The 110,220-nt window shown below is 72.5% G+C and carries 114 protein-coding genes, 3 tRNA genes and 3 pseudogenes (1 of these 120 only partly in view); 64 read left to right on the plus strand and 56 right to left on the minus strand.

The genetic code is table 11. The features are described from left to right. From KME80_RS07730 to rbsK, 4 genes are all read left to right on the plus strand, one after another. On the plus strand, positions 1-486 hold a 486-nt coding region (locus KME80_RS07730; protein WP_219501972.1), incomplete at its 5' end, for an ADP-ribosylglycohydrolase family protein. After that, complete coding sequence (locus KME80_RS07735) at positions 483-1,622, plus strand: ADP-ribosylglycohydrolase family protein (RefSeq protein WP_219501974.1); 1,140 nt, start codon at positions 483-485, stop codon at positions 1,620-1,622. The genes KME80_RS07730 and KME80_RS07735, both read left to right, overlap by 4 nt. Position 1,623: 1 nt before the next feature. After that, positions 1,624-2,952 (plus strand): ADP-ribosylglycohydrolase family protein, encoded by a 1,329-nt coding sequence (locus tag KME80_RS07740; protein ID WP_219501976.1) that lies wholly within the window; start codon positions 1,624-1,626, stop codon positions 2,950-2,952. After that, entirely contained in the window at positions 2,949-3,833 is an 885-nt protein-coding gene (gene rbsK, locus KME80_RS07745; protein ID WP_219501978.1) for a ribokinase, read from the plus strand. Before KME80_RS07740 ends, rbsK begins: the two co-directional genes overlap by 4 nt. A 55-nt stretch (positions 3,834-3,888) precedes the next feature. On the opposite strand, the gene KME80_RS50095 is transcribed toward rbsK, so the two are convergent. Together KME80_RS50095 and KME80_RS52645 are read right to left on the minus strand one after the other, a co-directional pair. After that, complete coding sequence (locus KME80_RS50095) at positions 3,889-3,978, minus strand: mycothiol transferase (RefSeq protein ID WP_246644323.1); 90 nt, start codon at positions 3,976-3,978, stop codon at positions 3,889-3,891. Positions 3,979-4,055: 77 nt separating this feature from the next. After that, positions 4,056-4,511: pseudogene (locus KME80_RS52645) on the minus strand (mycothiol transferase); the annotation flags it as partial. 83 nt (positions 4,512-4,594) lie between these two features. On the opposite strand from KME80_RS52645, the gene KME80_RS07755 reads away from it, so the two are divergent. Beyond that, the gene (locus KME80_RS07755) at positions 4,595-4,834 is read left to right on the plus strand and encodes a hypothetical protein (protein ID WP_219501980.1); all 240 of its coding nucleotides are present in this window, start codon (positions 4,595-4,597) and stop codon (positions 4,832-4,834) included. A gap of 14 nt (positions 4,835-4,848) precedes the next feature. Here the strand turns inward: KME80_RS07755 and KME80_RS07760 are convergent, their stop codons facing one another. Further along, positions 4,849-5,538: a FadR/GntR family transcriptional regulator gene (locus KME80_RS07760; RefSeq protein ID WP_219501982.1), complete on the minus strand. Its 690-nt coding sequence runs from the start codon at positions 5,536-5,538 to the stop codon at positions 4,849-4,851. Between the two features lie 174 nt (positions 5,539-5,712). On the opposite strand from KME80_RS07760, the gene leuA reads away from it, so the two are divergent. Then, positions 5,713-7,440, plus strand: coding sequence for a 2-isopropylmalate synthase (gene leuA / locus KME80_RS07765; RefSeq protein ID WP_246644309.1), 1,728 nt, complete (start codon positions 5,713-5,715; stop codon positions 7,438-7,440). Here leuA and pyrF read toward each other — a convergent pair. Continuing rightward, on the minus strand, positions 7,404-8,210 hold the full coding sequence (pyrF, locus tag KME80_RS07770) for an orotidine-5'-phosphate decarboxylase (RefSeq protein ID WP_219501984.1): 807 nt from the start codon (positions 8,208-8,210) through the stop codon (positions 7,404-7,406). The two genes, leuA and pyrF, sit on opposite strands and share 37 nt — an antisense overlap. A gap of 159 nt (positions 8,211-8,369) precedes the next feature. Here pyrF and KME80_RS07775 point away from each other — a divergent pair, with 159 nt between their 5' ends. Continuing rightward, positions 8,370-8,864, plus strand: a complete 495-nt coding sequence (locus tag KME80_RS07775; protein WP_219501986.1) for a DUF6968 family protein — start codon at positions 8,370-8,372, stop codon at positions 8,862-8,864. Here the strand turns inward: KME80_RS07775 and KME80_RS07780 are convergent. Beyond that, positions 8,861-9,316 carry a hypothetical protein gene (locus KME80_RS07780; protein ID WP_219501988.1) on the minus strand — a complete coding sequence of 152 codons (456 nt, stop codon included), beginning with the start codon at positions 9,314-9,316 and terminating at the stop codon, positions 8,861-8,863. The genes KME80_RS07775 and KME80_RS07780 overlap by 4 nt on opposite strands. Positions 9,317-9,378: 62 nt before the next feature. On the opposite strand from KME80_RS07780, the gene KME80_RS07785 reads away from it, so the two are divergent. After that, a complete protein-coding gene (locus KME80_RS07785; protein ID WP_219501990.1) occupies positions 9,379-10,176 on the plus strand; it encodes an HAD family hydrolase in 798 nt (265 codons plus the stop codon). Here KME80_RS07785 and KME80_RS07790 read toward each other — a convergent pair. Continuing rightward, positions 10,166-10,519: a winged helix-turn-helix transcriptional regulator gene (locus tag KME80_RS07790; RefSeq protein ID WP_308125651.1), complete on the minus strand. Its 354-nt coding sequence runs from the start codon at positions 10,517-10,519 to the stop codon at positions 10,166-10,168. The genes KME80_RS07785 and KME80_RS07790 overlap by 11 nt on opposite strands. A gap of 82 nt (positions 10,520-10,601) precedes the next feature. On the opposite strand from KME80_RS07790, the gene KME80_RS07795 reads away from it, so the two are divergent. After that, positions 10,602-11,261: an NADPH-dependent F420 reductase gene (locus KME80_RS07795; protein WP_219501995.1), complete on the plus strand. Its 660-nt coding sequence runs from the start codon at positions 10,602-10,604 to the stop codon at positions 11,259-11,261. A 579-nt stretch (positions 11,262-11,840) separates the two neighbouring features. Continuing rightward, a complete protein-coding gene (locus KME80_RS07800; protein WP_219501997.1) occupies positions 11,841-12,215 on the plus strand; it encodes a hypothetical protein in 375 nt (124 codons plus the stop codon). A gap of 46 nt (positions 12,216-12,261) precedes the next feature. Here the strand turns inward: KME80_RS07800 and KME80_RS07805 are convergent, their stop codons facing one another. Continuing rightward, complete coding sequence (locus KME80_RS07805) at positions 12,262-12,933, minus strand: endonuclease V (RefSeq protein WP_219501999.1); 672 nt, start codon at positions 12,931-12,933, stop codon at positions 12,262-12,264. A 126-nt stretch (positions 12,934-13,059) separates the two neighbouring features. Between KME80_RS07805 and KME80_RS50105 the strand changes: the two genes are divergently transcribed. From KME80_RS50105 to KME80_RS07820, 3 genes are read left to right on the plus strand one after another with little or no spacing between them, the layout of a single operon-like run. Continuing rightward, entirely contained in the window at positions 13,060-14,184 is a 1,125-nt protein-coding gene (locus KME80_RS50105) for an alpha/beta hydrolase (RefSeq protein ID WP_219502001.1), read from the plus strand. 36 nt (positions 14,185-14,220) lie between these two features. Next, entirely contained in the window at positions 14,221-15,561 is a 1,341-nt protein-coding gene (locus KME80_RS07815) for an FAD-dependent oxidoreductase (protein ID WP_219502003.1), read from the plus strand. A 9-nt stretch (positions 15,562-15,570) separates the two neighbouring features. Next, entirely contained in the window at positions 15,571-16,311 is a 741-nt protein-coding gene (locus KME80_RS07820) for a sulfite exporter TauE/SafE family protein (protein ID WP_308125652.1), read from the plus strand. A 19-nt stretch (positions 16,312-16,330) separates the two neighbouring features. On the opposite strand, the gene KME80_RS07825 is transcribed toward KME80_RS07820, so the two are convergent. The 6 genes from KME80_RS07825 to KME80_RS07850 all read right to left on the minus strand — a co-directional run bounded on the left by KME80_RS07825 (position 16,331) and on the right by KME80_RS07850 (position 21,427). Then, the gene (locus KME80_RS07825) at positions 16,331-17,008 is read right to left on the minus strand and encodes a type 1 glutamine amidotransferase (RefSeq protein ID WP_219502005.1); all 678 of its coding nucleotides are present in this window, start codon (positions 17,006-17,008) and stop codon (positions 16,331-16,333) included. Positions 17,009-17,041: 33 nt separating this feature from the next. Then, positions 17,042-17,875, minus strand: a complete 834-nt coding sequence (locus KME80_RS07830; RefSeq protein WP_219502007.1) for a bifunctional 5,10-methylenetetrahydrofolate dehydrogenase/5,10-methenyltetrahydrofolate cyclohydrolase — start codon at positions 17,873-17,875, stop codon at positions 17,042-17,044. Next, positions 17,872-18,477 (minus strand): cyclodeaminase/cyclohydrolase family protein, encoded by a 606-nt coding sequence (locus KME80_RS07835; RefSeq protein WP_219502008.1) that lies wholly within the window; start codon positions 18,475-18,477, stop codon positions 17,872-17,874. The genes KME80_RS07830 and KME80_RS07835 overlap by 4 nt, the downstream gene beginning before the upstream one ends. Positions 18,478-18,505: 28 nt before the next feature. After that, a complete protein-coding gene (locus KME80_RS07840) occupies positions 18,506-19,003 on the minus strand; it encodes a hypothetical protein (RefSeq protein WP_219502010.1) in 498 nt (165 codons plus the stop codon). Positions 19,004-19,119: 116 nt separating this feature from the next. Beyond that, positions 19,120-20,124 carry a LacI family DNA-binding transcriptional regulator gene (locus tag KME80_RS07845; RefSeq protein WP_219502012.1) on the minus strand — a complete coding sequence of 335 codons (1,005 nt, stop codon included), beginning with the start codon at positions 20,122-20,124 and terminating at the stop codon, positions 19,120-19,122. Next, the gene (locus tag KME80_RS07850; protein WP_219502267.1) at positions 20,105-21,427 is read right to left on the minus strand and encodes a rhamnulokinase; all 1,323 of its coding nucleotides are present in this window, start codon (positions 21,425-21,427) and stop codon (positions 20,105-20,107) included. Before KME80_RS07850 ends, KME80_RS07845 begins: the two co-directional genes overlap by 20 nt. Before the next feature lie 170 nt (positions 21,428-21,597). On the opposite strand from KME80_RS07850, the gene KME80_RS07855 reads away from it, so the two are divergent. The 4 genes from KME80_RS07855 to KME80_RS51725 all read left to right on the plus strand — a co-directional run bounded on the left by KME80_RS07855 (position 21,598) and on the right by KME80_RS51725 (position 27,730). Continuing rightward, a complete protein-coding gene (locus KME80_RS07855) occupies positions 21,598-21,909 on the plus strand; it encodes an L-rhamnose mutarotase (protein ID WP_219502014.1) in 312 nt (103 codons plus the stop codon). 13 nt (positions 21,910-21,922) lie between these two features. After that, positions 21,923-23,068: an L-rhamnose isomerase gene (gene rhaI, locus KME80_RS07860; protein WP_219502016.1), complete on the plus strand. Its 1,146-nt coding sequence runs from the start codon at positions 21,923-21,925 to the stop codon at positions 23,066-23,068. After that, complete coding sequence (locus tag KME80_RS07865; protein ID WP_246644311.1) at positions 23,068-25,107, plus strand: bifunctional aldolase/short-chain dehydrogenase; 2,040 nt, start codon at positions 23,068-23,070, stop codon at positions 25,105-25,107. The genes rhaI and KME80_RS07865 overlap by 1 nt, the downstream gene beginning before the upstream one ends. 310 nt (positions 25,108-25,417) lie before the next feature. Continuing rightward, complete coding sequence (locus tag KME80_RS51725; RefSeq protein ID WP_219502020.1) at positions 25,418-27,730, plus strand: DUF4132 domain-containing protein; 2,313 nt, start codon at positions 25,418-25,420, stop codon at positions 27,728-27,730. A 69-nt stretch (positions 27,731-27,799) separates the two neighbouring features. On the opposite strand, the gene KME80_RS07875 is transcribed toward KME80_RS51725, so the two are convergent. From KME80_RS07875 to KME80_RS07910, 8 genes are all read right to left on the minus strand, one after another. Further along, positions 27,800-28,441 carry an FMN reductase gene (locus KME80_RS07875; RefSeq protein WP_219502022.1) on the minus strand — a complete coding sequence of 214 codons (642 nt, stop codon included), beginning with the start codon at positions 28,439-28,441 and terminating at the stop codon, positions 27,800-27,802. 12 nt (positions 28,442-28,453) lie between these two features. Further along, positions 28,454-29,557, minus strand: coding sequence for an LLM class flavin-dependent oxidoreductase (locus KME80_RS07880; RefSeq protein WP_219502268.1), 1,104 nt, complete (start codon positions 29,555-29,557; stop codon positions 28,454-28,456). A 75-nt stretch (positions 29,558-29,632) separates the two neighbouring features. Continuing rightward, positions 29,633-30,253 (minus strand): Rossmann-fold NAD(P)-binding domain-containing protein, encoded by a 621-nt coding sequence (locus KME80_RS07885; protein WP_219502024.1) that lies wholly within the window; start codon positions 30,251-30,253, stop codon positions 29,633-29,635. Continuing rightward, positions 30,250-31,014, minus strand: coding sequence for an IclR family transcriptional regulator (locus tag KME80_RS07890; RefSeq protein ID WP_219502026.1), 765 nt, complete (start codon positions 31,012-31,014; stop codon positions 30,250-30,252). Before KME80_RS07890 ends, KME80_RS07885 begins: the two co-directional genes overlap by 4 nt. Before the next feature lie 53 nt (positions 31,015-31,067). Further along, positions 31,068-31,139, minus strand: a tRNA-Val gene (locus tag KME80_RS07895). 1 nt (position 31,140) lies between these two features. After that, positions 31,141-31,215, minus strand: a tRNA-Gly gene (locus KME80_RS07900). A 34-nt stretch (positions 31,216-31,249) separates the two neighbouring features. After that, a complete protein-coding gene (locus KME80_RS07905) occupies positions 31,250-31,723 on the minus strand; it encodes a hypothetical protein (protein WP_219502028.1) in 474 nt (157 codons plus the stop codon). A gap of 70 nt (positions 31,724-31,793) precedes the next feature. After that, positions 31,794-32,528, minus strand: coding sequence for an SDR family NAD(P)-dependent oxidoreductase (locus tag KME80_RS07910; RefSeq protein WP_219502030.1), 735 nt, complete (start codon positions 32,526-32,528; stop codon positions 31,794-31,796). An 85-nt stretch (positions 32,529-32,613) separates the two neighbouring features. On the opposite strand from KME80_RS07910, the gene KME80_RS07915 reads away from it, so the two are divergent. Both KME80_RS07915 and hutH read left to right on the plus strand, forming a co-directional pair. Next, positions 32,614-33,348 carry an ArsR/SmtB family transcription factor gene (locus tag KME80_RS07915; protein ID WP_219502032.1) on the plus strand — a complete coding sequence of 245 codons (735 nt, stop codon included), beginning with the start codon at positions 32,614-32,616 and terminating at the stop codon, positions 33,346-33,348. 17 nt (positions 33,349-33,365) lie between these two features. After that, the gene (hutH, locus tag KME80_RS07920) at positions 33,366-34,916 is read left to right on the plus strand and encodes a histidine ammonia-lyase (protein WP_219502034.1); all 1,551 of its coding nucleotides are present in this window, start codon (positions 33,366-33,368) and stop codon (positions 34,914-34,916) included. On the opposite strand, the gene KME80_RS52650 is transcribed toward hutH, so the two are convergent. Continuing rightward, a complete protein-coding gene (locus tag KME80_RS52650) occupies positions 34,913-36,076 on the minus strand; it encodes an NAD(P)-binding domain-containing protein (protein ID WP_219502036.1) in 1,164 nt (387 codons plus the stop codon). The genes hutH and KME80_RS52650 overlap by 4 nt on opposite strands. Before the next feature lie 57 nt (positions 36,077-36,133). Here KME80_RS52650 and KME80_RS07930 point away from each other — a divergent pair, with 57 nt between their 5' ends. The 4 genes from KME80_RS07930 to KME80_RS07945 all read left to right on the plus strand — a co-directional run bounded on the left by KME80_RS07930 (position 36,134) and on the right by KME80_RS07945 (position 39,647). Further along, entirely contained in the window at positions 36,134-37,048 is a 915-nt protein-coding gene (locus KME80_RS07930; RefSeq protein WP_246644312.1) for a LysR family transcriptional regulator, read from the plus strand. Then, positions 37,018-38,028, plus strand: a complete 1,011-nt coding sequence (locus tag KME80_RS07935) for a chorismate-binding protein (protein WP_219502048.1) — start codon at positions 37,018-37,020, stop codon at positions 38,026-38,028. Before KME80_RS07930 ends, KME80_RS07935 begins: the two co-directional genes overlap by 31 nt. Beyond that, positions 38,025-38,855: an aminotransferase class IV gene (locus KME80_RS07940; protein ID WP_219502050.1), complete on the plus strand. Its 831-nt coding sequence runs from the start codon at positions 38,025-38,027 to the stop codon at positions 38,853-38,855. The genes KME80_RS07935 and KME80_RS07940 overlap by 4 nt, the downstream gene beginning before the upstream one ends. 102 nt (positions 38,856-38,957) lie before the next feature. Next, a complete protein-coding gene (locus KME80_RS07945) occupies positions 38,958-39,647 on the plus strand; it encodes a hypothetical protein (RefSeq protein WP_219502052.1) in 690 nt (229 codons plus the stop codon). Here KME80_RS07945 and KME80_RS07950 read toward each other — a convergent pair. Then, entirely contained in the window at positions 39,641-41,017 is a 1,377-nt protein-coding gene (locus KME80_RS07950) for an LVIVD repeat-containing protein (RefSeq protein WP_308125653.1), read from the minus strand. The genes KME80_RS07945 and KME80_RS07950 overlap by 7 nt on opposite strands. A gap of 82 nt (positions 41,018-41,099) precedes the next feature. Between KME80_RS07950 and KME80_RS07955 the strand changes: the two genes are divergently transcribed. Further along, the gene (locus KME80_RS07955) at positions 41,100-41,708 is read left to right on the plus strand and encodes a DUF305 domain-containing protein (RefSeq protein WP_246644313.1); all 609 of its coding nucleotides are present in this window, start codon (positions 41,100-41,102) and stop codon (positions 41,706-41,708) included. 1 nt (position 41,709) lies between these two features. Here KME80_RS07955 and KME80_RS07960 read toward each other — a convergent pair whose 3' ends face one another. Further along, positions 41,710-42,126, minus strand: a complete 417-nt coding sequence (locus KME80_RS07960; protein ID WP_049570603.1) for an SsgA family sporulation/cell division regulator — start codon at positions 42,124-42,126, stop codon at positions 41,710-41,712. A gap of 444 nt (positions 42,127-42,570) precedes the next feature. Between KME80_RS07960 and KME80_RS07965 the strand changes: the two genes are divergently transcribed. Then, a tRNA-Val gene (locus KME80_RS07965) sits at positions 42,571-42,645 on the plus strand. 65 nt (positions 42,646-42,710) lie between these two features. Here KME80_RS07965 and KME80_RS07970 read toward each other — a convergent pair. The 14 genes from KME80_RS07970 to KME80_RS08035 form a co-directional block, all read right to left on the minus strand. After that, complete coding sequence (locus KME80_RS07970) at positions 42,711-43,925, minus strand: site-specific integrase (protein ID WP_219502058.1); 1,215 nt, start codon at positions 43,923-43,925, stop codon at positions 42,711-42,713. Further along, the gene (locus tag KME80_RS07975; protein ID WP_219502060.1) at positions 43,925-44,140 is read right to left on the minus strand and encodes a helix-turn-helix domain-containing protein; all 216 of its coding nucleotides are present in this window, start codon (positions 44,138-44,140) and stop codon (positions 43,925-43,927) included. The genes KME80_RS07970 and KME80_RS07975 overlap by 1 nt, the downstream gene beginning before the upstream one ends. A 31-nt stretch (positions 44,141-44,171) precedes the next feature. After that, entirely contained in the window at positions 44,172-45,797 is a 1,626-nt protein-coding gene (locus tag KME80_RS07980; RefSeq protein ID WP_219502061.1) for a replication initiator, read from the minus strand. Positions 45,798-45,800: 3 nt separating this feature from the next. Further along, positions 45,801-46,358, minus strand: a complete 558-nt coding sequence (locus tag KME80_RS07985) for a hypothetical protein (protein ID WP_219502063.1) — start codon at positions 46,356-46,358, stop codon at positions 45,801-45,803. A gap of 22 nt (positions 46,359-46,380) precedes the next feature. Beyond that, positions 46,381-46,866 (minus strand): GIY-YIG nuclease family protein, encoded by a 486-nt coding sequence (locus KME80_RS07990; protein ID WP_219502065.1) that lies wholly within the window; start codon positions 46,864-46,866, stop codon positions 46,381-46,383. Beyond that, entirely contained in the window at positions 46,863-47,120 is a 258-nt protein-coding gene (locus KME80_RS07995) for a hypothetical protein (RefSeq protein ID WP_219502068.1), read from the minus strand. Before KME80_RS07995 ends, KME80_RS07990 begins: the two co-directional genes overlap by 4 nt. Further along, complete coding sequence (locus KME80_RS08000) at positions 47,117-47,458, minus strand: RRQRL motif-containing zinc-binding protein (RefSeq protein WP_219502075.1); 342 nt, start codon at positions 47,456-47,458, stop codon at positions 47,117-47,119. Before KME80_RS08000 ends, KME80_RS07995 begins: the two co-directional genes overlap by 4 nt. 99 nt (positions 47,459-47,557) lie before the next feature. Continuing rightward, positions 47,558-47,926 carry a hypothetical protein gene (locus KME80_RS08005; RefSeq protein ID WP_219502076.1) on the minus strand — a complete coding sequence of 123 codons (369 nt, stop codon included), beginning with the start codon at positions 47,924-47,926 and terminating at the stop codon, positions 47,558-47,560. Next, complete coding sequence (locus KME80_RS08010) at positions 47,923-48,129, minus strand: hypothetical protein (protein WP_219502077.1); 207 nt, start codon at positions 48,127-48,129, stop codon at positions 47,923-47,925. Before KME80_RS08010 ends, KME80_RS08005 begins: the two co-directional genes overlap by 4 nt. Further along, positions 48,119-48,322 (minus strand): hypothetical protein, encoded by a 204-nt coding sequence (locus KME80_RS08015; protein ID WP_219502078.1) that lies wholly within the window; start codon positions 48,320-48,322, stop codon positions 48,119-48,121. Before KME80_RS08015 ends, KME80_RS08010 begins: the two co-directional genes overlap by 11 nt. Before the next feature lie 12 nt (positions 48,323-48,334). Then, entirely contained in the window at positions 48,335-49,195 is an 861-nt protein-coding gene (locus tag KME80_RS08020) for an FtsK/SpoIIIE domain-containing protein (RefSeq protein WP_219502079.1), read from the minus strand. Positions 49,196-49,285: 90 nt separating this feature from the next. Beyond that, complete coding sequence (locus KME80_RS08025; RefSeq protein WP_219502080.1) at positions 49,286-50,341, minus strand: ABC transporter permease; 1,056 nt, start codon at positions 50,339-50,341, stop codon at positions 49,286-49,288. After that, on the minus strand, positions 50,317-50,505 hold the full coding sequence (locus tag KME80_RS08030; protein ID WP_219502081.1) for a hypothetical protein: 189 nt from the start codon (positions 50,503-50,505) through the stop codon (positions 50,317-50,319). The genes KME80_RS08025 and KME80_RS08030 overlap by 25 nt, the downstream gene beginning before the upstream one ends. A gap of 131 nt (positions 50,506-50,636) precedes the next feature. Further along, positions 50,637-50,954, minus strand: coding sequence for a hypothetical protein (locus KME80_RS08035; RefSeq protein WP_219502082.1), 318 nt, complete (start codon positions 50,952-50,954; stop codon positions 50,637-50,639). Positions 50,955-51,115: 161 nt separating this feature from the next. Here KME80_RS08035 and KME80_RS08040 point away from each other — a divergent pair, with 161 nt between their 5' ends. The 3 genes from KME80_RS08040 (at position 51,116) to KME80_RS08050 (ending at position 54,350) form a co-directional block, all read left to right on the plus strand. Further along, on the plus strand, positions 51,116-52,231 hold the full coding sequence (locus tag KME80_RS08040) for a helix-turn-helix transcriptional regulator (protein WP_219502083.1): 1,116 nt from the start codon (positions 51,116-51,118) through the stop codon (positions 52,229-52,231). Between the two features lie 130 nt (positions 52,232-52,361). After that, entirely contained in the window at positions 52,362-53,024 is a 663-nt protein-coding gene (locus KME80_RS08045) for a 2'-5' RNA ligase family protein (protein WP_219502084.1), read from the plus strand. Between the two features lie 591 nt (positions 53,025-53,615). Then, positions 53,616-54,350: a hypothetical protein gene (locus tag KME80_RS08050; RefSeq protein ID WP_219502085.1), complete on the plus strand. Its 735-nt coding sequence runs from the start codon at positions 53,616-53,618 to the stop codon at positions 54,348-54,350. Between the two features lie 2,072 nt (positions 54,351-56,422). Here the strand turns inward: KME80_RS08050 and KME80_RS08055 are convergent. The 4 genes from KME80_RS08055 to KME80_RS08070 form a co-directional block, all read right to left on the minus strand. Next, positions 56,423-56,887: a hypothetical protein gene (locus KME80_RS08055; RefSeq protein ID WP_219502086.1), complete on the minus strand. Its 465-nt coding sequence runs from the start codon at positions 56,885-56,887 to the stop codon at positions 56,423-56,425. 184 nt (positions 56,888-57,071) lie between these two features. Beyond that, entirely contained in the window at positions 57,072-58,361 is a 1,290-nt protein-coding gene (locus tag KME80_RS08060; protein ID WP_219502087.1) for an FAD-binding oxidoreductase, read from the minus strand. A 12-nt stretch (positions 58,362-58,373) separates the two neighbouring features. Beyond that, on the minus strand, positions 58,374-59,066 hold the full coding sequence (locus KME80_RS08065; RefSeq protein WP_219502088.1) for an SDR family oxidoreductase: 693 nt from the start codon (positions 59,064-59,066) through the stop codon (positions 58,374-58,376). Next, positions 59,060-59,512, minus strand: coding sequence for a carboxymuconolactone decarboxylase family protein (locus tag KME80_RS08070; RefSeq protein WP_219502089.1), 453 nt, complete (start codon positions 59,510-59,512; stop codon positions 59,060-59,062). Before KME80_RS08070 ends, KME80_RS08065 begins: the two co-directional genes overlap by 7 nt. Before the next feature lie 121 nt (positions 59,513-59,633). On the opposite strand from KME80_RS08070, the gene KME80_RS08075 reads away from it, so the two are divergent. Further along, positions 59,634-62,366 carry an AfsR/SARP family transcriptional regulator gene (locus KME80_RS08075; RefSeq protein WP_219502090.1) on the plus strand — a complete coding sequence of 911 codons (2,733 nt, stop codon included), beginning with the start codon at positions 59,634-59,636 and terminating at the stop codon, positions 62,364-62,366. A gap of 124 nt (positions 62,367-62,490) precedes the next feature. Continuing rightward, positions 62,491-63,846 carry an FAD-binding oxidoreductase gene (locus tag KME80_RS08080; RefSeq protein ID WP_219502091.1) on the plus strand — a complete coding sequence of 452 codons (1,356 nt, stop codon included), beginning with the start codon at positions 62,491-62,493 and terminating at the stop codon, positions 63,844-63,846. A 5-nt stretch (positions 63,847-63,851) separates the two neighbouring features. Here KME80_RS08080 and pdxR read toward each other — a convergent pair whose 3' ends face one another. Beyond that, positions 63,852-65,279 carry a MocR-like pyridoxine biosynthesis transcription factor PdxR gene (gene pdxR, locus KME80_RS08085; protein ID WP_219502093.1) on the minus strand — a complete coding sequence of 476 codons (1,428 nt, stop codon included), beginning with the start codon at positions 65,277-65,279 and terminating at the stop codon, positions 63,852-63,854. 170 nt (positions 65,280-65,449) lie between these two features. Between pdxR and KME80_RS08090 the strand changes: the two genes are divergently transcribed. Then, complete coding sequence (locus KME80_RS08090; RefSeq protein WP_219502095.1) at positions 65,450-66,262, plus strand: MBL fold metallo-hydrolase; 813 nt, start codon at positions 65,450-65,452, stop codon at positions 66,260-66,262. Here KME80_RS08090 and KME80_RS08095 read toward each other — a convergent pair. Together KME80_RS08095 and KME80_RS08100 are read right to left on the minus strand one after the other, a co-directional pair. Then, complete coding sequence (locus tag KME80_RS08095) at positions 66,259-67,569, minus strand: FAD-binding oxidoreductase (protein ID WP_219502097.1); 1,311 nt, start codon at positions 67,567-67,569, stop codon at positions 66,259-66,261. The genes KME80_RS08090 and KME80_RS08095 overlap by 4 nt on opposite strands. Beyond that, positions 67,569-68,027: a cupin domain-containing protein gene (locus KME80_RS08100; RefSeq protein WP_219502100.1), complete on the minus strand. Its 459-nt coding sequence runs from the start codon at positions 68,025-68,027 to the stop codon at positions 67,569-67,571. Before KME80_RS08100 ends, KME80_RS08095 begins: the two co-directional genes overlap by 1 nt. A 78-nt stretch (positions 68,028-68,105) precedes the next feature. Here KME80_RS08100 and KME80_RS08105 point away from each other — a divergent pair, with 78 nt between their 5' ends. After that, positions 68,106-69,080, plus strand: a complete 975-nt coding sequence (locus tag KME80_RS08105; RefSeq protein WP_219502101.1) for an ArsR/SmtB family transcription factor — start codon at positions 68,106-68,108, stop codon at positions 69,078-69,080. A 169-nt stretch (positions 69,081-69,249) separates the two neighbouring features. On the opposite strand, the gene KME80_RS08110 is transcribed toward KME80_RS08105, so the two are convergent. Beyond that, positions 69,250-70,218 carry an MBL fold metallo-hydrolase gene (locus KME80_RS08110; RefSeq protein ID WP_219502103.1) on the minus strand — a complete coding sequence of 323 codons (969 nt, stop codon included), beginning with the start codon at positions 70,216-70,218 and terminating at the stop codon, positions 69,250-69,252. 127 nt (positions 70,219-70,345) lie between these two features. Here KME80_RS08110 and KME80_RS08115 point away from each other — a divergent pair. Continuing rightward, positions 70,346-71,578 (plus strand): annotated as a pseudogene (locus KME80_RS08115) (Dyp-type peroxidase); the annotation flags it as partial. On the opposite strand, the gene KME80_RS53140 reads toward KME80_RS08115, so the two are convergent. After that, positions 71,518-72,348 (minus strand): MBL fold metallo-hydrolase, encoded by an 831-nt coding sequence (locus tag KME80_RS53140; protein WP_372455347.1) that lies wholly within the window; start codon positions 72,346-72,348, stop codon positions 71,518-71,520. The pseudogene KME80_RS08115 and the gene KME80_RS53140 sit on opposite strands and share 61 nt — an antisense overlap. Positions 72,349-72,381: 33 nt before the next feature. On the opposite strand from KME80_RS53140, the gene KME80_RS08125 reads away from it, so the two are divergent. From KME80_RS08125 to KME80_RS08140, 4 genes are all read left to right on the plus strand, one after another. After that, on the plus strand, positions 72,382-72,888 hold the full coding sequence (locus KME80_RS08125; protein WP_219502269.1) for an ABATE domain-containing protein: 507 nt from the start codon (positions 72,382-72,384) through the stop codon (positions 72,886-72,888). 180 nt (positions 72,889-73,068) lie between these two features. Continuing rightward, positions 73,069-74,466, plus strand: a complete 1,398-nt coding sequence (locus KME80_RS08130) for a hypothetical protein (RefSeq protein ID WP_219502107.1) — start codon at positions 73,069-73,071, stop codon at positions 74,464-74,466. Positions 74,467-74,472: 6 nt separating this feature from the next. After that, positions 74,473-74,931 (plus strand): RipA family octameric membrane protein, encoded by a 459-nt coding sequence (locus tag KME80_RS08135; protein ID WP_219502115.1) that lies wholly within the window; start codon positions 74,473-74,475, stop codon positions 74,929-74,931. Then, complete coding sequence (locus KME80_RS08140) at positions 74,928-75,218, plus strand: DUF7701 domain-containing protein (protein ID WP_219502116.1); 291 nt, start codon at positions 74,928-74,930, stop codon at positions 75,216-75,218. Before KME80_RS08135 ends, KME80_RS08140 begins: the two co-directional genes overlap by 4 nt. A 27-nt stretch (positions 75,219-75,245) precedes the next feature. On the opposite strand, the gene KME80_RS50120 is transcribed toward KME80_RS08140, so the two are convergent. Next, entirely contained in the window at positions 75,246-75,668 is a 423-nt protein-coding gene (locus KME80_RS50120) for a MarR family winged helix-turn-helix transcriptional regulator (RefSeq protein ID WP_219502117.1), read from the minus strand. Positions 75,669-75,804: 136 nt separating this feature from the next. Between KME80_RS50120 and KME80_RS08150 the strand changes: the two genes are divergently transcribed. The 4 genes from KME80_RS08150 (at position 75,805) to KME80_RS08165 (ending at position 77,802) form a co-directional block, all read left to right on the plus strand. Continuing rightward, positions 75,805-76,095 (plus strand): DUF3040 domain-containing protein, encoded by a 291-nt coding sequence (locus tag KME80_RS08150; RefSeq protein WP_219502118.1) that lies wholly within the window; start codon positions 75,805-75,807, stop codon positions 76,093-76,095. A 76-nt stretch (positions 76,096-76,171) separates the two neighbouring features. Further along, a complete protein-coding gene (locus tag KME80_RS08155; RefSeq protein ID WP_219502119.1) occupies positions 76,172-76,399 on the plus strand; it encodes a hypothetical protein in 228 nt (75 codons plus the stop codon). Beyond that, on the plus strand, positions 76,396-77,112 hold the full coding sequence (locus KME80_RS08160) for a hemerythrin domain-containing protein (protein WP_219502120.1): 717 nt from the start codon (positions 76,396-76,398) through the stop codon (positions 77,110-77,112). The genes KME80_RS08155 and KME80_RS08160 overlap by 4 nt, the downstream gene beginning before the upstream one ends. Before the next feature lie 57 nt (positions 77,113-77,169). Then, positions 77,170-77,802 (plus strand): HD domain-containing protein, encoded by a 633-nt coding sequence (locus KME80_RS08165; protein ID WP_219502122.1) that lies wholly within the window; start codon positions 77,170-77,172, stop codon positions 77,800-77,802. Here KME80_RS08165 and KME80_RS08170 read toward each other — a convergent pair. From KME80_RS08170 to KME80_RS08180, 3 genes are read right to left on the minus strand one after another with little or no spacing between them, the layout of a single operon-like run. Beyond that, the gene (locus KME80_RS08170; RefSeq protein ID WP_219502124.1) at positions 77,765-78,028 is read right to left on the minus strand and encodes a DUF4031 domain-containing protein; all 264 of its coding nucleotides are present in this window, start codon (positions 78,026-78,028) and stop codon (positions 77,765-77,767) included. The genes KME80_RS08165 and KME80_RS08170 overlap by 38 nt on opposite strands. Continuing rightward, positions 78,025-78,768 (minus strand): HAD family hydrolase, encoded by a 744-nt coding sequence (locus tag KME80_RS08175; RefSeq protein ID WP_219502125.1) that lies wholly within the window; start codon positions 78,766-78,768, stop codon positions 78,025-78,027. Before KME80_RS08175 ends, KME80_RS08170 begins: the two co-directional genes overlap by 4 nt. 18 nt (positions 78,769-78,786) lie before the next feature. After that, entirely contained in the window at positions 78,787-79,956 is a 1,170-nt protein-coding gene (locus KME80_RS08180) for a cytochrome P450 (RefSeq protein ID WP_219502128.1), read from the minus strand. A 359-nt stretch (positions 79,957-80,315) separates the two neighbouring features. Between KME80_RS08180 and KME80_RS08185 the strand changes: the two genes are divergently transcribed. Then, positions 80,316-81,554 carry a hypothetical protein gene (locus tag KME80_RS08185; RefSeq protein WP_219502130.1) on the plus strand — a complete coding sequence of 413 codons (1,239 nt, stop codon included), beginning with the start codon at positions 80,316-80,318 and terminating at the stop codon, positions 81,552-81,554. 19 nt (positions 81,555-81,573) lie between these two features. Next, positions 81,574-82,263, plus strand: coding sequence for a DUF2786 domain-containing protein (locus KME80_RS08190; RefSeq protein ID WP_219502131.1), 690 nt, complete (start codon positions 81,574-81,576; stop codon positions 82,261-82,263). Between the two features lie 103 nt (positions 82,264-82,366). On the opposite strand, the gene pgm is transcribed toward KME80_RS08190, so the two are convergent. Continuing rightward, positions 82,367-83,995, minus strand: coding sequence for a phosphoglucomutase (alpha-D-glucose-1,6-bisphosphate-dependent) (pgm, locus tag KME80_RS08195; protein WP_219502133.1), 1,629 nt, complete (start codon positions 83,993-83,995; stop codon positions 82,367-82,369). A gap of 99 nt (positions 83,996-84,094) precedes the next feature. Between pgm and KME80_RS08200 the strand changes: the two genes are divergently transcribed. From KME80_RS08200 to thrS, 3 genes are read left to right on the plus strand one after another with little or no spacing between them, the layout of a single operon-like run. Then, positions 84,095-84,997 carry a TIGR03564 family F420-dependent LLM class oxidoreductase gene (locus tag KME80_RS08200; RefSeq protein ID WP_219502135.1) on the plus strand — a complete coding sequence of 301 codons (903 nt, stop codon included), beginning with the start codon at positions 84,095-84,097 and terminating at the stop codon, positions 84,995-84,997. A gap of 30 nt (positions 84,998-85,027) precedes the next feature. Next, positions 85,028-85,633 (plus strand): glycoside hydrolase family 25 protein, encoded by a 606-nt coding sequence (locus KME80_RS08205; RefSeq protein ID WP_219502137.1) that lies wholly within the window; start codon positions 85,028-85,030, stop codon positions 85,631-85,633. Positions 85,634-85,675: 42 nt separating this feature from the next. Further along, positions 85,676-87,640: a threonine--tRNA ligase gene (gene thrS, locus KME80_RS08210; RefSeq protein ID WP_372455348.1), complete on the plus strand. Its 1,965-nt coding sequence runs from the start codon at positions 85,676-85,678 to the stop codon at positions 87,638-87,640. A 48-nt stretch (positions 87,641-87,688) separates the two neighbouring features. On the opposite strand, the gene KME80_RS08215 is transcribed toward thrS, so the two are convergent. Beyond that, positions 87,689-88,408, minus strand: coding sequence for a PIG-L deacetylase family protein (locus KME80_RS08215; protein ID WP_219502141.1), 720 nt, complete (start codon positions 88,406-88,408; stop codon positions 87,689-87,691). A gap of 50 nt (positions 88,409-88,458) precedes the next feature. Between KME80_RS08215 and KME80_RS08220 the strand changes: the two genes are divergently transcribed. The 3 genes from KME80_RS08220 to KME80_RS08230 all read left to right on the plus strand — a co-directional run bounded on the left by KME80_RS08220 (position 88,459) and on the right by KME80_RS08230 (position 90,747). Beyond that, positions 88,459-89,445 (plus strand): RNA polymerase subunit sigma-70, encoded by a 987-nt coding sequence (locus KME80_RS08220; protein ID WP_219502143.1) that lies wholly within the window; start codon positions 88,459-88,461, stop codon positions 89,443-89,445. A 54-nt stretch (positions 89,446-89,499) separates the two neighbouring features. Beyond that, positions 89,500-89,919, plus strand: a complete 420-nt coding sequence (locus KME80_RS08225) for a DUF1579 domain-containing protein (protein WP_219502145.1) — start codon at positions 89,500-89,502, stop codon at positions 89,917-89,919. A 63-nt stretch (positions 89,920-89,982) separates the two neighbouring features. Further along, positions 89,983-90,747 carry an alpha/beta hydrolase gene (locus KME80_RS08230; RefSeq protein ID WP_308125655.1) on the plus strand — a complete coding sequence of 255 codons (765 nt, stop codon included), beginning with the start codon at positions 89,983-89,985 and terminating at the stop codon, positions 90,745-90,747. 25 nt (positions 90,748-90,772) lie between these two features. Here the strand turns inward: KME80_RS08230 and KME80_RS08235 are convergent, their stop codons facing one another. Continuing rightward, the gene (locus KME80_RS08235; RefSeq protein ID WP_219502147.1) at positions 90,773-91,246 is read right to left on the minus strand and encodes an Asp23/Gls24 family envelope stress response protein; all 474 of its coding nucleotides are present in this window, start codon (positions 91,244-91,246) and stop codon (positions 90,773-90,775) included. Between the two features lie 83 nt (positions 91,247-91,329). Here KME80_RS08235 and KME80_RS08240 point away from each other — a divergent pair, with 83 nt between their 5' ends. Then, positions 91,330-91,860 (plus strand): HIT family protein, encoded by a 531-nt coding sequence (locus KME80_RS08240; RefSeq protein WP_246644316.1) that lies wholly within the window; start codon positions 91,330-91,332, stop codon positions 91,858-91,860. Positions 91,861-91,869: 9 nt separating this feature from the next. Here KME80_RS08240 and KME80_RS08245 read toward each other — a convergent pair whose 3' ends face one another. Continuing rightward, complete coding sequence (locus tag KME80_RS08245) at positions 91,870-93,438, minus strand: glycoside hydrolase family 10-like protein (RefSeq protein ID WP_219502152.1); 1,569 nt, start codon at positions 93,436-93,438, stop codon at positions 91,870-91,872. A 127-nt stretch (positions 93,439-93,565) separates the two neighbouring features. Next, positions 93,566-95,704 (minus strand): elongation factor G-like protein EF-G2, encoded by a 2,139-nt coding sequence (locus KME80_RS08250; protein WP_219502154.1) that lies wholly within the window; start codon positions 95,702-95,704, stop codon positions 93,566-93,568. Positions 95,705-95,870: 166 nt separating this feature from the next. Here KME80_RS08250 and pgsA point away from each other — a divergent pair, with 166 nt between their 5' ends. The 14 genes and pseudogenes from pgsA to ruvC form a co-directional block, all read left to right on the plus strand. Continuing rightward, entirely contained in the window at positions 95,871-96,473 is a 603-nt protein-coding gene (pgsA, locus tag KME80_RS08255) for a phosphatidylinositol phosphate synthase (RefSeq protein WP_219502156.1), read from the plus strand. Then, on the plus strand, positions 96,470-97,378 hold the full coding sequence (locus KME80_RS08260; protein ID WP_219502159.1) for a phosphatidylinositol mannoside acyltransferase: 909 nt from the start codon (positions 96,470-96,472) through the stop codon (positions 97,376-97,378). The genes pgsA and KME80_RS08260 overlap by 4 nt, the downstream gene beginning before the upstream one ends. Beyond that, a complete protein-coding gene (locus tag KME80_RS08265; protein WP_219502161.1) occupies positions 97,375-98,505 on the plus strand; it encodes a glycosyltransferase family 4 protein in 1,131 nt (376 codons plus the stop codon). Before KME80_RS08260 ends, KME80_RS08265 begins: the two co-directional genes overlap by 4 nt. Beyond that, on the plus strand, positions 98,502-99,044 hold the full coding sequence (locus KME80_RS08270) for a hypothetical protein (RefSeq protein WP_308125656.1): 543 nt from the start codon (positions 98,502-98,504) through the stop codon (positions 99,042-99,044). Before KME80_RS08265 ends, KME80_RS08270 begins: the two co-directional genes overlap by 4 nt. A 62-nt stretch (positions 99,045-99,106) precedes the next feature. Continuing rightward, positions 99,107-100,126 carry a DUF3048 domain-containing protein gene (locus tag KME80_RS08275; protein ID WP_308125657.1) on the plus strand — a complete coding sequence of 340 codons (1,020 nt, stop codon included), beginning with the start codon at positions 99,107-99,109 and terminating at the stop codon, positions 100,124-100,126. Positions 100,127-100,234: 108 nt separating this feature from the next. Further along, a complete protein-coding gene (gene pdxS / locus KME80_RS08280; RefSeq protein ID WP_219502163.1) occupies positions 100,235-101,161 on the plus strand; it encodes a pyridoxal 5'-phosphate synthase lyase subunit PdxS in 927 nt (308 codons plus the stop codon). 133 nt (positions 101,162-101,294) lie between these two features. Further along, positions 101,295-102,998: an alkaline phosphatase D family protein gene (locus KME80_RS08285; protein WP_219502164.1), complete on the plus strand. Its 1,704-nt coding sequence runs from the start codon at positions 101,295-101,297 to the stop codon at positions 102,996-102,998. A gap of 74 nt (positions 102,999-103,072) precedes the next feature. Next, positions 103,073-103,501, plus strand: coding sequence for a MarR family winged helix-turn-helix transcriptional regulator (locus tag KME80_RS08290; protein WP_219502165.1), 429 nt, complete (start codon positions 103,073-103,075; stop codon positions 103,499-103,501). A 10-nt stretch (positions 103,502-103,511) separates the two neighbouring features. Continuing rightward, positions 103,512-104,687, plus strand: coding sequence for an MFS transporter (locus KME80_RS08295; RefSeq protein WP_246644317.1), 1,176 nt, complete (start codon positions 103,512-103,514; stop codon positions 104,685-104,687). A 4-nt stretch (positions 104,688-104,691) separates the two neighbouring features. Next, positions 104,692-105,336 carry a pyridoxal 5'-phosphate synthase glutaminase subunit PdxT gene (pdxT, locus tag KME80_RS08300; RefSeq protein WP_246644318.1) on the plus strand — a complete coding sequence of 215 codons (645 nt, stop codon included), beginning with the start codon at positions 104,692-104,694 and terminating at the stop codon, positions 105,334-105,336. A 6-nt stretch (positions 105,337-105,342) separates the two neighbouring features. Beyond that, entirely contained in the window at positions 105,343-106,095 is a 753-nt protein-coding gene (locus tag KME80_RS08305; RefSeq protein WP_219502167.1) for a YebC/PmpR family DNA-binding transcriptional regulator, read from the plus strand. Positions 106,096-106,189: 94 nt separating this feature from the next. Next, complete coding sequence (locus tag KME80_RS08310) at positions 106,190-108,175, plus strand: carbohydrate ABC transporter permease (protein ID WP_219502168.1); 1,986 nt, start codon at positions 106,190-106,192, stop codon at positions 108,173-108,175. Between the two features lie 11 nt (positions 108,176-108,186). Then, complete coding sequence (locus tag KME80_RS08315) at positions 108,187-109,347, plus strand: GNAT family N-acetyltransferase (protein WP_308125658.1); 1,161 nt, start codon at positions 108,187-108,189, stop codon at positions 109,345-109,347. Positions 109,348-109,773: 426 nt separating this feature from the next. Then, positions 109,774-110,220 (plus strand): annotated as a pseudogene (ruvC, locus tag KME80_RS08320) (crossover junction endodeoxyribonuclease RuvC) (its annotated part continues 48 nt past the right edge of the window); the annotation flags it as partial.

Below are 110,220 nucleotides of genomic sequence, written 5' to 3' on the forward strand. Positions count from 1 at the left end.
GGCGCCCTCGGCGCGCTCGCGATGGCGGCGGCCGTGGCCGAGGCGGTCGCCACCGGCTCGGCCACCCGCGCGGTGGCCGCCGCGCTGGACGTCCTGCCCGAGGACACCGCCATCGGGCACAACGCCCGCGTGGCGCTGGCGGCGGCCCGCGCGGCGGGCGACCCGTTCGCGGCGGTGCCCGCGCTCGACGCCGCGCTGCTCGACCACGTCTACAGCTACGGGGTGGGCGCCGCGCAGACGGTGCCCGTGGCGCTGGCCCTGACCGAGGCCGCCCAGGGGGCGCTCGTCCGGGCCGTGCCGGCCGCGGCCTGCCTGGCCGCGCTCGCCGACTCCGCGCCGGCGCTGACCGGCGCGATCACCGGCGCCTGCGGGGGGTACGGTGCGATCCCGGAGGGGTGGACCGCATCGGCCCGCAGGCTGGCCGGCTGCTGCCTGCCCGAAACGGCAGGCCAGGATCTCATCGACATTGTGGAGGGACTTTCATGACGCCGCTTGACGACAGGGCGATCGGCTGCGTGGCGGGGGCGGCGGTCGGTGACGCGCTGGGCGGCGCCACCGAGGGGTGGACCCCCGAGCAGATCGTCGAACGCTACGGCGGCCAGGTCGAGGGCATCGTGCCGCCGTTCAACGAGGACTGGCGCAACGCCCGGCCCATCGCCCCGTACCACAAGGGCGACGGCCACATCACCGACGACACCCTGATGACGCACGCGCTGATCCGCGTCTACGAGAAGGTCGGCGGCCACCTCGGCGCGTACGCGATGGCCGAGCACCTGGTGCCCGAGCTCATGGGGCAGCGCCAGTGGATCCCCGAGCTGGAGGCCGAGGCGCTGCCGCTGCAGCGGATCTTCCTGGCCGAGAAGTGGATCGTGGCCCGGCTGCACTACGGGCACGTCGACCCGCGCGAGGCGGGCGTCGGCAACATCGTCAACTGCGGCGCCGCCATGTACGTCGCCCCGGTCGGCATCGTCAACGCCGCCGACCCCGACGCCGCCTACGCCGAGGCCATCGACCTGACCGGCGCCCACCAGTCCAGCTACGGCCGCGAGGCCGCCGGCGTCATGGCCGCCGCCGTCGCCGAGGCCATGCGGCCCGGCGCCACCCCCGACTCCGTCGTCGCCGCCTGCCTGCGCCTGGCCAAGGACGGCACCCGCGCCGCCATCGAGGCCGTGTGCGAGGCGGCCCGCGGCCTCGGCCACTGGGACGGCTCGTTCGCCACGCTGCGCGCCGCCATGCGCCCGTACGACACCGTCGCCGACACCTACCGCGACCAGGGCCTCGGCGCCCGCCGCCCGAGCCGCACGCACAGCATCGAGGAGCTGCCGCTGGCGCTGGCCTTCCTCGTCATCGCCAAGGGCGACTACCGCGACACCGTGCTCGGCGGCGTCAACTACGGCCGCGACGCCGACTCCATCGCCTCGATGGGCGGCGCGATCGCGGGCGCGCTCGGCGGCCTGGCCGCCGTCCCCGCCGAGTGGGTCGAGCAGGTGGGCACGGCCAGCCGCACCGACATCGTCGGGCCCGGCCGCGTCATCGCCGAGGTGGCGCGCCGCGTCCACGCCGGCGACCTGGCCCGCCGCCGCGCCCACGAGGCGGCCTTCGCCGGTCTCCTGGAGGACTGACATGATCCGGCTGACCTGGGTGCAGCCCGAGGACCTGGTGGGGCACGAGCTCCGCCAGGCCGCAGAGGACGGCCGTGACGCGAGCGCCGTCGCGGCGCGCTGGCACGCCGCCGGGGGGCACGACGCGCCGCCGCGCGCCGGCGCCTCCGAGCCCGGGGCGCAGCGGCTGCGCGGCCTGGCCGAGGAGCTGCTGGACGAGCTTGCCGCCGTCCCGTCCCCGCTCGACGAGCCCGGCGACCTGGCCGCCGTCATCGACGCCTGCCCCGGCTGGCCGGCGCCCAGGCCCGGCGCCGCCGTCTCCCCGGAGCGGGTGCTGGGCGCCTGGCAGGGCCGGGCGGCGGGCTGCGTGCTCGGCAAGCCGGTGGAGAAGATCCCCCGCGCGGGCATCAGGGAGATCGCCGAGGCCACCGGCAACTGGCCGATCCGCGGCTGGTTCACCGCCGAGGGGCTGCCCGCCGACGTGGCCGCGCGCTGGCCGTGGAACCGGCGCAGCGCCGTCAACTCCCTGGCCGAGAACATCGACGGCATCCCCGAGGACGACGACCTCAACTACCCGCTGCTCGCCCTGTCCCTGCTCGAACGGCACGGGCGAGACTTCACCACCGACGACGTGGCCAAGCTGTGGCTCGACGAGCTGCCCGCCGGGCGCACGTTCACCGCCGAGCGCGTCGCCTACCGCAACCTGCTCGCCGGGATCGAGCCGCCCGCGACCGCCACCTACCGCAACCCGTTCCGGGAGTGGATCGGCGCGCTGATCAGGGCCGACGTGTACGGGTGGGTCAACCCGGGCGACCCGGGCGCGGCGGCCGGGCTGGCCTGGCGCGACGCCCGGCTCACCCACACCGCCAACGGCGTCTACGGCGCCATGTTCGTGGCGGCCATGTGCGCCTCCTCGATGGTCGCCGGCAGCGTGGAGGAGGTCGTCGAGGCCGGGCTGTCCGTGGTGCCGCCGCGCTCCCGGCTGCACCGGGCCGTCCGCCAGGCGGTCGACGACGCCGGACGCGAGAGCGACTTCGAACGCGTCGTCGACCGGCTGCACGAGCGGCACGGCGGCCTGCACTGGGTGCACACGATCAACAACGCCGCCCTCGTCGCCGCCACGCTCGTGCACGGCCGGGGCGACTTCACCGCCACCATCGCCGGGGCGGTCGCCGGAGGCTGGGACACCGACTCGGCCGGCGCCACCGCGGGCTCCGTCGTGGGCGCGCTCAACGGCGGCGTCCCCGCCCGGTGGCGCATGCGCGACAGCCTGGCCAGCAGCCTGACCGGCTTCGACGGCATCACGCTGGAGGAGTTGGCCCGCCGCACGCAGGAGATGATGACCTCATGATCTCGGTATTCGGCAGCGCGAACATGGACCTCGTGGCGTACGTCTCCCAGGCTCCCAAACGGGGCGAGACGGTGACGGGCCGGGAGTTCCGCACCATCCCCGGCGGCAAGGGCGCCAACCAGGCCATCGCCGCCGCCCGCGCGGGAGCCCGGGTGGCCTTCCTCGGCGCGGTCGGCGACGACGCCTTCGGCGCGGAGATGCGCGACACGCTCGCCGGGGCCGGCGTGGACGTCGCCCTGCTGCGCCAGGTGTCCGGCAGGTCCGGCATCGCGCACATCGTGGTCGACGACGACGGCGGCAACTCGATCATCGTGGTGCCGGGCGCCAACGGCACCGTCGTGGGGCCGACCGAGGAGGAACGCGCCGTCATCGCCGCCTCCCAGGCGCTGCTGCTGCAGCTCGAACTGCCCATGGAGGCCGTCGTCGCCGCCGCCGGGGCCGCCCGCGAGGCCGGGGTGCCCGTCATCCTGACCCCGGCGCCGTCCCAGCCGCTGCCCGCCGCCCTGCTCGACGCGGTCACGCTGCTGCTGCCCAACGAGCACGAGGCCGCCGACATCACCGGCGCCGCCGACCCGGAGGCGGCGATGGACGCGCTGCTGCAACGGGTCGACGAGGCCGTCATCACGCTCGGCTCCGAGGGCGCCCTGTACGGCGGGCGCACGGGGGAGCGGCTGCGCGTGCCGGCCGTCAAGGTCAGGGCGGTCGACACCACGGCCGCCGGCGACACCTTCGCCGGGGCGTTCGCGGTGGCCCGCGCCGAGGGCCGGGAGGCGGCCGGCGCGCTGCGGTTCGCCTCGGCGGCGGCGGCGCTGTCGGTGCAGCGGGAGGGCGCCAGCACCTCGATGCCCACCCGCGCCGAGATCGACGCCGCCCTGGCCTGAGGTCGGCGCCGCCCTGGCCCGGAAGGGACGCCGCCCTGGCCTGACCGCTGGCGGGTCACTGGCCGGTGCGGCCGTCGATGCGTTCGCGCAGCAGGTCGGCGTGGCCGCAGTGGCGCGCGTACTCGGCGATCTGCGCCACCAGCATGTCGCGCAGCTGCAGGTTCGCGCCGTCGGGGCCGAGGTCGGAGGCTCCCGCGTTCCAGGCGCCGAGGTCGTCGACCCCGGCCACGTACGGTCGGTGGCCGCCGACTCGGCCCGCCACCGCCGCCAGGCGTCCGCGACGACCTCCGGGTCGGCGACCGCGCCGTTCCAGTCGCCGTCGCGGTCCTGCTCGGTGCGGTAGAGCGGGGGAGCGTCCTCGCCGGCCATCACCCGGCGCAGGTGCCGCTCACCCTCGGCCAGGTGCCGCACCAGCCCGAGCAGCGACATGGTGGACGGCGGCGCGGAGCGCCGGGCGAGCTGCTCGGCGTCCAGGTCCGCGCACTTCATCTCCAGGGTGAGCCGGTAGTGGCGCAGGTAGTCGAGCAGGATGCCGCGCTCGCCGGTGGGCGCGGCGTCGCTCTCGCGGGGGTCGTCGTCCGGGTCGACCCACATGTCGGGGTAGACGGTCGCCCGCGTCCATCGCGCGGGTACGGGTTCGCTCGCGTCCGAGGTCGTCATCCCGGCATCGTCGGCCATCCGTCCCCCGGCCGCCACCGAATAAGCGGCGCCGCCGCCCGCGCCCGGGGCATCAGCCGAGGTCAGGGGGGAAGAGAGGGGGCATGAGCGACAGAACGGACGAGTTGCCGGAGGCCGTCTCCGGTCTGGGCGGGGAGAGCGACGTGGTCGCCGAGCGGTCCGGGTCGACCACGCCCCGGCTCCGCCGGCCCGTCCCCGTGGACCCGCCGGAGGCCAGGGACGAGCCCGCGGACGATGATGAGGCCGAGGGCAGGGCCGAGGGTGAGGAGCGGGACGACGACGAGGACGACGTGACCCGCCCGGACGCGGGCCCCACCGGATAGGCGCCGGGCAGCTCCTACGTCTTCCGGAGCAGGGCCAGGGTCTGGTCCAGTTCCGTCTGGAGGACGGTTTCCGCGGTGTCGGGGTCGCCCGCCTCGACGGCCTCGACCAGGCGGGCGTGCGCGTCGTCGCCGGGGTTGGCGTCGTCGTGCCGCAGCCCCAGCAGCTCCACCAGGTCGATCAGCCGCTCGCGCAGCGCGGGCGCGAACTCGGCGAACAGACCGGTGAGCACCGGGTTGCCCGCCGCCGCGACGATGGCCGCGTGCAGGGCGATGTCGGCGTCCACGAAGGCCGCGTCGCCGCCGCCGGCCGCCGCCCGCCGGGCCGCCAGCGCCGCCCGGAGCGCCCTCACGTCGTCGTCGGTACGGCGGGCCGCCGCCAGCCGCGCGGCCCGGGTCTCGACGATCACGCGGACCTCGTACACGTCGGTGATGGCGGCGCGGCGCAGGCGGGCGGGCCAGTCCTCGGCCGGTTCGGCGGCGATGACGAAGACGCCGCTGCCCTGGCGCGGCTGGACCAGGCCGGCGCCGGTGAGGGCGCGCAGCGCCTCGCGCACGGTGGAGCGGCCGACGCCGAGGGTCTGGGCCAGCGCGTTCTCGCTGGGCAGGCGGGTGCCGACTGGCCAGTGGCCGCCGGTGATCTGCTCGCGCAGGCGGGCGGTGGCCTGCTCGACCAGCGGGCTGGGACGCAGCGCTCCGAGCGCCATCGGAATCCACCTCTCAGCTTGTCTGAGGACCTGAGTTGTGGCTATCGTACCCGGCATGACGTACCGCGGTCTCCTTCTCGGCCGCCGCGGCGGGGCCTGACCCAGGGCCGGCACCCCGCCGCGGCGGGGTCGAGTGCTGCCGGTCCGCGTTCTTGACCAGAGAAGGAGACGACCATGCGGTGGAATCCGCAACAGCCCAGCGTCATGCCCTCGCACCGCTACCGGCCCGCGCACGAGCGGGTCAGCGTGCCCCTCACCGACCGGCAGTGGCCGGCGAACCGGACCACGCGGGCCCCGCTCTGGGTGCCCGTCGACCTGCGCGACGGCAACCAGGCGCTGGCCGAGCCGATGGACCCCGCGCGCAAACGGCGCATGTTCGAGCTGCTGGTGCGCATGGGCTACAAGGAGATCGAGGTCGGCTACCCGTCGGCCAGCCGGACGGACTTCGACTTCGTCCGGCAGCTCGCCACCTCCGGGACGGTGCCCGACGACGTGACCGTCGTGGTGTTCACCCCGGCCAGGGCCGACCTGATCGAGCGCACCTACGCCGCCGCCGAAGGGCTGCCCCGCGTCGTCGTGCACCTCTACACCGCCACCGCCCCCGTCTGGCGCGACGTGGTGCTCGGGCGCGACCGCGACGAGCTGCGCGCGCTCATCGTGGACGCCGCCGCGCTCGTCGCCAGGCTGGGCGACGCCCGCGACGGCGTGCGCTACCAGTTCTCGCCCGAGGTGTTCAACCTCACCGAGCCCGACTACGTGCTGGAGGTGTGCGACGAGCTGACCGCGCTGTGGGACGCGAGCCCCGACCGGCCGGTGATCCACAACCTGCCCGCCACCGTCGAGATCGCCACCCCCAACGTGTACGCCGACCAGATCGAGTACATGCACCGCCATCTGTCCCGGCGCGACTCGGTCATCCTGTCGGTGCACCCGCACAACGACCGCGGCACCGGCGTCGCCTGCGCCGAGCTGGCCGTGCTGGCCGGGGCGCAGCGGGTGGAGGGCTGCCTGTTCGGCAACGGCGAGCGCACCGGCAACGTCGACCTCGTCACGCTCGCGCTCAACCTGCACGCCCAGGGCGTCGACCCGATGATCGACCTGTCCGACATCGACGAGGTCAGGCGCACCGTCGAGCACTGCAACCGGCTGCCCGTGCCCGAGCGCCACCCGTACGCGGGCGACCTCGTCCACACCGCCTTCTCCGGCACCCACCAGGACGCGATCAAGAAGGGCCTGGCCCACCACGCCCGGCGGGCCGCCGAGCTCGGCGTGCCGGAGTCACAGGCGCCCTGGGAGGTGCCCTACCTGCCGATCGACCCGGCCGACGTGGGCCGCGGCTACCAGGCGGTCATCCGCGTCAACAGCCAGTCGGGCAAGGGCGGCATCGCCTACCTGCTCGGCGCCCGCCACGGGCTGGAGCTGCCACGCAGGCTGCAGATCGACTTCTCCGCCGTGGTGCAGCGCGACGCCGACGGCAGCGGCGAGGAGATCACCGCCGAGCGGCTGTGGACGCTGTTCAGGCGGACGTACCTGGACGTGGCGGGGCCGCTCGCGGTGACCGGCTGGCGCACCGCCGAGACCGCGCCGGGGACCCATGAGTTCACCGGCACGCTGGACGACGGCACGCCGCTGCGCGGCACCGGCAACGGGCCGCTGGCCGCGCTCGCCGCCGCGCTGGCCGGGGCCGGCGTCGAGGCCGACATCCTGCACTACGCCGAGCACGCCACCGGCACGGGGAGCGGCAGCCAGGCCGTCGCCTACGTCGAGGCGCGCGCCGGCGGCGTCACCCGCTGGGGCGCGGGCCGCGACTCGTCGGTCCTCACCGCGTCGGTGCACGCCGTGCTCGCCGCCGTCAACCGGGCCCTTCAGAGCGACAGCGCCTTGGCGCACTCGTCCCGGTAACGCTCGGTACGGGCGCGCAGCCGCGCCGGGTCGTCCAGCACCGCCCGGGACACCGACGGCACCACCGCGTGCCGTACCGAGGCGAACCGCCGGCCCACGTCGGCGGGCGAGGCGCCCTGCGCGCCGAGCCCCGGCGCCAGCACCGGCCCGTTGAGCCGGTCGAGCGCGTAGCCCGGCGAGGCGACGGTCGCGCCGACGACCACGCCGACCGAGCCGAGCGGCCGCACCCCCTCGTTGGCCGCCCGCACCCCCGCGTACACCTCCCCGGCGACCGCGCTCTGCAGCGCGGCCGCCTCGGGGTTGGAGGTGCGGGCGAGCACGAACACGCCCGCGTCGCCGGCGAGCGCGGAGGTGATCGCGCCGCTCAGGCTGCCGAAGCCCAGGTACGGGCTGAGCGTCACCGCGTCGGCGGCCAGCGGGCTGCCCCGGTCGAGGTACGCCTCGGCGTAGGCGGCCATCGTGCTGCCGATGTCGCCGCGTTTGACGTCGAGCAGCACCAGCGTGCCCGCGTCGCGCAGGTCGGCGATCGTGCGCTCCAGCACCGCGATGCCGCGGCTGCCCCAGCGCTCGTAGAAGGCCGACTGCGGCTTCATCACGGCGACCAGGTCGCCCACCGAGTCGGCGACCGTGCGGCTGAAGCGCTCCAGCCCCATCGGCGAGTCGTCGAGGCCCCACGCCCCGAGCAGCTCCGGGCTCGGATCGATGCCCACGCACAGCGGTCCGTACTTGTCCATCCTCGCCCGCAACCGTGTTCCGAACGGCTCATCCATCCCCAGGCCCCCTCACGACCGGTAGGAAGACTATGGGGCGGGAGCCGCACACCAGTAGTCCGGGCGGCGGATCCGTGGGCTCCCGCCCCCCACAGCATCCGATATGTCCGGCATGTCGGCCAGAGTCCCGCGCTCTGACAGTCTTTCCGGGTATGAGTCATGGGTAGATCAGCCAGCATGTACGAGATCGCCCGACGGACGCTGACGTTGCGCACCGAGCCGCCGGGGGAGGTGGTCGCGGCGGTCGGGATGCCGTACGAGGAGCCCACGGGGGAGTGGTCGTGCCCGTACCGGATCGACGGGCTGGCCGGGTGGGAGCACGAGCGGAAGGTCACCGCCGACGACTCGCTGCGCGCCGTCGAGCTCGCCCTCGTCACCGTGCGGGCGGCGCTCGCGGGCTCCCACGAGGCCCGGGAGGGCCTGCTCGCCTGGGACGACGAGCCCGGTGGCAGGCGCCCGCTGACCGTGTACGTCGACTGGGACGCCGGGCACGACGTCGCCTACGTCGCGATGAGGCCCGAGGCGGCGCCCGGCGAGGCGACCCGCCACGTCGTCGCCGAGGACGTCGTGCTCGGCTACGGCGACTCCGGCGAGCTCCTCGGCCTGGAGATCGCCCAGGCCGGCGTCCGGCTGCCCCCGGAGCTGCGGATCTAGCGCCGCAGCAGCCACCGCCAGCGCGGCAGCTCCAGCACCGCCGTCACCGCCGCCAGCGCCGACACGACCCCGGCGGCCACCGGATGCCAGGCCGCCCACGACGCCGCCACCGCCACCGCGAGCTGCAGCAGCACCAGCGCGATCGTCACCGGCCCCGGCACCGCCACGAGCACCTGCCGCTTGTCGCCCGGCGTCGCGAACACCGTCGGCAGCCCGATCAGCACCACCACCGACAGCACCGCCAGCGGCACCGAGAACGAGGCCAGCGCCCACGGCGCCGCCACCCACGCGACCAGCTCGGTCGCGAACCGGAACACCGAGGCGACCCGATCATCAGGCCGGCCGCCGGCGCGGCCGTCCGGCCGGGCATGGGCCCGGTCGTCCGCACGGTCGTCCGCACGGTCGCCTGCCCGGTCATTTGTCCGGTCGTCTGCGTGCTCGGGGGAGGTCACGCGGCGCACCCTACCGCCGGGCGGCCCGGCCCGGAAGGCGGCCGGCGCCCATAATCGGGTACGTGAACCCTCCGCGCATCGTCGCCACCGACCTCGACGGAACCCTCCTGCGCTCCGACGGCACCGTCTCCCCCCGCACCCGGGACGCGCTGCGGCTGGCCCGCGACGCCGGGGCCGAGATCGTGTTCGTCACCGCCCGCCCGCCCCGCTCCATGGCCCCCATCGCCCGCCGGGCCGGCGCGCTCGGCACCGCCGTGTGCAGCAACGGCGCCATCGTGTACGACGTGACCGCCGACGAGATCGTCACCATGCACGCCCTCGACCCGGCGGCGGCCAGGAAGGTCGTCGGCGCGCTGACCGAGGCGCTGCCCGGCATCGCGTTCGGCGCCGAGACCGGCCACGCCGTGCTGTGCCAGCCCGGCTACGGCCGCAGCCACCCCGGCGACGAGGCCTGGCGCCGCTCGGTGCCCGACGTGTGCGCGGCGGGCGAGCCCATCGTGAAGCTGCTCGCCTGGCTGCCCGAGCACCCGCTGGACGACCTGTTCACCGCGGCGACCGCGGCCGTCGAGGGGCAGGCCGAGGTCACCCACTCCGGCGTGCCCGGCCTCCTGGAGATCAGCGCCCCCGGGGTGACCAAGGCCGGCACCCTGGCCGCCTTCTGCGACCGGCTCGGAGCCGGGCCTGACGACGTGGTGGCCTTCGGCGACATGCCCAACGACCTCGCCGTGCTGGCCTACGCCGGAGCCGGTTACGCCATGGCCAACTCCCACCCCATGGTGCTGCGGGCCGCCGGGCGGCGCACGCTGTCCAACGACGAGGACGGGGTGGCCGTCGTCCTGGAACAGCTCTTCACCCGCTGACCGGCTGCCCGGGGCTCGCGTCCTGGGCGGCCATCACCTCCTCGGCGTGCTCGAAGGCCCACTCGCCCAGCACGCCGATCGGCCCCAGCAGGCTCCGGCCCAGCGCCGTCAGCTCGTACTCCACCCGGGGCGGCGCCTCCGCGTACGCCCGCCGCGTCACCAGGCCGTTGAACTCCAGCCGGCGCAGCGTCTCCGTCAGCACCTTGGCGCTGATGCCGCCGATGCCCGCCCGCAGGTCCGCCGGCCGGCGCGGGCCGTCGCGCAGCGACCACAGGACGACCGCGTTCCACGTGTTGGAGATCAGGTCGAAGGCCAGCCGCGCCTGGCAGTCGGCGAGAAACACGAGCCCTCCCGATAGGCACCGTCCGGTGCGTATTGGCATTCCTAGAGTCCCCATGCAAGCAGACGTCCTCGGAAGGATGAGCATGAGGATCGGCATTCTCGGCGCCGGCGGCATGGCCGACGCCCTCGGCACGCAGTGGGCCCGTGCGGGCCACGCCCTGATGGTCAGCGGCCGCGACCCCGGCCGCGCCGCGGCGACCGCCGCCACCCTGACCGCCGCCGCCCGGCACGGCCTGCCCGCCACGGCGGGCACGTTCGAGGAGGCCGCCGCGTTCGGCGACGTGGTCGTGGTGGCCGTGCTGGAGGAGGCGGCCGACCAGGTGGTACGGGCCGCCGGACCGGCGCTGCGCGGCAAGCCGCTGATCGACGTGACCAACGCCGTCGGGCCCGGCGCGTACGACGTGACGCGCTCCGTCGCCGAACGGATCGCCGCCCTCACCGGCGGGCACGTGGTGAAGGCGTTCAACCTCTGCCACGTGGACGTGTGGCGCATGACGCCCCCGGTGTTCGACGGCCGGCCGCTCGCCGTGCCCCTCTGCGGCGACGACGACCACGCCCTCGGCCTCGCCCGCACCCTCGTCACCGACCTGGGCTGCACCCCCGTCCACGGCGGCGGCCTCGACCGGGCCAAACTCCTGGAAGCCACGGCCGCCTTCATGATCGGCCTCTGGATCAGCGGCGCCGACGCCCAGGCAGTCCTCCCACCCCTCCCCCACTCCGGCCCCCACCCGGACGAGCCTTAGGAACCCCTGGGGGAAGGGCCCCGCTCCTTGGGGTGCGTCCCCTTCGGGCCCGCTCGGGTGCGTCCCCTCGGGGTCGCCCCACGGGCGCGGCTCCCCTCGGGTGCGGCCCCTCGGGGGTGGCCTACCTCGGGCACCCCGGCCGCCGGACCGCTCCCGGCTCCCCGAGGCCCAGGCCCTTGGGTACGGGCCTCTTGGGGGCTCACCTCAGGTGCGGCGGCCGCCGGGCCACACCCTTCCGGGCATCCGCTCCCGGGCTTCCTCGAGGTCCCGGCCCTCCGGGCGCGGCCCCTCCGGGGGTGGGCCCTCTGGGGTGGGCCCCCGGCGTGGCCCTCCGGCGTGGCCCCCGGCGTGACCCCCGGGGGGTGGGCCCCCTCGGGGGGTGGTTCCCTTGGGGCGTCGCGGCTGTCGGGCCGCCCTGCCCCTCCACCCGCGGTCCCGGCCCCCGGGTGTGCGCGGTCGTGGGGTGGGGGCGGTAGGGGTGTACGACCGGGGGTGTAGGGCGGATGACGACGTGGGGTGGATGTACGGGCGCCGCGGCGCCGGGATGCTGGGGGCCCGCACCGAGCGAAGGAGAGTCGCGTGGTCACCGAGGTCGCCCCCAGGACGAGCGGATATCTGACCGCCTTCAAAGCAGTCGCCCTGCTGAACGCCGCCGCCGTGCTGCTCCAGGCCGTGACGGCCGGGCAGCTGATGGAGGGTGCGGGCCGGGCGTTGCACGGCGCGGGCGCGGGCGCCGTCCACCTGCTGGGTCTGGCGTTGGTCGTCAGCGCGGTGCTCGTGTGGCGGCCGGGCCGGGGCCCGCTGTGGCCGTCGCTGGTCGGCCTGGCGGTGCTGCTGCTGGGCCTGGTCCAGTCCATGGTGGGCGGTTCGGGCGCGGTCGCCGTGCACGTGCCGCTGGGCATGGTGCTGTTCGGGCTCAGCGTGTGGCTGCTGGCCTGGACGTTCCGCCGCTGACGCAGCGGGGCCCGCGAGCCCGGACGGGCCGCAGGCCCAAAGAAGGTCAGGTGCCGTGGCGGGCCAGGTGGTCGGCCTGGCGTACGGGCTCGGGCAGCCGGTAGCGGGGCGACAGGCGCAGCACCTGGCCGGTGACGGTGTCGAGGCTGACGCGGTGCCCCTGGGACACGTACACCGGCTTGGTGCCGGTCCGGGTGCGCAGCGCCCGTCCCACGGGGACGCCGTCGAGGACGATGGGCGACCAGGAGCCGCGCGCGGCTCCGGGCGGTTCGTGGGCGCCGACGAACGGCGTCTTGCCGACCCCGAGCGACGGCAGCCCGGTGAGGACGCCCAGGTGGCAGGCCAGGCCGAAGCCGCGCGGGTGCGCGAGCCCGTAGCCGTCGCAGACGAGCAGGTCCGGTGTGACGGTGAGCCGTTCGAGCGCCTCGACGAGCGCGGGCAGCTCGCGGAAGGCGAACAGTCCGGGCACGTACGGGAAGGCTGCCCGCCCGTGCACGACCACCCGTTCCACGACGTCGAGCGTCTCGGCGTCGAGCACGACGACGGCGGCCGACAGCGCGTCGTGGTCGTCGCCCCGCCCGTGGTAGTGCACGTCGAGGCCCGCGACCGTGGTGAACGTGCCGGGTCCGTCCAGCTCGATGTGAGGCCGGAGCCGCTCCTGGATCGCCTCCGCCTCGGCGACACTGTCAGGCCACGGGTGAAGCTGCTTTACACGCACCCGACCCAACTTACGACCTTTCAACTAGGCCGCGGCACGCCTTCCGGAAGACCGGAATTCGATCTCCATCCCGATACCAGCACGAACGTGGGCTTGCTGGGAGGAAGTTCTGTAGTGTCGGGATTCGTGAGCGATGTCTTGGTGCTGATCGGGCCGGGAGCGGCGATCGACGAAGCTCTGCTGGGCGAGATCGCCGAAGGCGAGTTCACGGCGCTGGGCGTGCGCGGGGTGATCACGTACGCGCGTGACGCCGCCGCCGTCCGGGCCCGCACCGCCAGGCGCCGGGGCGGCTCCGAACGGGCGGTCGTGATCATCCCGGGCCCGGACGAGGGCATCAGGAGCCTGATGCGCGAGCCGCTCGGCCTGGTCGTCTGGCTGGACGTCTGGCGGGCCGACGGCGTCGAGACCGGCGAGGGCGCCACGCACATCCACGGGCGCGGGCTCGACGGCCTGTCGTGGGCGATCCGCCACGCCGTGCACCGCCTGCGCCACCCGCGCCGCCGTGTCGCGTACGGGGAGCACCGGCAGCAGTGGGGCGAGCTGTACCTGCCCGAACGGCTGCCCGGGGACGGCGGGCTGCCGGTGGTGGCGCTGGTGCACGGCGGGTACTGGCGGTCGGTGTGGCAGGCCGACCTCATGGAGGCGCTCTGCGCCGACCTCACCGGCAGCGGCCACGCGGTCTGGAACCTGGAGTACCGGCCGCCGGACCTGCACGGGTGGGAGGCGACGACGGCCGACGTGGCGGCCGGGCTGAAGGCGCTGACCGGCCTGGACGCGCCGCTCGACCTGGACCGGGTCGCCGTGGCGGGCCATTCGGCGGGCGCGCAGCTCGCCCTGCGCGCCGTCGCTGACGGCGCCCCCGCCAAGGTCGCGGTGTCGCTCGCGGGCGTGCTCGACCTGGTCGAAGGCGGCAGGCGCTGGATCGGCCAGGGCGCCGTGGCCGACGCGCTCGGCGCCCCCGCCCCGCCTCCCGGGCCGCCGGGGCAGCCCGAGCCGGGCGGCCCCGCGGACCTGTACGCGCAGGCCGCCCCGCTCGCCCGGCTGCCGCTGAAGGTCAGGCAGGTCGTCGTCCAGGGCACCGGGGACGACTCGGACCTGCGCGACTTCGCGCGACGCTACGCGCGCGCCGCCGCCACGGCGGGGGACCGGGTGACGTACGTGGAGATGCCCGGCGACCACTTCGACGTGATCGATCCGCGTTCGCCGATCTGGCAGGCCACGGTCCGCGCCGTCGACGCCGCACTCGGATAGCTGGACATTCCCCGCCGCCCGCCGTACGAAGGAAGGATGGAGGTCACGATCGTCGGCGCCGGCCTCGTCGGCAGCCTGCTCGCCTGCTTCCTGGCCCGCCGCTCGCACCGGGTGACGCTGTACGAGCGCCGCCAGGACCCGCGCGAGCGCGGCGCGGACCGGGGCAGGTCGATCAACCTGGCGATCTCCGAGCGGGGCATCGACGCGCTGCGCCGGGTCGGGCTCGACCGGGAGGTGCTCAAGGACGCGATCCCGATGCCGGGCCGGATGATGCACGCGCTCGACGGCGGCCTGACCTTCCAGCCCTACAGCGCCGACCACCGGCAGGCGATCAACTCCATCGGCCGCGCCGAGCTGAACATGAAGCTGCTGGACGCCGCCACGGCGCTGCCCGGCGTCGAGGTCCGCTTCGGCCATCGGCTCACCGGGCTGGACGAGCGGACGGGGCGGCTGACGTTCGAGACGGAGACCGGGCCGGGCGAGGCACGGGCGCGGGTGGTGATCGGCGCCGACGGCGCGTTCAGCGCGGTGCGGGCCCGGCTGCAGGCGGTGCCCGGCGTGAGCTTCAGCCAGAGCTACCTCGACTACGGCTACAAGGAGCTCACGATCCCGGCCAGGGGCGGCGCGTTCGCGCTGGAGCGGGGCGCGCTGCACATCTGGCCGCGCGGCGCGTCGATGATGATCGCGCTGCCGAACCCCGACGGCTCCTTCACCTGCACGCTCTTCTGGCCGCACCGCGCGTTCGCCGAGCTCGGCGACCCGGCGCGGGTGCGGGAGCACTTCGCCGAGCACTACCCCGACGCCTCCGCGCTGATGCCGGACCTGGCCGCGGACTTCGCGGCGAACCCGGTCGGCCACCTCGTCACCATGCGCTGCGACCCGTGGCACGTGACCACCGACGCCGCCGTGGTCGGCCTGGTGGGCGACGCCGCGCACGCCATCGTGCCGTTCTACGGCCAGGGCGCCAACTGCGGTTTCGAGGACTGCGTCGAGCTGGACCGGTGCCTGGACGAGACGGGCGACGACTTCGCCGGGGCGCTGGCGCTGTTCGAGCGCCGCCGGGCCGACACGGACGTGATCGCCCGGCTGGCGCTGGCGAACTTCGTCGAGATGCGGGACAAGGTCGGCTCCCGGATGTTCCTGGCGGGCAAGCGGCTGGAGCACGCGCTGGAGCGGGCGCTGCCGGGACGGTACGCCTCCCGCTACGAGCTGGTGTCGTTCTCCACGACCCCGTACGCCGAGGTGGAGCGCCGGGTGGCTCGCCAGCGCGGGTGGGCGGCGGGCGGGCTGCTCCTCGGCGCGGCGGGGCTGGCGGGGCTCGGGATGATGGCACGCGGACGCCGGCCCGGTGGGCTGGACAAAACGGACAAGCCCTAGCATGTCTGGGTGATCGTCGGCGAGGTTCTCGGGCTGCTCGGAGTCGGGCTGGCGGCCGGAGTGGTCAGCACCGTGGTGAGCCTCGCCTCGATCGTCTCCTACCCGGCGCTGCTGGCGTTCGGCCTGCCGCCGCTCACCGCGAACGTCACCAACACCGTCGCGTTGCTGTTCACCGGCCTCGGCGCGGCCCTCGGCTCACGGCCCGAGCTGGCCGGCCAGGGGCCCCGGGTGCTCCGGCTCGGCTGGCTGACTGCGCTCGGCGGGGCCACGGGCGCGTACTTGCTGCTGGTGACGCCGTCGCGGACGTTCGAGCAGATCGCCCCGTGGCTCATCGGCCTGGCGTCGCTGCTGCTGATCCGGCCCCCGAAGGGGGAGCGGCACAGCGAGCACGGGCTGCTCACCCGGTGCGCGCTGTTCGCCGTGGCGATCTACGTCGGCTACTTCGGGGCGGCGGGCGGCATCCTCATGTTCGCGGTGCTGTCGTCGATGCTGGCGGGCACCCCGGCCAAGCTCAACGCGCTGAAGAACGTGCTGTCCGGGCTGGCCAACGCGGTGGCGGCGACCGGGTTCGCGCTGTTCGGGCCGGTCGACTGGGGGGCGGCGGCGCCGCTGGCGGCCGGCTTCCTGGCCGGCGGCTGGCTCGGCCCCAAGATCGCCCGCCGCCTGCCCGGTCACAGCCTGCGCTACCTGGCCGCCGCCTGCGGCCTGGCCGTCGCCGTCAAGCTCGGCTGGGACGCCTACACGGGCTGAGCGCCTCGCCCGCCACTCGTCAGACGAGCTTGGCGAAGCGGGCGGCCACCTCGCGCCAGATCGGCGTGGAGACCGGCTCGTCGGCGACCGCGCGGGCGTAGACCTCGTCGGGGTCGAAGCCGTCCACCTCCCACTGGCGGATGCGCTCCGGCAGCACCTCGGGGTGGAACTGCACGCCCCACGCCTGCTCGCCCACGCGGAACGCCTGGTAGGGGCAGCGTTCGGTCTCGGCCAGCCACACCGCGCCGGGCGGCAGCGCGGTGATCGCGTCCTTGTGGTGCTCGATGGCGGGCACCACCGGCGGCAGGTCCTGGAAGAGGGCGTCGGCGGCGGCCTCGGACCTGATCGTGACCGGGACGCTGCCGTTCTCGGGCGCGCCCGCGTCGCCGGTGACCTCGCCGCCGGCCACCTCGGCGAGCATCTGGCCGCCCAGGCAGATGCCGAACAGCGGGACGCCGCGCTCGATCGCCTCGCCCACCAGCCGCCTGGCCGGGGCCAGCCACGGGGCCCGGTCGTCCTCGCTCGGCAGGTAGCCGCCGCCCAGCATGATCATGGCGTCGTGGGTGAGCCGGTCGGGCACGGGGGCGCCCTCGTGCGCGTGGACCACGTCCAGGCGCAGCCCCGCCTCCTCCAGCCAGCCGCCGAACCGGCCCGGGCCGCCGCTCCGGCTGTTCTGGATGATCAGGACGTCACGCATGGAAGAGCCTTTCGGGGAGGTACGGCTGGTGGTTCACGGCAGGTTCGCCGCGCGGGCGGTGTGGCGTAGCAGCAGGGCGGTGGTGACGGGGCCGACGCCGCCGGGGACCGGGGTGAGGGCCGAGGCCCGCTCCGCGACCGCGTCGAAGTCGACGTCGCCGGTCAGGCCGCCGTCGTCGGTGGGGTTGGTGCCGACGTCGATCACCACCGCGCCGGGGGCGACGTGGCCGGTGCCGATCAGCCCCGCCCGCCCCACGGCGGCCACCAGGACCTCGCCGGTCGCGGTCACGGACGCCAGGTCGCGGGTGCGCGAGTGGCAGACGGTGACCGTGGCGTTCCGGTCGAGCAGCAGGTGCGCCAGCGGCTTGCCGACGACCGTCGAGCGCCCCACCACCACGGCCCGCCGGCCCGCGAGCTCGACCCCGTAGTGGTCGAGCAGCGCCATCACGGCCGCCGCCGTCGCCGGCACGAACGCGGGCAGCCCGGCGGCCAGCCGGCCCAGCGACAGCGGGTTGGCCCCGTCGACGTCCTTGCGCGGGTCGATCGCGCCGGCCAGCTCCTGCGCGACGGCGCCCTCGGGCAGCGGCGTCTGCAGCATCACGCCGTGCACGCCCGCGTCGGCGCTGAGCCGGGCCAGCGTCTCGCGGATCTGCTCCGGCCGCGCCTCGGGTCCCAGGTCGACGACGTCGGCGGCGATGCCCACGCCCTCGGCGGCCTTGGCGATGGACCGCACGTACCACAGGCTCGCCTCGTCGCCGGTGGCGACGACCACGGCGAGCCTCGGCTGCGGCCCGGCGGCCACCTCGGCCGCCGTCTGCGCCCTGATGGCCGCCGCCAGCTCCTTGCCCGTCAGCTTGCGCGCGGTCATCGCGTGATCTCCTTCAGTACGGCGGCCGTCACGGCGTCGGCGCGGGCCACGGCCCCGGCCACGACGGTCAGCCGGTCGCGCAGCCGCTCGCGGGCGGCCGGGTCGGTGAGGCCGGCGACATTGACCTCGACGTTGACGCGGGCCGTGGTGAGCGCGGCGCGGGCGGCCTCGGCGGCGGCGGCCACGTCGGTGACCAGGTTGCGGTTGCCGATCGGCAGCAGCAGCTCGCAGAGCTCCACCAGGCGCGCGGCGGTCTCGGCCACCCGGGCGGGCGGCTCGGCGGCTCCCACCAGCGCGGCGGCGATCGCGGCGGTGCGCGCCTCGCCCTTGGGCAGCCGGTAGGCGTCGGTGACGGCGGTGAACGCCGCCGCGTCGGCCTCGGCCAGGTCCAGCGAGCCGGCGCGCAGCGTGTCGGTCTCCGCGATCACGGCCTCGACGGCCCTGGCGTGCTCGGCGTACTTCTCGCCGGTGGTGTAGCGGGCGACCATGCCGAGGAGCGCGGCGGCCTGCGCCGCGTGGAGCGCGGCGGTCGCGCCGCCGCCCGGCGCGGGGACCCGGCCGGCCAGGGTCGTCAGGAAGTCGTCGATCGTGGAGTCGCGCATGGCGGCATTCTGCCAGGCGGCGCCGGGCTCATTCGCGGTGCATCGGCCGGGTGGTGTCCTCGGGACGGGACTCGGCGCCGTAGGACGGCTCCGGCGGATACGGCCGCGCCTGGAAGGGGTCCTGGTAAGGGGCCTGGTCGGCGGGACCCGGGTAGGCGGGAGGCGGGTAGCCCGGGTAGGCGGGCGCGGCGTCGGCCCTGGCCCGGCCCCGCCAGCGCGACGGGAACGCCGAGGCCACCAGCAGCATCACGCCGAGCATGAGCAGGATGCCCTGGAGCGCCAGGCCGGTGTAGCCGTTGCGCAGGAGGCCGGGCAGCAGCTGCTCGGGCCGGAACTCGATGCCGTACATCGTCAGGAACGGCACCACGCCCAGCAGCACGTACAGCAGCCCGCCCATGAGCGAGGCGACGGGGGAGATCCGTGACCCGGCGAGGAACGCCAGCCCGGCCCCGGCGAGCACGACGAGCCCGAGCCCCGGGAACGACAGCTCGAAGCGTTGCGCCAGCGTGAGCGAGAGGTGTGACACCCCGTACATCAGGGCCAGGGCTGCGAGCGGCGGCAGGAGCAGACCCGCGAGGAACCCCAGCCCATGACGAACACCATTTGACATCATTCACCCCGTTGCTCCGCTTATGTCCCAAGCTACCGCGTGGACTCCCGCACGACGAGGTCCGGCTGGAACATGACCTGCTGGTGGGCGTGTGTGGCCGGGTTGTCGCACTCGTCCAGCAGCAGCTCGGTCGCCGCCCGGCCGAGCTGGTAGGTCGGCTGCCGGATCGAGCTCAGCGACACCGCGGACGCCGAGGCGAAGTCGATGTCGTCATAGCCGATCAGCGACACGTCGGCGGGCACCCGCACCCCCGCCTGGAGCAGCCCGCGCAGCACGCCGAGCGCCAGCAGGTCGTTGGCGCAGAACAGCGCGTCGGGCAGCGCGTCCTCGGCGAGCAGCGTCAGGGCGGCCTGCTGGCCCGCCGCCGCCGTCATCGCCGGCATGGCCAGCTCCCGCAGCTCCGCCGGGTCGCGCCCGGCCGCCGCCAGCGCCCGCCCGGCCCCCCGCAGCCGGTCCTGGCACTGCCGGATCGAGGCGGGTCCCGACACGTACGCGATCCGGTCGGCCCCGCCCGCCAGCAGGTGCGTCACCGCCAGGGAGCCGCCGGCGACGTCGTTGACCGCGACCGCGCACTGGTCGGGCCGCTCGGCCGGGTGGTCGACCAGCACGACGGCGATGCCGCGCTCGCGCAGCATGGCGAGCCGGCGCGGGTCGGCGCCCGACGGCGTGATGAGCACCCCGCGCACCCGCTGCTCGGCGAAGACCAGCAGGTTGCGCTCCTCCTTGGCCGGGCTGCCGGAGGAGTTGCCCAGGATGACCGCGTAGCCGCGCTCGCTGGCCAGGTCCTCCACCCCGGCGGCCACGTCGGTGAAGAACGGGTTGCCGATGTCGATCACCGACAGGCCGACCGTGCGGCTGTGGCCGGCGCGCAGCGTGGAGGCCGAGCCGTGGCGGACGAAGCCGAGCTGCCTGATCGCGGTCTCCACCCGGTCGCGCGTCGAGCCGGCCACCTTCTCGGGCCGGTTGAGCACGTTGGACACCGTGCCGGGGGACACCCCGGCCAGGGCCGCCACGTCCTTAATGCTCACCGTGGTCATCTTCGCCCCCGTGTGGCTCGTAGGTGCGCACGCCCGCGCTGCGCCGGATCAGGTCCCGCATCTCGGCCAGGTCGCCGACCAGGCCGCGTGCCCGGGCCTGCATCAGCGCGTTGCCGAGCGCGGCCGCCTCGACGGGCCCGGCGACGACCGGCAGCCCGGTCGCCCGGGCCGTCAGCCGGCACAGCAGCTCGTTGAGCGAGCCGCCGCCGACCAGGTGGACGACCTCGACGGGCCGGCCGCTGAGCCGCACCGCGTCGTCGATCGCCCGCCGGTAGGCGAGGGCGAGGCTCCGCAGGATGCATCGTACGACCTGCGCCCGCCCCTCCGGAGCGCGCTGCCCGGTCCTCGCGCAGTGATCGGCGATGCGCGCGGGCATGTCGCCGGGTGGCAGGAACGCCGGGTCGTCCGGGTCGACGACCGCCTCGGCGCGGACGCGCTCCGCCTCGGCCAGCAGCGGCTCCAGCGGCGGGTTCCCCCACACGCGCAGGCACTCCTGGAGGATCCACAGGCCCATGACGTTGCGCAGGTAGCGGGTGGTGCCGTCGACGCCCGCCTCGTTGGTGAAGTTCGCCAGCCGGCTCTCCTCGGTGAGCACCGGCGCGGGCAGCTCCACGCCGACCAGCGACCAGGTGCCGCACGAGATGTAGGCGAACCGGGAGGTCTCGGCGGGCACGGCCACCACGGCGGAGGCGGTGTCGTGCGAGGCGACCCTGACCACCCGGGTCTGGTAGCCGACCTCCTCGGCCACGTCGTCCAGCAGCGCGGCGCCGCCGCCGTCCGCGGCGATCGGCGGGAAGATCCGGCGCGGCAGGCCCAGCGTGTCGATCAGGTCCCACGCCCAGTCGCGCCGCCTCACGTCGTACAGGCCGGTCGTGGAGGCGTTCGTCCGCTCGGCCCCGATCGTTCCGGTCAGCCAGTAGCCGAGCAGGTCCGGGATCATCAGCATCGTCGCGGCCCCGTCGAGGCGCTCGCGCAGCAGCTGGTTGACCGTGTTGAACGGCAGGAACTGCAACCCCGTCACCTCGTACGGGTCCACCCGCGCGGTGACGCCGGCGGTGCGCGCGTCGCGGTAGTGCACCGGGTTGCCGATCAGGCGCCCGGCGCCGTCGAGCAGCCCGTAGTCGACGGCCCAGGAGTCGATGCCGACGGACTCGGCCGGTCCCGCCGCCCGCAGCCCGTCGAGCACGCCCCGGTAGAGGCCGAGGATGTCCCAGTGCAGGGTCCCGGACACCCGTACGGGCCGGTTGGGGAAGCGGTGCACCTCCGTCAGCGTCATCCGCCCGGCCGACACGTCGGCCCGCATCACCCGTCCGCTGGACGCACCCAGATCAACAGCCGTGAATCGCACAGCCTGATTAAAACGTAACAATCACATCTGCGCCAGAGTGCTCCTGGAGGCATTGACGGCGGAAGGAACAGCACCTAGATTCCGGAGGCGGCTGGTTAAAACGTTCCTAACGAAGGAGATCGCGCGTGGAGCGGGTGTGCTTCCTGCTGAACGTACGGCCCGACCGCCTCGACGAGTACCGGGAACGGCACCGGCAGGTGTGGCCCGGCATGCTCGACGCGCTGCGGGAGGCCGGATGGCGCAACTACTCGCTCTTCCTGCGCGACGACGGGCTGCTCGTCGGCTACCTGGAGACCGACGACTTCGCCGCCGCCCGGCACGCGATGGCCGCCACCGAGGTGAACGCCCGCTGGCAGCGCGACATGGCGCCGTTCTTCGAGGAAGGTCGGCCCGACGAGAGCATGGTCAGGCTCGGCGAAGTCTTCCATCTGGACTGATTCGGGGAAGTGGATGATCAAGGAAGCGCTGCGGAAGCAGCGGATAGAGACCCCCTCGTGGGCCTACGGCAACTCCGGGACCCGGTTCAAGGTCTTCGCGCAACCGGGAGTCCCTCGCGACCCGTACGAGAAGATCGCCGACGCCGCGCAGGTGCACCGGTTCACCGGCGTGGCGCCCACCGTCGCCCTGCACATCCCCTGGGACAGGGTGGACTCCTACGCCGACCTGGCCCGGCACGCCGCCGAGCTGGGCGTCGGGATCGGCGCGATCAACTCCAACGTGTTCCAGGACGACGACTACAAGCTGGGCAGCGTCACCCACCCCGACCCGGCGGTGCGCGCCAAGGCGCTGGCGCACCTGCTGGAGTGCGTGGACATCATGGACGAGACCGGGTCCGACACGCTGAAACTGTGGTTCTCCGACGGCACCAACTACCCCGGCCAGGACGACATCCGCGCCCGGCAGGACCGGCTGGCCGAGGCCCTGTCGAGCGTGTACGAGCGGCTCGGCGACGGGCAGCGCTTCCTGCTGGAGTACAAGCTGTTCGAGCCCGCCTTCTACGTGACCGACGTGCCCGACTGGGGCACCGCCTACGCCCACTGCGTGCGGCTCGGGCCCAAGGCCCAGGTCGTCGTCGACACCGGGCACCACGCGCCGGGCACGAACATCGAGTTCATCGTGGCGTTCCTGCTGCGCGAGGGGAAGCTCGGCGGGTTCGACTTCAACTCGCGCTTCTACGCCGACGACGACCTCATGGTGGGGGCGGCCGACCCGTTCCAGCTGTTCCGCATCATGTTCGAGGTGATCGGCGGCGGCGGTTACACCGAGCGGACCGCGTTCATGCTCGACCAGTGCCACAACATCGAGCCGAAGATCCCCGGGCAGATCCGGTCCGTCATGAACGTCCAGGAGGCCACCGCCAAGGCGCTGCTCGTCGACCGCGACGCGCTCGCCGCCGCGCAGCGCGCCGGTGACGTGCTCGGCGCGAACGCGGTGCTCATGGACGCGTACAACACCGACGTGCGGCCGCTGCTGGCCGAGCTGCGTGAGGAGATGGGGCTGGCGCCCGACCCGATGGCCGCCTACGCCAAGTCCGGATATTTCGCGAAAATCGCCGCCGATCGGGTGGGCGGCAACCAGGCAGGATGGGGAGCCTGATGACCGTCGTCGACGAACTGCTCGCCCGGGCGCACACGCTCGGCTCCGACCCGCGCAACACCAACTACGCCGGCGGCAACGCCTCCGCCAAGGGCACCGGCACCGACCCCGTCACCGGCGGCGACGTCGAGCTCATGTGGGTCAAGGGCTCCGGCGGCGACCTCGGCACGCTGACCGCCGCCGGCCTGGCCGTGCTCCGCCTCGACCGCGTCCGCGCCCTCACCGCCGTCTACCCGGGCGTCGAACGCGAGGACGAGATGGTCGCCGCGTTCGACTACTGCCTGCACGGCAAGGGCGGCGCCGCCCCGTCCATCGACACCGCCATGCACGCCCTCGTCGACGCCGCCCACGTCGACCACCTGCACCCCGACTCCGGCATCGCCATCGCCACCGCCGCCGACGGGCCCGCGCTGACCGAGCGGATCTTCGGCGACCGCGTGGTGTGGGTGCCCTGGCGGCGGCCCGGCTTCCAGCTCGGCCTCGACATCGCCGCCGTCAAGGAGGCGAACCCCGCCGCCATCGGCTGCGTCCTCGGCGGCCACGGCATCACCGCCTGGGGCGCCACCAGCGACGAATGCCAGGCCAACGCCCTCGACATCATCCGCACCGCCGAGCGCTACATCGCCGAGCACGGCCGCCCCGACCCGTTCGGCCCCGTCGTCCACCAGCCGCTGCCCGAGGACGCCCGCCGCCGCCGCGCCGCCGAGCTGTTCCCCGTGATCCGCGGCCTGGCCGGCACCGACACCCGGCAGGTCGGCCACTACACCGACAGCCCCGAGGTGCTCGACTTCCTGTCCCGCGCCGAACACCCCCGCCTGGCCGCCCTCGGCACCTCCTGCCCCGACCACTTCCTGCGCACCAAGGTCGCGCCGCTCGTCCTCGACCTGCCGCCCGACGCGCCCCTGCCCGACGCCCTGGCCAGGCTGCGCGAACTGCACGCCGCCTACCGCGAGGAGTACGCCGCCTACTACGCCCGCCACGCCACACCCGGCTCGCCGCCCATGCGCGGGGCCGACCCGGCCATCGTGCTCGTCCCCGGCGTCGGCATGTTCAGCTTCGGCAAGGACAAGCAGACCGCCCGCGTCGCCGGCGAGTTCTACGTCAACGCCGTCAACGTGATGCGTGGCGCCGAGGCCCTGTCGTCGTACCGGCCCATCGACGAGGCCGAGAAGTTCCGCATCGAGTACTGGGAGCTCGAAGAGGCCAAACTCCGCCGCCTGCCCGCGCCCAAGCCGCTCGCCGGGCGCGTCGCGTTCGTCACCGGCGGCGGCTCCGGCATCGGCGCCGCCACCGCCCGCCGCCTCGCCGCCGAAGGCGCCTGCGTCGTCGTCGCCGACCGCGACCACGCCGCCGCCGAGAAGGTCGCCGCCGAACTCGGCGCCCGCGCCCACCGGCCCGCCGACGCCGCCATCGCCGTCGCCGTCGACGTCACCTCCGAGGACCAGGTCACCGACGCCGTACGGCAGGCCGTCCTCGCCTTCGGCGGCATCGATCTCGTCGTCAACAACGCCGGCCTGTCCCTGTCGCGCTCCCTCCTGGAGACCACCCTCGACGACTGGGACCTGCAGCACGACGTGATGGCGCGCGGCTCGTTCCTCGTCTCCCGCGAGAGCGCCCGCGTCCTCATCGACCAGGGCACGGGCGGCGACATCGTCTACATCTCCTCCAAGAACTCCGTCTTCGCCGGGCCCAACAACGTCGCCTACGGCGCCGCCAAGGCCGACCAGGCCCACCAGGTACGGCTCCTCGCCGCCGAACTGGGCGGCCACGGCATCCGCGTCAACGGCGTCAACCCCGACGGCGTCGTCCGCGGCTCCGGCATCTTCGCCTCCGGCTGGGGCGCCAACCGGGCCGCCGTCTACGGGGTCGAGGAGGAGAAGCTCGGCGAGTTCTACGCCCAGCGCACGCTGCTCAAGCAGGAAGTCCTGCCGGAGCACGTCGCCGCCGCCGTCCTCGCCCTCACCTCCGGCGACCTCAGCGTCACCACGGGCCTCCACATCCCGGTCGACGCCGGCGTCCCCGCCGCCTTTCTCCGCTGACCCACCCGGCCCGGCCGTTTGGCCCGCCCGCCCGCCGCCCAGGGAACCGCCCCAATCGGGCGATCCGCGGGCGGGGGTGGTATTCCCGGGCGGTTGGCATCCCCGGGCCGTGGCCGACCCAGGCGGGGGCCAACCCCCGTGCGGTGACCGGCGCTGGGCGGGAGCCCGTCTGCGCCTTCCAGGGGCCGCCACCTCACCGGGAGGGCCCGCAGGCGGTCACCAGGGCGGCCCTTTCCGTACGGGGCCGGGCCCGGTGGGGAGGTTCGCCTGGAGGGGCGGATTGTCGGTGCGGTACGGCAGGATCGGCCGCATGATTCCCTCGCTCGACGAGCTGGCCGCCCATGACCGGGAGATGGCCGCGGTCCCGCTGACCGCGCACGACGTACGGGAGAAGCTGCGCGACCGGGTGAGGCCGGTGCGCCGCGCGGTGGCGGCGGAGCTGCGCGAGGCGGACCACGAGACGTGCCGCCGGGCGGCGCTCGCCCTCGCCCGGCTGACGGCCGACGACCACAGCGAGGAGTTCACGCTGGCGTTCACCCGGTCCGACGGGTGGAGCGTCGAGGAGCTGACGGAGCTGTGCGAGGCGATCGGCAGGGGCGGCAACGGCTGGCACGACCTGGAGTGGATCCCGCTGCTGGGCGAGCGCGCCGCCGCGTTCCCCCCGAAGCGGCGGGCGAGGCTGTGGGCGGTGGCCGAGCGGCTGATCGACGAGACGGGACGCTTCTACCTGGGCGGGCAGGAGAGCCGGCTGGTGCAGCGGGCACTGGCTCCGGTCAACCCGGAGGCGCCGCCCCTGCCGCTGGGCCTCGACGGCTGGGGCGCCCTGGTCCGCGCCCACCTGGGCGGTTCGCCGGCTCCGCACCTGGTGGAGCTGGTGGAGCATCTGGCGGAGGCGGGCAGCCCGCGGCCGACGAAGGCGTGGCGTGCCCGCGCCGTGGACCTGCTGGCGGCCGACGGCGCGGCGGAGCTGGTGGCGGCGGCGGTGCGCGCGTTCGACGGCCCGCTGCCCGCCGGACACGTCCGGCTGCTGCGGGTCGAGGTCAACAGCGACATGGCCCGGGGTTTCGCCTGGGCGGCGGCGCTCACCGGCGTCGACGGGGCCGTGGCGGCGCTGGCCCGGCTGGCGGAGGCCGCGGCGGGCGGCGGGCGCGAGGTGGTGATGGACCTCAAGCTGGCCGGCGCGGCCGTCCACGCGATGGCCGAGTGCGACGGCGCGGTCGAGGCGCTGCGCCGCCTCCAGCGGACGGTCAGGAGCCGGGCGCTGCGCAAGCAGATCGACGCGGCCCTCACCACGGCGGCGGCCCGCGACGGCATCACCGCCGCCCAGCTCGTCGAGCGCGCCGTCCCCGCGCACGGGCTGACCGCCGACGGCACCCGCTCGTGGCGGTGCGCCCCGTGGACGGTCACGCTCGCGGTCGAGGACGCCCGGACCGTACGCGTCTCCGCCCGCTCCGACGACGGCACGGTCCGCCGGAGCCTGCCCGGTGACCTCGGCGGCGGCCTGGAGCTCGCGGCCGAGATCAAGGCCGTGGCCAAGGAGGTCCGCCGCACCCTGTCGGCCGAGCGGGCCCGCCTGGAGTCCCTGTTCACCGTCGACCGTTCGTGGCCGTACGAGGAATGGGCCCGCCACTACCGCGACCACCCGATCACCGGAGCCGTCACCCGCGCCCTGATCTGGCAGAACGGCGACGGCGAGCCCTTCCTGCCCGGCGAGTCCTTCCTGCCCGGCGAGTCCGAGCCGGTGGGGGACCGCGTCCGGCTGTGGCATCCGGCCCGCGCCTCCCTGGACGAGGTCCGCGAATGGCGCGAGACGGTGACGGCGCGGCAGCTGCGCCAGCCGTTCAAGCAGGCGTTCCGCGAGGTCTACCTCCTCACCCCGGCCGAACTGGAGACCTCGCCCCGCTCCGAGCGGTTCGCCGCCCACCTCGTCGTCCACGACCGCCTCTACGCCCTGGTCAAGGAGCGCGGCTGGCAGGCCGAGTGGCTGCACCACCACGACGAGGCCGACGCCCGCAAGGAGCTGGCCGAGGGCGCCTGGCGGGCGCGCTTCCGCTACGTGTCGGCCGGGCGCGAGGGCGGCGAGCTGGTGGCCTCGACCGGCGCGGTCCGCTTCGAACGGCGCGCGGGCCGCCGGTGGGCGGAGGCGCCCCTGGCCGAGGTGCCGCCGCTGGTGTTCAGCGAGGCCATGCGTGACGTGGACCTGTTCGTCGCGATCACCTCGATCGGCGCCGACCCGGGCTGGTCGGGCCGAGGCGGCGAGCGGCACCGCGCCTACTGGCGCACGCTGCCGGACGCCGAGCTGCCCCCGTCGGCGGAGGTGCGCCGCGACGCGCTCGCCCGCATCCTGCCGCGCACCGCGATCGCCGGCCGCTGCGAGCTGGCCGACCGGCAGCTGATCGTCCGCGGCGACCTGCGTACCTACCGCATCCATCTGAGCAGCGGCGCCGTCTTCATGGAGCCGGGCGACGTCTACCTGTGCGTGGTCGCCCGCCGGGCCACGGGCAGGCAGTTCCTGCCGTTCGAGGAGGACGGCCGGCTGGCGGAGATCCTCAGCAAGGCGTTCCTGCTCGCCCGCGACAGCGCGATCACCGACGAGTCGATCCTGCGGCAGATCCGCCCCTGAAGCCCCGCCCCACGCGTCCGGACCCGTTATCCGGACCCGTTATCCGGAAATGTCGGGCGATCTACGGGCTTATCCCTGGCGGACCGCCGCGAGCTGCTGCTCGAACGGGACGACCTCCTCGATCTCCGGCGGCCCGCTCACGTCCTCGGCCTGCCCGGCCTTCGGCTCCCGCGCGGGGGCCAGGCGGAGCATCAGGTCGGCCAGCTCGCCCGACGCGCGGGTGATGCGGTCCGGCAGGCCGCCGGTGTAGGCGTCGCCGGTGCCGCCCCAGTCCTCCGACGCCGCGTACACCGCCGTGGGCACGACCACGGCGCGCAGGTAGGCGAACAGCGGCCGGAGCGCGTGCTCCAGCGCCAGCGAGTGCCGCGCGGTGCCGCCGGTGGCGGCGATGAGCACTGGGGTGCCCGCCAGCGCGTCCTGGTCCAGCAGGTCGAAGAACGACTTGAACAGCCCGCTGTAGGAGGCGCTGAACACCGGCGTGACCGCGATGACCCCGTCGGCCTCGGCCACGGCGTCCAGCGCCGAGCGCAGCCGGGCCCCGGCGAAGCCGGTGACGAAGTTGTTGGCGATGTCCACCGCCAGCTCCCGCAGCTCGACGACGCGCGGCGTGGCGCCGCCGAGCCGCCGCCCGGCCGCCTCGGCGAGGCGGTCGGCCAGCAGGCGGGTGGAGGACGGCTGGGTCAGTCCCGCCGTGACGACGACGAGCTTCATCGGGGTTCTCCTTTACGAACGGGGGGCGGGCTGGGAGGGCTGTCCGGTGCGGGCCGCCAGCAGGGAGGCGTGGGTGGGCGCGTCCGGCACCTCGGCCGGGCGGCCCTTGGCGAACTCGGCGCGCAGCACCGGCACGACCTCCTCGCCGAGCAGGTCGAGCTGCTCCAGGACCGTCTTGAGCGGCAGCCCCGCGTGGTCCATGAGGAACAGCTGCCGCTGGTAGTCGCCGAAGTGCTCGCGGAACTCCAGGGTCCGGTCGATGACCTGCTGCGGGCTGCCCACGGTCAGCGGCGTCTCGGCGGTGAACTCCTCCAGCGACGGCCCGTGACCGTACACGGGGGCGTTGTCGAAGTACGGCCGGAACTCGCGCACGGCGTCCTGCGAGTTCTTGCGCATGAACACCTGGCCGCCGAGCCCGACGATGGCCTGTTCCGGGGTGCCGTGCCCGTAGTGGGCGTAGCGCTGCCGGTAGAGGGTGATGAGCCGGACGAAGTGCTCCTTCGGCCAGAAGATGTTGTTGGCGAAGAACCCGTCACCGTAGTAGGCGGCCTGCTCGGCGATCTCCGGGCTGCGGATCGAGCCGTGCCACACGAACGGCGGCACGCCGTCGAGCGGCCGGGGCGTGGACGTGAAGCCCTGCAGCGGGGTGCGGAAGCGGCCCTCCCAGTCCACGACGTCCTCGCGCCACAGCCGGTGGAGCAGCGCGTAGTTCTCGATGGCGAGCGGGATGCCCTGGCGGATGTCCTGGCCGAACCACGGGTAGACGGGCCCGGTGTTTCCGCGGCCCATCATGAGGTCGACCCGGCCTCCGGACAGGTGCTGCAGCATCGCGTAGTCCTCGGCGATCTTGACCGGGTCGTTGGTCGTGATCAGCGTGGTGGCGGTGGACAACTGCAGCCGCTCGGTCCTGGCGGCGATGTAGCCGAGCATGGTCGTGGGGGAGGACGGCACGAACGGCGGGTTGTGGTGCTCGCCGGTGGCGAACACGTCGAGCCCGACCTCCTCGGCCTTGAGCGCGATCGTCACCATCGCCTGGATCCGCTCCGCCTCGGTCGGGGTGCGGCCCGTCGTCGGGTCGGTGGTCACGTCGCCGACACTGAAGATCCCGAACTGCATATTGGTCACCAGCCCATACTGTTGAAGTTTCAACAGCCAGCTCAGCAATCGAGGCTGCCTGTTTATTCCAGCGGTTCACCAGGCGTCGATGTCGGCCGCCGTGAGGATCCGCCGCGGAGCCCCCCGTTCGGCAACGGCGATCATAGCCCGCCCGAGCCGCTCGGCCGTGGTGACCGCCGCCGCCGGGCGCAGGATGCGCAGCAGCAGGCGGAACGGCGCCGCGGCCACGTAGGCCGGCCGGTGCAGGCGGGTGCGCGCGACAGTGCCGTGCATGGGCTGTCCATACCCGGGCACCCCGCGTGGCACGTACCCGGGCACATACCCGGGCCGGAAGATGTAGGCCCGCAGCGGCAGCGCCAGCAGCGCCTCCTCGGTCGGGTCCCCGTCCTCCGCGCCCGACACGTACAGGAACGCCGACCCCGGGGCGACCTCCGCCAGCGCCGCCCCGGCGGCCAGGGCGACGTCCGCCGGGGAGCCCTCCGGGCAGCAGAAGCAGGCGTCGTGGCCCGCCAGCGCGTCCCGTACGGGCGCGAGGTCGGACAGGTCGGGGCGGACGAGCTCGCGCAGCTTGGGATGCCGCTCCCCGGTGGGGACGCGGCCGACGGCGAGGACTGCCCCGACGCGGTCGTCGGCCAGGCACGCCCGGAGCACGCCTCGCCCGATCATGCCCGCCGCCCCCACGACGATCACCTTCACGGATCCTTGCCTCCCAGGTCCCTGGCGGCCTCCCGCAGCACGGACGGCGCCCACGGCGGGATCTCCAGGCCGAGCGTGGAGATCCCGAGGGTCCAGCGGCAGTCACCGTCGCCGCCGGTCGGCACGGGCACGGTGATGGCCGCGCACGCCACCTCTTCCCGGTACTGGCCGTGTTCCTCCACCACCTGCCCGGGACGCAGCCCGTACAACTCCTTCTCCACGTCGTCGGCGGTGGCGGGCGTGCGGGAGGTGAAGCGGCGCAGCCCCGACTCCTCCAGGATCGCGCGCCGCTCGGCGGGCGGGAGCGCGACCAGCAGCGCCTTGCCGAGCGCGGTCGCGTGCGGCGCGGCCTCCAGCCCGGCCTGGAGGTCCTCCAGCCACGGCGAGTAGAGGCCCTCGGCCACCTCGGCGACCACCAGCCGTCCTTCGGTCAGCCGCGCCAGGTAGGCGGTGTGGCCGGTGCTGGCGGCCAGGTGGCCGAGCACGGCACGGGCGTTGGGCGGGCGGCCCAGCGCGCCGAGCATGTCGTGGAAGCGCTCGGCCACCTGCGGGCCGGGCAGGTAGTCGCCGCTGGGCAGCCGGAGCAGGTAGCCCTCGTAGCAGAGCGTGCGGACCAGATGGTAGGAGGTGGAGAGGTTGAGCCCGCACCGGCGGGCGATCACCTTGACCGTCAGCGGCCGGTCGGACTGGGCGACCTCCTCCAGCACGCGCAGTGCGCGTGACACGCTGCGGATCAGGTCGCTGGGTTCATCGCCGCTCATGCACCCCAGCATCCGCCGTGGCGGGCCGGCGCGCCATTTGAAAAGTGACCGTGTGGACGATACTGGGATTGAACCAGTGACCTCTTCCGTGTCAGGGAAGCGCTCTCCCGCTGAGCTAATCGTCCTTGGAGCGGAAGACGGGATTCGAACCCGCGACCCTCACCTTGGCAAGGTGATGCTCTACCACTGAGCCACTTCCGCGCCCGCCCGGCCGGTGCCGGGCGACGAGAGAACTCTAGCGAAAACTCGCCGACTCCCCAAACCGGAGCGCTCCGACCTGCTCGGCGTACCAGGTGATCCCGGCGACATGGGCGGCGATCTCACGCAGCGTCCAGTTCGGGTCGCGCGGGGTGTCCCAGGCGTCGGGGGCGGTGGCGTAGCGGTGAGCGTACGCCTGGGCCAGGCGGGGCCAGCGGGCGCGCGCCTCGTCCAGGTCGAGCTCGGTGAAGCGGGCCCAGTCGGAGTCGAGCGTCACGGTCCGCCCGTGCCAGGGGGTGTCGAGCGGCGGCTCGCCCGCCAGCAGCGCCTCCACCTCGGCCAGGTGGTCGACGAGGTGGTCCTGGATGCGGCGGGCGGCCTTGGCGGGGGTCCACAGGCCCTCGGTGACGATCGGCCTGCCGTCCCAGGCGAGCCAGGTGGCGGCCAGGGCCAGGCAGCGGTCGGCGGCCTCGGCCACGGCGATCGCGGGGTTCGTCGCGGAATCGGTCATGGCCCGATCCTGGCCGCCGCACGTTCAACCGGGGGTCTAAGTGTGCCCGCCGTTGACGGCAACCGGGGGTCTAAGTGTGCCCGCCGTTGACGGTGACGCGCTCGCCCGTGATGAACGCGGCCGCGTCCGAGGCGAGGAAGCAGACCGCTCCGGCGATGTCGCCGGGGGTGCCCATGCGGCCCAGCGGCACCTCCGACAGGTACTCGTCCACCTCCAGGCCCGCGTGGCGCTCGACCGGGATCCAGCCGGGGGCGACGAGGTTGACGGTGACGCCGTGCGGGCCGAGCTCGCGGGCCCAGGAACGGGTGAGCGCCTGCTGCGCCGCCTTGGCCGCGATGTAGGCGGACATGCGGGGCAGCGCGCGGTCGACCACGTCGGAGCCGATCTGGATCACCCGGCCGCCGCCGCGCTCCTTCCATCCGGGCAGGAAGGCCCGTACGAGCAGGGTGGGGCTCTTGACGAAGAACGTGAGCTGGTCGAGGTGGTCCTGCCAGGTCAGGTTCTCGATCGGCACCTCGGGCTGCGGCCCGGTGGCGTTGAGCACGAGCGCGCCGACCGGTCCGAGCCGCCCGGCGACGGCCTCGGCCAGCGCGCGGGTCGACTCCTCGTCGGTCACGTCGGCGGCGAACGTCTCCGCCCGGCCGCCCGCGGCCCGGATCCCGTCCGCCACCCGCTCGGCTCTGTCGTGGTCGGAGCGGTAGTTCACCGCGACGGTCCAGCCGTCGCCCGCCAGCCTGCGCGCGATGACCGCGCCGAGCCCCCGCGACGCGCCCGTGACGAGCGCGACCTTTGCCTCAGTTGTCACCTGCGCGGTCCTTTGCCTCGTTTATCACGGTCGCGAGCCTATTGCTTCGTCCGGCGGCGAAGGATGGGTGGGTTAACGTCACGGTATGGCTGCTGACCACACCGTTCGTGACGCCGACATCGCCCCCGTGGCGGCGCTGATCGCCGACCCGACCCGGGCGGCCATCCTGACGGCGCTGCTGGGCGGGCGCGCGCTGGCGGCGGGCGAGCTGGCCCGGCTGGCCGGGGTGAGCGCCGCCACCGCGAGCGCGCACCTGGCGCGGCTGCTCGACGGCGGCTTCGTGACCGTGGTCCGGCAGGGCCGGCACCGCTACTACCGCCTGTCCGGGCCGGAGGTGGCCGAGGTCCTGGAGGTGCTGGCCCGCGTCAGCGCCCGCCCGCCGGTGCGGTCGCTGCGCCAGTCGCGGCAGGCCCGCCTGCTGGAGGAGGCGCGTACGTGTTACGACCACCTGGCGGGGAAGGCGGGGGTGGCGCTGCTGGAGGCGTTGCGCGGCAGCGGCTGCCTGGCGGGGGAGGAGGTCACCGCCGAGGGGGAGCGGCTGCTGGCCGGGATCGGCGTGCACGTGGCCGGGGCGCGCGCGACCAGGCGGCGCTTCGCCCCGGAATGCCTTGACTGGACCGAGCGGCGGCCCCATCTCGGCGGCGCGCTCGGCGCGGCGGTCACGGCGGTGCTGCTGGAACGCGGCTGGTTCCGGCAGGGCGCGGCGCCGCGTGCGCTGACCCTCACCGACGAGGGCAGGAGTGAGCTGGCGGCGCTCTTCCCGAGCCACGTGACAGCGCCCTGGAGTAAGGAGCTAACCTGGCAATCGCCGGTTACCTAAGCGGGAGAAAACACATCATGCGCGACAACGGAGTCGTGAACGTCGGTCCCGAACCCCTCACCTTCGACGACGTCATCCGGGTGGCCCGCCACGGCGCCGCCGTACGCCTCACCGACGACGCCATGGCCGCCGTCGCGGCCTCCAGGCAGCGGGTGGACGAGCTGGCCGAGAGCCCGGTCCCCGCGTACGGGGTGTCCACCGGGTTCGGCGCGCTGGCCACCCGCCACATCGACCCCTCGCTGCGCGCCCAGCTCCAGCGCTCCCTGGTGCGCTCCCACGCCGCCGGCAACGGGCCCGAGGTGGAGACCGAGGTGGTGCGCGCGCTCATGCTGCTGCGCCTGCACACGCTCGCCACCGGCCACACCGGCGTGCGGCCGACCACGGCCAAGGCCTTGGCCGCCCTCATCAGCTCCGGCATCACGCCGATCGTCCACGAGTACGGCAGCCTCGGCTGCTCCGGCGACCTGGCCCCGCTGGCGCACGTCGCGCTCACGCTCATGGGCGAGGGCGTCGTCCGCGACCGGTCCGGCGACGTCACGGCGGCGGGCGAGGCGCTCAAGCAGGCCGGGATCGAGCCCGTCGAGCTGGCCGCCAAGGAGGGCCTGGCGCTCATCAACGGCACCGACGGCATGCTCGGCATGCTCGTGCTGGCCATCGACGACCTCACCCGGCTCGTGCGCACCGCCGACGTGAGCGCCGCGATGAGCGTCGAGGCGCTGCTCGGCACCGACCGCGTGTTCGCCCCCGAGCTGCAGGCGCTGCGCCCGCAGCCCGGCCAGGCGCTCGCCGCCGCCAACATGGTGAAGATCCTGGCCGGCTCCGGCATCATGGCCAGCCACCGCGACCCGGAGAACTGCACCCGCGTCCAGGACGCCTACTCGCTGCGCTGCGCCCCCCAGGTCGCCGGCGCCGCCCGCGACACGATCGCGCACGCCGCCGCCGTCGCCGGCTGGGAGCTGGCCAGCGCCGTCGACAACCCGGCGGTGCTCGCCGACGGCCGCGTCGAGTCCAACGGCAACTTCCACGGCGCGCCCGTCGCGTACGTGCTCGACTTCCTGGCGATCGTGGCCGCCGACCTGGCCTCGATGTCCGAGCGGCGCACCGACCGCTTCCTCGACGTGGCGCGCAACCACGGGCTGCCCGCGTTCCTGGCCGACGACCCCGGCGTCGACTCCGGCCACATGATCGCCCAGTACACGCAGGCCGCGATCGTGTCGGAGCTCAAGCGCCTGGCCGTGCCCGCCAGCGTCGACTCCATCCCGAGCTCGGCCATGCAGGAGGACCACGTCTCGATGGGCTGGTCGGCCGCCCGCAAGCTGCGCCGCTCCGTCGACGGGCTGACCCGGGTGCTGGCCGTCGAGGTGCTCACCGCCGCCCGCGCGCTCGACCTGCGCCGCCCGCTCGAGCCCGCCCCCGCCACGGCCGCCGTGGTCAAGGCGCTGCGCGAGACCGTGCCGGGTCCCGGCCCCGACCGCTTCCTCGCGCCGGAGATCGAGGCCGCCGTGCGGCTCGTCGCAGACGGCGGCGTGGTCGAGGCCGTCGAGTCGGTGACCGGCCCGCTGGCCTAACGCCGGGGCAGCGCCACGATCGCGTCCACCTCCAGCAGCAGGCCGGGCATGAACAGCCGGGACACCTCCACGGTCGTGCTCGCCGGCGGCGTCCCGGTGATGTACTTCCGCCGTACGCGCCCGTACTCGACCCTGTCGTCCATGTTCGTCAGGTACGTGCGGATGAAGGCGAGATCGGCGAACGTGGCGCCCTGGTCGGCCAGGATGCGCGACAGGTTCTCGAAGACGCACTCGGCCTGGGCCGCCATCGAGCCCTCGCCGACCACGTCGCCGTTCGCGTCGAAGGCCGCCTGGCCCGAGACGTACAGCATGTCGCCCACGCGGACCGCGTGCGAGTACATGCCGTTCGTGGCCGGCACCGCCGCCGGGTTCAGCGGCACCGCCCGGCCCGGCGCGGCGGGCCGCCCGACGTGCCCGGCGATCGCGGTCAGGTCGCGCTCTCCCAGGCCCGCCGCCTCGGCCTCGCGCAGGCGGCGCAGCGCGGCGGCGGCCAGCGAGGCGCCGTCCCACGCGGCCAGGTCCAGGTCCTTGGCCGCCAGCCCGAGCGCGTAACGGGTCTCCCGCGCGGGCGCGGCCAGCCGACCGGCCAGCGCGCCGAGCGGGGTGCCCGCCAGCACGGCGGCGAGCGCGTCCCGGTCCACGCCGTGCGCCTCGCCGTACGCGAACGTCTCCGCGAGCAGCACCTGGGCGGGCACGAGCGCGCTCATGACGGCGAGCTTCAGCGCCGCGCCCGCGCCCAGCGGCCCGAGCTCCCGCACGGTGCCGAACACCGCCAGCACCTCGCGCACGGCCGCCACGTCGCCCCCGGCCAGCACGGTCAGCGTGCCCTCGGCCGCCGGGGCGACGCTGCCCAGCACCGGCGCGTCCACCAGGCCCGCCTCGGGCGGCAGCAGCGCCCGCAGCTCGCGCACCGCGTCCGGGCCGATCGTCGACATCTCCACCACGGTCACGCCGGGCCGCAGCCCCGGCAGCGCCGCCGTCAGCACCTCGCGCACCGCGTCGCCGTCGCGCAGCATCGTGATGACCAGGTCCGCCCCGGCCACCGCCTCGGCGGGCGAGATCCCGGTCCCGCGCCGCCACGTCGTCACCTCGTGCCCGGCCTCGGCGAGCCGCCGGGCCATGGGGACGCCCATGCGTCCCTGTCCAAGAAATGCAATCACGTCACCATTGAAGGGATTCGCACGGTATTCCACCACCGACTAGATTGCATGCCAGCCATGCCTGACGTGAATGCCTTCGACACCGCGGCCCTGCGCCTGTTCGACGAGGTGGCCAGGGGCGGCTCGTTCACGGCCGCCGCCGAGCTGCTCGGCCAGACCCAGTCGGCCGTCTCCCGGCGCGTCGCCGCCCTGGAACGCGCCGCCGGCGGGCCGCTGTTCGAGCGGCTGCCCAGGGGCGTGCGGCTCACCCCCGCCGGGGCCGCGCTGCACCGGCACGCCGTCGCGGTGCTCGACCGGCTCGACCGGGCCGGCGAGGAGCTGGCCGCCATCCACGGCGGCAGCGGCGGCACGCTGCGCGTGGGCGCGTTCGCCACCGCCAACGCCGAGCTGGTGCCCGCGACGCTCAGCCGCTTCGCCGACCGGCGGCCCGGCGTGGAGCTGCGGCTCGTCGAAGCGCTCAGCCCTCGCCTCACCGAACGGCTCCAGGCCGGTGCGCTGGACCTGGCCGTGATCAGCGACTACCCGGCCGGGCTGCCCAGCGGTGGCGGCCGCGTCGTCCACCTGCGCGACGACCGGCTGCTGGTCTGCCTGCCGCACGGGCACCGGCTGGCCGGTGAGGACGCCGTCGACCTGCGCGAGCTGGCCGGCGAACGGTGGATCGAGGCGGCGCCGCGCGGCCAGCCGACGCTGCTCGCCGCCGCCTGCGCCGCCGCCGGGTTCACCCCGCGCGGCGGGCTGCGGGTGGCCGAGTGGTCGGGCAAGTTCGGCTGCGTCGCCGCCGGGCTCGGCGTCACCCTCGTCCCCGAGCTCGCCGCCCGCGCCGTCCCCGCCGGGCTCGTGCTGCGCCCCCTGCGGGACGAGCTGCCCGTACGGAAGGTGTACGCTGCCCTGCCCGAAGCGCCACTGCCTGCGGCGCTGGAGTTTGTCCGAATGCTGAAAGAATGGGAAGCGTGTACGGCTTCGCCCACCTAAACGGCCGGCTCGCCACCGGGCTGCGTGACGTGACCACCGACCTGGCCGCGCTCGACTCCGAAGGCTGGTGGGCCGTCGTGGTCGGCTTCGAGGGCAAGGTCACCTGCGCCCGCTTCGACCAGGTGCGCCAGGCCCCGCTGCCCCGCCCGCGCGCCCCCTGGCAGGGCCCCCGCCCCGGCGACTGGCGCGGCTCCCTCGACCAGGACGCCTACGAGCGGGGCGTCCGCACCATCCGCGACCACATCGAGCGCGGCGAGGTCTACCAGGCCAACCTGTGCCGGGTGCTGACCGCGCCGCTCCCCGACGGGGCCGCCCCGCTCGCCCTCGCCGCCCGCCTCGCCGAGGGCAACCCCGCCCCCTACGCGGGCGTCATCCAGGTGCCCGGCCTCGCCGTCGTGTCCGCCTCGCCCGAGCTCTACCTGTCGCGCGACGGCGACGTCGTCGAGTCCGGCCCCATCAAGGGCACCGGCGCCACCGCCGGCGACCTGCTGGAGAAGGACCACGCCGAGAACGTGATGATCGTCGACCTGGTCCGCAACGACCTCGGCCGGGTCGCGGCCGTCGGCACCGTAGAGGTGCCCCGGCTGTGCGCCGTCGAGGAGCACCCCGGGCTCGTCCACCTCGTCTCCACCGTGCGCGCCAGGCTCGCGCCGGGAGCGGGCTGGCCCGAGCTGTTCGCCGCCACGTTCCCGCCCGGTTCGGTCACCGGCGCGCCCAAGTCGTCGGCCCTGCGCATCATCAATGCGCTCGAACCCGAGCCGCGCGGGCCCTACTGTGGGGCAGTGGGCTGGGTCGACGCCGACCGGGGCACGGCGGCGCTGGCCGTCGGCATCAGGACGTTCTGGATGAGCGGCGGCGAGATCCGCTTCGGCACCGGAGCGGGCATCACCTGGAGCAGCGACCCCCGGCGAGAGTGGCTCGAAACCGAGCTCAAGGCGTCCAGGCTCATGGCACTGGCATCCTCAGGAGGAAATCGATGAACATCCCGGTCTGGGTCAACGGAGAGCTGATCGACCCCGCGCAGGCCACCGTCTCGGTGTTCGACCACGGGCTCATGGTCGGCGACGGCGTCTTCGAGACCGTGAAGATCGTCCGCGGCGAGGTCTTCGCGCTCACCCGCCACCTCGACCGGCTCGCGCTGTCGGCCCGCCGCATGGACCTGCCGGAGCCCGACCTCGACGCGATCGCCGACGGCGTCGCCCGGTGCCTGGAAGCCGCCCCCGCCTGGGCGCTCGGCCGCATCCGCATCACCTACACCAGCGGCCCGGGCCCGCTCGGCTCCGACCGCGGCGACCAGGGCACCACCTGCGTCGTCATCGTCGACGAGCAGAAGCCGTTCCCCGCCACGGCCAAGGTCACCGTCGTGCCCTGGCCGCGCAACGAGCGCGGCGCGCTGTCCGGCGTCAAGAGCACCTCCTACGGCGACAACGCCAAGGCCCTGGCCTACGCCAAGGCGCGCGGCGGCGGCGAGGCCGTTTTCGGCAACCTGGCCGGCAACCTGTGCGAGGGCACCGGGTCCAACGTCTTCATCGTGCGCGACGGGCAGCTACTCACGCCGACGCTCGAGTCCGGCTGCCTGGCCGGCGTCACCCGCGCCCTGGTCCTGGAGTGGTTCGGCGCCGAGGAGGTCGACGTGCCGCTGAGCGCCCTCTACGGGGCCGAGGAGGCGTTCCTCACCTCGACCACGCGCGACGTGCAGCCGATCAGCCTCGTCGACGAGACCGAGCTGCCGGCCGCGCCGGGGCCGATCACGGCCAAGGCCATGCGCGTCTTCGCCGAGCGCTCCGCCGCCGACCTCAACCCCTGACCCGCCGGGTCCGGCGGGCGTGATCATGACGAGGCGAGCGGAGACGTGATGGCGGGGCAGGGCGCGACACCGGCACGACGGCGGAACAGGGCGCCGGCGGGCGTGGTGTCCGTCGCGGCCGCGGCCGCCGTCGTGGCCGCCGGCCTGGCCTGGTGGCAGGGCGGCGGCGACCCCGCCGTCACCACCGCGGCCGTCCGCCCCCTGCCGGCCGCCTCCCCGCCGGCCGGGCCGTCGCTCGCCGCCTCCTTACGGCAGGCGCTGGCGCGCACCCCGGCGGCCGACTTCACCTACGAGGGCGGGCTGTCGCAGAGCGACTTCTACGCCGACGCCCGGGGCCGCATCGCCCACCGCCGGGGCGGCGCCGAGCTCGCCATGACCGTCATCTCGCCCGCCTCCGAGAACAGGCCCGTCGAGGTCACCGTCCGCGACGGCCGCCCCGGCAGGGTCCCCGAAGGCGTGGCCGACCACGCCCGCGTGATCGCCGTCCTGGCCTCCACCGGCACCGCCGCCGCGCTGGCCGCCGCCACCACCGGCGTGAACCGTACGGGAGACGTCCACCGCGGCGAGGTGGCCGCCACGGACGCCCCGCAGGACGTCCAGGAGCTGCTGCGCGACATCGCCGGCGGCTGGAGCAGGGACGAGCTGGCGCGCAGCACCCTCGTCTGGACGCTCACGCTCGGCGCGCACGGCCTGCCGTCACGGTTCGCCGTCGAATGGCGGGCGCCGGTCCAGGGCGCGGTGCTCACCTCGTCCTGGACCACCGCCTACAGCGGCTGGCGCGCCGCTCAGTAGCTCTTCTGCGTCTGCACGTTGAAGTCGGCCATCTCCACCTTCGCGGCCGGGTCGGTCAGCGGGTCGTCGATCCGCAGCACGTCCAGGCCCTCCCGGATGTCCGCCGAGTACACGTACCCGTTGTAGTAGTAGGCCGACCACGAGCCCGCGATGCCGCCGTCGTCACCGTCGAACGGGCCGCGCTCGAAGAAGCCGATCTCCTTGGGGTTGTCGGAGTCGGTGAAGTCGACGAACGACACCCCGCCCTGGTACCAGGCCTGGACCATGATGTCCTTGCCCGGCACGGGCAGCAGGGAGCCGTTGTGGGCGACGCAGTTCTCGTCCTCCTGCTGCTCACGCGGGATCTTGAAGTAGCCGCGCTTCTGCAACTGGCCGTCGACCAGGTCGTAGACCGCGTCGGCGCCCTTGGTGGCGGGCGTGTTGCGGTCGCAGGTGGCCGCCGAGCCGCCGCCGAGCTCGTCGGTGAACAGCACCTTGGTCGCGTCGTTGTTGAACGTCGCCGAGTGCCAGATCTGGAAGTTCTCCCGGTCGCTGACCTGCTGCAGCAGCTTGGGGTTGAGCGGGTCGGCGATGTCCAGCAGGAAGCCGTCGCCGAAGCAGGCGGCCGCGGCCAGGTTCTTCTCCGGGTAGGCGGTGATGTCGTGGCAGCCGGTGGCCTCCTCGTGCCCCTGGATGGGCAGGTCGGGCGAGGCCGCGACGCGGGCGGCGGCCGGGTTGGCCATCGGGATCTCGACGATCTGGATCAGCTTGTGCGGCGGCGGGCAGGTCGTCGACTCCGGCTCCGGCCCCGGCGACGACACGTACACGAACAGCGTGTCGTCCTTGGGCACCATCGTGTGCGTGTGCGAGCCGCAGTCGGTCGCCACGGCCGACACGAACCGCGGGCTGGACTTGTCGCTGATGTCGAAGATGCGCAGCCCTTCCCAGGCGCGCTCGCCGTCGGTCGAGTCGCAGCCCTCGCCGCTGCGCGGCTCGTCCACCGACAGGATCAGCAGGTCGCGGTAGACCGACACGTCGTTCTGCTGGGCCGGGCAGGCCACCTGGCTCACCGTCTTGGGGTTGGCCGGGTCGCTGATGTCGAAGACCGTGAAGCCGCCGAAGTTGCCCATGTACGCGTAGTCGCCCTGGAAGGCCAGGTCGGTGTTCCAGTCCATCGGGCCGTTGAGCGGGGCGGCGCGCGGGACGTTCGCCACGTGCTTGACGTTGTCGCTCATCCGGATCTCGCCCGGCTTGAGCGCCTGGCCCGCCGGCGTCCCGGCCGTGGTGCCCGGCGGATCGGCCTGCGGTGGTCGCTCCGGGCCCGCCGCGCATGCGGATACGAGCAGAACGGCCGCGCACAGCACGGCCCCCCGTAGCCTGGCCAAGATCACGCCTGTCCCCCTCGTTTCATAGCTCAGTATGGAAGCTATGCCAGCGAGGTCCGGAATGCGCGCACTATTGGTCACAGTTCTGATGCTGAACGCCCTGGCTGCCTGCTCACAGGCGCCGAGCGGGCCGTCGGCGGTCGGCACCGGAGCGCCCGTCATCGTGCCCGAAAAGCCCGGCGCGCCGGGCCGCACGGCCACCCCGGGCGAGCGCGTCGGGCAGGGCGCGGCCACCCCCGCAGCCGCCGACGTGCGCTTCGCCGAAGGCATGATCCCGCACCACCGCCAGGCCCTGGAGATGACGAGCCTGGTCACCAACCGAGGCCGCAGCGAGGAGGTCCGCAGGTTCGCCGACCAGATCGCGCTCACCCAGCAGCCCGAGATCGACCTCATGACGAACTGGCTCGCGCTCGTCGGCCGTCCCGCCCCCCGCGGGCACGCCCACCGTGGCGGCGACGGCTACGGCATGGCCACCGAGGAACAGCTCCAGGCGCTGCGCGCCGCCCGCGGCGGCGCGTTCGACCGGATGTTCCTGCAGCTCATGATCCGGCACCACGAGGGCGCGGTGAAGATGGCGGGGGAGGAGCTGGCCGAGGGCAAGGACCAGCGCATGCGCATGATGGCCAGGGACGTCTACGCGGGCCAGCGCATCGAGATCGCCCGGATGCGCAAGACCCTGGAGAGGCTGCCCGCCTGACTCAGGACGGCCAGAGCATGTTGGTCAGCTCGGCGTCCAGGTCCATGTAGTCGGTCTCGCGGCCGGCCGGCACCTTCTCGTACGTGCGGTGCAGGAACTCGGTCAGCGGGGCCAGCGGCACCTCGAAGAGCGCCTGCCCGAACGGCGAGGTCAGGCTGATGTGCAGGGTCCGCTCGCCGTCGTTGCGCGCCGGCCACACCTGCACGTCACCGTCGCCGACCCGGCGCACGATGCCCACCGTGAGCAGCTCACGGGCGAAGATCCACTCGACCGGTTCGTCGTTCCCCACGTGGAAAGCCATGCGGATGGCGTACGGGTCGTCGGCTGTGTAGCTCAGCCCGGCGAGCAGGGGGACGGTACTACGGTCGGGGACCACAAGCCGAAGGCCAAGCTCGGCGGAGACGGTGGTGCTGTTCATCGTCAGCCAAACCTTTTCGTCGTAGGTCCCCTCTACGGGGCTTGCACTGCTCTGGGCGGACTTCGTCCGGAGCTATGACGCGGAACGAAGAAACCTGTAGGAAAGATTCCGCTCCAAGGCCCTTCTGTAACGCAACTCACAGCTGGACATTTGGGCATCTACCTGGCTAAACGGCATCAATCGGGTCGTATTTGCGAGGGTTTTGCGTGTTGTGGGGCCAGTCCCGGCGAGCGCACCAAGAACGTTCCTGAGATGGATCACGGTCCGCGTCTACCCGGGACACGACGATGGTATGCCACCCGGCCCTCCCGCTGATGGGCAACCGCCGCCTTTCACCCGAATCCCGCCCGGCCGCCTCCCGCCCCCGCCGGGCAACCGTTTCGCCAGGGGGTCGGGAGTGCGGTATGGTTTTCCCCGTCGGCACCGCGAGGAGCCGCACAGGGCGGGCGATTAGCTCAGCGGGAGAGCGCTTCGTTCACACCGAAGAGGTCACTGGTTCGATCCCAGTATCGCCCACCAGCTCAGAGGCCGGTTCCAGTCTTGGAACCGGCCTTTTTGATCTTCCGAGTGACAAACTGAGTGACTTACGTCTCCTCGGGCGCCTGGTCCTCCGCCGCAGGGAAGATGCGATCCATAAGCGCAGCCCCTTCCTGCATCACGGGACGGATCTGCTGGCGGTACACCTTCTCCGTCACCGCCGAGCCTCCCGCGTGACCGATCAGCCGAGCGATCTGCTCGATGGGCACACCGTCAGCGGAGAGCAGGGAGACGAAGCTGTGCCGCAGTTCGCGCGGAGTCCACTCCTGGGCGGCCAGGCCCGCCCGCTCGATCACGCGCCGAACCTCTCGCCGGACATTGGCGGCACTGAGGTCGGTTCCTGTCCGGGTGGCGAACACGAGATCGTTGTCCTGCCACCGGTCGCCGGCCTTTTCGCGTTGGCGGCCCTGGTGCTCCCAAAGATCCCGCAACGCGGTGACGCAACGCTGCGGGAGTTTCAGCGTGCGGCGTGACCGGGCGGTCTTGGTGTCCCCGCCCACTCGGACGGATCTCCACACATGGATGCCGAACTCGTCGTGATCCCAACCGGCGTGCTTGATGGGCGTCGAGGTTCCGGCGTCTTCGTCGAGGGCTACGACGTACGTCCAGTGCAAGGCGCGAACTTCCTCGGTGCGAAGTCCGACGAGCAGGGAGACGAGAACGTAGGCCCGGAGCCAAGGCTTGGCCGTCTCGCTCGCCTCCAGCACTGCTGCCGCCTGCTCCATGGTCAGTGCCTTGGAGGGACGTCCGGACTTTCCCGTGGGCAGCTCGCACAAGAGCACGACGTTCCGCTTGACCTTGTCGCGTGCTTGAGCCCGGTTGATCGATCTCTTGAGAATCGAACGCAGCTCCTGCAAGGTGCGAGTGCTCACCTGCCGGGCCTTGCGTGCCAGCCAGCGATCGACATCATCGGCGGTGAGCTGGCGGACCTTGCAGGCCCCGAGGTCAGGAACGATGTGCTTCTCGGCAAGCGTCCGCTTCGTCATGATCGTGGAGGCCGCACGGCCGGACAGACCGAACTCCAGCCAATTACGTACGACATCCGCAACGGTGTCCTGGCCCGGGGCGAGACTCAGCCCGTCATCGAGGTCTCGGATGATGTCCTTGAGCCTGGCTTTGGCTTCGGTCTTGGTTCGACCGGCGGCTTTGCGGGTGATGCGTCGCCCCGAGGGGCTGTAACCGATGGTCACTTCGGCGATCCATCGTTGGCGGGATTCGCTCCAGTACAGGCCACCGTCGCCGTGGGCGCGTTGCTTGGGCATCAGGCGACCTGCGATTCCTGTTCCAGGAGCTGGACGTACTCGGCGATGGCGGCGGCCGGGATGCGTCGGGCGCGTCCGGCTTTGACGGTGCGCAGGCGTCCGGCGCGGATCTCTTGGTAGAGGTAGCGCCGGGACAGGCGCAGGACGATGACGGTTTCGTCGACGTCGTAGAGCGCTTGGCCCGGGTAGCGGACGACCTTACCGTTCGTGGGCATGGTGGTACTCCGTTCGCGGTCTGAGGGTTGGTCAGGCGGCGAGCGGTGTGGACGAACTGCATGCCTGTTGGTGGGCGAGTTCTTCGTGTCCTGCTCGGGTGCGTTCGCGGGCTTGGGCCGCTGCCGTGTTGGCGAGGAGTTGGTCACCGGTGGTGTGCCAGCCGGTGCCTGCGTAGGTGAGGAATCCGATGACGAGGGTGGTTTCCTCGGTTTTGGTGTCAAGGGTTGCTTGACGCTGAAATGGCGCGGGTTGGGGGTGTCCCTCTGCCCTTGGGTGGGTGGTGTTGAGGGCGTGTGCGCGTCTGTAGGCGGCTCGTTCTTGGCGGATGGAGCCGAAGGTGATCGAGTAGCGGCGGGCTTTGGTGAGGAAGTGTCCGCCGAAGCCGAGCATGTGGGCCCACCTGCGGAGCCCTCTCCATTCTGGGGTGTGGCCGAGGTTCCAGGCGGCGGCGATGAGGCGTTCGGGGTGGGTACCGGTGGGGTTGGCGTACAGGTCGATGGTGTCGGGGGTGAGCCTGCGGGAGGTGTGGCCGGTGGCTTCGGTGCCTTTGGTGGAGTACTTGGCCAGGTAGGCGGCGACGGCTTGGTCGTCGAGGGCGTCACCGGAGGCTGACAGGGTGATGGGCCGGATCTCGTGCTGGCTGCCCCAGGCGATGCGCCAGCCGCCGGGCTGATCAGGGTGTGGATCGGTGGTGTAGGCGATGGTGGTGGCGGCCAGGGTTACAGCGGCGATGATGTCGTCAGTGGTGATGCCGTCTGGGGGCGAGGTGATGGTGTCGGGCTGGCCGGGGTCGATGCCGTCGAGGCGGAGCAGGATGTGAAAGTGGACTGCGCCGCGTGCTTGGTATTCGGCGGCTTTGCCGTGGGATAGCCGGACGCGTGGCAGGCCGCGTTGCCGGGCGAGCTGGTTGAGGTGTCGTTCGGCGTGTTGCTTGGTGCGGCGCCAGAGTTCTCCGGCGTGGTGGTTCCACACGACGTGGTGGTTGTGGTCGTAGCAGTCGGCGCACAACGGCCGGCCGAGCTGTTCATCACTCAGGGTGTGGCGTTGCCAGCAGACCAGCGGCCTGCCGTGCGGGCAGGTGGGTGTGTCGCGGCGAGCATGGCAGGGGGCCGGGCGGCAGGCGCAGCGGGTTTTGTCTCGGCAGGTGCAGCGGTGGACGTTGCGGGTGTGGACGGGGCCAAACGAAGGGGCGGTGAGGGTTGCGAAGACGGCCGGATGGGTCCGGACCGTCTCGGGAATGCTCTTGCCGCCGACAAGCCCAGCCCGGACAAGGTGATAGGCGTCGTGCTGGTAGGTGGTGGCGCAGGCCGGGCAGACGGTGTGGCGGCGGTTGCCACACGCCTTGTAGATCACGCCGTCCGGCAGAGTCAAGGTGTGCCGGGCGTGAAGGATTTCGCCGGTACGGGTGTCGACGGTGGCCAGGTTGCCCTGCAGCCGCACGGGCTGGGTGCAAGCCGCGGCTGATTCGACATGGTGAAGCCAGGAAGCGTAGTCGGGGCGTGCGGCGCGTTCCAGTGCGGTGCGGATGTGCTGGCTGGTTTCGTGCGCGAAGGGGCTGGACAGCGGAGGTTCGGTGTTCGCCCCCACGCCCGGGGCCGGAGAAGTGGTCCCGGGGGTGAGAGCCAGCGCCGAAGCGGTGTCGAGCTGGAGTTGCATGGGTCAGTGCTGTCCTTCCAGGGCGGGGGTGGGCAGGTGCAAGACCGGCAGGGCCGGGGGCCGCTCCTGGGCAGTGCGGTCGGTGTGCGCGTGGTCCTGGCGCTCGTGGCCAAGGGGCGCGTCCGCAGGTTCAGGCAGGGTTTCCGGTGTGATTTCTGAGCCAAGCTCCGGCACGATGACTGGCTCGGATGCCGCCGGTTGGGCGGTAGGGGTGCGTGAGAGCACGAGTTTGGTAAGAGCCAGGAAGGCCAGAGCGGGGACGGCGGCGATCAGCCAGCCGGTGGGGTGGGGTTTGGCGACGGCGATCTGGGCCGCGATGGACAGACCGGCGGAGGCGATGAGGACGATCATCGGGTAGACGATCGATTGCCCGTTGCGCTTGCGGCGGCGGACCTCCAGGCCGGAGGCGGTGGGGGTGAGTTCGGAGATGACGGCGTTGGCCCAGCCGAACCATTCGCCGGTGCCGCCGGGGCTGTTGGCCATGGTCCAGTCGTGGACGTGGGTGAAGGAGGCTGCTCCGGCCATGAGGCCGACGAGGAGCAGGATGACGAGCTGGGCCACGGATTCGATGCGTTCGGTTCGGTTACCGGGCGAGGACATGGTGTTCCTCCTGGGCATCGCGTCGTTGCGGGAGGACAGGTTCGTGGCAGTCGGTGCAAGTAATCGAGGCGGTGGCAAGCAACGGGGCTGCGATGTGGGTGATGCGGTCGCATGCGCAGATGGCCGGCACCAGGTGGATCGCGTACGGCGTGATGGCCTCCGCTGCGATGCGTTCGGGTTCGGGCTGGTTCCAGCCGGTGACGCGGGGTGTGACGCCGCACAGGGGACAGGAGCGCGAGGCTCCGCCCCGATTCTTGAGGGAGCGTTCGAGGTTGCGTCCGCCGGTCCAGGTGCGGGCGAGGACGAAGTCGATGCCTGCGGTGGTGATGACCTTCATAAGGTGGGCGCCGGTGCCGTTGCGGTGCTGGCGCAGGCGGCGATTGACGTCGCCGGGAGTCCAGCCGATGTAGTGACGGGCGTGCTTGTAAGGCCGGTCGAAGTGCAGGAGGTAGACGGTTCCGGCGCTCATTCGTGCTCACCGCCCCAGCGCTGTTGAGCGGCCTGACGCGTGATGCCCAGCGGGCGGGCGATGTCGGCCCAGGAGTAGCCATAGTTGGCGCGCAGCTCGGTGACGGCCTGGGCGATGGCGTGGTCGAGTTCGGCGACGACACCAGCGAGGTCGGCGAGGGCTTCGATGTCGCCTTCGGCGATGCGCTTGCTGTAGGCGCGGATGATCCGCTTGAGGAACGCGGCGTAGTCGGGGGTTTCGATGGAGCGGCTCATGAGGCGCTCCGCTTGGCCAGACGCGCACGCGTGGCCTTGTCGAGAGCGGCCAACTGCTTGCCGGTGGGCTTGCGCTTGGGCAGCGCGCGAGTGACGTCGTAGAGGTAGGCAACCCGGCCACCCTTGCGCCACAGGATCTGAGCGACGGGGGTTTGTCCGCCGGGACGCAGGCCAAGCGCGGTGAGCTGGCGTCGGGTCTTCAGGTGCGTGGGAGCCCACTTCCAGGGATAGGTGTGCAGGCCGTGCTGGCTGCCGGTGGGGTCGTAGAAGACGACCCTGGTGCCCGGGGTGGCGTTGAGCCGTTCGAGCTGCGGTATCCGCGCAGCCGCAGCGGGCATAGAGTGCATGACAGTTCTGCTCCTTTGCTTGGTAGCGGGAGTGAGCTGAAAGCGGGGGCCGGAAGTCTTTGGCGAGAGGTCCGGCCCTCGCGCATGTGTTCAGTCGGTGCCGTGAGGCAGGACGATGGGGTCGCCACAGCAGGCGCAGTGCCAGCCGTCGGTGATCAGATACGTGGTGCGGCACTCTCCGTCACACAGGACGAGGTCAGCGATGCCGTTGCTATCGGTGCCGAAGATGAGCCAGGGGGACTGGCAGACCGGGCAGACCAACGCCCAGGAGATGAGGCACATGGCCAGCGTCTCGGCGCAGGACGGGCAGTAGCAGCGCCCGTTCTCCCGGTGGCCGATGACCCAACCGGCCGGGGTAGCCTCCAGCAGGGAGACCGTGTTGGGGCAGCGGTTGTCACACTGGGCGATCCAGTTGCGCAGGTCGGGGCTGCCGTTGGGGTGGTATGCCTTGTGGATCACAGCGGCCTCCACTCGGGGTCGTCGTAGGCCGAGGCCGGCACCGTCATCGCGGTCGTTGCCGGGCTGTTGCCGAGGTCGTTCTTGAGCCAGAACATGGGCAGCCGCCAGGTGTAGGGGCGGCTGAGCTCGTCGTACCAGCGGGTGTGACCGATGATCTGCTGGCTTTCCAGCCAGGCCACGCCAGGGTTGGTGTCAGCGGGCATCGAGGTACACCTCCCCGCACCAGGTGCATTCCAGGGCGTTCTCGTGTCCCTGGTCGGTGGTGATGGTGACTTCGGTGAAGCTGCTGTTGCTGCATTCGATGCAGCACAGGGGCAGCGATTCCACGTTGAGGTCGCTGGGGGCTTCGTCGGGCCAGGGCACCTCTTCCAGGGCCGGGGCCGTGTTGTGGTGCATGGTGTTCTCCGTTCATGCGGCGAGAGGTACGGCGGCCTGGTCGCCGTTGCGGCGGGTCCAGGTGACGTAGTCGACGAGCTGATGGATTTGCCCGTCTGTGAGGTAGGCGGCTTTGACCAGATGCGGGATGCCGCCTTCGGCGATGAGGTAGAAGACGCCGGGGGTTTGCGGGCTGATGGCCTGGGCGTTGAATCCGGCAGAGGCCCAGCCGTGGCCGAGGATGATGTCGGAGCTGTTGGGGGTGGTGCAGCGGAAGGCTGCTCGGTAGCCGAACAGGTCGCGCAGCGAGGTGGGGATGATGTCCACGCTCGGGCGCTGAGTGGCGGCGATGACCGGCATGGCGCAGGCGCGGCCTCGTGCGACCAGGTCGCGGACGAGCGCGATGAACTCTTTCTGCTGCTCAGGAGTGCCGGTGGTGGCGGTGTAGTAGGCGAGTTCATCGATGAAGACGCCGATGACTTTGATGGCGTCGCCCGGCAGGAACTTGCGGCGCCCATGGGCGACCAGCCAGGAGTAGCGGCGATCCATCACCTTCTGCAGGCGGCGCAGGACCCGTAGGCCCTTGTCGATGTCGGGGCCGACGAAGACGCCGCCGGATGCTTCGGCGGCTTCCATCCACATCCCCAGCTCCACCCATTTGGGGTCGAGCAGCACGGGGGTGAAGTCGTGGCACAGGAACGCGTGCCCGACGAGGTTTTGAATCAGTACGGACTTGCCGCCGCCGGGCTCTCCGGCGTCCAGCAAGTTGTGATACACCAGGTCGAGGTAGGCCGGGTTGCCGAATTCATCGATCCCGATGAACACCGGGTCGAACATGGACATCGACGGCGCTACCGGAATCGTGGCCGCAAGGTCAGAAACAGCCGGGTGCATGGCAGCGTCACCTCTTACGTGTCAGATGAGATGTGAAGAGGTGCTACCGGGAGGAATGAAACGAGAAATCTCCCGGTAGCGGACGACGCCTCAGATCCAGTCGAGGTCGGGATCGTTCGTAGCCGTCTTGGCCGCAGGGCCCGTGACGGCCTGGGGTCGGCCGGCCTTTCGGGCCGGACGCTCGGCAGGGTCGGCGTCGTCGGTGTCCGGCACGTCAGCGAGATCGAGCTGAGCCGGAACGGTGGCCATCGGCCGGGTGACGGCCGGGACGCCGGTCGGAAGCTCCTCAGTGAGCGGAGAGCCGACCAGGCCGCCGAGGACATCACGGCGTTTGATGTCCAGGTAGATGGCGGCGGAGTTGGACGTGCGCGCCTTGGTCACGGTGACTGAGGCAGCCCAGCAGGCGACGGCGATACGGCCGAGCTGGGATTCGATCTGGTCCAGAGACAGGCCCGGACGCAGCCAGACCCAGACGCGTTCCCCGACCGGGATGGGCTTGGCGAAGCCGATGAACGGCAGGTGGCCATGCCGGTCGGCCGGGAGGAAGGTGGTGAAGCAGGTACGTAGCCGGTGCCGGACGATGAGGCACCACACCAGCGCGACCGCGTAGCGGCGCGACACGGGAACGAGACCGCATCCGGCGATGACGCTGGCATAGGCAGCGCCGGTGATGAGCGGGTTGGTCTGGCCTTGGAGGTACACCCAGCCGCCGATCAGCAGCACGAGCAGGGTGATCTCAGGCAGCCACCACCAGATGGCACGCAGCACGGGCCAGATGGCGATGACGGACGCGGCCAGGCCGCCGATGAGAGTGCCGGCCACCAGGCCGACCGGGACGGCGGCGAGGGGTGGCAGGTAGTAGGCGGAGATCACGGCGGCGAAAATGCCGACGACCGCCAGGACCACATAGAAGGTGATCTTCGCGGTGCGCAGGTAGCTGTACTGCACGTTGGCCTGAATGACCGTGACGGAATTACCGCGACGGCTCATGCTGCCTCTGTTGTGGTTGTGCGTCCCGAAGGTACGCTTGGACATGCTCTCCTCCTCGTGACGAGGGATTGGCGGAGTGCGGCGGGGCCGGATCTGGGCAGATTGGCGGCCCCGCTTTACTTCATCGACAGTTAGTCGTCGGTGGGTGTGTTCCACCAGCGACCGACGACGGTCTCTTCGCCGTGGTAGGAGGAAACGGTGATGTCACCGTTTTCCTTGATCCCTACTGCATAAGGGGCGACTTTCTGACTCCTGGCAACCTTTTTGATCAGGTCGTCTTTGGATGTCGCACTTTTTACGTTCTTCGCATTGCGCGCCATGATCAGATCCTTTGCGTGTGGTTGCGATCGATCGGGCTGGAACTGATCGTTCCGTAGGCGCAGGTGTGAACCTGCTGCATGCATTCACCGTGTAGCGCCGCTCTGCCGGTGACGCTGTTGAGTGATGCGATCTACTTGCTGGCCGGAACGCCAGCGGGCTTGATGTCAGCCGCGCGGAAGGCCACGCCGTTGCGACCGTTGGTCGCCCAAGGCAGTGCCTCCAGCTTGAACAGGGCGACCTGGGAACCAACGCTCACCGTGGGCCTTTCACCGGCCGTGGTGACGTTGATCATCTCGCCGCCCGTCTCGTCCAGCGCCATGACCTGCGTGACCCACATCGGTCGACCGGTCTCCCGCTCGGACTTCTGACGCCCGTTCTGGTCGGACTTCTCGACCGCTTCCTTCGTCACCATGAACGACTTGCCGGTGACGTCGATGAAGAGCTTCACAGAGCTCACCTCCGAATCGAGGGCCGCACCCCTGTGATGCGAATTCCCTGGTGACTCCATGAAAGCGTCGGAAGCTGCGAATTTAGAGGTCCTGCCTGTGGTCTCTCAAACTGAGATGTAGTCTCGTTTGTAGTCCCGTCCATTCCACTGGAGGTGGCCAGGTGAAACGCACAGGTTTCGGCGAACCCTTGCAGCGCTACCGCCGAGAGCACGGGCTAACTCAGCAGGAAGTAGCTGATCGCCTCGCGGAACTGGCGTGGACACACAAGAAGATCCGCGTAGGCGTAGATCGCCAAATGGTGTCTAAGTGGGAGCGAGAGCAGAAGGCCCCTGATGCTGAATACAGAGAGCTGTTCTGTCTTCTCTACGGGGCAACGGAGAGCCAGCTCGGGTTTCGGCAGTCCAGCGCCACCCTAGATGTCGCCTCTGGCACACTGCTATCTCCGGAGCTCGAATCGCCACTCGATATCGCGGAACGCATCCAGGCGCTCACATACACGCAGACTAGTGCCGAAGCCTTAGATCACGTCGACCATCTAATCGGTCTCTTCGTGGAAGAGTACGAGAGCGCGGGGCCGGCGGTGTTGGCACCAAGGGTGCTGCGTCAGCGCCATCTGGTCAGTGGACTTCTTGACGGCCGGACACTTCCTCGTCAGCGCGACCGCCTGCTGACTCAGGCAGCCAAGCTGTCCGGGATGCTCGGCTATATGGCCGTCAACCTGGGCAAGTTTCGTCTTGCTGATGCCTACTGTGATGAAGCGTTCCAGCTCAGCGATCTGATCGGGGACCTCGATGCACAAGCTTGGGTTCGAGGCACACAGAGCTTCTGCGCGTATTACGCGGGCGACTATCGAAAGGCGGCAGACCTCGCCATCGATGGCCAGAGATACGCACGCGGAGGTCCGCATGCAGTCAGATTGGCGAGCAATGGCGAAGCTCGGGCTCTTGGAAAGCTCGGCGATGCGCGGGGGGTGAATGACGCCATCAGGCGAGCCTACGATCTGTCTGCGAAGTACGACACTCCTCCTGGAGTGTCCTCCTGCATCTCTTTTGGGATCTATAGCCAGGCTCGTACCGCTTCGAACGCCGTTACGGCTTATGTCTCACTACAACAGCCTGATCGCGTCCAGGAGTACGCTGACCACGTGATGCCTGTCTCGAAGCGTCCGAATCGTGCTGGAGCCAATCGTTGCTACGTCTCGACATCGCAGCCGCGCTGCTCGCAGCGCACAGGCCGGAGCCCGAGCGAGCGGCACTTCTCACTGTCGAAGCGCTGACCATCTCAGCAGACCGACCCATCACCTCCGTCCTCACCCGCAGCCGTGAGCTCCTCACAGCTGCGAAGCCGTGGGCCTCCTTGCCCGAGGTTCGCGAAGTGGCCGAGACGTTGCGCGCGGCGGAACAGCGATGACCGAGACACGTGAACTGTCTCCTCAGGATGAGGACTGGCGACGGTTCAGCTCCCTCAGCATCATGAAGAACCACTGGGAGAACCCGCGCTGGACAGCAGGTCGTGAGGCGTACTACTGGTATCTGTGCCTTGACTCCCCGAAGCTTCGGGAGGTCACGGAATACTGCCAGCGTCGCCTGCCACATCGGTTCCTTGACCCCGTGCCGTTGGATGCTCTCCATCTGACCTTGCCCAAGCTCGGATGGGTCGACCAGATTTCCAGAGATGATCTGAGCGCTATAGCCGACGTTGCACGTTCATCATGTGCAAGCCTCCAACCCTTCAACATGACCATCGGCCCCATCTCGGGCTCACCCGGTGCCGTTCGGTTCAGTGTTGATCCTTGGAGAACTGTGGTTGCCCTTCGTGAGCAGCTGCTCGCGGCCGTTGAGTCCGTTCGAGGAGCTCAGCGGGACCAGGAGTTTCGGCCCCATGTCGGGATCGCCTATTGCAATGATGAGGTGGAAGCCGAACCACTTATCGAAGCCGTTGCACCATTGCGAGAACTACCCACAGTCGAAATCGGAGTCTCCAAGGTTGAGCTTGTCCGACTGCGCCGTGAAGGCCGTACGTACCGGTGGTCAGTCGTAGAGACGGTAAGCCTCGGCTTCAGCCGATGAATCCCCGTGTGCAAACTTTCTTCTCAAACTTAAAGCGGCCCTGACCGGGCCGCACGCGCCGCCGACGCGACGCGGGCCGGGCACTCCACTTGAGCTCCATGCCCGACCCGCAAAACGCCGGTCGGCTGGCGCGGACGAGGACAGGGCCGCTTTGAGGAGGCGCAGGGTTCCGCTCACGGGGCCGAGCTGGTCAGCGCAAGCGAAGGTAGCCACGGTGCTCGCCTTACTGCCTGCCTCCGGCGGGGGCGCTCCAGCTCCGGGATGGCGTCGCACGCACCTGCCGGTAGTGGGTTTGCTGGGGTGGAAGTCCATCCCGTCTGCCATCGACCCCAGGCAAGCCCAGCAGACCGCCTTCTCCGCCGCAAGCCCGGCCGTGACCGTTGGGCGTCGCATGACCGTGGAAGGCGCCCAGGCGCAGGGACACGTCAAGCCGGGCTTGCACCTCCGTCGCCGGCCCGCTGCCGCTCCGCGGTGGGTCGACGGCGGACGGGATGGACGGTCTGGGTGAGCTTTGCCGATGAATCGCCCAAGCGACCACGTGTGTCTGGCCTACTATGCATGCAGCCCATTGCTCCACACCCTGGAGAGATCATGAACATAAGCCTCGCAACGAGCCTTATTGCTGCCGGTTCTGCTATGGCAGGAATTCTAATCAAAATTCTTTACGACGGCATCATCGAAAAAATCAAGTACGCGAAAGAACGGAACGCCAAATTTCTGGATGAACGAAAAGCTCTCTACGATAAATTCCTTCAACTGCATCGCGATGTTTATGCGTATCAGGAAAAGCTCCACGATATAGGCTTATTAGCACGAGCAGGGAAAATAGTAAAGCCTGAGGTTATAGCCAATTTCCCGGACTCTCCCATGCATGACTTTACGTCATGTTTGCAAGAGGTTCGTCGAATGGCGCACAGCATAGAAATAATCAAAAGCGCCGAGCAGATGGTTGCTCTGCGAGGTGATGCAGCAACTGCACTTAAGATCTTCCTGGCAGACGATAGCGAAATGTACGGCCTCCCGTATTTTCTTGCGAATAGGTTGGGTGAAGACCAGGAGCTTGAGTTTGTAGCAGCGTATCGGAAAGAGTTGGGGATCGGCCCGCCAAAAGGTGCACCGAAAAACTATCCTGTGCCATCACGCCCATGGCCAATCGATAAAGCGCAGGCACACTTCAAGTCCTTCTTGAGGCATACGCCTAAAGCGCACATCAAAGATTCTGATTATAAAGAAGGCGTCTCTAAGAAACTCACGAAGGAAGATGTTCGTCTTCTTGAAAGTCCGCGTTTCAAAGAGCTGATCAAAAACGACGAGCCATCGACTTAGTGGTCGCCATGATCGAGCGGTGGGATCAAGACAAGCAGGAAATCAAGAGAGTGAGTGACAAACTGAGTGACATCAGGGACGCTCACTGCAGCGCGACCACGCACAGGGATGCACGCCGAATGTAGACCTAAGCAGCGAAAACGCCACGTCCAATGATCGAATGGCTACTCTTGCAAGTGAGTGGTCGCGGGAGCCTGATGAGAGTGCAGGCCAACACTGACCGATCTCTTCGGTAGAGGGTCTTGTTGCGTCTCTGTTCCGCCACAGCCCAAGAAGCGCCGGAAGCTGCTGACAACTGTTGAGAGGTACTTCCCCAGCTCAGAGCCGAGATCGCGAAGCAACCCAAGGTCAGCGAAGCGCCTAGAACAAAACTCGGCCTACAGGCCAGATGAGTCCTGTAGAAGGCAATTAATTACCTATGCCTTCCCTCTGGAGAAGGGCCAACCTGTGCCACCTCTTCTATGGAGGGCAGGTTGTCCGTTTCGGCAGCTCTGACTAGGCGACGTACCTTCTCTACCTGCTCTAGATACTTCTTGATTTGTTCCTCCTCTGTCGCCCCAAATACCTCCGGTCGATCTAGCATGCGGCGATAAAGGTCATAGAAATCTGATTCGCCATTCCGGAAGGCTTTATAGTGTGCTTCTACGCGGAATGATCGGCTTAGTCCGAGGGTTAGAGCTGCGTGTGCCGCAACGACGGTCATGAGATTTTTGGACCAAGGGTCGGCGGTAATAGCTTGTGCCAGTATCGGCAAACTGATGGTTGATATTCCAATCCACGTAAGCGACTACATGTGGAACCGCTTATATCGTTCGGCTTGTGTTTTCCAGAACATCAGCGTTCCCTGGATGCGCTGAAAGTTCTGGTTTAGTCGCTCCCTGCCCGCATCGCTGAAATGACTGGCAGTATCGAAAGATGGTCCACCTGGATTTAGGTTAACCATCTTGAATAGAAGTCGAACGGCTGGATAAAGCGAAACAATTGCTGCCACAAGGTATGCAAGTAGAGCTATGGCCCAACCGTTGATGTTGACCTCCGAGCAGTGACAAGCCTGACGCCTGGTGGGCTCCATCCTTCCGATCCAAACGGTCAGTGACAAACTGAGTGACACCCATCGTGCTACCGCGCGCCCACCAGCACATAAGTATGCACGCCATCAACCGCTTGACCTGGGTAAACGCCGGGTCCTATGTCTGTCGTCATTACTTCACACGAAACGATCAGTGGACACGCTGGCCCATGGGCGTGATTAACTGGGACTCCGGAGGGGAGCCACCCCAGGTGAACCAACCTGAACAGGGTTGGACTGGATCGGCCGGGCCGACATGCTGTTGCGATCCGTGGGGACTGATCGATACCACATGATCCTGGTTCGAGTCCCATCGCGGGAGCAGGTGACAAACTGAGTGACATCGAAGGTGCTTCGCAGAGGTCGATCATGCACAGCAGTGCACGCGCATATGGGACTGAGCAGCCAAAACACCAAGTCAGATGATCCGCATGTCTGCTTCACACCGAAGAGGTCACTGGTTCGATCCCAGTATCGCCCACCAGCTCAGAGGCCGGTTCCAGTCTTGGAACCGGCCTTTTGATCTTCCGAGTGACCTGCGACTGCTCATCGAGGCTGGGAAGACACGGTCAATGAGCGCGGCCCTATCCGCACCACGGGGCGAACCTGCTGGCGGTAGACCTTCTCCGCTCCTGGGCGGCCACGTACGCCGCCCTTGTCCTTCCAGTGATCCCGCAACGCGTGATCGTGCGGTGCGAAGCCCGGCGGGCAGCGACGCCAGACCGTAAGAGGCGCTGTGGGAGCACAAGGAACACTGGTTCGGCATCACCGGCACCAAGACCGCCCGCGTCGCGCTGGTCTTCAAGGACGGCACGTCGGTGAGCGCCGGCGCCCCGACCCGTGGAAGATCGGCGGCTTCTGGATGTTCGCCGGGACGCAGGAGCGTACCGGCGACCTGTACGCAGAAGGCTTCAAGATCGGCAGCTACGGCAAGGACGGCACGGGAGCTCTGGCGCGAGGATCACGACCCTTAGGCCGGTCCCGGGAGCGATCCCGTCCTGGGTCACCGCAGCCGTCGCCTCTTGTCATGCCTCCGCTGAGCAGCAGGCGGGGTTCGCGCAGAGGGTGAGGGAGGAGCGCCGAGCACGCCGTCGAGGAAGAGCGTGACCCACCACCAGCGCATACCGCAGTCGTTCACCTCGGTGGCGAGCTCTCTGCCGCATGCCTCGCACGCCAGGTTGGGCCCGTCGTCCGGCCCCCAGCCGCAGCATCCGCCCGCGGGGGGATCCGGAGAGGGAGTCAACGCGATGATGTCCGCCGCGTTCACCACGACCGACCTGCCTGGCCCGTCGGACACGAACTCGCGGCCGTGCCCCGCGATCGCGATGTACGGCTTCCATCCGACCGGCCGCGGATTGACCGCGAACCTGCCTCGCGGGATCAGCTGCGGCTTCTCGTCAGCCAGGCCGAGCTCACGACCGGGCTGGAGATCAGCGGGGTAGCCGACCTCCTCCAGGTCCAACGTCACAGCCGTACCGCACGTGGCGCAGGTGAACATGGCCATTGTCATGAATGTAGCCGAATCCCGGGATCTTGGTGAAGCTGAGGCGCACAGTTCACTACCGAGCGACACCCGAAGCACCGCGACATACCCGACGGCAGGAAGGGCTCCGGGGTGGATCCGGAGCCCTTCGTCGCAGGCGGGTACGGGCTCAGCTCGTGATCGGGAAGTTGGCGCGGATGACGCCGCCCGGGTCGCGCTCGCGCTTGATCCGCTCCAGGCGTGCCCGCACCTCGGCGGGGAAGGCCTGGGCGGCGCTCTCGCCGGGGGCGAGGAAGGTGTACGGCTTGCGCCCGCTGACCGCCTCGCCCAGCTGGGCCACCAGCGCGGCCTGCTTGGCCTGCACGGCCTCGGCCAGGTGCGGCAGCCGGAGTCCGAGCAGGTAGAGCAGGTACGGCTCGCCGAGCGCGCCGCCGGGGCCGCCGTCCGGGCGCGCCTCGGTCAGGGCGCCTCCCAGGTGCCGGATCTGCAGGTTCAGCAGCGGCGCGAGGTCGGCGTCCGCGAGGACGTCCACGGGCAGCCCCGTCAGCAGTTCGGTGCGGGCCAGCATCGGGCTGGGGTCGACCGGCTCGGCGGCGATGGCGCCCAGGTCGGCGACGTCCATCGGGCCGCGGCTGTCCGACAGGCTGCCGCCGATCGCCGCCAGCGGGGCCAGCAGGTCCTCCGCCTCGGCCGCCCCGCCGAGGAAGGTCACGTCGATGCCGACCGTCGCCGGGGCGGGGGGCGGCGGGGCCATCCGGTTGAGCCACAGCGACAGCTCGCGCGGCGCGTCGGCCGTGATGGCCCGGAACGCCTCGAACACCTCGCCGGTGCGCTCCGCCGGCCACACGACGCGCCCGCCGTACAGGCCGGGCACCTCGTACAGGTCCAGCTCGACGGCGGTGATGATGCCGTAGTCGCCGCCACCGCCGCGCAGCGCCCAGAACAGGTCGGCGTCGGAGTCCGCCGTGACCCGCACCTGTTCGCCCCCGGCGTCGACGATCTCGAACGCGCGCACGGAGTCTGCGGCCCAGCCGTACGCGCGGCCGAACCAGGAGACGCCCCCGCCGGCGACGAATCCGGCGACGGACACCACCGGGCTGCTGCCCGCCGGCCCGGTGAGGCCGTGCTTGCCGGTGGCGGCCAGCACCTGCCCCCACCGCGCGCCCGCCCCGGCCCGGACCACCCGCCCGGCCGGGTCGACGGTGATCTCGTCCAGGCGGGCGGTGCGCACCAGGATCGTCCCGTCGACGTCACCGGAGGCGCCGTGACCGGACGGCTGGGCGGTGACGGTCAGCCCGGCCTGGCGGGCGTAGCGGACGAGCGCCACCACGTCGGCGGCGTCGGCCACCTCGGCGACCGCGACCACCGGCTGGCGCACCCCGATCGCCCAGGGCGCGGCGGCCCGGTCGAACCCGTCGTCGCCAGGCAGGAACACCTGGCCTCGCACGATGTCACGCATGCATGTACTCCTTCAGAAGGGGATGGGGCCTTCGTCCTGGACGAAGGCGGCGGTGGGGCCGTCCGGGCCGAGCAGCGCCATGGCCACGATCGGCGCGGCGCCCTCCTCGGGCGTCTTGATCCCGGCGCCGTGGTTGATGTCGGTCTTCACCCAGCCCGGGTCGACCGCGTTGACCTTGACGGGGGTGTCCAGCAGCTCCTTGGCGTAGGACACGGTGATCATGTTGAGCGCGGCCTTGGCCGAGCAGTAGGTCACGTTGAGCATCGGCCACAGCGGGTGCCGACGGTCCAGGGCGCGGGTGATCGAGCCGCGTTCGCTGGAGACGTTCACCACGCGCCCCGCAGGGGAGCGGCGCAGCATCGGCAGCATCGCGTTCGTGACCTCGATGACGCCGAACACGTTCGTCTCGTAGATGAGCCGGGCCTGCTCGGCCGTGGCCTGGCTCGGCGGCCCGTCGGGCAGGACGATCCCGGCGTTGTTGACGAGGATGTCGAGCCCGCCGTACTCCCGCTCGATCCGCTCGGCGGCGGCGCGGACGCCGGCCGGGTCCGTGACGTCCAGGCGCACGTACGGCAGGCCGAGCCGCTCGGCGGCGGCCTCGTCGCGCGCGCCGACGATCGCGGTGACGCCGCGTTCGGTCAGCAGCCGGGCGGTCGCCAGGCCGATGCCCCGGGTGGCCCCGGTGACGAGGGCGACGCTCACCATGCCGCGCCCGCGATCTGACGGGTGGCGGCGTTGAGGCGGTTCCACAGGTTGACGGTGGCGATCTGCAGCAGCAGTCCGGCCAGCTCCTGCTCGGAGTAGTGGTCCGCGGCCTCGTCCCACACCGCGTCGCTGACCAGGCCGCCGTCGGGCAGCCGGGTGGCCTCCTCGGTCAGGGCGAGCGCGGCGCGCTCGGCGTCGGTGAAGTACGGCGTCTCGCGCCAGGCGGCCACGGCGAACAGCCGCTCGTCGCTCTCGCCCTGCTTGCGCAGGTCCTTGGCGTGCATGTCCACGCACACGCTGCACCCGTTGATCTGGCTGGCCCGCAGCAGCACCAGGTCGACCGTGACCTTCGGCAGCCCGGCCTGGTCGGCCGCCTTGCCGAGCGCGAGCAGCGCCTGCATCGCGCCCGGCAGCACCAGGGCGGGGTTCTTCATCCGTGCTTCCATGAGTGACTCCTCAGCAGAGTTGGTTGCCGCTTTCCGCTGACGAGTCTCGGCAAGGGCTTTGATGCGCCGGCTATGCGCGAGCTATGGAGCGCCGATATGCCGTGACTTGTACGATCCTGGGGTGTCTGCGCGTTTCCTGATCCTGGGTCCCGTGGAGGTCTCGGCAGGCGACCGGCCGCTGCCCGCCCTCGCCCCCCGGCACCGTGCCTTCCTCGGCCACCTGCTGCTCCACGCGGGACGCGCCCAGAGCGTGGAACGGCTGATCGACGCGGTGTGGGGGCCGGCGCCGCCGGACACCGCGCGTGCCCAGGTGCACGCCGCGCTCGCGGCGATCCGGCGCGTCCTGCGCGCGGCGGGCGTGGCCGACCAGCTCCGGACGAGCGTGGCCGGATACGTGCTCACCACCCGGCCCGGCCAGCTCGACCTGGAGGACTTCACCACGCTCACGGCCACGGCCGAGGACGATCCACGGCACACCGCCGGGCGGCTGCGCTCGGCGCTGGAGCTGTGGCGCGGGCCCGCGTTCGCCGACGTGCAGGCGGAGTACGCGCCGGACGCCCGCGCGCGGCTGGAGGACCGGCGGCTGACCGCCGTGGAACGGCTGGCCGACCTGGAGCTCGCCGAGGGACGCCACGAGGACCTGATCGACCGGCTCGGCGCGGAGCTGGCCGCCCACCCGCTGCGCGAGCGGCTGACCGGGCAGCTCATGCTGGCCCTGCACCGCGCCGGACGGCAGGCCGACGCGCTGGCCGCCGGACGCGCCTACCGGTCCCGGCTGGCCCATGAGCAGGGCCTCGACCCGGGGCCCGCGTTCCTGTCCGTGGAAGAGACCGTGCTCCAGGGCCCTGACGTACGGGCTGACGAGAGCCCGAAGGGGAAGAGCGCGACGTACCTGCCCTACGACGTCGCCGACTTCGCCGGCCGCACCGCCGAGCTGACCCAGCTGATCGCCGGGGACGGCCCCATGCCGTCGATCACCGCGATCGACGGCATGGCCGGCATCGGCAAGACCGCCCTCGCCGTGCGCGCCGCCCACCAGCTGGCCGACCACTACCCCGACGGCCGGCTCTTCGTCGACCTCCACGCGCACACGGCGGGCAGGCAGCAGGTGAGCACGTCCGAGGCGCTGGAGGCCCTGCTGCGCCAGCTCGGCGTCCGCGCCGAGGCCGTCCCCGCCCACCTGGAGGAGCGCGCCGCGCTGTGGCGGGCCGAGCTGGCCGGCCGCCGCGTCCTCGTCGTCCTGGACAACGCCGCCGACTCCGCGCACGTACGCCCGCTGCTCCCCGGCCCCTCCGGCAGCCTCGTCCTCATCACCAGCCGGCGCCGGCTGACCGATCTCGACGGCGTCCGGTCCCTGCCCATGGAGGTGCTGCCGGCCGCCGACGCCACCGACCTGTTCACCCGGATCGTGGGCGAGCGCGCCGTACGGGAGCCGGACGCGGTGGCCGAGGTCCTGCTGCTGTGCGGGTTCCTGCCGCTCGCCGTACGGATCGCCGGGGCGCGGCTGCGGCACCGGCCCCGCTGGAGCGTCGCCTACCTGGCCCAGCGCCTGCGCGACGAACGGCGCAGGCTGTCGGAGCTGGCCACCGCCGAGCGCGGCGTGGCGGCCGCGTTCGCCCTGTCCTACCAGCAGCTCGACGACACCGAGCGCCACCTGTTCCGCCTGCTCGGCCTCCACCCCGGCCGCGACGTCACCCCGCCCGCCGCCGCCGCGCTGGCCGGGCTCGACGTCGCCGACGCCGAGGACACGCTGGAGTCGCTGCTGGACACGCACATGCTCCAGCAGCACGAGCCGGGCCGCTACCGCTTCCACGACCTGCTGCGCCAGTACGCCCACGACACCGCCGCCGAGGAACCGCCCGCCGAACGCCACGCCGCCATGACCCGGCTGCTCGACCACCACCTGTGCACCGCCTCAGCCGCCATGGACCTGCTCTATCCCGACAGCGCGCACCGGCGGCCGAGGACCGGCCGCCCGGCGGCGCGCTTCCGCGACGCCGCCGAAGCGCTCGCCTGGCTCGACGCCGAACGCGGCAATCTCGTACGGACCGCCGCGCACGCCTGCGACACCGACTGGCCGGCCCACACGGGCGCGCTGGCCACGACCCTCTACCGCTACCTGTACGACCACGCGCTGCACGACGACGCCCGCACCCTGTACGGCAGGGCGCTGGAGGCGGCCCGGCGGCTGGCGGACCCCGCCGGTGAGGGCCGGGCGCTGACCGACCTCGGCTGGGTGCACCACCTGCAGGGCGACCACCGGCTCGCGGCGGAGCACTTCGACCGGGCCCTGACCGCCTGCCGGGCCGCCGACGACCGCCGCGGCCAGGCGCGGGCGCTGACCGGCCTGGGCGACGTACGGGCCGCGACCGGCGACCACGAGGGCGCGCTCGCCGCGCTGCGCCGGGGGCTGGAGCTGTTCCGCGAGCTCGGCGACCACTTCGGCGAGGCGGTGACCACGGACTACCTCGGCGTCGCCCAGGAACGGCAGGGCCGCTTCGCCGAGGCGGACGCCCTGCACCGCGAGGCGCTGGAGATCTTCCGCGCCATCGGCAGCCGGGGCGGCGAGGCCGACGCCCTGCACCACCTCGGCATCGCCTGCCTGCGGCTCGGCCGGCCGGGCGAGTCGGGCGCGCACCACGGCGACGCCCTGGAGCTGTACCGCCGCTTCGGCTACCGGCGCGGCGAGGCCAAGGCCCTCAACGGCCTGGCCACGGCCGCACTGGCGCTCGGCGAGGCCGGCCGGGCGCGGCGTCTCTACCGGGACGCGCTCGACGCGGCCGTCGAGGTGGGCGACCTCGCCGAGCAGTCCCGCGCCCGCGCCGGCCTCGCCGGCCTGGCGGCCGGCCCCTGAAGGACCAGGGTCCCGGCTCCGGTCCAGATGCCCGGGCGTTGCAGATGCGGGGCCGGAATTGGTCCTCCGGGCGGCTGCGCGATCGGCCCTTATCGGGGGTACCGATCGGTGTCACGCTCAGGGCATGACAACGACAGCGACTCGCTTCGACGGCCGGCTCCTCACCCCCGGCGACGCCGGCTACGACAGCGCCCGCACCGTCTGGAACGCCATGGTCGACCGGCGGCCCCGGATGATCGTCCGCGCGGCGGGCGTCGCCGACGTGGTCGCCGCCGTGCGGCTGGCGCGGGAGCTGGACCTGGAGATCGGCGTGCGCTGCGGCGGCCACAACGCCGCCGGGTTCGCCGTCCCCGACGGCGGACTCATGATCGACCTGACGCCCATGGGCGGCGTGCGGATCGACCCGGCCCGCCGCCGGGCCCGGGTGCAGGGCGGCGCGCTGCTCGGCGCGCTGGACCGCGCGTCCCAGGCGTACGGCCTGGCCACCACCGCCGGCAACGTCTCGCACACCGGCGTCGGCGGGCTCACGCTCGGCGGCGGCATGGGCTGGCTGGCCCGCCAGTACGGCCTGGCCTGCGACAACGTCATCTCGTACACGATGGTCACCGCCGAAGGGGACGTGGTGACCGCGAGCCGTGCCGAGAACCCCGGCCTGTTCTGGGGCCTGCGCGGCGGCGGCGGCAACTTCGGCGTCGTCACCGAGTTCGAGTTCCGGCTGCATCACACGGGCACGCGGACGCTGGTCGCCGAGTTCGACTTCCGCGCCGAGGACGCCGTCCCGGTCCTCGAGGGCTGGCGCGACCTGACCGCCGTCGCGCCCCGGCAGGCGACGTTCACCGCCGGCGTCGGCAGCGGCCCGGAAGGCCCGATCGCCACGGCCGGGTTCGTGTGGGTCGGCGACCCGGACGAGGGCCGCCGGCTGCTCCCCGCGATGCGGGCGCTCGGGCGTCCCGTCGCCTCACGCGTCACCACCCCGTCCTACCTCGAACTCCAGCGGCGCGACGACTCCACCGGCGGCCACGCCTACCGCCGCTACGCCAAGGCGCACTACCTGCGGCGATTCCCCACCGCGGCGATCGAGGCGTTCCTGCTGCGCGGCGGCGCCGACCTGAGCGCGGACCCGTACCTGCCGGGCGTCGGCCTGCAGGCGCACGGCGGCGCGATCGCCGACGTCCCCGAGGCGGACGCGGCGTTCGGCCACCGGGGCACGATGTTCGAGTTCGGGGCCGGGTCCCGCTGGACCGACCCGGCCGAGGACGACGCCAGGATGGGCGCCGCCCGCGCCGCCGGGGCGTCGCTCGAACCGTACGCGAGCGGGGTGTACGTCAACTCGCTGACGGCCGACGAGCTGGCCGAGGGGCAGAGCGGCGTGCGGCGGGCGTACCCGGCCGCGAAACTGGCCCGGCTGACCGAGCTCAAGACCGCGTACGACCCGGCCAACGTGTTCCACCTGAACCAGAACATCCGCCCGGCACGCTGATGGCCTCAGCGTTCCCGTACCTCGCGCACGGCCGCCGCGAGCAGCGCGACCCCTTCGGCGATGGCGGCCTCGCCCAGGATGGCGTAGCCGAAGATCAGGCCGCCCGGCCCGGCGCCGGTGATCCGGTACGGGCCGACGCCGTGGATGCCGAGCCCGCGCCGGGCGGCGGCGGCCACCACCTCCGCCTCGTCGAGGCCGGACGGAAGCCAGGCGACCACGTGCTGCCCGGCGGCGATCCCGGCCGGTCGCAGCTCGGGCAGCTGGGTGCGCAGGGCGTCCAGCAGCGCGTCACGGCGGCGGCGGTAGACCGGGCGCATCCGGCGCAGGTGGCGGTCGAACTCCCCGCGCGCCAGGAAGTCGGCGAACGTCAGCTGGTCGATGACCGGCGACCCCCGGTCGGCGAGCACCTTCGCCGCGGCGACGTCGCCCACCAGCCGGGCGGGCACGACCAGCCAGCCGAGCCGCAACCCGGGCGCGAGCGTCTTGCTGGCCGTGCCGCAGTAGACGACGTGATCGGGCGCCAGGCCCTGCATGGCGCCGACCGGCGAGCGGTCGTAACGGTACTCGGCGTCGTAGTCGTCCTCGATCACGAGCGCGCCGCGCCGCTTCGCCCAGCGGATCACCTCCGCCCGCGCCGGGGCCGACAGCACTCCGCCGGTGGGCCACTGGTGCGACGGCGTGAGCACGACCGCGTCGGCGTCGGCCCGGTGGAGCGCGCCGACCTCGACGCCGTCCGGGCCCACCGGGACGCCGACCACCTCCAGACCGGCGGCGCGGGCCAGCACCAGGGCGTCGTCGTTGGACGAGGGGTCCTCCAGGGCGATCCGCCTGGCGCCGTGCTGGACGAGCACCTGGATCAGCAGCGCGATGCCCTGCCCGTAGCCGCCGCAGACGACCACGTGGCCCGGCGCGGCGGAGGTGCCGCGCACCCGGTTGAGGTAGTCGCACAGGGCCGTGTGCAGCTCCGGCACGCCACGACCGTCGAGGTAGGCGAACCGGTCGTTGGGCGTGGCGGTGAGCACGGCGCGGACCGAGCGCAGCCAGGCGGCCCGGGGGAACTGCGACACGTCGGTGCGCCCGTACCCGAAGTCGACCCGGAAGCCGGGGCCGTGCGCCGCCGGGGTCGCGGGGCCCGCGCCGGCGGCCACCGGCGGCATCGACGCGGCGACCTGCGTGTAGCCGCCCGACCGGCTGGCGAGGTAGCCCTCGGCGACGAGCTGCTGGTAGGCCTCCACGACCACGCCACGGGAGACGCCGAGCCCGGCCGCCAGGGTGCGGGAGGGCGGCAGCGAGGCGCCCGCCCGCAGCCGGCCGGCCCGGATGCCCGCGCGGATGGACGTCTCGATCTGCCGGTGCAGCGGCACCCCGGCGTCGCGGTCCAGCTCGATGAGCAGGTCCTCGGCCAGGCCGGAACCGGTTCTCGAACGCCCCATAGGATCGGACCCTACCGGCGGGCGCCCCGTCCGGCCAGGCTGTGCGACCTGGCGGGGCACGGCTCCCTTCGGCATCTCAGCACCCATCGCAGGAGGCGGCGGATGAACGGCACCGAGCCCGGGCAGGCGCCCCGGCACCGCACGACGACCGCGGGCCGCCGGGCGTGGCCATGCTGACGCAGGTCGCCGAGGGGGTGCTGATCCACCAGAGCATGTTCGTGCGGACCAACGCCGTCGTCGTGCGGGGCGCGGCCGGGGTGCTGCTCATCGACCCCGGCGTGACCGGCGCCGAGCTCGGCTGCCTCGCGGACGACCTGCACGGGCTGGGACAGCCCGTCGTGGCGGGGTTCTCCACCCATCCCGACTGGGATCACCTGCTCTGGCACCCCCGGCTCGGCCAGGCGCCTCGCCACGGCACGGCGCGCTGCGCGGCCGCCGTACGCGACCAGCTCGCGGACCCGGACGCGAAGGCCCGCGTCGCCGACCACCTGATCGGCACGGAAGTCGCCGGGCAGGTGCCGCTCGACCTGCTCGGCGACATCACCGGCCTGCCCGCCGGGACCGCGTACATCCCCTGGGACGGTCCCCGGGTCCGGATCGTCGAGCACCGGGCGCACGCGCCGGGCCACGCGGCGCTGCTGATCGAGGAACGCGGGGTTCTCGTCGCCGGCGACATGCTCTCCGACGTCCTGGTCCCGATGCTCGACCTGGACGCCGGCGACCCGGTCGAGGACTACCTGGAGGCGCTGCGGCTGCTGGAGGAGGTGGCGGGCGACGCGGGCGTCGTCGTCCCCGGTCACGGCTCCGCCGGCGGAGCGGGCCAGGTCCGCGCCCGGATCACCCTGGACCGGGCGTACGTGCACGCCCTGCGGGACGGCCACGAGCCGAGCGACCCCCGGATCGGGCCGTCGGCCGAGCCCGGCTGGGAATGGGTGAGCGACGTGCACACCGGGCAGCTCCAGCGCCTGGCCCGCCCCCGCTAGCCGAGCACCGGGTAGTTCGCGCGGAACACGTGGTGCGGGTCACGGGCCCGCTTGATCTCCCGCAGCCGCGCGAGCGTCCCGGCGGAGAAGGACTGCGCCGCCGTGTCGCCGGGGGAGAGCATGGTGTACGGCTTGCGTCCGCTGACGCGGCTCTCCAGGTCGGCCACGACCTCGGCCTGCTTGGCGCGCGTCGCGTCGGCCGCGTGCGGCAGCCCGAGCCCCAGCAGCCCGAGCAGGTACGGCTCGGTCAGCGCGCCGCTCGCACCGGCACCGCCGCCCGGCTCGGCGAGCGCCCCGCCCAGATGCCTGATCTGCACGTTGATGAGCGGTTCGACCGGCTTGGCCAGCAGGCGCTCCACCGCGTCCGCGTCCAGGCCGGTGAGCAGCTCCGCCCGGGCGATGGACGGGGCCGGGTCGGTCGGCTCGGCGGTGATGCCGCCCAGCTCGGCAAGGGGGACGACGCCCCGGCTGTCGGAGAGCGCGCCCTCGATCTTGCCGAGGCGCGCCAGCAGGTCCTCGGCCCGGGCCGCCTCACCCAGGTAGGCCAGGTCCAGCGTCACCATCGGCGGCGCGCCGGGCGGCTGGAACCGGTTGATCCAGACGCTGAGCTCGCGCGGCGCCTCGGCGGTGATCTCCAGGAACGCGTCGTACACCTCCCCGGTCCGGTGCTGCGGCCAGATCACGCGCCCGCCGTACAGGACCGGCACGGGATACAGCTCCAGCTCGACGGCGGTCACCACCGCGAAGTCCCCGCCGCCGCCGCGCAGCGCCCAGAACAGGTCGGGGTCGGACTCGGCGGTCACCCGGCCCGGCTCGCCGTCGGCGTCCACGACGTCGAAGGCGCGCACGCTGTCGGAGGCGAAGCCGTACGCGCGGCTGAACCAGCCGATCCCGCCGCCCAGGGTGTAGCCGGTCACGCTGACCCCGGGCGCGCTGCCGGACAGGCCGGCCAGCCCCAGCGGGCCGGCCGCCGCCAGCACCTGCCCCCACTTCGCGCCCGCGCCCACCCGGGCCACGCGCTCCTCCGCGCGCACCTCCACCTCGTTCAACCGGCCGGTACGCAGCAGGATCACGCCTTCCACGTCACCCGAGGCGCCGTGGCCGCTCGGCTGCGCGGTCACCGTCAGGCCCGCCCGGCGCGCGTAGCGGACGAGCGCCGCAACGTCGCCGGCGTCCGCGGCCTCCACCACGGCGGCCACCGGCTGCCCGACGGTCAGGTTCCACGCGGTGGCCGCCTGGTCGAAGCCGTCGTCACCGGGCAAAAGCACGCGCCCCTTGAGGGCGCCGCGCAGGTCGTTGCTCGTCATCAGCTGTCTTCCTGGTTCTCGTCAAGGTCAAGGCCGGCGAAATGGTTGTCGTGGGCTTCGTGGAGCCTGCCCTGGTCGCGCTCGGTCACGGTGGCGAGCCGCGCGAAGTACTCCTCCCGGGGCACGCCCGGTGAGAGGGCCATGAGGAGGGTGGCGGGCTCGGGGCGGTCCTTCCGGATCGCGTGCACGGCGCCCGCCGCGGCGTGCGCGGTGTCCCCGGCCCGCAGGGTCCGCCAGGCCCGCCCGTCGAAGTAGCCGACCTCGCCCTCCTCGACGATGAAGGTCTCGCTGAAGGTCGTGTGGAAGTGCGGGGAAGGGCCCCGGCTGGAGGGCGACATGCGCCACCTGTAGAGGCTCACGGTCCCGCCGGTCTCCGCCGGGGTGGCGAGGACCTCGATGACCGATCCGCCGGGGCCCAGCCGGATCGTTCGCGCCGGTGTCGGCTTCGTCTCCGTCATGCCCCGAGTCTCGTGACTCCGCGGCCCGCTCGCGCTCACTTCGGCCCTGGCCTAATGGTGTGGCCCGACAATGGGGAGATGATCCGCTACCGACTGGGCGCCGGGGCCGCGGGCGTGCGGTGGGCGATGTCGCCGATCCACGAGGTGGTCAGCCTCGCCCGGCTTCTGACCGAGCCGCGGCGTCACCCGATGTTCCACCCGTGGCTGCGCCGTCGCCGCGACCGCCTGTCGGGGCTGGACCTGGGCGCGCTCACGATCTTCATGGCGGATGGCGCGTACCGGCCCGACTTCCTCGACCCGTCGCCGATGTCCAGCGAGCCGTCGTTCGAGGAGTGCGTGGCCGCCCTCCTCGCCACCCCGCTGGACCAGGTCCGCGCCGAGCTCGCCGACGCCGCGATCGGGCGGGAGGCCGGACTGGGCCGCCGGCTGCTCGGCGACCCCGGCCGGGTCAGGGCGGAGGCCGCCTGCGCGGTGCGCCGCCTCTGGAAGGCGGCCGTGGAGCCGGAATGGCCGTCCATGCGGCAGGCGCTGCGGGCCGAGATGCTGGACCGGGCCCTCCAGGTCAACCGCGAGGGGCTGCGCGAGGTCCTTCCGCGCCTGCACCACTCGACGGCGCTGGAGGGCGACACCGTCACCGTCGCGTCGGCCGTCGACGTCGACGTCGACTGCCCGGACGGGCTCATCCTCGTCCCGTCGCTGTTCATCACGGACCGGGTGCAGTGCGCCACCTCCGCCCACTGGGCCCCGGCGATCTACTACCCGGCGTCCGGACGTTACCTGTGGGCGGCGCCGGCCACGCCGCGATCCCTCGACCGGCTGCTGGGGACGACCCGGGCGGGCATCCTGGCCGCGCTCGTCACCCCGTTGCAGACGGGCGTGGTGGCCGGGCTGGTGGGCGTGACCGCCCCGACGGCCAGCGAGCACCTGACGGTCCTGCGCGACGCCGGGCTGATCGACAGCAGCCGGGCCGGCCGTACGGCCACGCACGAGCTCACCGACGCCGGCCGCGCCCTCCTGGCCGCCGCCTCGCCGCACCCCCGCCGCCCTCGGTGAGCACGCCGGGGGCGGGACCGGCCGCGGGCGGGACTGAGGAGGACGAGTGTGCGCCGCCGGCGTCCCCGGCTGGAGCCTGCCGCGCGGCGATCTCGCCCGCGCCATGCTCGACGTCCTGGCCGACCCCGCCACCCACCGCCGGGCCCTGGGTGTCGGCCCCGGCTGACGGTCAGCGGCGGTGCTGGTGCTGCTCCGGCAGATGGCTGTCCGGGTGGACCCACAGCAGGACGTTGTCCGGCCGCGAGGCGCCGGGCCGCTCCCGCTGCCGCCGGAAGAACTCCAGCACCTCCCGGTCGGAGTGGCGCAGGCTGAAGTGGATCAGGACGAACAGCGTACGCGGGTTCGCCTCGACGATCGGGCGCAGCCGGCTCCACACCGTGTGCCCGACCCGGTCCGCGCGCTCCAGCTCGCCGTCCTCCAGGAAGGTGCACTCGGTGATGACGACCGGGTAGCCGAACAGCCAGGGGTTGCGCTCGAAGACGCGCACGTGCGTGTCACCCAGATAGGCGAAGAGCGGCCGGGTGGTCAGGGCGTCGACCTCGACGCCCTTCTCGCGTTCGCGCGCCATCAGGCGCCCGAACTCGGCGCCCCTGCCCCGCTCCGCCAGTGACCGCCGCAGCTCCTCGAACTCCGGCCGCAGCGCCTTGACCCGCTCCGAGAAGGCGTAACCGACGCAGGGCACCTTGTGCTCGCACTCCACCACGCGCACCCGGTGTCCCCGGCGCCCGAAGCCGAACTCGTCGCCCCCGGCCACGCCGTGCAGGCGGTGGCCCCCGGCCAGGGCGGGGTCGAACCCGGCCCCGTGGTTGAGCTCGGCGGAGGCGCGGATGTAGGACTCCGCGTACGGCACCGCCTCGGCGGGCAGGTAGACGTCCACGCCGGAGGGGTTGGCGGCCAGGTGGTCGAGGTCCTTGGCGTGGTCGTGGTGGGTGTGGGTGAGGAAGACCGTGTCCGGCCGCCGCCCCTCGCACAGGCCGGCGTCGAGGCAGCACCGCAGCTCGGGGATGTGGAAGAACGTCTTGTCGTTCGCCCGGGAGTAGCCGGTGAGGGTCAGCTCGGTGCCGGGGATCCGCCACGTCTTCCACTGCCGGAACGGGTGTCCCCGCTCCAGCCGGTCGGGGTGCTCTGCCTGGTTCATGTGGGTGTGGGCCGTTTCCGGGAGTTTCGGGCAGTCATGGGCGGGGCCGGGGAGAGGGGCGACGGTGCCGCCGCCTAGGCTTCAGGCTACCTGAAGGTTATGACCCCCTTCGCCTTGGAGGACACCCATGCCCAGTTCATCCACGCCTGCCTTCTCCCGGCGCACCCTGGTCACCTCGCTCGTGGCGACCGCGGGCGCGAGCGGGGCACTGGCCCTCACGGGAGACGACGCGCCGGCCACCCCGCCGAGGCAGGCGGCCCCGGAGCGGCGTCACGAGACGCAGCAGCCCGGCATCGCCACGCCCCAGCAGCTCTACGCCTGCTTCGCCGCCTTCGACCTCGAGAGCGCCGGCCCCAAGGGCAAGCCCCTGCCCACCGAACGGATCGCCGTCAACTTCCAGCGCCTCATGGAGCACTGGAGCGCCGCCGCCGAACGGCTCATGCGGGGCCGCCCCGCCGGGCCGCTCCCGTCCAGCCGCCCCGGCATGCCTGCCGACACCGGCATCGCCGACGGCCTGCCGCCCTCCCGGCTGACCGTGACGTTCGGCCTCGGACCCGAGCTGTTCGGCCGCATCGGCCGTAAGAAGGAGCGGCCCCGGCACCTGCGCCGGCTGCCGGCCTTCTCCACCGACCAGCTCCAGCCCGCCTGGAGCGGCGGCGAGCTGTTCGTGCAGATCTGCGGCGACGACCCGCAGAGCATCAGCCACGCCTTCCGCGCCCTGCGCGGCCGCGCCCCCGGCCTCGCCCGGCTGCGCTGGAGCCAGCAGGGCTTCCTCGGCCGGTTCGGCGACGCCACCTCGCGCAACCTGTTCGGGCACAAGGACGGCACCGCCAACCCCAGGCCGGGCACCGCCGCCTTCGACGACGCCGTACGGGTCACCGCCCCGGACGAGCCGTCCTGGTTCACCGGCGGCACCTACCTGGTCTTCCGCAAGATCCGGATGGACCTGCCCACCTGGGACACCTCCACCGCCGACAAGCAGGACCGGTCCATCGGCCGCCGCCGCGACAACGGCGCCCCGCTCAGCGGCGGCCACGAGTTCACCCCCGCGGACTTCGGCAAGAAGGGGCCCGACGGCAAACCCCTCATCCCGGCCGACTCCCACGTGGCCCTGGTCCACGGCATCCCCATGCTGCGGCGCTCGTACAACTACGACTACGCCTTCCAGGCGCCGCCCGCGCCGGACGCCGGCCACGAGCACCCCGGGGGCGACAAGCCCGGCCACAGCCACGACGACCCGCTGCACGACCACGCCGGGGCCGGGCACAACAGCTACGACACCGGCACCCTGTTCTGCGCCTACCTGCGGGACCCTGGCGACTTCGTCCGCGCCCAGCGCAAGATGGCCGACGCCGGCGACCGGCTCAACGCCTTCATCCAGCACACCGGCAGCGCCGTCTTCGCCATCCCCCCGGCGGTCCGGCCCGGCCGTTCCCTCGCGGACGCGCTGTTCCCCGCCCGCTGACCCCGGACCGCGCCCCGGGGGCAGGGCGGACGCGGTGCGGGAGCCGTCCCGGGGTCAGCCCCGCTCGCCCAGGTCCAGGCGGTCGAGCGGCCCGGCGGCGGTGAAGGCGGCCACCAGCTCGTCGCGCCCCTCGGTGAAGTGCGCCCAGCTGTCCGCTCGACGAGTTCGAGTGAGGCGTTGTCGCCGCTGACGTAGACGGTGGGCAGGCCCTCCCCGGTCAGGACGAACCCGACGACCTGCCAGGTGAACGGCTCGACGTCCTCGCGGGCGCCGGGCCCGTGGACGGCGGGCACGCCGGTGACCGTGACCGTGCCGCCACCGGGGCGCTCCAGCTCGACCGACTCCCAGTCGGCCAGCCCCCTGGCCCCGCCGCCCAGGCGCTGGCCGCCTCCGGGCGTGGTGAGGGTCCGCGGGACGCCGGCGAGCAGCGCCCGGCCGGAGACGTCCAGGTTGTCGGGGTGCTCGTCGTGGGAGAGCAGGACCACGTCGATCCGGCCCAGGTCGGCCGGGGCGGCGGCGGAGGGGGCCGTCTTGGTCGGCCGGCCGCGCGGCACGAGGTAGTCGCGGGGGGCGTCGAAGGTCGGGTCGGTCAGGAAGCGCAGGCCGCCGTACTCGAACAGGGCGGTCGGGCCGCCGAGGACGCCGCGCCGGGAGCGGCGGACCACCTCGCCCTCGACTTCGCCAACAGCGCCGTCGCGCTGCCCGGAGGGCGGTTCGTCGACCTTCTCGGCACCCCGGAGGCGGCGAACCGGTGGCTGGCCGAGCGCGGCCTGGCTCCGGCCGACGCCGGCGTGCGGGAGATGTGCGCGACGCAGCTGCGTTCGCTGCGCGAGCACGTCAGGTCGCTGTTCGCCGCCCGCGTGGCCGGGGTGCCCGCTCTGCCCGCGGCGCTGTCGGCCGTCAACGACGCGCTGAGCAGGGCGCCCACGGCGGCGCTGCTGTACTGGGACGACCGGCGCGGCCCGTACCGCGCGGCGCCGTGCCCGGTCAACGAGATCCTCGACCGCGCGCTCGCGGCTCTCGCGGCCGACGCGGCCGACCTCCTCACCGGCCCGGACGCCGGTCGCCTCAACTCGTGCGGGGCCGCGCCCTGCAACCGCTTCCTGCTGAGCCGCGGCCGCCGCCACTGGTGCTCCGTCCGCTGCGGCGACCGCGCCCGCGCCGCCCGCGCCTACGCCCGCCGCGCCCGCTCGCAGGCCGGCTGACCCCGCAGCCGGGGGTTCTCGCGTCCTCCGTTTCCCCCGGTGGGGGATATATCCACCTGTGTGACAGGCGGGGCCACATATATGCGTTGACTGGGGCGGAGCTGGTGGCGTTCCATTCAGGATGGCTGCCATTGCCGGGGGGTCTCGGGCGGCCGCACGCGGCGCGGACGGAGGCGGAGCATGCGCTATCGGCTCGACCCGGCGGCGGAGGCGCAGGCCGTACGCGGCAACCTGATCGGCGCCCTCTACACCGGCGGCATCGCCTGGCTGGTCTCCTCCTACATGAGCGGCCGGATCCCCGCCGTGACCGTCGTCGTGCGGATCCCGCGCGACTTCGAGCTCTTCCCCTGGCTGGCCGGCGGCACCGGCGTGATCTCCGCGCTGTTCACGATCGCGCTGGCCGCGAGCGTGGTCCGCTGGCAGATCGCGCTGTCGCAGCGGCGGCAGGCGCGCGATCCGGTCAAGGCGCTGCTGCTGCCGCCCACGGCCCAGCACGGCGCCGCCCTGCGCCAGTCACGGCCCGGCCGCACCACGGTGGGCAACGTCGCGCTGCTGGCCGTGCCGTGGGTGGTGTTCCCGCTGGTGATCGTCGCGCTGGGCACCCAGCTCGTCCCCGAGCGGATGGGTTCGCGCGCGGAGGAGGCGATCTGGGTCGCCGGCCTGGCCGGCGGGGTCGGGCTGGCCGTGCTCGTCGTCGTCGCCGTCGACGTCACGCGCCGGCAGCTGCTGGCCTGGCAGGTGCGCAGGCTCTCCCAGGACCCGGCCTTCGCCGCGCTGATGCCGCCCGCCACCGCCACCCCGGCCCAGTACCGGGCCCCGGTCATCCCCGAACTGAGGATCACCTACTACGATCCGCCCCCGAGCATCACCTTCGGCCTGCCCAAGGTCACCGCCGAGCGCAACGTCTTCGGCCGGCCCCCGCTGGACATCGCCTACTTCCGGCTGTTCGAGAACGAGTTACGGGTGCGCGACTTCGTCAAAGGGGCCTTCCGCCGCTGCGGGCACGTGCACCTGCTGCGCAGCGCCGCCTCCGTGAGCTACTCCGAGCTGGCCCGGGCGCGGCGCACCGGGACGCTCAAGAACCTGTTCATCACCTCCGACCGGCGCATGCTGCGGGCGCTCGGCGCGCGGTCCACCGAGCCGCTGCCCAGCGGGTTCCGCACCATCAGGGGCACCGGCGGCAAGGGCGTGCGCGTCTGGGACCGCAAGGGCAGCTACCCCTTGTCCGCCTATCTGTGCCACGGGAGCTACTGGAAACGCGCCGTCGACACCCTGCTGGAGCTCGCCGACCTCGTCGTCATCGACCTGTCGGGCTTCCAGAAGGAGAACGTCGGCACCGGCTACGAACTCCAGCGCGTCATCGACCGCTACCCCGTCCACCGCGTCGTCGTCCTCGCCGACACCGGCAGCGACACCCGCTATCTGGCGACCCACATCAGGCACGCCTGGGCGCGGATGGCCCCCGGCTCGCCCAACTCCGGGGACGGCGCCAGGACCCTGCTGGTCAGCCGGATCGCCATCGGCGGCCCGGCGGCCACCCACCACCTGCTGGCCTACGCGCTCCAACGACTGAGGTGATCGAGGATGTCCGCCCCCGGCAACGACCTGGCTCCCGTGATCGAGCTCTACAAGGTCGCGGTGGAGATGGCCGACCGGGTCTCGGCCCGGCGCACCCTGGCCAACGCCTTCTTCCTGTCCGTCCAGAGCACGCTGCTGTCGGTCGCCGCGCTGTCGCTGTTCACCGGCGTCAGGCCGTGGCCGGTCCCGGTGGTGTTCGCGCTGGTCGGAGTGGTGCTGTCGGGCACCTGGTGGGTGCAGTTGCGCAGCTACCGCGATCTCAACCGGGCCAAGTTCGCCGTCATCAACGAGATCGAGCTGCAACTGCCCGTGCAGCCGTTCGGCAGCGAGTGGCAGGCGCTCCTGGCCAGCCGGACCGGGCCGCTGCGGGGCCGTTACGCCGACCTCGGCAGCACCGAGCGGATCGTGCCCGGCGTGTTCGTGCTGCTGCATCTGCTGCTGATGGCGGGCAGACTCCTGGCATGACCTACCTGGACGCGGACGCGCGCCTCATCCGGAGCCTGCTGCCCGCCGGAGCCGCCCCGCCGGACGACGCCACCGGGCTGTTCGTCCTGTACGCGGTGCTGCTGCGGGCCAAGGGCGAGGCGGTGAGCGCCGAGGACGTCCACGACGCCTGGTCGGCGTGGATGAGCACGCGCGATCCCGGCCACCCGGCGCTCGTCCCGTACGCCGATCTGCCGCCCGCCACGCGCGCGGCCGACGAGCCGTACGCCGAGGCCATCCGCGCGGCGGCCGCCCGGCGCCGCCGCTGACCCGGGCGGGCGGTGGACCGGGGGCCGTCAGCCGGTGCTGGTCCAGACGGGCAGGGTCAGCACGGTGTGCATGCGGCGCAGCTCGTCGCGGTGCAGGGCGCTCAGGCGGGTCAGCACCTGCTCGCCCTCCGGCGTCACCAGGACGCGCACGGCGCGGCCGTCGTCGGGGTGGGCCTCCCGCTTGACCAGGCCCTGCGACTGGGCGCGGTTGACCAGCTCGACGACGCTGTGGTGGCGGAGCTGGAGCCGGTCGGCGAGCTCGCGCACGGTCGCCCACTCCCTCCCGGGGAAGCCCTTCAGCGCCAGCAGCAGCTGGTATTGCTGCGGGGTGAGGCCGTCGGCGCGCACCGTCTCCTCGCTGAAGCGCAGGTAGCTGCGGATCCCGAAGCGGAAGCGGGCCAGCGCCTCGAAGTCCTGCTTGGTCAGGGGCGGGCTCTCATGGTCGGACACCGGACAAGTCTATCGCGTCACGAGGTGACGCGCGGCGCAGTGCCATCATGTCAGTCCAGGTCAACGTGGTGGAAGACCGCCCATGTTCACCCGATTTCTATCGTGTTACGATGCAAATGCGTCCTGGGGAGGTATCGTGCTCAGTGATCGAGATCGCGAAGTGCTGCGGGAGATCCAGTGCCGGCTGCTGGCCGACGATCCGGCTTTCGCGCGGGACTTCTCGACCGACGCCCGGCTTCTCGAGGACGACGCCCCGTCCGGCGACCCGGCCACGTCCGCCTTCACGCTGCCGCTCCTGCTCAGCCTGGGGCTCGGCGTGCTCTCCCTGGTGGGCGGGTCGGGCGTCGGCGGGCTGGTGTTCTCCGGCATGGCCGCCGGCTTCTGGTGGCTGCGCGAGCGCCACGACGCGGGCACGTACGGGCCCTGAGCGCGCGTACGGGACACCGGCAGGATCCGGCCATCGATGCCCCGCCGGCCGCACGGGGCGGATATCGGAGGAACAAATGATCGCCATCGTCGCCGTGCTGGGCACGGTCCTGGCGCCGGCCGCCCTGGGGCTCGGCCTCGGCGTGCGGGTCGTCAAGCATAAACGGGCCACGCCGCCCGAACATGCCCCGGAGGCCGCGCCGGGTGAGCCGGAGGAGCCGCCCGCCCTCCCGGCGCGGCCTGAGCTGACCCCGGACAGCGTGCCGGGCCAGCGGCTCCCCACCGAGCGGAGCGTCGCCCGATGAGCCGGCCCGCGGAGCTGAGACGGCACGCCAGGACCTCGGCCGCGCGCCCCAGGGACGGTGAGACCCCGCACACCCTCACCGGCGAGCACGCCCAGCTCCTGGCCCAGGTCACCGCCCGCGCCCGGGCCATGCTCGCGGCGGCGGCCCGGGGCGGCTCCCCGGAGCGGGAGGCCCGCGCCCTGACCGCCTACCTGCGCGCCGAGGTGATCCGGCAGATCAGGGACGAGGAGTGGCTGCTGTTCCCCGCCTACGGCGCCGCGCCCGCGCTGTCACGGCTGACCCGCGACCACGCCCGGCTGCGCGCCGCCGTCGACGCGATCACCCGGGCGGCCTCGGACTCCTGCCCGCCGGCGCGGCTCGCGACCCTCACCCGCGACCTGCTCACCCAGCTCGGACGCCACTTCGCCACCGAGGAACGCGTCCTGGCCGCGCTCGGCCGACCGGCCGCCGCGACCGCCGCGCTCGGCGCGCAGCCGCACCGCTGGTTCCCGCTCACCGAGGGGCCGGTGATCGACCTGGACACGCTGCCCCAGGCCGCGGCCGCCGACGCCGTACGCGACCGGCTGCGCAGGCTCGGCCGCGACGAGGCGGTCGAGCTGCGCTCCGGCCACGACCTCAACCTGCTGTGCTGGCAGCTGGCCGACGGCGACTACGGCTTCACGTACCTGAGCGAGGGGCCCGGCGAGTGGCGCGTCCGGGTGCGGCGGCGCTGAGGCGGGGCGGGGTCAGCCGCACGGCCACGGCCCGCCGCGGGGTTCTAGGGTGGAGGCGTGCTGAAGGCGTGGGCCGGGGTGGCGGGGGAGTCGCGGGCGGCGCTCGCCGTGGGGGCGGAGCTGGTGGCCCGCTGGAGCGAGCCGCACCGGCGCTACCACGACCTGGCCCACCTGCGCGCGGTGCTGTCCGCCGTCGGCCTGCTGGAGGGCTCCGCCGCCGACCCCGTGGCGGTGCGGCTGGCCGCCTGGTTCCACGACGCCGTCTACGACGGGCGGCCCGGCTGGGACGAGGAGCGCAGCGCCCAGCTCGCCCAGGCCAGGCTGCCGCGCTGCGGCGTGCCGCCGTCGCGGGTGGCCGAGGTCGCCAGGCTGGTCCGGCTGACCGCCGCGCACGACACCGTCACCGCCGGCGACCGCGACGGCGCGGTGCTGTGCGACGCCGACCTGGCCGTCCTCGGCGGCGACGGCTACGCCGCCTACGCGCGGGCGATCCGCCAGGAGTACGCGCACGTGCCCGACGACCTCTTCAGGCGGGGCCGGGCCCAGGTGCTGCGCCGGCTGCTGGCCGTACCGGAGCTCTATCGCACGCCCGCCGCGCGGGAGCTGTGGGAGGAGCGGGCGCGGGCCGCGATGGCGCGCGAGCTCGCCGAGCTCAGCGGGGCTTGCGGCGGCGCAGCCCCGAGGCGATGAGGCGGTGCAGCAGCTCGCGCGAGCTGACCGGATGCGCGCCGAGCGACACCGCGTGCGCGTGCGCCGTCTCCGGCACGTCGTAGTGGTCGCGGTCGAACGCGCGCCCGGGCACGCCGAGCCGCACCGCGAAGGCGTGCAGCTCGTCCAGCGAGCTGTCGCTGACCAGGTGGGACCAGAGCAGGCCGCGCGGCCCGGGGAAGTTGGGCGGGTCGATGAGCACCGTCACGACGTCAAGGGTAGAACCCGCCCGCGCACGGTGAGCTCGCCCAGGTCGTCCACCACCACATCCACGTCGCGCGCGAGGCCGGGGCCGTCGCGGTCGACCGCCACCACCAGCCCGAACCCGCCCCTGCGGGCCGCCTCGATCCCCGGCAGCGCCGCCTCCACCACCGCCGCCCGGACGGCCGGCAGCGCCAGCCGGCGCACCGCCTCCAGGAACAGCGCCGGATCGGGCTTGCCCGGCAGGTTCATCAGCGCCGCGTCACTCCCGTCGACCAGCACGTCGAACAGGTGCGTCACGCCCGCCGCCCCGACCAGCCTGCGCCCGTGCAGGCTGGCCGACACCCCGGCGGTACGGGCCCCGCGCCGGCGCAGCTCGTGCAGCAGCGCCACGGCGGCGGGGAACGCGGCGACGCCGTACTTGTCCACCTCGGCGAGGAACAGCTGGTCCTTGGCCAGGCCGAGCCCGTGCACGGTCGGCGCGCCCGGCGGGTCGTCGGCCGCGCCCTCGGGCAGCGTGATGCCGCGCGAGGCCAGGAACGTGCGCACCCCGTCGAGGCGCGGACGCCCGTCGACGTGGCGCAGGTAGTCGCCGCGGATGTCGAACGGCTCGCAGCGGCCGCGCAGGAACGCGTCGAAGACGTGCTTCCAGGCGGCCGCGTGCCCCCGGGCGGTGTCGGTGACCACGCCGTCGGTGTCGAACACGACGGCGCCGATCGCCGTCAGGTCGATGACAGGATCGCTCACACCGCGAACGTAACCCCTCTACCAGGCGACGGGTAGCTTCTCCACGCCGTAGACGATGGCCAGCTTGCGCCACGGGATCTCCCCGGCCACGTGCAGCCCGGGGAAGCGGCGCAGCAGCGCCGGGAAGGCGATGCGCATCTCCATCTGGGCCAGCGGCGCGCCGATGCAGCGGTGGATGCCGTGCCCGAACGCCAGGTGCGAGCCCGCGGTCGGGCGGCCCGGCTTCACCTCGTCCATGTCGTCGCCGAGGTTCGGGTCGCGGTTGGCCGCGGCGAGCGAGCACAGCACCATCTCGCCCTTCTTGATCTGGTGCCCGTGCAGCTCCAGGTCGTCGCGGGCGAAGCGCGGGAAGGCCACCTGCACGACCGTCATGTAGCGCAGCAGCTCCTCGACGACGTCGTTGACGTAGCCGTCGACCTCGCGCACCTTGGCGGCCTGCTCGGGGTTCTCCAGCAGCCACAGCGTGCCGAGCGCGAGCATGCTGGTGCTCGTGTCGTGACCGCCGGTCAGCAGGCCGTCGGCCATGCTGGCGAGCGTCCGGTCGTCGAGCTCGTCGCCGTGCTCGCGCAGCAGCTGGCCGAGCAGGCCCTCGCCGGGGTTCTGCCGCTCACGGGCGACCAGGTCGACCAGGTACGTCATCGCGTCGTTGATCGCCTGCAGCGACGCCTCGGGCCCGGCGGTGAAGTCGAACCGGTCGGTGCTGAGCTTGACGAAGTCGGCGCGCTCCTCGTACGGGACGCCGAGCAGCTCGCACACGACGAGCGACGGGATGGGGAGCGCGAACTCCTCCATCAGGTCCACCGGCGAGCCCTTGGCCGCCATCCGGTCCAGGTGCTCCTCGACCATCGCCTCGATCCGCGGCTCCAGCCTGCGCAGCCGCCGCATGGTGAACTCGGGCGTCAGGTACTTGCGCAGCCGCGTGTGCTCGGGCGGGTCGCGGAAGCCGAGGCCGCCCGGGTCCTCCTGGTTGGAGCCCAGGCCGATGACGCCGGCGAAGTCGTTGCTGAAGCGCTCGTGGTCGCCGAGGACGCCACGCACGTCGTCCCACCGCGTCACCAGGTAGACCGTCTGGCCGCCCGGGATCTCCATCGGGAAGACCGGGTGCTCGGTCCGGATGCGGGCGAGTTCGGCCGCCGGGTCGAACCCGTCGCGCATGAACTGGACGAGCGGGAACTCTGAGTCTGACATCGAAATCCGTCCTGCTGGGATACATCACACCATGTTGGGATAAATCCCTCGATAGATGGTCCCATCCATGACGGGTGGCTGGTGCCCTCCGAAAGGACGAGATTTCATCTCACCTGATGATGAGATTCCGTCCCGCCGGCCGCAAGTGTCCTGGTCACCTCGTCCGGCGGTCCCCGCCTTCCGCGACGGCACGGAAGGTAGTTGTCCGGTACGAACCCCGCTTCTTGTGCTGCTCCTGGGGCGTACGGGGAAAGACGGGCAAACCGGGGCGGCAGGCGGCGTTTGGCGTACAAGATGGCGACATTCTGCGATGATCTCGTCGTTTGGAGCCCGAGACTGAGCCTCACGGATAGTGACTGATGCCCACATTCGAGGAAATAGCGGCCTTCATCACAGAGAAGCCGCTCGCGACCGCCGTCATCGCCGTTCTCACGCTGGCCGGGCTGGGGCTGGCCTTCCTGGTCCTGCGCGTCGTCTGGCGCGCCACCGCCTGGCTCGTCGCCCGCTACGTCGCCCCCCGCCCCATCGAGGACCTGCTGACCATCGTCGCCGCGTCCATCGCCACCGGCGTCTCGGCCCAGGGCATGTGGCGCTTCTCCGGCGACGTCCTCGGCCTCGACGGGCCGCTGCGGCTGCTGCTGTTCGCCTTCATCGAAGTCGCCATCATCACCTCCGCCGTACGCGCCCGGCGCAACATGCGCGAGAACTACTCCGCCGGCATCGACGGCATCGCCGTGTGGGCGCTGACCTGCCTGACCGCCGTGCTGTCCAGCATGGACGCGCGCAGCCTCCCCGAAGCGATCTTCCGGCTCGCCGCCCCGCTCGTCGCCGCCTGGCTGTGGGAGCGCGGCATGGCCATCGAACGCCACCGCATCCGCGGCACCGGGCGCATCAACTGGCGGCTCACCCCCGAACGGCTCCTCGTCCGCCTCGGCCTGGCCGAGGTCAGCGACCGCACCGCCAGCGAGGTCGACGCGCACCGCAGGCTCACGCGCGTCGCCCTGGCCGCCAAGCGCGCCAAGGCGCTGCGCGAGTCAGGCGGCTCCGAACGCAAGATGCGCGCCGCCCTCGCCAAGCTCGACAAGGCCATGGACCAGGCCGTCGAGCACACCGGCCTCGCCGTCGACCAGGCCCGCCAGGAAGCCCTGCTCGCCCAGATCGCCGCCCTCTACAACACCTCCGCGCTCATCGACGCCGCCCCCCGCGTGCCCTGGGAGCCCGACCCCGACCACCAGCCCGTGCCCGCCCGCCCCGCACTCCCCCCGGCCCTGGCCGAACTCGTCGACGAGGAGGACGAGGACGTCGACGTGCTCGACGCCACCCCCCAGGTCGTCGACACCGCCCAGCGGGCCGCGCTCATGCGGGCCGCCCGCGCCTACTGGGACCGGCAGATCGCCAAGGGCATCGTCCCGCGCACCGTCGACATCGCCCAGGAGATCGGCATCTCGCTCGCCACCGCGCGCGAGTATCGTGCCCTGTGGAAGCTGGAGCCGCGGGCCCACGCCCTCATCGAGGCGCTGTTCCACCAGCACGGCATCGTCGACACCGGCGCCTTCCCCGCCATCGCCGACGACGGGCGGGTGCTGACCAAGTCCTGAACGGAACGGGGGCGCCAGGGTGCGCGAGCGGACGCTCGAACGGGTCAGGAAACTGCTGGCCAAGGCCGAGCGCACGGACAACGAGCACGAGCGGGCCACGTTCATGGCGGCGGCCACGGCGCTCATGGCCAAGTACGGCATCGACGCCCTCGACCCCGAACAGCCCCGCCGGCGGCCCGGCGACCGCATCGTCACCCTGCCCGGGCCGTGGGCCAGGGAGAAGGCCCGGCTCGTCAGCCTCGTCGCGCAGGCGCTGCGCTGCCGGCCGCTGCTCATCGGGCGCGGCGACGGCGGGCACCGGGTGCACGTCTTCGGCTTCGCCGCCGACCTGGAACGTGCCGAACTGCTCGCCACGTCGCTGCTGCTCCAGATGGCCTCCGGGCTGGCCCGCGTCCGGCTGCCCGACGGGGTCGACGCCGTCCGCGCCTACCGCCGCTCCTGGCTGCTCGGCTTCACCGACGAGGTCTACCGGCTGCTGAGCGAGGCCGAACGGCGCGCCGAGGACGAGTCGCCCGTGGCCGGCACCGCCCTGGTCCTCGCCGACCGCCGCGCCGAGGTCGACCGCGCCGTCTCCGCCGTCTACCCGCGCGTCCGCCTCAGCGTCCCCCGCACCAGCGGCACCGGCTACCGCGACGGCGTCGCCGCCGGCCGCCGCGCCGACCTCAGCCGCACCGGCGTCCCCACCCCACCGACCCGCCAACTCCCCTGACCCCCGCCAGGCCCGGCCACTGACCACCCCTCCCGGAGGCCGCGACTTCCGGGGGGTGGCCGTCTCCTGGTGGGACGCGCGTCTGGGGCCGGGGGCGGGTGGGTCAGTTCAGGGCGGCGGAGACGAGGGAGCGGGCCTCCTCCTGGACCTGGGCGAGGTGGTCGGGCCCCTTGAAGGACTCGGCGTAGATCTTGTACACGTCCTCGGTCCCCGACGGCCGGGCCGCGAACCAGGCGCTGGCCGTGGACACCTTCACCCCGCCGAGGCTGGCCCCGTTGCCCGGCGCGGCCGTCTGCACGTCGGTGATGGACTCGCCGGCCAGGGTGGAGGCCGTCACCTGGTCGGCGGACAGCTTGCCGAGCACCGCCTTCTCCTCCCGGGTGGCGGGCGCGTCCACCCGCGCGTAGGCGGGCTCGCCGTAGGCGGCGGTGAGGTCGCGGTAGTGCTCGCTCGGCGACCTGCCGGTGACCGCGCGGATCTCCGAGGCGAGCAGCGCCAGGATGATCCCGTCCTTGTCCGTGGTCCACGGCGACCCGTCGCGGCGCAGGAACGACGCCCCGGCGCTCTCCTCGCCGCCGAACCCGAGCGATCCGTCGAGCAGCCCCGGCACGAACCACTTGAACCCCACCGGCACCTCGTACAGCCGCCTGCCGAGCGACGCGGCGACGCGGTCGATGATGCCGCTGCTCACCATCGTCTTGCCGACGCCGGCGTCGCCGGGCCAGCCGTCGCGGTGCCCGTACAGGTAGGAGATGGCGACGGCGAGGTAGTGGTTGGGGTTCATCAGCCCGTCGGGCGTGACGATCCCGTGCCGGTCGGAGTCGGCGTCGTTGCCGGTGGAGATGTCGTACGCGTCGCGCCCGGCGATGAGGGACGCCATCGCGTACGGCGAGGAGCAGTCCATGCGGATCTTGCCGTCCCAGTCGAGCGTCATGAAGCGCCAGGTGGGGTCGACGAGCGGGTTGACCACGGTGAGGTCGAGCCGGTGCCGTTCGGCGATCTCCCCCCAGTAGGCCACGGCGGCGCCGCCGAGCGGGTCGGCGCCGATGCGCACGCCGGAGGCGCGGATGGCGTCGAGGTCGATGACGGAGGGCAGGTCGTCGACGTAGGAGCCGAGGAAGTCGTGCCGTCCGGCCTCGGCGAGCGCCTTGGTGTAGCTGACCCGGGGGACGTTCTTGAGCCCGGCGGCCAGCAGGCGGTTGGCCCGGTCCTGGATCCAGGAGGTGGCGTCGGAGTCGGCCGGGCCGCCGTGCGGCGGGTTGTACTTGAAGCCGCCGTCGGAGGGCGGGTTGTGCGACGGCGTGATCACGACGCCGTCGGCGAGGCCGGTGGTGCGGCCGCGGTTGTGGGTGAGGATGGCGTGCGACACGGCGGGCGTGGGCGTGTAGCCGTCGCGCGAGTCGATCAGCACCCGCACCCCGTTGGCGGCGAGCACCTCCAGCGCCGACACGCGGGCGGGCTCCGACAGCGCGTGCGTGTCGATGCCCAGGTAGAGCGGCCCGTCGGTGCCCTGCGCCTGCCGGTATTCGCAGATGGCCTGGGTGGTGGCCAGGATGTGGTCCTCGTTGAAGGCCGTCTTCAGCGACGACCCGCGATGCCCCGAGGTGCCGAACGCCACCCGCTGCGCGACCTCGCCGGGATCCGGCTTCAGCGTGTAATAGGCGGTCACCAGCCTGGCGACGTCGACCAGGTCGGCGGGCTGAGCGGGCTTCCCCGCGCGTTCGTGGGTCATGGAGCCACTTTACAAATCGCCGCCCGCACGGCTCCGCCAACACCCTGGGTGATCGGGTTAGACTCGCGCCTGCGGCCACCAGAATGGAGTTCTGTAGCGATGCGATTCGGACTTCTGATCAACGAGCCCCAGGGGGACGACCCGTTCGCCGAGCTGAGCGAGCGGATCGCCCAGGCGGAGAGCGACGGGTTCGACTCGGCCTGGATGTCGAACATCTTCGGCCTCGACGCGCTCACCGCGCTGGCCGTCGCTGGCAGCCGGGCGGGCGGCGGGATCGAGCTGGGCACCGGCGTGGTGCCGACCTATCCGCGCCACCCGGTGGTGCTCGCGCAGCAGGCCATGACCGTCAACGCGGCGCTCGGCGGGCGGCTGGCGCTCGGCATCGGGCTGTCGCACAAGGTGGTCATCGAGGACGTGTTCGGCTACAGCTACGACCGCCCGGCCCGGCACATGAAGGAGTACCTGGAGATCCTGCTGCCCGCCACCCGCGGCGAGCAGGTCTCCTACGGCGGCGAGACGCTCCGCGCGAACGTGCGCCTGGGCACGCCCGGCGCGGGCCTGCCGGTGCTCGTGGCGGCGCTCGGCCCGCGCATGCTCAGGCTCGCCGGCACCGTCGCCGACGGCACCGTGCTCTGGATGACCGGCCCGAAGACCGTCGCCGGCCACATCGCCCCCACGATCAACGCCGCCGCGGAGGAGGCCGGCCGCGAGCGGCCGCGCATCGTCTGCACGCTGCCGGTCTGCGTCACCGACGACGCCCCCGCCGCGCGGGCGCGCGCCGACGAGATCTTCGCGATGTACGGCAAGCTGCCCTCCTACCGGGCCATGCTGGACCGCGAGGGCGCCGAGGGACCCGGCGACGTGGCGGTCATCGGTGACGAGGACTCCGTCCGGGAGCAGATCGAGGGCCTCGCCGCGGCCGGGGTGACCGATTTCGTGGCCTCCGTCTACGGCGACCGCGAGCGCGCCCGGCAGGTGCTCCTCGGCGCGTCCCGTGGGTGAGCGGCGGGCGCCTGCCTAGACTCCGCAAAGGTGAAGCGCTTGCTGCATGGCATCGACGTGTCCAACTGGCAGGGCTCCGTCGACTGGGCTGACCACGCCCGGTCCGGAGTGGCGTTCGCCTTCGCCAAGGCCACCGAGGGAGGAGACTGGACGGACCGGTGGTTCGCCCGCAACTGGGACGGCATGCGGGAGAACTGGATCGTCTGCGGCGCCTACCACTTCGGCCGGCCCAAGGGCGACCCGGAGCAGCACGCGCGCCACTTCCTGGGCACGATCCGGCAGGCGGGCGGGCTGCGCCGCGGCGACCTGCTCGCGCTCGACCTGGAGACGGGCGACGGGCTCAAGCCGGACGAGGTCGCCCGCTACGCCCGCCGCTGGTGCCGGGCGGTCGAGCGGCAGGCGGGGGTGCGCCCGTTCATCTACACCTTCCAGTCGTTCGCCGGCGCGGGCAACTGCGCCGGCCTGGCCGAATACCCGCTGTGGATCGCCAGCCCGCACCATCCGCGCGGCAGGCCGGCCGTGCCGAGACCGTGGCGCGAGTGGACCATCCACCAGCACGCCAACAGCCCGATCGACCGCAACGTGTTCGAGGGCACCCGCCGGGAGCTGACCAGGCTGGGGTACGACCCGCGATAGCATCGGATCCCACCGATCCGCGTGCTATCCCAGGGAGTCACCGTGTCAGCCGAGCTACGCATCACCCTCGCCGGAGCCGAGCGTGTGGTCGCGGCCGGCACGACGGTCGGCGAGGCCCTGGAGGCCGACGGGCGCGCCGTCGTCGCGGCGCGCGTCAACGGCGAGGCGCGCGACCTGGCCCACCCGCTGGCCGACGGCGACGTGGTCGAGCCCGTCGAGGCGTCCAGCGAGGAAGGCCGGGCGATCATCCGGCACTCCACCGCCCACGTGATGGCCCAGGCGGTGCAGGAGCTGTTCCCCGAGGCCAAGCTGGGCATCGGCCCGCCGGTCGACAACGGCTTCTACTACGACTTCGACGTCGACCAGGCGTTCCAGCCCGACGACCTCAAGCGCGTCGAGAAGCGCATGCGCGAGATCGTCAAGCAGGGCCAGGTGTTCTCCCGCCGCCCCGTCACCGACGACGAGGCGCGCGAGGAGCTCGCCGACGAGCCCTACAAGCTGGAGCTCATCGGCCTCAAGGGCGGCGCGGCCGACGAGGAGGCCGTCGAGGTCGGCGCCGGTCAGCTGACCATCTACGACAACCTCGACGCCAAGACCGGCGAGCTCCACTGGAAGGACCTGTGCCGCGGCCCGCACGTGCCGTCGACCCGGTCCATCCCGGCCTTCAAGCTCATGCGCTCCGGCGGCGCCTACTGGCGCGGCAGCGAGAAGAACCCGCAGCTCCAGCGCATCTACGGCACCGCCTGGGAGTCCCGCGACAAGCAGGACGAATACCTCAAGCTGCTGGAGGAGGCCGAGAAGCGCGACCACCGCAAGCTCGGCGCCGAGCTCGACCTGTTCAGCTTCCCGCCGGAGCTGGGCAGCGGGCTGCCGATCTTCCATCCCAAGGGCGGGATCATCCGCAAGGAGATGGAAGACTACATGCGGGCGCGGCAGGCCGAGGCGGGCTACGAGTTCGTCAACACGCCGCACATCACCAAGTCGTCGCTGTTCGAGACCTCCGGCCACCTGCCGTGGTATGCCGACGACATGTTCCCGGCCTTCGAGCTGGAGGGCGTCGAATACCGGGTCAAGCCGATGAACTGCCCGATGCACAACCTGATCTTCCGGGCGCGTGGGCGCTCCTACCGCGACCTGCCGCTGCGGCTGTGCGAGTTCGGCTCCGTCTACCGCTACGAGAAGTCCGGCGTGGTCCACGGCCTGACCCGGGTGCGCGGCATGACGCAGGACGACGCGCACATCTACACCACCCGCGAGCAGATGGCCGACGAGATCAAGTCGCTGCTGCGGTTCGTGCTGAGCGTGCTGCGCGACTTCGGCCTGTCCGACTTCTACCTGGAGCTGTCCACCCGTGACGACTCCGAGAAGTTCATCGGCGACCCCGCCGAGTGGGAGGAGGCCACCGAGGCGCTGCGCCAGGTGGCGACCGAGTCGGGGCTGACGCTCAAGGACGACCCGGGCGGCGCCGCCTTCTACGGGCCGAAGATCTCCGTGCAGGCCAAGGACGCCATCGGCCGCACCTGGCAGCTGTCCACCATTCAGCTCGACCTCAACCAGCCCAAGCGGTTCGGCCTCGAATACCAGGCCGCCGACGGCAGCCGCCAGACCCCGGTCATGATCCACCGGGCGCTGTTCGGCTCCGTCGAGCGCTTCCTCGGCGTGCTCACCGAGCACTACGCGGGCGCCTTCCCCCCGTGGCTGGCGCCGGTCCAGGTCGTGGGCATCCCGATCGCCGACGCGCACGTCCCCTACCTTCAGGACGTGGCCAAGAAGCTGCGCGAGCGCGGCGTCCGAGTCGACATCGACGCCTCCGACGACCGCATGCAGAAGAAGATCCGCAACGCGCAGAAGTCGAAGGTCCCGTACATGCTGCTCGCGGGCGACGACGACATCGCCAACGGCGCGGTGTCGTTCCGCTACCGCAGCGGGGAGCAGAAGAACGGCGTGGCGGTGGACGAGGCGATCGCCGAGATCGTCAACGCGGTCGAGAGTCGCGTCCAGGTCTGACCAGCCGCTGATCGGCCGCCGATCAGCCGCTGGCCGGCGGCCGGCCGGTCAGCGGCTGAAGAGCCTGAACGGGATCGCCGGGCGGCCACCGAACCGCCCGGCCGTCTCGGCGGCGAACCCCTCGACGAGCGAGCGGGCGTAGTCCTGCGGCGGCTGGTCGGTGAGGGCCTCGATGTAGGCGCGGTGCTCGGCCAGCGACCGGACGCCCGCCTCGAGGCCCGCGGTGACGTCGACCGCGTGAGTGGGGTCGTCGTCGCCGGCCACGGCGACCCAGCGCACGCCGTCCCAGGGCTCGGCCTCGATGTCGGGGAAGATCCACCGGTTGCCCGCGTCGCCGGCGGCGTCGAGCGCGGCCCGGCCGACGGCCCGGTGGTCGGGGGTGTTCCAGGCGGTGCCGCCCCAGGTGTCGGCGAAGTTGAGCGTGATGAGCAGCTCGGGCCGGTGCCTGCGGATGGCCGCGGTGATGTCGCGGCGCAGCGCGACCCCGTACTCGATCACCCCGTCGGGGTGGTCGAGGAACTCCACGGACGTCACGCCGACGACGGCGGCGCCGGTCCGCTCCTCGCGCTCGCGCAGCGGGGCGGCCTCGGCCGGAGGTAGCGTGTCGATGCCCGCCTCGCCCCTGGTGGCCACCAGGTAGGAGACCTCCCGGCCTTCGCCGGTCCACGTCGCCACGGCCGCCGCGCAGCCGTACTCCAGGTCGTCGGGGTGCGCGACCACGGCGAGGGCGCGCCGCCAGTCGCCGGGCATGGGTTCCAGCTGCTCCATGAGCCCACCCTAGAACGTACGATGGCCCGCGGAGCGGAGGAGGCACGAGCATGGACGAGACGGCCAAGGCGATCGCGGCGGGTGACCAGGCGGCGTTCGCGCGGCTGGCCGAGCGCCACCGGCACGAGCTCCAGGTGCACTGCTATCGCATGCTCGGCTCCTACGCCGACGCCGAGGACATGGTGCAGGAGGCGCTGCTGAAGGCGTGGCGCAGGCGCGACACGTTCGAGGGCCGCTCGTCGCTGCGGGCGTGGCTCTACCGCATCGCCACGAACGTCTGCCTCGACGCGCTGTCCGGCCCGGCGCGCTCCCGCGAGGTCGTGGTCACGATGGGCGGCACGCCCGCCGAGGTGCCGTGGCTGCAGCCGTACCCGGACCGGATGCTCGACCTGGCCGGGCCGGGGGAGGGCGAGCCCGACGCGCTCGCCGTCGCCCGCGAGACGATCGAACTGGCCTACCTGGCGGCCATCCAGCACCTGCCGCCGCGCCAGCGGGCGGTGCTCATCCTGCGTGACGTGGCCGGCTGGCCGGCCGAGGAGACCGCGCAGGCGCTGGAGCTGAGCGTGGCCGCGGTCAAGAGCGCGTTGCAGCGCGCCCGCGCGACGCTGCGCACCCACCTGCCCGAGCGGCGCGCCGAATGGGGTCCCGCCACCGAGCCGAGCGCCGAGGAGCGGGCGGTGCTGCGCCGCTACATGCGCGCCTCGGAGACGGGCGACCTCACCGCGCTGGCCGAGCTGCTGCGCGAGGACGCCCGCCAGACGATGCCGCCCGCGACCCGCCTGTACGACGGCCGCGCCGCGATCCTCGGCCTGTGGGCCCCGGTCCTCGAAGGACCCGAGGCGTGGGGCGAGTGGCGCGCGCTGGCGGCGACGGCGAACCGGCAGCCCGCCGCCGCCAACTACGTGCGGCGGCCCGGCGAGACCGTCTTCACCGCGGTCAACCTCGACGTGCTGCGGGTGGAGGACGGGCGGATCGCCGAGATCATCACGTTCGGCCCGGAGGTGTTCGCCGCCTTCGGCCTGCCCGCCACCCTCTGAGAAATTTCTCCCGCCGGACCGATTCCTTTTCCCGCGCCGCGCCGTCATACGGGCATGACTGAAGACATGCAGCTCAAGGCCCTTGACCGGCTCGTCGGCACCTGGCACGTGACCGGTGGCGCGGAGGGCACCGTCACCTACCGCTGGCTCGACGGCGGCTTCTTCCTCGTCCAGGACGTCGACCTGGTCCAGGAGGGCCAGCCGGTCAAGGGCGTGGAGATGATCGGCCGCGAACGCCCGTTCGGCGCCGACAAGCCGAGCGAGGACATCAAGTCCCGCTACTACGACAGCAACGGCAACACCCTCGACTACGTCTATGAGCTGGAGGGCGACACGCTCACCATCTGGGGCCTGGAGAAGGGCTCGCCCGCCTACTACCGGGGCACGTTCTCCGCCGACGGCGACACCGTCACCGGCGCCTGGGTGTACCCGGGCGGGGGCGGCTACCAGTCGGACATGACCCGCGTGAAGTGAGGCCCCGGCCTGTGGTGAACTGGGCCCGTGCGCGTCGCCCTCTGAGCCCTTGTCGTCCTGGCCGTGCTCGCGCTGCTCACCGGGCTGCTCTGGCTGTTCCAGCGGAAGCTGGTCTACCTGCCCGACCGCGGCCCGGTGCCGCCGGCCGGGCAGGTCGTGCCGGGCGCCCGTGACGTCGTGCTGACCACCGGCGACGGGCTGCGGCTGGGCGCCTGGCACGTGCCCGGCGACCACCCGGTGACCGTGCTCGTCGCGGGCGGCAACGCGGGCAACCGGCTGCACCGGGCGCCGCTGGCCAGGGCGCTGGCCGCGCACGGTCTGCCGGTGCTGCTCATGGACTACCGGGGCTACGGCGGCAACCCGGGCAGCCCCGACGAGGAGGGGCTGCTGCGTGACGCGCTGGCGGCGCGCGAGTTCGCCGGCGACGGGCCGGTGATCTACTTCGGGGAGAGCCTGGGGGCGGCCGTGACCACCCGGCTGGCCACCGTCCGGCCGCCCGCCGGGATGGTGCTGCGCTCGCCGTTCACCGACCTGGCGGCGGCCGGGCAGGTCAGCTACCCGTTCCTGCCGGTGCGGGCGCTGCTGCGCGACAGCTTCCCGGTCAGCGGGCTCCTGGCCGGCGTGCGGGCGCCGGTCGTGGTCGTGTACGGCAGCGCCGACACGATCGTGCCGCCGGAGCAGAGCAGGGCGGTCGCCGGGGCGGCGGGCGGGCCGGTCACCGTCGTCGAGGTCCCCGGGGCCGGCCACAACGATCCGGCCCTGCTGACCGGGCCGGAGCTGATCGGCGCCGTCGTCGACCTGGCCGACCGGATCCGCGACACCTCCTGAGCCGGCCGCGCCTCCCGGCGCGCGGTCAGAACGGCTCGTCGCCGGCGGGGTCTGGCGCCGCGCGGCCCTCGCCCGGCAGGCGGACGTCGTCCACGGTCACGTTGACCTCCATGACGCGCATGCCCAGCATCCGGCTCACGCTCCGCGCCACGTTCGCCTTGACCTCGGCGGCGACCTCCATCACCACGTGGCCGTACTCGACCACGATCGTCAGGTCGATCGCCACCTGCCGGTCGTGGATCTCCGCGCTCACGCCCTGGTTGCCGCGCCGCGACCCGATGCCGACGCGGTCGCGTACGGACTCGAAGGCGCGGGCGAGGTCGCCGCCCATGTCGGCGACGCCCGCCACCTCCTGCGCCGCCAGCGCGGCCACCTTCTCCACCACCTCGTCCGCCACCGTGATGCGGCCCTTGACGACGGGGGCGGCGGGCGGCTGGACGGGGCCGGCGGCCTCGGCGGGTGCGGGAGGGTCGGCGTGCTCGGCGATGGCTTCGCTCATGGCTGCCTCCTAGACGGCGTGTCTGGATTGTGCCGGATGTACGCCTCATTTGTCCGCCAAGTCGTGGCCCTATGCTGCTACGTATGCACGATCAGGCAGGGGCCGGGGCGCCCGACAACTTCCAGCGTCTGTGGACCCCGCATCGCATGGCCTACATCAAGGGCGAGAACAAGCCGACGGGGGAGGGGCCCGGCGACGGCTGCCCCTTCGACGCGATCCCCAAGATGAGCGACGAGGAGGGCCTGATTGTCGCCAGGGGCGAGACGGTCTACGCCGTGCTCAACCTCTACCCGTACAACTCCGGCCATCTCATGGTCGTGCCGTACCGTCACGTCTCCGACTACGCCGACCTCGGCGCGGCGGAGCTGACCGAGCTCGGCGACTTCACCCAGCGCTCGCTGCGCGCCCTGCGCGCGGCCAGCGGCGCGCAGGGCTTCAACGTCGGCATGAACCTGGGCCACGTGGCGGGCGCCGGCATCGCCGCCCACCTGCACCAGCACGTGGTGCCCCGGTGGGGCGGCGACACCAACTTCATGCCGGTCGTGGCCCAGACCAAGGTGCTGCCGCAGCTGCTGCGCGACACCCGCCAGATGCTGGCCGACGCCTGGGTCTGATCCCCGGGGCTAGACGGGGTCGACCTTGACCTTGACGGCCTTGCTCTCGTTGTGCAGGCGGTCGAGGGAGGTCACCAGGTAGGTGCCGGCCGACGGGGCGGTGAACGACGGGCCGTTGACGACCGCGACCAGGTTGCGGGCGTCGGTGGTGTGGCAGTCGTCGCCCGACTTCGGCACCCGGTAGACGGCGTAGGAGCGCGCCCCGGGCGAGGCCGTCCAGGTGACGGCCGTGCCCGCGGCCTTGACCCCGGCGGGCTTGGCGGGCGCCTGGCCGCCGCGCTCCTTCATCAGGGGCAGCAGCGCCGGGCGGCGGTAGTGCGTCTTGGCGACCTGGTCGATCGCGCCGAGCGGGTTGGTGAGCAGCTGCTTGGCGCTGAAGTAGACGTCGCCCCTGATCTGCTCATGCCGGCGGTTGAGCGTCAGGTGCGCCGACAGCTCGCCGGGCTTGGTCCAGGCGGCCTCGTCGCGGGCGCCGACCCGGTAGAGGGCCTGGCCGATGTACAGGTGCACGCCGCTTCCCTCGACGGCGTCGGCCCACCACGGCGCCAGCGCCTTGTAGCCGGCCGTCTTGTGGCCGCGCGACCAGTAGAGCTGCGGCATCACGTAGTCGACGGTGCCCGCCTTGATCCAGGCGCGGGCGTCGGCGAAGATCGAGTCGTAGGCGGACATGCCGCCCGTCGCCGACCCGCTCGGGTCGTCGGACTTGTTGCGCCAGATGCCGAACGGGCTGACGCCGAACTTCACGTGCTGCTTGGTCGTGTGCACGGCCTCGTCGACCTGGGCGATGAGCTTGTTGACGTTCTGCCGCCGCCAGTCGGCGAGCTTCTTGCCCTTGCCATACTTTGTAAAGGCGGCGGCGTCGTCGAACGTCCCGCCCTCACCCGGGTACGGGTAGAAGTAGTCGTCGAAGTGGACCCCGTCGACGTCGTAGCGCTTGACCACGTCGGTGACGACCTTGGTCACGTGCTCGCGGACCTGCGGCAGGCCGGGGTTGTAGTAGAGGCGGTCGCCGTACTTGACGGTCCAGCCGGGGTGGCGCTTGGCCGGGTGGCTCGCCGGCAGCTTGGACATGTCGGCGTCGTAGGAGGCCCGGTACGGGTTGAACCAGGCGTGGAACTCCATGCCCCGCTTGTGCGACTCCTCGATGAGCCACGGCAGCGGGTCCCAGCCCGGGTCCTTGCCCGCGGTGCCCGTCAGGAAGCGCGTCCACGGCTCGATCGACGACTTGTACAGCGCGTCGGAGGCGGGCCGCACCTGCACGAACACCGCGTTGAACTTGCGCTTGGCGGCGGCGTCGAGCAGCTTGACGTACTCGGCCTTCTGCCGCTCGGCGGACAGGCCGGTGCGGGAGGGCCAGTCGATGTTCTGCACGGTGGCGATCCACACGCCGCGCAGCTGGCGCTTGGGGTGGCGGGCGTCGGGCGTGCACGCGGCCGTCACGACGGTGTCGGCGGCCGGCTTCTTCTGGGCCTTGGCCTTGCCCTGGTCGGCCACGGCGCCTGGCCCGAAGGTGTAGGCGGCTCCGGTGGCGACGACTGCGAGGGCGGCTGCGGCTAGGAGGGGGCGTCCGGTTCGCATAGTGCCCACCAGTGTGGCATCCCCGCTGACGTGCTCTGACCGGAAAAACGAAATCGGGCCGTGACACTTCTGTTATCCCCGGGGCAGGTGGTTCCCGGGAGGGCCGTGCGCCCTCCCGGGACGCCGGTCAGTCGGCGGCCGCCACCTTGTCGGCCAGGTGCGACGGCAGCGGCTCGTAGCGCAGGAACGTGCGCTGGAAGGTGCCCGTGCCGTGCGACATCGAGCGCAGGTCGATCGCGTAACGGGTGATCTCCAGCTCGGGCACCTCGGCCTTGACCAGGGTGCGGCCGGTGCCGACGGGCTCGGTGCCGAGCACCCGGCCGCGCCGCGACGACAGGTCCGACATCACCGGGCCCACGTAGTCGTCGGCGACCAGCACCGACAGCTCGTCGACCGGCTCCAGCAGCAGCGTGGGCACCTTGGCCGCCGCCTCCTTGAGTGCGAGCTGGCCGGCGATCTGGAAGGCCATGTCGGAGGAGTCGACCGAGTGCGCCTTGCCGTCGTACAGGGTGACGCGCACGTCCACCATCGGGTAGCCGGCCACGACGCCGCGCTCCATCTGGGCCCGCACGCCCTTCTCGACCGACGGGATGAACTGGCGCGGCACCACACCGCCGACGATCTTGTCGACGAACTCGAACCCGCCCCCGGACGGCAGCGGCTCGACCTCCAGGTGGCAGATCGCGTACTGGCCGTGGCCGCCGGTCTGCTTGACGTTGCGCCCCATCGCCTGGCAGCGCCCGCCGAACGTCTCGCGCAGCGGCACCCGCAGCTCGATCCGCTCGACCTCGACGCCGTGCCGCCTGGCCAGGCGGTCGAGCAGCACGTCGGTGTGCGCCTCGCCCATGCACCACAGCACGAGCTGGCGGGTCTCGGCGTTGTTCTCCAGGCGCAGCGTCGGGTCCTCGGCGACCAGGCGGCCCAGGGCCTGGGCGAGCTTGTCCTCGTCGGCCTTGGACTTGGCGCGGATGGCGACCGGCAGCAGCGGCTCGGGCATCGCCCAGGAGGTCATCAGCAGCGGCCGGTCGACCTCCGACAGGGTGTCGCCGGTCTCGGCGCGCGACAGCTTGGCCACGGCCACGATGTCGCCCGCCATGCCCTTGGCCGCGGGGCGCTGCTGCTTGCCGAGCGGGCAGGTCAGGGTGCCGATGCGCTCGTCGACGTCGTGGTCCTCGTGGCCGCGCTCGGCCAGGCCGTGCCCGGAGACGTGCACGGTCATGTCGGGGCGCAGCGTGCCGGAGAAGACGCGCACCAGGCTGATGCGGCCCACGTACGGGTCGCTGGTGGTCTTGACGACCTCGGCGACCAGGGGGCCGTCGGGGTCGCAGGCGATGCCGGTGACGGGCTTGCCGTCGAGCGTGGTGATCTCGGGCATCGGGTGTTCGAGCGGGGAGGGGAAGCCCTGCGTGATGAGCTCCAGCAGCTCCTGGGCGCCGACGCCGAGCCCGGTGCAGAGCACGGGGTAGAAGCTGCCGCGGGCGACGGCCTTCTCCAGGTCGTCGACGAGCACGCCGGTGTCGATCGGGTCGCCCTCCAGGTAGCGCTCCATGAGCGACTCGTCCTCGCTCTCCTGGATGATGCCCTCGATCAGCGGGCCGCGGTACTCCTCGATGCGGGTCTCGTACTCGGGGCCGGGGGCGTTCTCGGTGCGCGAGCCGGTGGCGTAGTTGTAGAACTTCTGCGTCAGCAGCCCGATCAGGCCGTTGACGCGCCCGTTGGTGATCACGGGCAGGTAGAGGGGGGCGACGCCGTCGCCGAAGACGTCCTGGCAGGTGGCGAGCACCTCGTCGAAGTCGGCCCGCTGGTGGTCGATCTTGGTGATGACGACGGCCCTGGGCATGCCGACGCGCGAGCACTCCTCCCACAGCATCTGGGTGAGCCCGTCGACGCCGTCGCAGGCCGACACGACGAACAGCGCGGCGTCGGCGGCCCGCAGCCCGGCGCGCAGGTCGCCGACGAAGTCGGCGTAGCCGGGGGTGTCGAGCAGGTTGATCTTGATGCCGTTGTGCGTCAGCGGGGCCAGGGCCAGGTTGACCGAGCGCTGCTGGCGCACCTCGACCTCGTCGAAGTCGCTGACGGTGTTGCCGTCCTCCACGCGGCCGGCCCGCTGGATGGTGCCGGTGGCGGCCAGGAGCTGCTCGACGAGGGTCGTCTTGCCCGATCCGGAGTGGCCGACCAGGACGACATTGCGTATCGCGTCCGCCTTGTCGGCCGCTGGTGCCCTGCCCGCGGCTCCCATGGCCGCGTTCGCGTTCTTGTCCGCCACTTCGCCTCCCGCGTCATCGGTGCGTGCCAACGCCGCGCCCGCGCGGAGGGGTTCTGGCAACCGCATGGACGCGGTGTGTTCACCAAATACCCCTGTGGCGAATATCACAAGGGGGGCAGGGCAAAGAAAGTCGCCACCCTCAGGATGGCCTACGATCGACAGCGCGATGCTGAAACTCCTGCGCCCGGCCATGACCCGGATACTCACCCCGCTGGGCAGGGCCCTGGTCCGCCGCGGGATCGGCCCCGACGCCGTCACGGCGATCGGCACCCTCGGCACTGTCGTGTCCGCCCTGCTGTTCTTCCCCCTGGGCCTGCTCACCGCGGGCGCTCTGGTGATCACCGTTTTCGTGCTGTTCGACCTGCTCGACGGCGTGGTGGCGCGGCTGGGCGGGGGAGGGGGCAGCACCTGGGGGGCCTTCCTCGACTCCACGCTCGACCGGGTCGCCGACGCGGCGATCTTCGCCGGGCTGATTCTTTACTTCATCTCCACGGGCGACGCGCTTATGGCGGCGGTGACGCTGTTCTGCCTGGTGGCGGGCGCGCTGGTGTCCTATGCGAAGGCGCGGGCCGAGGGGCTCGGGCTGACCTGCGACGTGGGGCTGGCCGAGCGGCCGGAGCGGCTCGTGGTCGCGCTGGTGGCGACCTGCTTCTCCGGGCTGGGGGTGCCCTACGTCCTGGAGGCCGGCATGTGGTTGCTCGCGGCGGCCAGTGCCGTCACCGTGGTACAGCGCGTGGTTCACGTCTACCGGCAGACGAGGGAGCGATGAGCGGCAAGCCGTCTTTCACCGATCGAGTCGTGGCCGCGGGGTTCGCGGCGGGCTGGACCGTGGTCCCGCTGCTGCCCGAGCGGCCCACGGCGGCGGTGTTCCGGTTCCTGGCGGACCGGGTGTGGGCCAGGGGCGGCCGGTCGGTGCGCCGGCTGGAGTCCAACCTGGCCAGGGTGACCGGGCTCGCGCCCGGCAGCGCGGAGCTGCGGGAGCTGACCCGGGCCGGGATGCGCTCCTATTTCCGCTACTTCCACGAGATCTTCCGGCTGCCGTCGATGACGACGGAGGAGATCGTGCGGCGCAGCCACACGGTCGGCGCCGAGCACGTGCACGACACGGTGGCGGCCGGGCGCGGCGTGGTGCTGGCGCTGCCGCACATGGGCAACTGGGACCAGGCGGGCGCCTGGCTGGTGGCGGTCGGCCACCCGTTCACCACGGTCGCCGAGCGGCTGCGGCCGGAGTCGCTGTTCCGCCGTTACGTGCGCTTCCGCGAGGGCCTGGGCATGGAGGTGCTGCCGCTCACCGGCGGCGACGGCCACAACTTCGGCACGCTGGCGACCCGGGTGCGCAAGGGCGGCGTGGTGTGCCTGCCGGCCGAGCGCGACCTGACCAAGAGCGGCGTCGAGGTGGAGTTCTTCGGCGCGACGACGAAGATGCCGGCCGGGCCGCCGCTGCTGGCGGTGCAGACGGGCGCGGCGCTGCTGCCGGCGATCCTGTCGTTCGAGGGCGACGACTGGCGCATCCACATCCACGAGGAGATCCCGGTCCCGGCCGAGGGCAGCCGCAAGGAGAAGGTGGCGGCGGTGGCGCAGAGCCTGGCCGCGGTGTTCGAGAAGGGCATCGCCGAGCATCCGGAGGACTGGCACATGCTGCAGCGGCTCTGGCTGGAGGACCTGCGGCCATGAGGGTCGGGATCGTGTGCCCGTATTCGTGGGACGTGCCCGGCGGGGTCAAGCAGCACGTCGACGACCTGGCGCAGGCGCTGATGGCGCAGGGGCACGAGGTGTCGGTGATCGCGCCGGCCAGTGACGACGACGAGCTCCCGCCGTACGTGACGGGCGCGGGCCGGGCGGTGCCCGTGCCCTACAACGGGTCGGTGGCGCGGATGTCGTTCGGGTTCATCTCGGCGGCGCGGGTGCGGCGCTGGGTGCGCACCGGCGGCTTCGACGTGCTGCACATCCACGAGCCGCTGATCCCCAGCCTGGGCGTGCTGGCCTGCTGGGCGGCCAGGGGGCCGATCGTGGCGACGTTCCACGCCTCCTTCACCCGCTCGCGGGCGATCGCGGTGGCCGAGCCGCTGCTGCGCAGCGCGCTGGAGAAGCTGAGCGGGCGCATCGCGGTCTCCGACGCGGCCCGCAAGAGCCTGGTGGAGCAGTTCGGCGGCGACACGGTGCTGATCCCCAACGGGGTGACCGTCGGCCGCTACACCGAGGCGGAGCCGCTCGACGGGTGGGGGCCCGACGGGGCGACGATCGGGTTCCTGGGGCGGATGGACGAGGAGCGCAAGGGGCTGCCGATCCTGCTGGAGGCGTTCAAGCTGCTGGCGGCCGAGCGGCCGGAGCTGAAGCTGCTGATCGCCGGGCCGGGCGACGCCAAGGACGTCTACGACAAGGTGCCGAAGGCGTTCCGCGACCGGGTGACGGTGCTGGGCATGGTGAGCGAGGCCGACAAGATCCGCGCCTACCATTCGGTCGACGTGTTCTGCGCGCCCAACACGCGCGGGGAGAGCTTCGGGATCGTGCTGGCCGAGGCGATGGCCTCCGGGGCGACGGTGCTGGCCAGCGACATCCCGGCGTTCCGGCGGGTGCTGGGCGAGGGGCAGGCGGGCGCGCTGTTCGCCAACGGCGACGCGGCCTCGCTCGCGCGGGAGGCGGCCGCGCTGCTCGACGCGCCGGAGCGGCGGGCCAAGCTGGCGGAGGAGGCGCTGGTCGCGGTCATGAAGTACGACTGGTCGACGGTGGCGCGTGACGTGGTGCGGGTGTACGAGACGGTGACGGCCGGCGGGGCGGGCCGGGTGGAGGAAGACCTGTGACATCCACCATGATCGTGCTGATCGTGGGCATCGTCGTGGTGCTCACGGCGGTCTACATCTCCTGGCGGGCGGGCCGCCTGGACCGGCTGCACATCCGGCTGGAGCTGGCCCGCGAGGCGCTGGAGGCGGCGCTGACGCGGCGGCGGGCGGTGGTGCTGGAGCTGGCCGGCTCGCGGCTGCTCGACCCGGCGACGTCGCTGGTGCTGGCGGCGGCGGCGCACGAGGCCAGGACGGCCGGGCCGGAGGAGCGCGAGCACGCCGAGAGCGACCTGTCGCGGGCGCTGCGGGCGGCGGTCGACCAGGAGCGCTTCCGGGAGAAGCTGGCCGAGGCTCCCGGCGGCGAGGACCTGCTGGAGGAGCTCGACGCGGCCGTGGCCAAGGTCGTCTACTCACGCCGCTTCTACAACAACGCGGTCGGGGTGACGCGCACGGCGCAGCGCCGCTGGCTGGCGCGCACGCTGCGCCTGGCAGGGCACACCGAGTACCCCGACTTCTTCGAGATCGACGACGATCCGCCGGCAGCCATGGCAACTGAATGACCCGATTTTGGGTAGACCGGTAAGCTTCCTTCCGTTTCAGGCAAGAGCGGAGGAGATTTCAGGTGCGGCTACCCCGGATGATCACGGTGACGCTGGCCGGAGCGGCCGTCCTTCTCCCGCTGGCGGCCTGCTCGTCGGAGGAGCCCGCGCCCGGAAACGTGCCGCAGGCCGCCACGTCGCAGGCGCCGGTCGAGGAGCCGACGCCGGAGAACCTGCACCCGTTCACGGGCCTGCCGATGACGGGCGGGGCCAAGCCGGTGGTCGCCGTCAAGATCGAGAACACCGCCGCGGGCAAGCCGCAGATGGGGCTCAAGAGCGCGGACATCGTCTACATCGAGCAGGTCGAGGCGGGCCTGACGCGGCTCATGGCGATCTTCTCGTCGAAGATCCCGGCCAAGGTCGGCCCGGTCCGCAGCGCCCGCATCTCCGACCTGCACATCGCGCCCATGTTCGGCAAGCCCGCGTTCTCCTACTCGGGCGCGCAGACCAAGATGCTGCCGTTCATCGCCGAGGCGTCGCTGTTCGACGTCTCCGACAGCCGGGTGCCCGGCGCGTACTTCCGCCAGCCCGGCCGCTTCGCCCCCTACAACCTGTTCGCCCACACCAAGAAGCTGCTGGCCGCCGCGCCGAAGGCGAGCAAGGCCAAGGACGTCGGCTTCACCTTCGGCGACCCGCCCGCCGAGGGCGGCGTCGAGCGCAAGTCCTACACGGTCAGGTGGCCCGCGGCCCGCTTCACCTTCGCCTGGTCGGAGGCCAAGAAGCAGTGGCTGATCTGGCAGGACGGCAAGAAGGACATGGCGGCCGAGGGCGGCCAGCTCGGCGCCCCGACGATCGTCATCCAGTACACCAAGACCGAGCGCTCGCAGTTCCACGACAGCAACCAGAGCTACACGCCGCTGGTGCACACCACCGGCAAGGGCTCGGCGATCGTGCTGCGGGACGGCAAGGCGTACAAGGCGAAGTGGGAGCGGGAATCGGAGGACGGCGGCACGACGTTCACCACTCAGAGCGGCGAGTCGATGAACTTCGCGCCCGGGCAGGTCTGGGTGGCGCTCGCCAGCCGCAAGCCTGTGACTCCTTGACGTACAAAACTCCCCGCCGAAGCTGACATCGTGGCAGGCGGGGAAGTGCCACATCAGGACCTACCATGGGTTTGATAACTTACCGTTGCCCCCCAGAGCCTCGTGAGGATGACCGTGTCCAGCAGCACGCCCGAAGCCCAGAAGACCGCCGGCCCCGAGACCGGCACCGCCCGTGTGAAGCGCGGCATGGCCGAGATGCTCAAGGGCGGCGTCATCATGGACGTCGTCACCCCTGAGCAGGCCAAGATCGCCGAGGACGCCGGAGCGGTCGCCGTCATGGCCCTGGAGCGGGTGCCCGCCGACATCCGCGCGCAGGGTGGCGTCTCGCGGATGAGCGACCCCGACATGATCGACGGCATCATCGCCGCCGTGTCGATCCCCGTCATGGCCAAGGCCCGCATCGGCCACTTCGTCGAGGCCCGCGTGCTCCAGGCGCTGGGCGTCGACTACGTCGACGAGTCCGAGGTGCTCACCCCGGCCGACTACGCCAACCACATCGACAAGTGGCAGTTCACCGTGCCGTTCGTGTGCGGCGCGACCAACCTGGGCGAGGCGCTGCGCCGCATCACCGAGGGCGCGGCCATGATCCGCTCCAAGGGCGAGGCCGGCACCGGCGACGTGTCCAACGCCGTCACCCACATGCGCACGATCCGCGCCGAGATCAAGCGGCTGACCTCGCTGCCCGAGGACGAGCTGTACGTGGCGGCCAAGGAGCTGCAGGCCCCGTACGAGCTGGTCGCCGAGGTGGCCAGGACGGGCAAGCTGCCGGTCGTGCTGTTCACCGCGGGCGGCATCGCCACCCCGGCCGACGCCGCGATGATGATGCAGCTCGGCGCCGAGGGCGTGTTCGTCGGCTCGGGCATCTTCAAGTCGGGCGACCCGGCAAAGCGCGCCGCGGCGATCGTCAAGGCGACCACCTTCTACGACGACCCGGACGTCATCGCCAAGGTGTCGCGCGGTCTGGGCGAGGCCATGGTCGGCATCAACGTGGACGAGATCCCGCAGCCGCACCGGCTCGCCGAGCGCGGCTGGTAAGGCGAAAACTTCCGTAAAAGGCGGCATCCGCGAAGGATGTCGCCTTTTACGTGTCGCATGGCGTTCACTCATGAGTCATGATCCTGAGTCAGGCTACGCTCGTCCCCGGCCTTGATCGTCTCAAGGAGCAGCCATGCCCGAGCTCAACCGACGGCACTTCCTCGTCACCGGACTGGCGGCGGGCGCCGCGGCGGCCGTTCCCGCCGGCCCCGCCCACGCCCACGCCCACGCCCAGGCCGATCCCGTGCCCGACCCCGCCGCCGAGTCCGCCCAGTCCCTCGCCTCCCGCGGCCTGCGCACCGACCCCTTCACGCTCGGCGTCGCCTCGGGCGACCCCGACCACGACGGCTTCGTGCTGTGGACCCGGCTCGCCCAGGAGCCGCTGGCCGAGGACGGCATGGGCGGCATGCCGAACCGCCCCTTCCCGGTGCTGTGGCAGGTGTACGCCGACGAGCGCTGCCGCCGCCTCGTGCGCGCCGGCGTGGCCGTGGCCGCGCCCGAATGGGGGCACAGCGTGCACGTCGAGGTGGGCCACCTCAGCTCCGGCCGCGAATACTGGTACCGCTTCCGCGTCGGCCCGTACGTCTCGCCCGTCGGCCGGGCGCTGACCGCGCCGCACCCGCTGTCGTACGGCGGCGCGCTCACGATGGCGTTCGCCTCCTGCGCCCAGTACGAGCACGGCTACTTCACCTCCTACCGCCGCATGGCCGAGGACCGCCCCGACATCGTCCTGCACCTGGGCGACTACCAGTACGAGTACAAGCGGGAGACGTACAACAGCCCCGGCGGCAACGTGCGCCACCACGAGGGCCCCGAGACCGAGACGCTGGCCGGCTACCGGCAGCGGCACGCCCAGTACAAGGCCGACCCCGACCTGCAGGCCGCGCACGCCGCCTCGCCGTGGCTGGTCGTGTGGGACGACCACGAGCTGGACAACAACTGGGCCGACGAGGTGCCGGAGAAGCCGGAGATCCCGCAGCCGGGCTTCCTGTCCCGGCGCGAGGCCGCCTTCCGCGCCTACTACGAGAACATGCCGCTGCGCCGCAGGTCCGTGCCGCGCGGCATCGACATGCAGCTCTACCGGCGCGTCCGGTGGGGCCGGATGGCCACCTTCCACATGCTCGACACCCGCCAGTACCGCGACGACCAGGGCTGCGGCGACGGCTACCGCGACTGCCCGGCCGCCGTCGACCCGGCCCGCTCGATCACCGGGGCCGAGCAGGAGGCGTGGCTGCTCGACGGCTTCCGCCACTCGCGCGCCCAGTGGGACATCCTCGGCCAGCAGGTGTTCTTCGCCCAGCGTGACAACAACGCCGGACCCGCCAAGATCACCAGCCAGGACGCCTGGGACGGCTACGTGGCCTCGCGCCGGCGCATCACCCAGGGCTGGATCGACGCCGGGGTGCGCAACCCGGTGGTGCTGACCGGCGACGTGCACGCGCACTGGGCCAGCGACCTCAAGCTCGACTACGACGACCCGACCGGCCCGTCGGTCGGCTCCGAGCTGGTGGCCAGCTCGATCTCCACGGGCGGCGACGGCGCCGACTCCGACCCGGCGGCGCACCCGTTCCTGAAGATCAACCCGCACCTGAAGTTCTACAACAACCAGCGCGGCTACGTGCTGACGCGCATCGAGCGCGACCTGCTCACCGCCGACTTCAAGGTGCTCCCGCAGGTGCGCGAGGCCGGCGCGGAGGCGTACACGCGGGCCACGTACGTGGTCGAGGACCGGGTGCCCGGCGTGCAGCAGACCTACCTGCGCCCGCTCGACCCGGCGCTGCGCAGCCGCACGATGACCGCCGAGGAGACGGTCCGCCTGGAGACCGAACGCCCGTAAGGAGAAGAAGGCGGCCTCCGTGCCGCCTTCTTTCGTTTGTAATACTTAGCTTGGCTAACTTAGACTGGCTAAGTATGAAGGACGCCGAACTCGCGCTCGCCGAACAGGTCTCCACCGTGCTGCGCCACCTGGTGCTGCTCCTGCGGCGCAGCGCCGCGGGCCAGCCGGTCACCAGCCAGCAGTACGCCGTGCTCGGCTCGCTGGAGCCCGGCCCGCGCCGCATGACGGAGCTGGCCGAGGAGCACGCCGTGCAGCTGCCGACCATGAGCGTGCAGATCAACCGGCTGGAGGAGGCCGGTCTCGTGGCGCGGGGCGCCGACCCGGCCGACGCCCGCGTCAGGACCGTCGAGCTCACCGGCGAGGGCCGCGAGCGCCTGCTCGCCGTGCGCCGCGCCAGGATCGCCGCCATCGCGGAGGAGCTGGCCGGGCTCACCGGCGACGAACGCGACACGCTCGCCGCCGCCCTCCCGGTGCTCGCGAAGTTCGGCAGGAAAAATCGGTAAGGAGCATCATTTGTCCGGCGGAATCCTCCGCCAGCCGATGTCCGTGTGGGCCACCGCGTTCGCCGCGGTCGTCGCCTTCATGGGCATCGGGCTGGTCGACCCCATCCTGCCCGCCATCGCCCAGGGCCTCGACGCCACCCCGAGCCAGGTGTCGCTGCTGTTCACCAGCTACTTCCTGGTGACCGCCGTCGCCATGCTCGTCACCGGCTGGGTCTCCAGCCGCATCGGCGGCAAGCGCACGCTGCTGGCCGGCCTCACCCTCGTCGTCGTGTTCGCCGCCCTGGCCGGCACCTCCGGCAGCGTCGCCGAGCTCGTCGGCTTCCGCGCCGGCTGGGGCCTGGGCAACGCCCTGTTCGTCGCCACCGCCCTGGCCGTCATCGTCGGCGCCGCCACCGGCGGCGCCGAATCGGCCGTCATCCTGTACGAGGCCGCGCTCGGCCTGGGCATCTCCCTCGGCCCGCTGGCCGGGGCGCTGCTCGGCGACTGGAACTGGCGCGCCCCCTTCTTCGGCACCGCCACCCTCATGGCCGCCGGGTTCCTGCTCATCCTCACCCTGCTCAAGGCCACCCCGCCGCCCGCCACCAGGACCCGGCTGAGCGCCCCGCTGCGCGCCCTCGCCCACGGCGGCCTGTCCACCACCGCCTTCACCGCGCTGTTCTACAACTTCGCCTTCTTCACCGTGCTCGCCTTCACCCCGTTCATCCTCGGCATGAGCCCGTACGGCATCGGCGCCGTCTTCTTCGGCTGGGGCGTCTGCGTCGCCCTCGCCTCGGTGCTCGGCGCACCCGCGCTGCGCCGCCGCCTCGGCCCGGTCGGCGTGCTCCACCTGGCGCTCGCGCTGCTGGCCGTGGGCCAGATCGGCATCGCCGTCACCGCCTCGGCCGGGCAGCACGCCGGAATCGTCGCCTTCACCGTGCTGACCGGCGTCCCGATCGGGCTCTGCAACACCGTCTTCACCGAATCGGCCATGGAGGTCTCCGACGCGCCCCGGCCCGTCGCCTCCGCCGGCTACAACTTCGTCCGCTGGATGGGCGGCGCCCTGGCCCCGTACCTCGCCACCAAGCTCGGCGAGGACCTCGGCACGCCCGTCCCGTACCTGCTCGGCGCGCTGTGCTGCGGCGTGGGCATGGCCGTGCTGTTCACCCGCAGGCACCACCTCGGCGCGCTCGCCCCCGCCGTCGTGTAGGAAGATGTCCGGGGCCCGTGACGTTGAAAGCGGTGTCGGCTCATCAGGCGGAAGGAAGAACGTGCCCTCGATCGGTGTACTCGCCCTGCAAGGAGACGTGCGCGAGCACGTGCGCATGCTCCGGGAAGCGGGCGCGACGGCCACAACCGTGCGCCGGCCCGCCGAGCTCGACGCCGTCGACGCGCTCGTCATCCCCGGCGGCGAGTCGACCACCATCTGGAAGCTCGCCGACACCTTCGACCTGCTCGAACCCCTGCGCCTGCGGATCAAGTCCGGCATGCCCGCCTACGGCTCCTGCGCCGGCATGATCATGCTGGCCGACCGCATCGAGGACGGCATCGCCGGTCAGCAGACGTTCGGCGGCATCGACATGGTCGTGCGCCGCAACGCCTTCGGCCGCCAGGTCGACTCCTTCGAGGCCGATCTCGACTTCGCGGGCGAGCCCGTGCACGCCATCTTCATCCGCGCGCCGTGGGTCGAATCCGTCGGATCGGGCGTCACAGTGCTGGGCAGGGCCGAGCCTGGGGATAGGATCGTCGCGGTCCGGCAAGGATCGCTGCTCGCGACCTCGTTCCACCCGGAGCTCACGGGTGACACGCGCGTGCACCGGTATTTCGTAGACATGGTTGTATCGACAGTGAGGGACTAGTAGCCGATGTCCGGCCACTCCAAATGGGCGACGACGAAGCACAAGAAGGCCGCACTCGACGCCAAGCGCGGCAAGCTGTTCGCCAAGCTCATCAAGAACATCGAGGTGGCGGCCAGGACCGGCGGCCCTGACCCGGACGCCAACCCGACGCTCTTCGACGCCATCTTCAAGGCGAAGAAGAACTCGGTGCCCAACGACAACATCGAACGGGCCCGCAAGCGCGGCGGCGGCCTGGAGGCGGGCGGCGCCGACTGGCAGACCATCATGTACGAGGGCTACGCGCCCGGCGGCGTCGCGGTGCTCATCGAGTGCCTCACCGACAACCGCAACCGCGCCGCCTCCGAGGTGCGCGTCGCGCTCACCCGCAACGGCGGCTCCCTGGCCGACCCCGGCTCGGTGTCCTACATGTTCAACCGCAAGGGCGTCGTGCTCGTCCCCAAGAACGGCCTCGACGAGGACACCGTCCTCATGGCCGTGCTGGAGGCGGGCGCCGAGGAGGTCAACGACCTCGGCGACTCCTTCGAGGTCGTCTCCGAGGCCGGTGACCTCGTCCCCGTACGCAAGGCGCTCCAGGAGGCCGGGATCGACTACGACTCGGCCGAGTCGAGCTTCCTGCCGACGATGAGCGTGCCCCTCGACGAGGAGGGCGCCAAGAAGGTCTTCCGCCTCATCGAGGCGCTGGAGGACAGCGACGACGTGCAGAACGTCTTCGCCAACTTCGACGTCTCCGACGAGGTCATGGAGAAGCTCGACGCCTGACGCGCGCCCCCGCCCCGCGCGGGGGCCGGCGGGCGCTGTGACATTCGCCCGTCGCGTAGCCGCGCCGCCGCGAGTCGGCGTAAGGTCGGGCGTCGTGACCTCCCGCACCGCCACCGAACCCCCGCCGCGCGCACTGGGCTGGCTGCTCCTCATGCCCGCCGTCATCGGCATGCTGATCACGCTGGTCCTGCCCACCGTGCAGACGATCGCCTTCAGCTTCGAGAGGGGCGGGCTCACCGGGCCCAGCACGTTCGTCGGACTGGACAACTACGGCACGGCCTTCGACGCCGAAGGCCCGTTCTGGCCGGCCCTGGGCTTCACCCTGTCGATCACGCTCATGCCGCTCCTCGTGGCGCTCGTGGTCGCCCCGCTGCTGGCGCTCGCCCTGGACCGGGCCGGCACCTGGCCCCGGCGCGCCGGGCGCGTCGCGCTGTCGCTAGCCCTCGTGACGTTCTCGCCGACGGCCGTGGCCGCCTCCTGGCTGCGTGGCCTCGACCCGCGCACCGGCGGCCTGACCGCCGTGGCCCGCGAGCTGTCCCGGCCGGACACCGCCCCCGGGGCCTTCCGGCTGATCTTCGCGGCGGCCATGTTCGGCGTCGTGTGCGCGCTCGCCGTGATGGCGTTCCTGCCCGCGCTGCGCGGCGGGACCGTGACCCGCTCGATGCTCGCCGTCGGCGCCCTGGTCGCGCTCGCCGCCGTCGCCGCCGGGCTCCAGACGTTCACGATGAGCCTCACCCTCACGCAGGGCGGGCCGCTCGACTCGACCCAGACGCTCGCACTGCTGCAGCACACCTTCGCCTTCAAGACCATCCGGCTCGGCCTCGGCGCCTCCGTCGCGACCGTCCTGGGCGTCCTGCTCGCCGTCCTGGGCGTCGTCGCCGCCGTCATCGCCGCCGCGAGCGGCCTGCGCATCACCCTCACCCCCCGCCGCCCCCTGATCCCCGCCTCGGCCGCCGCCGGGCAGGGGCTCGGGCTCGGGAAGATCCCGAGCACCGTCCCGCCCTCCGCGTACGCACCCGGCCCCCGCCCGGGGGACACCCCAGCGGCCGCCGGGCACGCGCCTGGCACCGGGCCGGGCAGCGCCCCCTCCGCCGGATACGCGCCCGGCGCCGGTCAGGGGGGCGCCTCCGCCCCCGCAGGGCACGCGGCCGGGGGCGGGTTCTTCACGCCGGGCGGTGGCGCGTCCGCTCCCGGCGGCGGTTTCCCCGGTGGGCCTTCAGCTCCCCGCGACGGCTTTCCCGGTGGGCCTTCCGCTCCCGGTGGCGGCCCGTTCCCGTACGGCGCCGAGGCTTCCGGGCCCGGGGCGGGGGAGCGGCGGGCGTCGCCCGCGGCGGTGGCCGTGGGCGTGGCGGCGCTGGTCGTCGTCACCGCCGTGACGCTCTGGCTGACCTGGCCGTGGGTGGCGGCGCTGTTCGAGCCCGGGGAGGAGCGCGGCCTGCCGCCGGGGCTGCGCACGCACCTCAACACCTGGGTCCCCGCCCTGGTGGGCGCCGTGGTGTCGGTCGGCGTGGCGTACCTGGCCGCGCTCGGCATCGGCGGGCTGCGGCCGCTCGGCCGGGGCAGCGAGTGGCTGCTGCTGCCGTTCGCGCCGTGGCTGTTCGTCGGCGACGGCCCACTCAGCATCGCCAACTGGAACACCCTGCGCGGCCTCGGCCTCATCGACACGTTCGTCGCGCTGATCCCGCCGCTGCTCGTCAGCGTGCCCGCGCTGCTCGTGCTGACGCTGCTGTGCAAGGGCCTGGCCGCCGCGAACGAGCGCGACTTCCTCAGCGGCGTCCTGCTGCCCTCGCTGCCCATGGCGGGCATCCTGGTGCTGGCCGTCACGTTCGTGAACGCCCAGGACCTGCTGTGGCCCCTCCTGGCGGTCCAGGACCCGGCCCTGGCCACCGCCCCGGCCGTCCAGGCGATGGCGCTGTCCCAGTTCGCCGGCGGACCGGCCCCGGCCGGGCTCGCCACCCCGCTGGTCGTCGTCGTGCTCATGCTGGCCGCCGCCGTCGCCGCGCAACTGCTCTACCTGGACCGGCTGGCCGTCACCACCGGCCGCGAAACCCGTTCGCGGGGGAGTGCCCCGGCTGCGTAGGTTGGGGCACTGTGGAGATCCGTGACCTGACGGCCGACGACCTGGACGCCGCCCTCGACATCCGTAAGCGCTCCTTCGGGCTGCTGTCCGCCGCCGACGTGCGGAGCTGGCGCGCGACCGTGCTGCCCGGCCTGCCCGAAGGCCGCTACCTCGGCGCCTTCGACGGCGACCGGCTGACCGCCACCACCCGGCTGAGACCGTTCACCCAGTGGTGGCACGGCAGGCCGCAGTCACTGGCGGGGGTCGCCAGCGTCACGGTCAGCCCGGAGGACCGGGGCCGCGGCCTGGGCACCATGATCATGCGCGCGGCCCTGGACCGCGCCGTCACGCTCGGCGACGCCGTGGCCGCCCTCTACCCGGCCACGACGCCGATCTACCGCAAGCTCGGCTTCGAGCACGCCGGGGCGCGGCACATCGTGACGCTGCGCGCCGAGGATCTGCGCGTCCTCGCGCCGTCGCAGCAGGTCAAGCTGCGCCGCATGGGCCCCGACGACGCGGCCGAGGTGATCTCGGTCCTGCACCGGGTGCACGGCGCCGCCCGCTCCAGCGGCCCCATCTCCTGGGACGAGACGATCTGGCGGCAGTGGCTCGCCGAGGAGGACGACTTCCTCTACCTGGCCGCCGACGGCTTCCTCGTCTACCGCTGGAGCGGCGGCGACATGGAGGTCGACAACCTGGTGGCGGGCTCCGCCGACACCGCCGCCGCGCTGTGGTCGCTGGTGGGCACCGCCTCCTCGATCGCCAAACGGGTGGTCGCCACCGTCGCCCCCGACGACCCGGTGCTGTGGCTGCTGCGCGAGCGCGGCAAGGAGACGGTCGAGCAGACCCGGTGGATGTTCCGGGTGCTCGACCTGGCCGCCGCGATCGAGCGAAGGGGCTATCCGGCGGGCGTGTCGGCGGCCGCCGTGGTGCGGGTGGACGACCCGCTGCGCCCGGCCAACTCCGGCGTCTGGCGGCTGGAGTTCTCCGGCGGCTCCGGCGCGGCCACCCGGCTCGACCGCGACCCCGGGGACGGCGTCCCGCTGCTCGGGATCAACGCCCTGTCCGCCCTCTACTCCGGCGTCCCGGCCGCCACGCTGCGCCGCAGCGGCCTGATGTCCGGCGACGAACGCCACGACGAGGTGCTCGACACCGTCTTCGCCGCCAAGCCGTACATGCTGGACTACTTCTAACCCGCCCACCTCGCCGGGCTCGCCCACCCCGAGGGGTTGCCATCCCGGAGGGGCCCGCACTCCCGGAGGGGTTTGCCCGCCCGGAGGGGAGTTCGCCCCATCCTGAGGGGCTCGCCCACCCGAGCGGCCTGGCGGACCCGATGAACCCCCGGCGGCCCCGATAGGCCACGGCGGGCCACTCGACCGGCCCCCGGGGGCCTCGACCGGCCCCGGGGGCCACGGCGGGTCAGTCGATCAGCCCCCGGGGCCCCGACTGACTGGCCGGGCCACCCCCCGATGGGCCACGGCGGGCCACTCCCGATGGCCACGGGCGGACGCCAGTTCGGTGGACCGGGTGCTTCCGGCGGGCGTTTCCCGGTGCGCGACCGGGCCCGCCGGGGTAGAGTCTCGTGCCGAACAGGTGTTCGGCGAACGGGAGGCAGACCGGTGCGGGTGTTGGGCGTCGATCCGGGGCTGACCCGGTGCGGCATCGGGGCCGTCGAGGGCCGCCCCGGCGCGCCGCTCGGGCTGGTCGCCGTCGGGGTGATCCGCACGGGCGCCGACGAGGAGCTGGGCGCACGCCTGGTGGGCATCGAGGCGGGGATCGAGAGCTGGCTCGACGACGTACGCCCCGACGCGGTCGCCGTGGAGCGCGTCTTCAGCCAGCACAACGTGCGCACCGTGATGGGCACCGCCCAGGCCGCCGGCATCGCGGTGCTGTGCGCCGCCCGGCGCGGCCTCCCGGTGGCGCTGCACACGCCCTCCGAGGTCAAGGCCGCCATCACCGGGAGCGGCACGGCCGACAAGAAGCAGATCGGCGCCATGGTGACGCGGCTGCTGCGCCTCAAGGAGATGCCCAAGCCCGCCGACGCGGCCGACGCGCTGGCGCTGGCC

Origin of the sequence: Nonomuraea ceibae, assembly GCF_019396325.1 — a bacterium.
Taxonomy (GTDB): domain Bacteria; phylum Actinomycetota; class Actinomycetes; order Streptosporangiales; family Streptosporangiaceae; genus Nonomuraea; species Nonomuraea ceibae.

What these genes read in the sequence shown, in the direction of transcription:
- KME80_RS07735 (WP_219501974.1), top strand. Translation starts at nt 483, where the DNA reads ATGACGCCGCTTGACGACAGGGCGATCGGCTGCGTGGCGGGGGCGGCG.
- KME80_RS07740 (WP_219501976.1), top strand. Translation starts at nt 1,624, where the DNA reads ATGATCCGGCTGACCTGGGTGCAGCCCGAGGACCTGGTGGGGCACGAG.
- rbsK (WP_219501978.1), top strand. Translation starts at nt 2,949, where the DNA reads ATGATCTCGGTATTCGGCAGCGCGAACATGGACCTCGTGGCGTACGTC.
- KME80_RS50095 (WP_246644323.1), bottom strand. Translation starts at nt 3,978, where the DNA reads ATGCTGGTGGCGCAGATCGCCGAGTACGCGCGCCACTGCGGCCACGCC.
- KME80_RS07755 (WP_219501980.1), top strand. Translation starts at nt 4,595, where the DNA reads ATGAGCGACAGAACGGACGAGTTGCCGGAGGCCGTCTCCGGTCTGGGC.
- KME80_RS07760 (WP_219501982.1), bottom strand. Translation starts at nt 5,538, where the DNA reads ATGGCGCTCGGAGCGCTGCGTCCCAGCCCGCTGGTCGAGCAGGCCACC.
- leuA (WP_246644309.1), top strand. Translation starts at nt 5,713, where the DNA reads ATGCGGTGGAATCCGCAACAGCCCAGCGTCATGCCCTCGCACCGCTAC.
- pyrF (WP_219501984.1), bottom strand. Translation starts at nt 8,210, where the DNA reads ATGGATGAGCCGTTCGGAACACGGTTGCGGGCGAGGATGGACAAGTAC.
- KME80_RS07775 (WP_219501986.1), top strand. Translation starts at nt 8,370, where the DNA reads ATGGGTAGATCAGCCAGCATGTACGAGATCGCCCGACGGACGCTGACG.
- KME80_RS07795 (WP_219501995.1), top strand. Translation starts at nt 10,602, where the DNA reads ATGAGGATCGGCATTCTCGGCGCCGGCGGCATGGCCGACGCCCTCGGC.
- KME80_RS07815 (WP_219502003.1), top strand. Translation starts at nt 14,221, where the DNA reads ATGGAGGTCACGATCGTCGGCGCCGGCCTCGTCGGCAGCCTGCTCGCC.
- KME80_RS07825 (WP_219502005.1), bottom strand. Translation starts at nt 17,008, where the DNA reads ATGCGTGACGTCCTGATCATCCAGAACAGCCGGAGCGGCGGCCCGGGC.
- KME80_RS07830 (WP_219502007.1), bottom strand. Translation starts at nt 17,875, where the DNA reads ATGACCGCGCGCAAGCTGACGGGCAAGGAGCTGGCGGCGGCCATCAGG.
- KME80_RS07835 (WP_219502008.1), bottom strand. Translation starts at nt 18,477, where the DNA reads ATGCGCGACTCCACGATCGACGACTTCCTGACGACCCTGGCCGGCCGG.
- KME80_RS07845 (WP_219502012.1), bottom strand. Translation starts at nt 20,124, where the DNA reads ATGACCACGGTGAGCATTAAGGACGTGGCGGCCCTGGCCGGGGTGTCC.
- KME80_RS07850 (WP_219502267.1), bottom strand. Translation starts at nt 21,427, where the DNA reads ATGCGGGCCGACGTGTCGGCCGGGCGGATGACGCTGACGGAGGTGCAC.
- rhaI (WP_219502016.1), top strand. Translation starts at nt 21,923, where the DNA reads ATGATCAAGGAAGCGCTGCGGAAGCAGCGGATAGAGACCCCCTCGTGG.
- KME80_RS07865 (WP_246644311.1), top strand. Translation starts at nt 23,068, where the DNA reads ATGACCGTCGTCGACGAACTGCTCGCCCGGGCGCACACGCTCGGCTCC.
- KME80_RS51725 (WP_219502020.1), top strand. Translation starts at nt 25,418, where the DNA reads ATGATTCCCTCGCTCGACGAGCTGGCCGCCCATGACCGGGAGATGGCC.
- KME80_RS07875 (WP_219502022.1), bottom strand. Translation starts at nt 28,441, where the DNA reads ATGAAGCTCGTCGTCGTCACGGCGGGACTGACCCAGCCGTCCTCCACC.
- KME80_RS07880 (WP_219502268.1), bottom strand. Translation starts at nt 29,557, where the DNA reads ATGCAGTTCGGGATCTTCAGTGTCGGCGACGTGACCACCGACCCGACG.
- KME80_RS07890 (WP_219502026.1), bottom strand. Translation starts at nt 31,014, where the DNA reads ATGAGCGGCGATGAACCCAGCGACCTGATCCGCAGCGTGTCACGCGCA.
- KME80_RS07905 (WP_219502028.1), bottom strand. Translation starts at nt 31,723, where the DNA reads ATGACCGATTCCGCGACGAACCCCGCGATCGCCGTGGCCGAGGCCGCC.
- KME80_RS07915 (WP_219502032.1), top strand. Translation starts at nt 32,614, where the DNA reads ATGGCTGCTGACCACACCGTTCGTGACGCCGACATCGCCCCCGTGGCG.
- hutH (WP_219502034.1), top strand. Translation starts at nt 33,366, where the DNA reads ATGCGCGACAACGGAGTCGTGAACGTCGGTCCCGAACCCCTCACCTTC.
- KME80_RS07930 (WP_246644312.1), top strand. Translation starts at nt 36,134, where the DNA reads ATGCCTGACGTGAATGCCTTCGACACCGCGGCCCTGCGCCTGTTCGAC.
- KME80_RS07935 (WP_219502048.1), top strand. Translation starts at nt 37,018, where the DNA reads ATGGGAAGCGTGTACGGCTTCGCCCACCTAAACGGCCGGCTCGCCACC.
- KME80_RS07940 (WP_219502050.1), top strand. Translation starts at nt 38,025, where the DNA reads ATGAACATCCCGGTCTGGGTCAACGGAGAGCTGATCGACCCCGCGCAG.
- KME80_RS07955 (WP_246644313.1), top strand. Translation starts at nt 41,100, where the DNA reads ATGCTGAACGCCCTGGCTGCCTGCTCACAGGCGCCGAGCGGGCCGTCG.
- KME80_RS07960 (WP_049570603.1), bottom strand. Translation starts at nt 42,126, where the DNA reads ATGAACAGCACCACCGTCTCCGCCGAGCTTGGCCTTCGGCTTGTGGTC.
- KME80_RS07970 (WP_219502058.1), bottom strand. Translation starts at nt 43,925, where the DNA reads ATGCCCAAGCAACGCGCCCACGGCGACGGTGGCCTGTACTGGAGCGAA.
- KME80_RS07975 (WP_219502060.1), bottom strand. Translation starts at nt 44,140, where the DNA reads ATGCCCACGAACGGTAAGGTCGTCCGCTACCCGGGCCAAGCGCTCTAC.
- KME80_RS07980 (WP_219502061.1), bottom strand. Translation starts at nt 45,797, where the DNA reads ATGCAACTCCAGCTCGACACCGCTTCGGCGCTGGCTCTCACCCCCGGG.
- KME80_RS07990 (WP_219502065.1), bottom strand. Translation starts at nt 46,866, where the DNA reads ATGAGCGCCGGAACCGTCTACCTCCTGCACTTCGACCGGCCTTACAAG.
- KME80_RS07995 (WP_219502068.1), bottom strand. Translation starts at nt 47,120, where the DNA reads ATGAGCCGCTCCATCGAAACCCCCGACTACGCCGCGTTCCTCAAGCGG.
- KME80_RS08000 (WP_219502075.1), bottom strand. Translation starts at nt 47,458, where the DNA reads ATGCCCGCTGCGGCTGCGCGGATACCGCAGCTCGAACGGCTCAACGCC.
- KME80_RS08010 (WP_219502077.1), bottom strand. Translation starts at nt 48,129, where the DNA reads ATGCCCGCTGACACCAACCCTGGCGTGGCCTGGCTGGAAAGCCAGCAG.
- KME80_RS08015 (WP_219502078.1), bottom strand. Translation starts at nt 48,322, where the DNA reads ATGCACCACAACACGGCCCCGGCCCTGGAAGAGGTGCCCTGGCCCGAC.
- KME80_RS08020 (WP_219502079.1), bottom strand. Translation starts at nt 49,195, where the DNA reads ATGCACCCGGCTGTTTCTGACCTTGCGGCCACGATTCCGGTAGCGCCG.
- KME80_RS08030 (WP_219502081.1), bottom strand. Translation starts at nt 50,505, where the DNA reads ATGGCGCGCAATGCGAAGAACGTAAAAAGTGCGACATCCAAAGACGAC.
- KME80_RS08045 (WP_219502084.1), top strand. Translation starts at nt 52,362, where the DNA reads ATGACCGAGACACGTGAACTGTCTCCTCAGGATGAGGACTGGCGACGG.
- KME80_RS08050 (WP_219502085.1), top strand. Translation starts at nt 53,616, where the DNA reads ATGAACATAAGCCTCGCAACGAGCCTTATTGCTGCCGGTTCTGCTATG.
- KME80_RS08060 (WP_219502087.1), bottom strand. Translation starts at nt 58,361, where the DNA reads ATGCGTGACATCGTGCGAGGCCAGGTGTTCCTGCCTGGCGACGACGGG.
- KME80_RS08065 (WP_219502088.1), bottom strand. Translation starts at nt 59,066, where the DNA reads ATGGTGAGCGTCGCCCTCGTCACCGGGGCCACCCGGGGCATCGGCCTG.
- KME80_RS08070 (WP_219502089.1), bottom strand. Translation starts at nt 59,512, where the DNA reads ATGGAAGCACGGATGAAGAACCCCGCCCTGGTGCTGCCGGGCGCGATG.
- KME80_RS08080 (WP_219502091.1), top strand. Translation starts at nt 62,491, where the DNA reads ATGACAACGACAGCGACTCGCTTCGACGGCCGGCTCCTCACCCCCGGC.
- pdxR (WP_219502093.1), bottom strand. Translation starts at nt 65,279, where the DNA reads ATGGGGCGTTCGAGAACCGGTTCCGGCCTGGCCGAGGACCTGCTCATC.
- KME80_RS08090 (WP_219502095.1), top strand. Translation starts at nt 65,450, where the DNA reads ATGCTGACGCAGGTCGCCGAGGGGGTGCTGATCCACCAGAGCATGTTC.
- KME80_RS08095 (WP_219502097.1), bottom strand. Translation starts at nt 67,569, where the DNA reads ATGACGAGCAACGACCTGCGCGGCGCCCTCAAGGGGCGCGTGCTTTTG.
- KME80_RS08100 (WP_219502100.1), bottom strand. Translation starts at nt 68,027, where the DNA reads ATGACGGAGACGAAGCCGACACCGGCGCGAACGATCCGGCTGGGCCCC.
- KME80_RS08105 (WP_219502101.1), top strand. Translation starts at nt 68,106, where the DNA reads ATGATCCGCTACCGACTGGGCGCCGGGGCCGCGGGCGTGCGGTGGGCG.
- KME80_RS08110 (WP_219502103.1), bottom strand. Translation starts at nt 70,218, where the DNA reads ATGAACCAGGCAGAGCACCCCGACCGGCTGGAGCGGGGACACCCGTTC.
- KME80_RS08130 (WP_219502107.1), top strand. Translation starts at nt 73,069, where the DNA reads ATGCGCTATCGGCTCGACCCGGCGGCGGAGGCGCAGGCCGTACGCGGC.
- KME80_RS08135 (WP_219502115.1), top strand. Translation starts at nt 74,473, where the DNA reads ATGTCCGCCCCCGGCAACGACCTGGCTCCCGTGATCGAGCTCTACAAG.
- KME80_RS08140 (WP_219502116.1), top strand. Translation starts at nt 74,928, where the DNA reads ATGACCTACCTGGACGCGGACGCGCGCCTCATCCGGAGCCTGCTGCCC.
- KME80_RS08155 (WP_219502119.1), top strand. Translation starts at nt 76,172, where the DNA reads ATGATCGCCATCGTCGCCGTGCTGGGCACGGTCCTGGCGCCGGCCGCC.
- KME80_RS08160 (WP_219502120.1), top strand. Translation starts at nt 76,396, where the DNA reads ATGAGCCGGCCCGCGGAGCTGAGACGGCACGCCAGGACCTCGGCCGCG.
- KME80_RS08180 (WP_219502128.1), bottom strand. Translation starts at nt 79,956, where the DNA reads ATGTCAGACTCAGAGTTCCCGCTCGTCCAGTTCATGCGCGACGGGTTC.
- KME80_RS08185 (WP_219502130.1), top strand. Translation starts at nt 80,316, where the DNA reads ATGCCCACATTCGAGGAAATAGCGGCCTTCATCACAGAGAAGCCGCTC.
- pgm (WP_219502133.1), bottom strand. Translation starts at nt 83,995, where the DNA reads ATGACCCACGAACGCGCGGGGAAGCCCGCTCAGCCCGCCGACCTGGTC.
- KME80_RS08200 (WP_219502135.1), top strand. Translation starts at nt 84,095, where the DNA reads ATGCGATTCGGACTTCTGATCAACGAGCCCCAGGGGGACGACCCGTTC.
- KME80_RS08215 (WP_219502141.1), bottom strand. Translation starts at nt 88,408, where the DNA reads ATGGAGCAGCTGGAACCCATGCCCGGCGACTGGCGGCGCGCCCTCGCC.
- KME80_RS08220 (WP_219502143.1), top strand. Translation starts at nt 88,459, where the DNA reads ATGGACGAGACGGCCAAGGCGATCGCGGCGGGTGACCAGGCGGCGTTC.
- KME80_RS08225 (WP_219502145.1), top strand. Translation starts at nt 89,500, where the DNA reads ATGACTGAAGACATGCAGCTCAAGGCCCTTGACCGGCTCGTCGGCACC.
- KME80_RS08235 (WP_219502147.1), bottom strand. Translation starts at nt 91,246, where the DNA reads ATGAGCGAAGCCATCGCCGAGCACGCCGACCCTCCCGCACCCGCCGAG.
- KME80_RS08240 (WP_246644316.1), top strand. Translation starts at nt 91,330, where the DNA reads ATGCACGATCAGGCAGGGGCCGGGGCGCCCGACAACTTCCAGCGTCTG.
- KME80_RS08245 (WP_219502152.1), bottom strand. Translation starts at nt 93,438, where the DNA reads ATGCGAACCGGACGCCCCCTCCTAGCCGCAGCCGCCCTCGCAGTCGTC.
- pgsA (WP_219502156.1), top strand. Translation starts at nt 95,871, where the DNA reads ATGCTGAAACTCCTGCGCCCGGCCATGACCCGGATACTCACCCCGCTG.
- KME80_RS08260 (WP_219502159.1), top strand. Translation starts at nt 96,470, where the DNA reads ATGAGCGGCAAGCCGTCTTTCACCGATCGAGTCGTGGCCGCGGGGTTC.
- KME80_RS08265 (WP_219502161.1), top strand. Translation starts at nt 97,375, where the DNA reads ATGAGGGTCGGGATCGTGTGCCCGTATTCGTGGGACGTGCCCGGCGGG.
- pdxS (WP_219502163.1), top strand. Translation starts at nt 100,235, where the DNA reads ATGACCGTGTCCAGCAGCACGCCCGAAGCCCAGAAGACCGCCGGCCCC.
- KME80_RS08285 (WP_219502164.1), top strand. Translation starts at nt 101,295, where the DNA reads ATGCCCGAGCTCAACCGACGGCACTTCCTCGTCACCGGACTGGCGGCG.
- KME80_RS08290 (WP_219502165.1), top strand. Translation starts at nt 103,073, where the DNA reads ATGAAGGACGCCGAACTCGCGCTCGCCGAACAGGTCTCCACCGTGCTG.
- pdxT (WP_246644318.1), top strand. Translation starts at nt 104,692, where the DNA reads ATGTCCGGGGCCCGTGACGTTGAAAGCGGTGTCGGCTCATCAGGCGGA.
- KME80_RS08305 (WP_219502167.1), top strand. Translation starts at nt 105,343, where the DNA reads ATGTCCGGCCACTCCAAATGGGCGACGACGAAGCACAAGAAGGCCGCA.